The organism is Fibrobacter sp. (genome assembly GCA_024398965.1).
Lineage (GTDB): Bacteria > Fibrobacterota > Fibrobacteria > Fibrobacterales > Fibrobacteraceae > Fibrobacter.
In genome coordinates this window covers 57672-173014 of record JAKSIF010000004.1, presented here as the reverse complement: position 1 = coordinate 173014, position 115343 = coordinate 57672, and the positions used below count along the sequence as shown (strand labels likewise).

General features: G+C 50.6%; 86 protein-coding genes (2 of these 86 cut by a window edge). 67 read left to right on the top strand and 19 right to left on the bottom strand.

The annotated features are described in order from the left end of the window. On the top strand, positions 1-620 hold the final stretch of the coding sequence (locus MJZ26_03295; GenBank protein MCQ2104798.1) for a cadherin-like domain-containing protein. Its footprint begins 2092 nt before the window's first position; the window shows 620 of its 2712 coding nt (coding positions 2093-2712); the start codon falls outside the window, past its left edge; its stop codon occupies positions 618-620. 219 nt (positions 621-839) lie between these two features. On the opposite strand, the gene MJZ26_03290 is transcribed toward MJZ26_03295, so the two are convergent. After that, the gene (locus tag MJZ26_03290; GenBank protein MCQ2104797.1) at positions 840-2018 is read right to left on the bottom strand and encodes an acetate kinase; all 1179 of its coding nucleotides are present in this window, start codon (positions 2016-2018) and stop codon (positions 840-842) included. 159 nt (positions 2019-2177) lie between these two features. On the opposite strand from MJZ26_03290, the gene MJZ26_03285 reads away from it, so the two are divergent. The 5 genes from MJZ26_03285 to MJZ26_03265 all read left to right on the top strand — a co-directional run bounded on the left by MJZ26_03285 (position 2178) and on the right by MJZ26_03265 (position 7555). Beyond that, entirely contained in the window at positions 2178-2750 is a 573-nt protein-coding gene (locus MJZ26_03285) for a phosphatase PAP2 family protein (protein ID MCQ2104796.1), read from the top strand. A 69-nt stretch (positions 2751-2819) separates the two neighbouring features. Further along, complete coding sequence (locus tag MJZ26_03280) at positions 2820-3575, top strand: histidine phosphatase family protein (GenBank protein MCQ2104795.1); 756 nt, start codon at positions 2820-2822, stop codon at positions 3573-3575. 348 nt (positions 3576-3923) lie between these two features. Continuing rightward, positions 3924-4934, top strand: a complete 1011-nt coding sequence (locus MJZ26_03275) for an SIR2 family protein (GenBank protein ID MCQ2104794.1) — start codon at positions 3924-3926, stop codon at positions 4932-4934. A 133-nt stretch (positions 4935-5067) separates the two neighbouring features. Beyond that, the gene (locus tag MJZ26_03270; protein MCQ2104793.1) at positions 5068-6882 is read left to right on the top strand and encodes a carbohydrate-binding protein; all 1815 of its coding nucleotides are present in this window, start codon (positions 5068-5070) and stop codon (positions 6880-6882) included. Between the two features lie 166 nt (positions 6883-7048). Then, positions 7049-7555, top strand: a complete 507-nt coding sequence (locus MJZ26_03265) for a hypothetical protein (protein ID MCQ2104792.1) — start codon at positions 7049-7051, stop codon at positions 7553-7555. Between the two features lie 89 nt (positions 7556-7644). On the opposite strand, the gene folD is transcribed toward MJZ26_03265, so the two are convergent. Then, positions 7645-8487: a bifunctional methylenetetrahydrofolate dehydrogenase/methenyltetrahydrofolate cyclohydrolase FolD gene (gene folD / locus MJZ26_03260; GenBank protein MCQ2104791.1), complete on the bottom strand. Its 843-nt coding sequence runs from the start codon at positions 8485-8487 to the stop codon at positions 7645-7647. 225 nt (positions 8488-8712) lie between these two features. Continuing rightward, positions 8713-8934, bottom strand: a complete 222-nt coding sequence (locus tag MJZ26_03255; protein ID MCQ2104790.1) for a hypothetical protein — start codon at positions 8932-8934, stop codon at positions 8713-8715. A 316-nt stretch (positions 8935-9250) separates the two neighbouring features. Between MJZ26_03255 and MJZ26_03250 the strand changes: the two genes are divergently transcribed. The 5 genes from MJZ26_03250 to glgA all read left to right on the top strand — a co-directional run bounded on the left by MJZ26_03250 (position 9251) and on the right by glgA (position 15117). Continuing rightward, entirely contained in the window at positions 9251-10195 is a 945-nt protein-coding gene (locus MJZ26_03250) for an FKBP-type peptidyl-prolyl cis-trans isomerase (protein ID MCQ2104789.1), read from the top strand. A gap of 129 nt (positions 10196-10324) precedes the next feature. Continuing rightward, a complete protein-coding gene (gene argA, locus MJZ26_03245) occupies positions 10325-11677 on the top strand; it encodes an amino-acid N-acetyltransferase (GenBank protein MCQ2104788.1) in 1353 nt (450 codons plus the stop codon). A gap of 2 nt (positions 11678-11679) precedes the next feature. Beyond that, positions 11680-12249 carry a GTP cyclohydrolase I FolE gene (gene folE / locus MJZ26_03240; GenBank protein ID MCQ2104787.1) on the top strand — a complete coding sequence of 190 codons (570 nt, stop codon included), beginning with the start codon at positions 11680-11682 and terminating at the stop codon, positions 12247-12249. Positions 12250-12466: 217 nt separating this feature from the next. Then, positions 12467-13768, top strand: a complete 1302-nt coding sequence (locus MJZ26_03235) for an alpha/beta hydrolase (GenBank protein ID MCQ2104786.1) — start codon at positions 12467-12469, stop codon at positions 13766-13768. Positions 13769-13887: 119 nt separating this feature from the next. After that, positions 13888-15117 carry a glycogen synthase gene (glgA, locus tag MJZ26_03230; protein MCQ2104785.1) on the top strand — a complete coding sequence of 410 codons (1230 nt, stop codon included), beginning with the start codon at positions 13888-13890 and terminating at the stop codon, positions 15115-15117. 398 nt (positions 15118-15515) lie between these two features. Here glgA and MJZ26_03225 read toward each other — a convergent pair whose 3' ends face one another. Beyond that, positions 15516-17408, bottom strand: a complete 1893-nt coding sequence (locus MJZ26_03225) for a thioredoxin family protein (protein MCQ2104784.1) — start codon at positions 17406-17408, stop codon at positions 15516-15518. Positions 17409-17577: 169 nt separating this feature from the next. On the opposite strand from MJZ26_03225, the gene MJZ26_03220 reads away from it, so the two are divergent. Genes MJZ26_03220 through MJZ26_03205 form a run of 4 tightly spaced genes read left to right on the top strand, consistent with a single transcriptional unit; the run spans position 17578 to position 22202 of the window. After that, entirely contained in the window at positions 17578-18207 is a 630-nt protein-coding gene (locus MJZ26_03220) for a sigma-70 family RNA polymerase sigma factor (protein ID MCQ2104783.1), read from the top strand. An 18-nt stretch (positions 18208-18225) separates the two neighbouring features. After that, on the top strand, positions 18226-20436 hold the full coding sequence (locus MJZ26_03215; GenBank protein ID MCQ2104782.1) for a gliding motility-associated C-terminal domain-containing protein: 2211 nt from the start codon (positions 18226-18228) through the stop codon (positions 20434-20436). Positions 20437-20455: 19 nt separating this feature from the next. Further along, on the top strand, positions 20456-20872 hold the full coding sequence (locus MJZ26_03210; GenBank protein ID MCQ2104781.1) for a hypothetical protein: 417 nt from the start codon (positions 20456-20458) through the stop codon (positions 20870-20872). A 7-nt stretch (positions 20873-20879) separates the two neighbouring features. Then, positions 20880-22202, top strand: coding sequence for a CCA tRNA nucleotidyltransferase (locus MJZ26_03205; protein MCQ2104780.1), 1323 nt, complete (start codon positions 20880-20882; stop codon positions 22200-22202). Positions 22203-22276: 74 nt separating this feature from the next. Here MJZ26_03205 and MJZ26_03200 read toward each other — a convergent pair whose 3' ends face one another. Beyond that, positions 22277-23380 carry a glycosyltransferase gene (locus MJZ26_03200; GenBank protein MCQ2104779.1) on the bottom strand — a complete coding sequence of 368 codons (1104 nt, stop codon included), beginning with the start codon at positions 23378-23380 and terminating at the stop codon, positions 22277-22279. 126 nt (positions 23381-23506) lie between these two features. Between MJZ26_03200 and lpxA the strand changes: the two genes are divergently transcribed. Beyond that, the gene (gene lpxA, locus MJZ26_03195; protein MCQ2104778.1) at positions 23507-24274 is read left to right on the top strand and encodes an acyl-ACP--UDP-N-acetylglucosamine O-acyltransferase; all 768 of its coding nucleotides are present in this window, start codon (positions 23507-23509) and stop codon (positions 24272-24274) included. Between the two features lie 103 nt (positions 24275-24377). Here lpxA and MJZ26_03190 read toward each other — a convergent pair whose 3' ends face one another. Further along, on the bottom strand, positions 24378-25532 hold the full coding sequence (locus tag MJZ26_03190; GenBank protein MCQ2104777.1) for a glycoside hydrolase family 5 protein: 1155 nt from the start codon (positions 25530-25532) through the stop codon (positions 24378-24380). 293 nt (positions 25533-25825) lie between these two features. Between MJZ26_03190 and MJZ26_03185 the strand changes: the two genes are divergently transcribed. The 6 genes from MJZ26_03185 to MJZ26_03160 are packed head-to-tail and all read left to right on the top strand — an operon-like array spanning position 25826 to position 35468. Further along, the gene (locus MJZ26_03185; GenBank protein ID MCQ2104776.1) at positions 25826-26515 is read left to right on the top strand and encodes a sugar-binding protein; all 690 of its coding nucleotides are present in this window, start codon (positions 25826-25828) and stop codon (positions 26513-26515) included. A 15-nt stretch (positions 26516-26530) separates the two neighbouring features. Beyond that, positions 26531-29089 (top strand): hypothetical protein, encoded by a 2559-nt coding sequence (locus MJZ26_03180; protein ID MCQ2104775.1) that lies wholly within the window; start codon positions 26531-26533, stop codon positions 29087-29089. Positions 29090-29104: 15 nt separating this feature from the next. Then, positions 29105-31336, top strand: coding sequence for a hypothetical protein (locus MJZ26_03175; protein MCQ2104774.1), 2232 nt, complete (start codon positions 29105-29107; stop codon positions 31334-31336). Positions 31337-31351: 15 nt separating this feature from the next. Next, positions 31352-33469 (top strand): hypothetical protein, encoded by a 2118-nt coding sequence (locus MJZ26_03170; GenBank protein MCQ2104773.1) that lies wholly within the window; start codon positions 31352-31354, stop codon positions 33467-33469. Between the two features lie 11 nt (positions 33470-33480). Then, on the top strand, positions 33481-34398 hold the full coding sequence (locus MJZ26_03165) for a hypothetical protein (GenBank protein ID MCQ2104772.1): 918 nt from the start codon (positions 33481-33483) through the stop codon (positions 34396-34398). 14 nt (positions 34399-34412) lie between these two features. Next, positions 34413-35468 (top strand): glycoside hydrolase family 18 protein, encoded by a 1056-nt coding sequence (locus MJZ26_03160; protein ID MCQ2104771.1) that lies wholly within the window; start codon positions 34413-34415, stop codon positions 35466-35468. Between the two features lie 372 nt (positions 35469-35840). Here the strand turns inward: MJZ26_03160 and MJZ26_03155 are convergent, their stop codons facing one another. Next, a complete protein-coding gene (locus MJZ26_03155; protein MCQ2104770.1) occupies positions 35841-38018 on the bottom strand; it encodes a cellulase family glycosylhydrolase in 2178 nt (725 codons plus the stop codon). A gap of 423 nt (positions 38019-38441) precedes the next feature. On the opposite strand from MJZ26_03155, the gene MJZ26_03150 reads away from it, so the two are divergent. The 6 genes from MJZ26_03150 (at position 38442) to MJZ26_03125 (ending at position 46508) form a co-directional block, all read left to right on the top strand. Continuing rightward, positions 38442-39341: a T9SS type A sorting domain-containing protein gene (locus MJZ26_03150; protein MCQ2104769.1), complete on the top strand. Its 900-nt coding sequence runs from the start codon at positions 38442-38444 to the stop codon at positions 39339-39341. 169 nt (positions 39342-39510) lie between these two features. Beyond that, a complete protein-coding gene (locus MJZ26_03145; GenBank protein ID MCQ2104768.1) occupies positions 39511-40935 on the top strand; it encodes a glycosyl hydrolase family 8 in 1425 nt (474 codons plus the stop codon). 87 nt (positions 40936-41022) lie between these two features. Beyond that, positions 41023-41892 carry a BatD family protein gene (locus MJZ26_03140; protein ID MCQ2104767.1) on the top strand — a complete coding sequence of 290 codons (870 nt, stop codon included), beginning with the start codon at positions 41023-41025 and terminating at the stop codon, positions 41890-41892. A gap of 154 nt (positions 41893-42046) precedes the next feature. Next, a complete protein-coding gene (locus MJZ26_03135) occupies positions 42047-43030 on the top strand; it encodes a MoxR family ATPase (protein ID MCQ2104766.1) in 984 nt (327 codons plus the stop codon). Between the two features lie 89 nt (positions 43031-43119). Then, positions 43120-43737: a DUF2238 domain-containing protein gene (locus MJZ26_03130; GenBank protein MCQ2104765.1), complete on the top strand. Its 618-nt coding sequence runs from the start codon at positions 43120-43122 to the stop codon at positions 43735-43737. A 38-nt stretch (positions 43738-43775) separates the two neighbouring features. Then, entirely contained in the window at positions 43776-46508 is a 2733-nt protein-coding gene (locus tag MJZ26_03125; GenBank protein ID MCQ2104764.1) for a TIGR02171 family protein, read from the top strand. A gap of 44 nt (positions 46509-46552) precedes the next feature. Here the strand turns inward: MJZ26_03125 and MJZ26_03120 are convergent, their stop codons facing one another. Continuing rightward, the gene (locus MJZ26_03120; GenBank protein MCQ2104763.1) at positions 46553-48664 is read right to left on the bottom strand and encodes a hypothetical protein; all 2112 of its coding nucleotides are present in this window, start codon (positions 48662-48664) and stop codon (positions 46553-46555) included. Between the two features lie 52 nt (positions 48665-48716). Continuing rightward, entirely contained in the window at positions 48717-48932 is a 216-nt protein-coding gene (locus MJZ26_03115; protein MCQ2104762.1) for a hypothetical protein, read from the bottom strand. A gap of 61 nt (positions 48933-48993) precedes the next feature. Between MJZ26_03115 and MJZ26_03110 the strand changes: the two genes are divergently transcribed. Genes MJZ26_03110 through MJZ26_03050 form a run of 13 tightly spaced genes read left to right on the top strand, consistent with a single transcriptional unit; the run spans position 48994 to position 68229 of the window. After that, positions 48994-50277, top strand: coding sequence for an adenylosuccinate synthase (locus MJZ26_03110; GenBank protein ID MCQ2104761.1), 1284 nt, complete (start codon positions 48994-48996; stop codon positions 50275-50277). A 23-nt stretch (positions 50278-50300) separates the two neighbouring features. After that, positions 50301-51011: a Crp/Fnr family transcriptional regulator gene (locus MJZ26_03105; protein ID MCQ2104760.1), complete on the top strand. Its 711-nt coding sequence runs from the start codon at positions 50301-50303 to the stop codon at positions 51009-51011. Between the two features lie 35 nt (positions 51012-51046). Continuing rightward, positions 51047-51829 carry a PASTA domain-containing protein gene (locus MJZ26_03100; GenBank protein MCQ2104759.1) on the top strand — a complete coding sequence of 261 codons (783 nt, stop codon included), beginning with the start codon at positions 51047-51049 and terminating at the stop codon, positions 51827-51829. Between the two features lie 7 nt (positions 51830-51836). Continuing rightward, a complete protein-coding gene (locus MJZ26_03095; GenBank protein MCQ2104758.1) occupies positions 51837-53798 on the top strand; it encodes a hypothetical protein in 1962 nt (653 codons plus the stop codon). Positions 53799-53807: 9 nt separating this feature from the next. Next, on the top strand, positions 53808-54584 hold the full coding sequence (locus tag MJZ26_03090) for a DUF4292 domain-containing protein (protein ID MCQ2104757.1): 777 nt from the start codon (positions 53808-53810) through the stop codon (positions 54582-54584). 59 nt (positions 54585-54643) lie between these two features. After that, positions 54644-58054 carry a hypothetical protein gene (locus MJZ26_03085; protein ID MCQ2104756.1) on the top strand — a complete coding sequence of 1137 codons (3411 nt, stop codon included), beginning with the start codon at positions 54644-54646 and terminating at the stop codon, positions 58052-58054. Continuing rightward, positions 58054-59127 carry a formylglycine-generating enzyme family protein gene (locus MJZ26_03080; GenBank protein ID MCQ2104755.1) on the top strand — a complete coding sequence of 358 codons (1074 nt, stop codon included), beginning with the start codon at positions 58054-58056 and terminating at the stop codon, positions 59125-59127. The genes MJZ26_03085 and MJZ26_03080 overlap by 1 nt, the downstream gene beginning before the upstream one ends. Before the next feature lie 44 nt (positions 59128-59171). Beyond that, on the top strand, positions 59172-59645 hold the full coding sequence (locus MJZ26_03075; GenBank protein MCQ2104754.1) for a copper resistance protein NlpE N-terminal domain-containing protein: 474 nt from the start codon (positions 59172-59174) through the stop codon (positions 59643-59645). Next, positions 59645-60415, top strand: a complete 771-nt coding sequence (locus MJZ26_03070) for a LytTR family DNA-binding domain-containing protein (GenBank protein ID MCQ2104753.1) — start codon at positions 59645-59647, stop codon at positions 60413-60415. Before MJZ26_03075 ends, MJZ26_03070 begins: the two co-directional genes overlap by 1 nt. Before the next feature lie 14 nt (positions 60416-60429). Further along, on the top strand, positions 60430-61812 hold the full coding sequence (gene lepB, locus MJZ26_03065; GenBank protein ID MCQ2104752.1) for a signal peptidase I: 1383 nt from the start codon (positions 60430-60432) through the stop codon (positions 61810-61812). After that, positions 61812-63575, top strand: a complete 1764-nt coding sequence (locus tag MJZ26_03060; protein MCQ2104751.1) for an Ig-like domain-containing protein — start codon at positions 61812-61814, stop codon at positions 63573-63575. Before lepB ends, MJZ26_03060 begins: the two co-directional genes overlap by 1 nt. A 21-nt stretch (positions 63576-63596) precedes the next feature. Further along, positions 63597-66317, top strand: a complete 2721-nt coding sequence (locus tag MJZ26_03055) for a 3'-5' exoribonuclease (protein ID MCQ2104750.1) — start codon at positions 63597-63599, stop codon at positions 66315-66317. A 28-nt stretch (positions 66318-66345) separates the two neighbouring features. Continuing rightward, the gene (locus MJZ26_03050) at positions 66346-68229 is read left to right on the top strand and encodes a hypothetical protein (protein MCQ2104749.1); all 1884 of its coding nucleotides are present in this window, start codon (positions 66346-66348) and stop codon (positions 68227-68229) included. Between the two features lie 8 nt (positions 68230-68237). Here the strand turns inward: MJZ26_03050 and MJZ26_03045 are convergent, their stop codons facing one another. After that, positions 68238-68726 (bottom strand): hypothetical protein, encoded by a 489-nt coding sequence (locus MJZ26_03045; GenBank protein MCQ2104748.1) that lies wholly within the window; start codon positions 68724-68726, stop codon positions 68238-68240. A 150-nt stretch (positions 68727-68876) separates the two neighbouring features. Between MJZ26_03045 and MJZ26_03040 the strand changes: the two genes are divergently transcribed. The 10 genes from MJZ26_03040 (at position 68877) to MJZ26_02995 (ending at position 80262) form a co-directional block, all read left to right on the top strand. Continuing rightward, positions 68877-69902: a GDSL-type esterase/lipase family protein gene (locus tag MJZ26_03040; protein ID MCQ2104747.1), complete on the top strand. Its 1026-nt coding sequence runs from the start codon at positions 68877-68879 to the stop codon at positions 69900-69902. 67 nt (positions 69903-69969) lie between these two features. Then, complete coding sequence (locus tag MJZ26_03035) at positions 69970-71298, top strand: GGDEF domain-containing protein (GenBank protein ID MCQ2104746.1); 1329 nt, start codon at positions 69970-69972, stop codon at positions 71296-71298. Between the two features lie 18 nt (positions 71299-71316). After that, complete coding sequence (locus tag MJZ26_03030) at positions 71317-71712, top strand: hypothetical protein (protein ID MCQ2104745.1); 396 nt, start codon at positions 71317-71319, stop codon at positions 71710-71712. A 46-nt stretch (positions 71713-71758) separates the two neighbouring features. Then, complete coding sequence (locus tag MJZ26_03025) at positions 71759-72595, top strand: TIGR02147 family protein (protein MCQ2104744.1); 837 nt, start codon at positions 71759-71761, stop codon at positions 72593-72595. Next, positions 72592-74340 carry a hypothetical protein gene (locus tag MJZ26_03020; GenBank protein ID MCQ2104743.1) on the top strand — a complete coding sequence of 583 codons (1749 nt, stop codon included), beginning with the start codon at positions 72592-72594 and terminating at the stop codon, positions 74338-74340. Before MJZ26_03025 ends, MJZ26_03020 begins: the two co-directional genes overlap by 4 nt. A gap of 88 nt (positions 74341-74428) precedes the next feature. Beyond that, complete coding sequence (locus MJZ26_03015) at positions 74429-75316, top strand: polyprenyl synthetase family protein (protein MCQ2104742.1); 888 nt, start codon at positions 74429-74431, stop codon at positions 75314-75316. Further along, on the top strand, positions 75316-77190 hold the full coding sequence (gene dxs / locus MJZ26_03010; GenBank protein MCQ2104741.1) for a 1-deoxy-D-xylulose-5-phosphate synthase: 1875 nt from the start codon (positions 75316-75318) through the stop codon (positions 77188-77190). The genes MJZ26_03015 and dxs overlap by 1 nt, the downstream gene beginning before the upstream one ends. A gap of 16 nt (positions 77191-77206) precedes the next feature. After that, positions 77207-78475 (top strand): RNA methyltransferase, encoded by a 1269-nt coding sequence (locus MJZ26_03005; GenBank protein ID MCQ2104740.1) that lies wholly within the window; start codon positions 77207-77209, stop codon positions 78473-78475. A gap of 13 nt (positions 78476-78488) precedes the next feature. Beyond that, positions 78489-79379 carry an orotidine-5'-phosphate decarboxylase gene (gene pyrF / locus MJZ26_03000; protein ID MCQ2104739.1) on the top strand — a complete coding sequence of 297 codons (891 nt, stop codon included), beginning with the start codon at positions 78489-78491 and terminating at the stop codon, positions 79377-79379. Positions 79380-79395: 16 nt separating this feature from the next. Continuing rightward, on the top strand, positions 79396-80262 hold the full coding sequence (locus MJZ26_02995; GenBank protein MCQ2104738.1) for a hypothetical protein: 867 nt from the start codon (positions 79396-79398) through the stop codon (positions 80260-80262). Between the two features lie 102 nt (positions 80263-80364). Here MJZ26_02995 and MJZ26_02990 read toward each other — a convergent pair whose 3' ends face one another. Together MJZ26_02990 and MJZ26_02985 are read right to left on the bottom strand one after the other, a co-directional pair. Beyond that, entirely contained in the window at positions 80365-81156 is a 792-nt protein-coding gene (locus MJZ26_02990) for a hypothetical protein (GenBank protein ID MCQ2104737.1), read from the bottom strand. Beyond that, positions 81150-82142, bottom strand: coding sequence for an MlaD family protein (locus MJZ26_02985; protein MCQ2104736.1), 993 nt, complete (start codon positions 82140-82142; stop codon positions 81150-81152). Before MJZ26_02985 ends, MJZ26_02990 begins: the two co-directional genes overlap by 7 nt. A 138-nt stretch (positions 82143-82280) precedes the next feature. On the opposite strand from MJZ26_02985, the gene MJZ26_02980 reads away from it, so the two are divergent. The 8 genes from MJZ26_02980 to MJZ26_02945 all read left to right on the top strand — a co-directional run bounded on the left by MJZ26_02980 (position 82281) and on the right by MJZ26_02945 (position 91375). Continuing rightward, positions 82281-83534: a M18 family aminopeptidase gene (locus tag MJZ26_02980; protein MCQ2104735.1), complete on the top strand. Its 1254-nt coding sequence runs from the start codon at positions 82281-82283 to the stop codon at positions 83532-83534. Between the two features lie 194 nt (positions 83535-83728). Next, complete coding sequence (locus MJZ26_02975) at positions 83729-84109, top strand: GtrA family protein (protein ID MCQ2104734.1); 381 nt, start codon at positions 83729-83731, stop codon at positions 84107-84109. A 29-nt stretch (positions 84110-84138) separates the two neighbouring features. Next, on the top strand, positions 84139-85761 hold the full coding sequence (locus MJZ26_02970; protein MCQ2104733.1) for an NAD(P)/FAD-dependent oxidoreductase: 1623 nt from the start codon (positions 84139-84141) through the stop codon (positions 85759-85761). Between the two features lie 14 nt (positions 85762-85775). Beyond that, entirely contained in the window at positions 85776-87533 is a 1758-nt protein-coding gene (locus tag MJZ26_02965) for a glycosyltransferase family 39 protein (GenBank protein MCQ2104732.1), read from the top strand. A gap of 60 nt (positions 87534-87593) precedes the next feature. Next, positions 87594-88340 (top strand): tetratricopeptide repeat protein, encoded by a 747-nt coding sequence (locus tag MJZ26_02960; protein ID MCQ2104731.1) that lies wholly within the window; start codon positions 87594-87596, stop codon positions 88338-88340. Further along, the gene (locus tag MJZ26_02955) at positions 88340-88960 is read left to right on the top strand and encodes a hypothetical protein (GenBank protein ID MCQ2104730.1); all 621 of its coding nucleotides are present in this window, start codon (positions 88340-88342) and stop codon (positions 88958-88960) included. Before MJZ26_02960 ends, MJZ26_02955 begins: the two co-directional genes overlap by 1 nt. After that, positions 88960-90081: an RlpA-like double-psi beta-barrel domain-containing protein gene (locus MJZ26_02950; GenBank protein ID MCQ2104729.1), complete on the top strand. Its 1122-nt coding sequence runs from the start codon at positions 88960-88962 to the stop codon at positions 90079-90081. The genes MJZ26_02955 and MJZ26_02950 overlap by 1 nt, the downstream gene beginning before the upstream one ends. 70 nt (positions 90082-90151) lie before the next feature. Further along, positions 90152-91375, top strand: a complete 1224-nt coding sequence (locus MJZ26_02945; GenBank protein ID MCQ2104728.1) for a hypothetical protein — start codon at positions 90152-90154, stop codon at positions 91373-91375. A gap of 7 nt (positions 91376-91382) precedes the next feature. Here MJZ26_02945 and MJZ26_02940 read toward each other — a convergent pair whose 3' ends face one another. The 6 genes from MJZ26_02940 to MJZ26_02915 all read right to left on the bottom strand — a co-directional run bounded on the left by MJZ26_02940 (position 91383) and on the right by MJZ26_02915 (position 104390). Continuing rightward, a complete protein-coding gene (locus tag MJZ26_02940; GenBank protein ID MCQ2104727.1) occupies positions 91383-92213 on the bottom strand; it encodes a methyltransferase domain-containing protein in 831 nt (276 codons plus the stop codon). Continuing rightward, positions 92213-93484 carry a hypothetical protein gene (locus MJZ26_02935; GenBank protein MCQ2104726.1) on the bottom strand — a complete coding sequence of 424 codons (1272 nt, stop codon included), beginning with the start codon at positions 93482-93484 and terminating at the stop codon, positions 92213-92215. Before MJZ26_02935 ends, MJZ26_02940 begins: the two co-directional genes overlap by 1 nt. Continuing rightward, positions 93484-94341, bottom strand: a complete 858-nt coding sequence (locus MJZ26_02930; GenBank protein ID MCQ2104725.1) for a TIGR02147 family protein — start codon at positions 94339-94341, stop codon at positions 93484-93486. Before MJZ26_02930 ends, MJZ26_02935 begins: the two co-directional genes overlap by 1 nt. A 429-nt stretch (positions 94342-94770) precedes the next feature. Further along, positions 94771-96906 carry an AAA family ATPase gene (locus MJZ26_02925; GenBank protein ID MCQ2104724.1) on the bottom strand — a complete coding sequence of 712 codons (2136 nt, stop codon included), beginning with the start codon at positions 96904-96906 and terminating at the stop codon, positions 94771-94773. 11 nt (positions 96907-96917) lie between these two features. Next, on the bottom strand, positions 96918-100664 hold the full coding sequence (locus tag MJZ26_02920) for a UvrD-helicase domain-containing protein (protein MCQ2104723.1): 3747 nt from the start codon (positions 100662-100664) through the stop codon (positions 96918-96920). After that, a complete protein-coding gene (locus MJZ26_02915; protein ID MCQ2104722.1) occupies positions 100665-104390 on the bottom strand; it encodes an exodeoxyribonuclease V subunit gamma in 3726 nt (1241 codons plus the stop codon). Between the two features lie 155 nt (positions 104391-104545). On the opposite strand from MJZ26_02915, the gene MJZ26_02910 reads away from it, so the two are divergent. From MJZ26_02910 to MJZ26_02900, 3 genes are all read left to right on the top strand, one after another. Next, positions 104546-105613 carry a glucokinase gene (locus MJZ26_02910; protein ID MCQ2104721.1) on the top strand — a complete coding sequence of 356 codons (1068 nt, stop codon included), beginning with the start codon at positions 104546-104548 and terminating at the stop codon, positions 105611-105613. A gap of 163 nt (positions 105614-105776) precedes the next feature. After that, a complete protein-coding gene (locus MJZ26_02905) occupies positions 105777-106178 on the top strand; it encodes a hypothetical protein (protein MCQ2104720.1) in 402 nt (133 codons plus the stop codon). Between the two features lie 70 nt (positions 106179-106248). Further along, on the top strand, positions 106249-107043 hold the full coding sequence (locus tag MJZ26_02900) for a hypothetical protein (GenBank protein MCQ2104719.1): 795 nt from the start codon (positions 106249-106251) through the stop codon (positions 107041-107043). 10 nt (positions 107044-107053) lie between these two features. Here the strand turns inward: MJZ26_02900 and MJZ26_02895 are convergent, their stop codons facing one another. Next, positions 107054-108031, bottom strand: a complete 978-nt coding sequence (locus MJZ26_02895) for a DUF4172 domain-containing protein (GenBank protein ID MCQ2104718.1) — start codon at positions 108029-108031, stop codon at positions 107054-107056. 279 nt (positions 108032-108310) lie between these two features. On the opposite strand from MJZ26_02895, the gene MJZ26_02890 reads away from it, so the two are divergent. The 5 genes from MJZ26_02890 to MJZ26_02870 form a co-directional block, all read left to right on the top strand. Continuing rightward, positions 108311-109174, top strand: a complete 864-nt coding sequence (locus MJZ26_02890; GenBank protein ID MCQ2104717.1) for a DUF4423 domain-containing protein — start codon at positions 108311-108313, stop codon at positions 109172-109174. Beyond that, positions 109171-110424: a hypothetical protein gene (locus MJZ26_02885; protein MCQ2104716.1), complete on the top strand. Its 1254-nt coding sequence runs from the start codon at positions 109171-109173 to the stop codon at positions 110422-110424. The genes MJZ26_02890 and MJZ26_02885 overlap by 4 nt, the downstream gene beginning before the upstream one ends. Positions 110425-110804: 380 nt before the next feature. Next, positions 110805-112973 carry a carbohydrate-binding protein gene (locus tag MJZ26_02880; protein ID MCQ2104715.1) on the top strand — a complete coding sequence of 723 codons (2169 nt, stop codon included), beginning with the start codon at positions 110805-110807 and terminating at the stop codon, positions 112971-112973. A 214-nt stretch (positions 112974-113187) separates the two neighbouring features. Continuing rightward, entirely contained in the window at positions 113188-114864 is a 1677-nt protein-coding gene (locus MJZ26_02875) for a carbohydrate-binding protein (protein ID MCQ2104714.1), read from the top strand. 19 nt (positions 114865-114883) lie between these two features. Then, a protein-coding gene (locus tag MJZ26_02870) for a carbohydrate-binding protein (protein ID MCQ2104713.1) crosses the window boundary here: on the top strand, positions 114884-115343 show its start. The gene runs 1196 nt beyond the window's last position; 460 of the gene's 1656 nt are visible here — the first part of the coding sequence; the start codon lies at positions 114884-114886; its stop codon lies beyond the right edge, outside the window.

The following is a 115343-nucleotide window of genomic DNA, read 5'->3' as shown; positions in this document are numbered from 1 at the left end:
GTAACGCTTGCGGTGAAGCTAAGGTTATTGTTACCGCAACCGATACTCAGGGCGCATCTACCGATCTTGAAATCCCGGCTGTGATTGCTTGCACCAACGACAAGCCCGTTGCTCTTAACGATACCATCTATGTGGGTACTGAAGACTGGAGTCTGGATGTAGACCTGTACGACGTAATCATGGATCCGGATGGCGACACCTTGACCTTCGAAGTGTCTGCTACCAAGAATGCCGACGAAGCTCTTGAATGGACCGTCAAGGACAACATGATTAGCATCGTCCCGAAGGCCGACGCCATCTTGCTGGAAAACTACATCATGGCCTTCAGCGTGAAGGGCACCGACGCTACCACCTATGCAACTGCAAAGCTGATCCTGATTGTGGGTGACGATCCGAGAGATACCACCAACGCAATCCGCCCGGTTGTCGCATCTCCCAAGATGGGCTGGCAGCAGGCCATTATGGCTAACCGCGGTGCAGCAGTAATGATGGATGTTCAGGGCCGCGTTATGTGGAAGCGCCGCCTGCCGGTAAGCGCCGACGAAGTCCGCGCCGCTGCAGACAGCTTCCAGGGCCGCAAGGTTCTCCGTGTGAACAACCAGACCTTCACCATCAAGTAATTGAAAGTTGAACCGGAATGCTCCGGATCAACAACTAAAAAGAGACTCCCGCGGGGGAGCCTCTTTTTTTAGATCCATCTGTTATTTAGTCTCAATCGCTTGTTAACGAAAACGTTAACTAATACCTTTGAGAAAACGCCAAAAACGCAATCATTGGTTAACGAAATCGTTAACTAATGGTAAAACGTTTTACCGGCCAGCGAGCTAGAATCCTTTAACCTATTTTACCAGTTCTTCGGTATCGAGGGCGATAAGCAGTTCTTCGTTGGTTGCAACGACCATTGCAGCGGGAGTGCCGTCCTTAGAGATGATGTGGCCGGATTCCTTGCCGCTCTTGTTGTTGCGATCTTCGTCGATCTGGTAGCCGAGAAGTGCCAGGTTTTCCATCACGGTCTTGCGGACCAGCATGCTGTTTTCGCCGATGCCGCCGGTAAAGACCAGGGCGTCGATGCGGGGCAGTGCCATGGCGATGCCGCCGATTTCGCGGGCCAGCTTGTAGCAGAAGGTTTCAAGAGCAATCTGTGCGCCGACGTGGCCTTCGCTTGCAGCCTGGGTCAGGGTACGCATGTCATTGCTTAAGCCGGAAAGACCCAGAAGGCCGGATTCCTTGTTCACCATCTTGTCGAGACGGTCGATGTCGTAGCCGTACTTCTTGCTGATGTAGAAGAGAATTGCCGGGTCGATGGAGCCGGAGCGGGTGCCCATGATGAGGCCGTCCAGCGGGGTGAAGCCCATGGTGGTGTCGGCGCACTTGCCGTTGAGAATGGCGGAGCAGCTGGAACCGTTACCGAGGTGTGCGGTAATGAGGCAGCAGTCTTCCGGCTTCTTGCCGAGGATGGCGGCTGCTTCGGCTGTGACGAAGCGGTGGCTGGTGCCGTGGAAACCGTAACGGCGGATGGCGTCGGATTCGTAGAACTTGTAGGGGATGCCATAGAGGAATGCCTTACGGGGCATGGTCTGGTGGAAGGCGGTGTCGAATACGGCAACCTGCTTGTCCTTGAGGCTCGGGAAGAACTTCATGGCGCATTCCATACCGGTGGCGTGTGCAGGTTCGTGGAGCGGGGCGAACAGGACGATGCTACGGATGTAGTCGATCACATCCTGGGTCACCTTTTCGCTCTTGATGTACTTACCGCCGTGCACCACGCGATGGCCGATGGCTTCGATGGTGTCGGTGAGCTTCTGTTCGTCCAGGAACTTCTTTACCTGGTCCACAGCTTCGGCGTGGGTGGGGCAGTCGAAGTTGAAGTCGATCTTGCCTTCAGGGCCCTTGGCCTTGGTGTGGCCGTTAACGCCGATGTTTTCCACGAGGCCGCTGGCAATGGATTCCTTGGTCTTTGTATCGATGACGGCAAACTTCACAGAAGAGCTGCCGCAGTTTAAAACGAGTACACGCATTTTTACCTCTATAATTATGAAAATCTCTTGGAAGTAGGAAGTGGGCAAGGCGGTTGGCTTCGGCTAAACCTAAAGTACTCGTGTTGGGCAGGTCCTGCTTCGACGATATTATCGTAAAATTAGGAAAAAGCCTCCTCAAAATTTTGTAAATTTGGCCCAATGTTTAAGAGAATCCAAAGATTTGACGAAAGTGTCTCCCTCTATTGGTATTGGAAGAATAGGCACTTTTCCGAAAAGACCAAGAAGTTCCTGCGCTCCTATGTGCGCCTGGGAGATGGTTACGTTTGGATTATCTTTGCCATTGTACTTTTCATTCATATCGGTTGGCGAGCCTTTATCCCGGTGGTGATGGAAGCTGCCATTGTAACTGGAATTACCCTGGGCCTTTATGAGCTTATCAAGCTTTCGGTAAAGCGCCCCCGTCCCTTCGTGGTGATTGACTCCATCAAGCCTGATGTGCCGCCCATGGACGAATTCAGTTTCCCCAGTGGCCACACTATGAACAACTTTGCGGTGGCCATGACCATGACTGCTGCAATGCCCTACTATGGCTGGGTCATGCTTTTGTTCCCCATGAGCTGGGGGCTGTTGCGCGTGTACTTTGGAGTGCACTGGCTTACCGATATTATCGGCGGATTCCTGCTTGGCATTGTCTGCTTCGGCATTACCCACACCATATGGCATTTCCTGTCGCCGGTGCTTGCTGACCTGCTGCCCATGCTGGTGTTCTAGCCGGCGTTGAGCTGTGAGATGTAATGGAACGTTCCCGGACCGAGTCCGGGATTTTTTATTCTTTCGGACATGAACAAGTATGTTGCTGCGTCTGAGTTTTTCGGGAGTCTTGAGCCCGACGAAAGAGTTATCCTGCTATTGCGTCATGGCGAACGCCGCCATATAACGCCCGCGGATACAGACAGCGGGGCCCACGTTGGCCTTACGGACCGGGGGCGCCAACAGGGCTACGACCTGGGTGTTGCCATAGGTCCTGGTGTGGCGGGCTCTGTGTATCACGACGCGGTGTACTTCAGTAGCCCTGTGGGCCGTTGTGTAGAAACGGCCCAGCGGATCGGCCAGGGCCGTGAGTCCGCCGGCGCCCCCGCAGCGCCGGAGGTAAAAATCCTGGATTGCCTGGGCGATTACTTTGTGCAAAATTACGATGAATACCTCAAGACACTCAACGAGAACTTCTATCCGAATATCTGCCAGTGGATTTCCGCAGGCGAGCATCCGGCATTCTATCCATTGTCGGGCCGCGCCGAGGAGATGTTCCGCATGATGCTTCAGAAGATGGATGACCCTGCCTCCTACGCAGAATTCAACCTCCCGAAACCGCCCCGTTATGGCATTTTCTGCAGTCATGACGCCTGGATAGTTCCGTGTCTAAAGCATTTCTGTGGATTCAAGTTCACGCCGCAGCAGTGGATGAACTTCCTGTCGGGCGTGGCCTTTGTGTTGGGCCCCTCCACTCCGGACGATACCACCAAAATCGCGGCTTCCGCCGTATGCAAGCGCCTCGTCCCCATCACGGCCCTTGCCGACGGCAACCTCTATTTCTAGCGAGATTGCCTCGAAATCCGTCTACATATCGGCCTTTTTTCAAATTTTATGTCACCAAAGAAAACAGAACATCTTTTTAGTGACAATTTTTACATATAAATTAAACAAAAAGTTCGTTTAAAACGAAAATTGTTGCCACTGAAAATGCAAAATGGTCTGCTTGGTGACAAATTTTTTTGAAGAAGTTTAATAAAAAACGTCAATTTGCAAAAATTGAGTACATACAAATTAAATTTTATGCTACTAAATCAAAATTTTTGTGAAATTAGTGACAATTTTCTCTAAAAAGTTGATTTTCTGATTGAATCTTCCTGCTCGTTTCCGGCAAAAATATCGTACATTCATGGTATGAGTGATTTTTTTCAGAAAGCGCCTGGCGTATATCGCCGCATCTTTGTTCTAGGGTCTGGCTTCAGCAAATCCTTTTGCCCCGCCATGCCTACTCTTCGGGACCTGAATGAGCTGATCCCCTTTGGCATTCCCGACGAGTTCCCTCATTTCAGGGACTACTGCAGGAACTTTCTGGATATCTGCAACGGTCAGCGGGAATACCTGAACATCGAGACCTTGGCAACCTCCATTCTGTCTGCCCAGATTTTCCCGGGAGAACGGGAACGCCTTTACCATTCCTCCCTCCGTTTCGAGATGCTCCGTTTTATCGCCAGCACCATCCGCAACAATGAGCAGGCGGGTGGATCCGCTTTGGACTCCGACGCGGCGGCGGTTCTGAACAAGTTCCTGGCTGGTTGCGTCAACAGCCCCTCTGATGGCGTCCGGGACACGCTGCTCCTCAGCTTCAATTACGATACCATTATCGAGAACGCCATTGCCGCCGATCCGGAACTTTCATCCCGGGCGGTGGTGGATTATGGCGTCCGCATCGATCCGGCGGACCGTTCCGCAGTCCGTTCCCGTGGTGACCGCACCATCGACCTCATAAAGCTTCATGGATCCTTGAACTGGTTCCCTCTCAAGGGCGTTTCCGACACCTTGGACCTCCGTAACGTATGCCAGGTGGAACCCTGTGATCGCAGTTTCCCCATTTATTGCGAAGATACCCCTATCTACATTCCCATGGCCCATGCAAAAGAGAGCTTCCTCAGGGGAAGTTTGTTCAATCTACTCTGGAGCAAGGCCGATTATTACCTGAAAAATGCCGAAGAAATCTATTTCGTTGGCTATGGATTCCCGAAATCCGACATAAACAACCTGGAATTCCTGCTCCGCCATCGTGAACGTTTCAAAAAGGTGGTGGTTTTTGAACCTTCCGACCATCCGGACTTGATGCGCCTCCAGAATTTGCTGGGGCCCTCCCTGGTCTGTTGCCAGGACGCCAAAGATTTCCTGGCTGCGCTGTGATTTCTGGTTGTAACTTTTAGTAAGCCTTTGTTGTAATGGGCTACAACGGAAGCTTTCTTAGCCTTATTCCATTTTGGAGTACCTTACATATATTATAGGTTACTAGGGATTTTCTAGGGATAAGGAAGTGTTTATGAAGAAGTACAATTTTACTGGTAAGGTTGCCCTGGCCGCTGTGGCCGCCTCTTGCGCCTTTACCGTTGCCCAGGCACAGGAAATCGCCACTTGGGCCGGTTTCCGCACAGCTGCGGCAAATTTCACTTTTGATGATGGTGCTCCCAGCCATGTGAGCGATGCGGGCCCCCTGTTCGACAAGTATGGTTACAAGGCCACCTTCAACGTGGTGGTGAACTGGAATCCTAACTGGAGCGGTTTCCAGAACATGGCCAAGAACGGTCACGAAATCGCAAGCCACAGTAACACCCACGGGCAGAATATGCAGGGTGAAGAAGCCTCTTCCAAGCAGGCTATCCAGAGCAAGATTACCCAGGACTACGGCTGCCTTGTTGTGGCCTACCCCAACTGTAATGTTCCTAGCCAGTCTGCAGTGAATCAGAACTACATTGCCGGTCGTATTTGTAACGGTTCCTGGCAGGGTGGCTCCGATATCATGGGCAAGAATGGTCCTAACGATTGGACCAAGGTTTCTGCCATCATGACGGGTTCCGAAGGTTCCATCAAGAGCACTAACGACTTTACCGGTCAGATGCAGAAGGCTATTCAGCAGGGTGGCTGGGTGGCATTCCTGACTCATGGTTTCTCCGGCAAGAACAACGGAAACGCTACTTATTCTCCTACCGATATCAGCGCCATTGAAGGCGCTCTCCAGTGGGCTAAGCAGAACGATTCCAAGATCTGGGTCACGACCATGCGTAGCACCGTCATGTACATCAAGGAACGTAACGCTTCCAAGATCGAGGCCGTTTCTTCCGCTGCCGCAGGCACCATGGCCTTCAAGCTGACTCACAATATTGCAGACAACGTTTCCAAGTACGATTATCCTCTTTCTATCCGCGTCAAGAATTCCAACAACTGGACCAAGGTTTCTGCCATGCAGGGCAGCAAGGCTATCGACGCTTCCATCAGCGATGGCTACATCTACTTTGACGCCGTGCCCAACGGTGGCGACATCGTGCTGTCTTCCGACGGCGCTGCTGTCACTCCCGGTAGCTCCTCTAGTGAAACTCCCGCTTCCAGCAGCTCCGCTGCCGAGGCAAAGCCCTTCAAGGGCGCAATCGCAGTTCCCGGTACCGTTGAAGCCGAAAACTACGACGTGAACGCATTCAGCCATTCCAATCCCGAGAACGAAGCTCCGGATTACCGCAGCGATAACGCAGGCATTGTGAAGGGTGCTTCCGGCTATGCCGTTGGTTACACTACCGCAGGCGACTACTTCGAATACACTCTGGATGTGAAGTCTGCCGGCAAGTACAAGGTCGCTGTGAACGGCGCCACCGGTAACGCATCCGCAGGCACTGTCACTGTTGCTGTTGGCTCCAGCAGTACAGATGTGACCGTCAAGAATTTGGGGGATTGGGATACCTATTCCGAATCCGAGGGCGACGAGATTCAGCTTGCCGCGGGCAAGCAGACTCTCCGTCTGACAATCAACAACGACAACCTGAACGTAGACTGGATCAAGCTTACGGGTGATGGCACCGCCAATCCGGTTGTAACTCCCGGCGAAAATCAAGGTCAGGAGCCCGGCAACGTTCCCGGTGGCGACGATGGTACCGCCATCAAGCCGATCCGTCTTGAGGTTGCTTCCGGCATGGTCAAGTGTCAGGTGTTCGACATGAACGGCCAGCTGGTAAAATCCGTCAATGTGGCAGCCGGCGCTACCCGCGAAGTCTGGAACCGCGCTCAGGCGGGTCTCTCCGCAGGCATGTACATCATGCGCTACGGCCAGGCAGGCAAGGCCATGCAGACTGTTCGCGTCCGCAAGTAACTTGCCGGCCCCGCAGCTCTTGCCGCAGAATTTTTAAAAATATTCATCTCTCATACTACCTTGTACCGCCCCCTAGCAGACGCTGCCTGGGGGCATTTTTATGGGCTTTTTTACGTTGTTTTTGTATATTTTCGTTAGATGCAATGAACATTTTTGGAGGTTAGATATGAGGCAATTTGCTGTTGCCATTTTGTTTGCCCTTTGCTTTGTTGTGGCTTGCTTTGCTACAACATCAGTTTCAGTAGGTACAAGCTTGTCCAGTCGTGGAATGGTAAATGTGGAGCAGACTTTCCTGAACGACAAGTTTGCCGTAGGTGCAAGCTTTAATGGTATTGATGATGATTTTCTTTTTCTTGGAGTCAATGTTTCCTGGCATCCTATGGGCTTGAATGGGCCGTACTTGTATCATTCCTCCCAGTGGGTACATGACTTGAATTCCACATGGAATGAACATCACAGACATTATGAAGATCACTCCAACTTTTGGCGGCTGATGTTTGGTGCTGGCTTTCAGCAGATGTTCTTTAAGCACTTTGGCGCCTATGCTGAGATTGGCTTCCATTTCTTTGCTGGTCAGGGCGGTTACTACACCAATCTGGATACAGACAATGCCTATCTGGATAATGAAGCCCTTGTGTTTCCCCTTGGCTTTGGTTTAATGTTCCCGTTCTAGATTGAACACGATATAAAAAAGGCGGTGGAAAGGAGGTCTGACTCCAAATTCCATCGCCTTTGTTTGCGCCTTCGGCGCCTACATTCGGATTAGCCGAGAATGTACTTCTCGCCGGATTCAACACTCTGGTAGATGAGGGTGTTGATGGTCATGGGGCCAACGCCGCCCGGAACTGGGGTGTATGCGCTGGAAACTTCTTCCATGCCCTTTTCGCAGTCGCCAACGCCACCCGGATGGTAACCGGCGTCAACCACAACTGCGCCCTGCTTGATCCATTCCTTCTTGATGAATTCCGGCTTGCCTACGGCGCCAACCACGATGTCGGCCTGCTTCACCAGTTCCGGAACGTTAGGGGTCTTGGAGTGGCAAATGGTAACGGTGCAGTTGGCGTTCAACAGCATCATGGCCATGGGCTTGCCGAGGATTGCGCTACGGCCAACAACCACAGCGTGCTTGCCGGAGAGTTCGATATTGTAAGCCTTCAAGAGACGCATGATGCCCTGGGGGGTAGCGCAGCCATAGGCCTTTTCGCCCATGGACATACGGCCAAAGCCCAGGCAGGTCACGCCGTCAACGTCCTTGCGTGCGTCGATAGCTTCGAAAGCGGCGCGTTCGTCGATCTGGCGCGGAACCGGGTGCTGCAGGAGAATGCCGTGAACGTCCGGATTGTTGTTCAGTTCCTGGATCTTGGAGAGCAGCTGTTCGGTGGTGGTATCCTGGGGCATGATCACCTTGATGCTTTCCATGCCCACGCGAGCGCAGGCGTTGCCCTTCATCTTCACGTAGGTTGCGGAAGCGGGATCGTCGCCAACGAGGATGGTAGCAAGAATCGGGGTCTTGCCGGTCTTTTCCTTAAGCTTAGCCACGCGTGCGCTGAGTTCTTCTTCGGTAGTCTTGGCAAGAGCCTTGCCATCCAAAACGAGAGCTGCCATATTTGTCTCCAGGTTTAATTTCTATGACCCACAAGATAGTAAAAGCCGAGAGCCGCGTAAACAACAAAGTTATCTGCATGGTCGCTGGCTTTTAAATAACAAAAGAGTTTTTTTTGCCGTTTTTTCAGGAATTTAAAAAGCCCCGGGGTAATTCCTCGAGGCTTATTCACTATATGTAAAACCAAACGTTTTTATTGGGGGCCTAATCCGGCTTTCCGACCGATTCTAGAAAATGTCCTTCAGAGCCGGGACGACGGAGCAAACCAGAACCCAGGGGTAGGAGAGGCTGCCCTTGAGCCAACCGGTGGTTGCGGGAGCCTTTGCTGCTTCGGGAGCGGCGCTTGCGATAGAAGCATGAAGGGAATCCTTGATTACTTCCAGGGAACCGTCGAACTGTTCCTTGTTAGCATTCGCAGAAGCGATAATGTTTCTAAAGTGTTCGTTCATAATGAGTTAACCTCAACCTTTTCTCTTTCTTGCGCGCAAAGATAGTATTTTTGTAACATTTTCAAAGGGCATTGTTTAGTTCGGTTTACAAAACGATTTTTTTTGTGGTGTAGGTCACGATAACGGGAAAAATGGCGAAATTTGCTTAAAAACGCCGTTTTTGGAAGATCAGAAAGGCGGAATACTTGCGCGGTGAATGGGGAATTGCCGTTTTTTGCGCAAAAACGGAATGTTGAAAGTGTTCACGGCGTGTTCTCCATTTTGAAATTTGTACTTTTAGGGTGTTAGAAATCACAAGTTTTCTATGAGGAAATACATGAATATCACTCGTTGTTCCGCCTTTTTTGCTCTTTGTGGCGCTCTGGTAGCCTGTGGTGGCTCCCAGAAGCCCGCTGTAGAACCCAGTGCTGCTCCGGCTCCCGCTGCTACAGAGGCCGCTGCTCCTGCCGTCGCTGAAACTCCGGCTGCAGCCCCCGTAACCCAGAAGGCAGACTTGAACGACCCCGCCAACCGTTACAGCTATGCTCTCGGTATGGACCTGGGTAAGGCTATCGCCAACATCAGCGTTCCCCTGAACATGGTAGTGCTCATGGACGCCATCAAGGACCAGGTGGATACAAGCCGCGCAGTCCTTATGGATGATTCCACTGCCGAGGCTGCTCTCCAGGATCTGCTCCTCCAGATGCAGCAGAAGAAGGAAGCCGATGAAAAGGCCGCTTCTCAGAAGGCACTTGACGACCAGAAGGCTTTCCTCGAAAAGAACGCCGCCGACTCTACTGTCAAGGCAACCCCGAAGGGTGTTCAGTACCAGTACATCAAGCAGGGCGAAGGCATCACTCCCAAGGCATCCGACAAGGTGCAGGTCCACTACGTTGGTTCCCTGCTGGACGGTACCGAATTCGACAACAGCGTCAAGCGCGGTGAACCGCTGGAATTCCCGGTAAGCGCCGTGATCGAAGGCTGGCAGGACCTGCTCATGGTCCTCAAGGAAGGCGACAAGGTCAAGGCCTGGATCCCCAGCGCTCTCGCCTATGGCGAAGAAGGCGTGCCGCCGCTGATTCCTGCAAACTCCATGCTGGTGTTCGAAGTGGAACTGCTGAAGGTCTTTGCCGAAGTTCCGCCCGAAGCCGCTGACGGTACTGCCCCGGCTGCAGAACAGCCCGCCGCACAGCCTGCTGCGCCCGCCGCCGAAGCCAAGCCGGCAGAAGCCCCCAAGGCCGATGCCCAGAAGCCTGCTGAAAAGCCCGCCGGCAAGAAGTAGTGAATTAATTCGCTTGAAAACGAGATTTGAACGCACTCCTTTTGGGGTGCGTTCTTTTGTTAGGTCATTCCGCGCTGCGAGAGCTACCTCCGCGTAGGCACCATAAAAAATTTTCCTATCTTTCCCCACATGAACCCAAATGATTTTACATCCCAGCATTTTGAAGTAGCAGGTTTCATTCGCGAAGTGTTCGGCTATATGGAACGCTTCAAGGGTCAGCTGTTTGTCTTGAAGATCGAAGATGACCTCATGAGCCATCCGCTGTTTCCTGTGCTCATGCGAGATATCGGGCTTTTGCACAAGTCCGGGATTAAGATCATTATCGTGCCCGGCACCCGCAATTCCATCGATGCCCAGCTGAAGGCTTGGGGTCTGGAATCCAAGTTCCATAACGGCGTACGTCTTACTTGCGAAGAGGCCCTGCCCCATGTGGAACAGGCATCTCTTGGCGCTGCCCAGCACATCATGAGCCACCTGACCGCTAGCGGACTCCGTGGTATTCAGGGCAACTGGATTTTGGCCCGCAGCATGGGTGTGGTAAACGGTGTGGACTATATGCGCACCGGCCGCATCGAACGTGTCCAGAAGGATATCCTGGAACAGCTGCTGGACGAGAATTTCGTGCCTATCATTCCGCCTATCGGCTGGAACAAGATCGGTCACGCCTACAACATCAGCTCCACGGAACTGGCCACTGAACTTTGCAAGTACATGAAGGTGGGCAAGCTGTTCTTCATCGGTAACCAGGACGGTATCAAGCTGGAAGGCCTGGTAACTGGCAAGAACACCAAGTATCTGGAGCCTACCGACAACGGCCTGATTTCTGCTATGGATGTGGACCAGGCCCAGGAACTTCTGGAACTGAATTCCGATACGTTGAACTTTGCCCAGATGGACTACCTGATGAACGCCATTCACGCCTGCAAGGCCGGCGCCAACCGTGTGCACTTGCTTAGCGGTGAATTCCAGGGCAGCTTGCTTCAGGAAGTGTTCTCCGCCCGCGGTGACGGTACCATGGTGTACGCCAACCAGTACTCCAGTATCAGGCCCGCCAACATGGAAGACATTCCCGATATCCTGCGCATCATGCAGGACTACATCGACCAGGGCTTCCTTGTGCCGCGAACCCAGGAAAGCATTTCCGAAAAGCTCAAGGACTACGTGGTGTACAACATCGATAACAGCATTCACGGCTGCGGCGCCCTTCACGAATTCGAGGACGGCATGGCAGAAATTGCAGGTATCGCTGTGGGCGCCAACTACCGCAAGTCCGGCATCGGCGACGCCATCGTCCGCCACTTGATCGAGGTGGGCCGCATGAAGGGCTACAAGAAGCTGTTCCTGTTGACCACCCAGGCGCTGGACTGGTTCTACCACTTCGGCTTTGTGGACGGCACCATCGAGCAGTTGCCCAAGACCAAGCGTGAACATTACAACTACAGCAGAAAGTCCCGTATCTTGATGCTTCCGCTGGAGAAATAGATATGAATTTAAAGATGATGGAAGATGGCTTCAAGATGATTCTTGAAGGAATGGGCGAGGATGTGAACCGCGAAGGTTTGCTGGAAACTCCCAAGCGTGTTGCCAAGATGTATGCTGAGGTCATGAGCAGCCTTTCTGGCGAACAGAAGGCCGAGGACATTCTCAAGACCCGTTTCCACGAGAAGTACGACGAGATGATCGTTGTGCCCAACATTCCTTTTGCCAGCATGTGCGAACATCATTTTCTGCCGTTCACCGGCAAGGCCCACGTGGCCTACATTCCCGGTGACTGCGTGGTGGGCCTTTCCAAGATTCCCCGCGTGGTGGAATTCTATGCCCGCTTCCCGCAAATCCAGGAACGCATGACCCGTCAGATTGCGGAACTGATCCAGAAGGAACTGAAGCCCAAGGGCGTTGCAGTGCTGCTGGAAGCAAGCCACATGTGCATGACCATGCGCGGCATCAAGAAGCCGGGGGCAACCATGGTCACGACCCAGCTGCTGGGCTGCTTCAAGACCGACGAAAAGACTCGCGCCGAATTCCTGGCAAGTATCAACGACCGTCTTCGCTAAGTTTTATCGACGAGTTTTTCGTAGACGAAGAAACATTAAGCCGTTTAAAAATTTTTAGGCCAAACAGCACCTCGTGAAAACGGGGTGTTTTTTGTTTTCTGTTTGATTTCGTCATCTTTGGATATTTTGTCCACGGAAACTGTTTTGGGAACGTGATTTTTTTACACGCCAAAGGGTAGTTTATAGAACGGTGAACGGGAAATAAAGGAGAAGACAAATGAAGTCTAGATTTATCAAGATGGCAATCGTAGCAGCAAGTGCTCTTGCCTTTATGAACTGCGGCGATGACGCTGCCAACTCTGTCAGCAATGCTATTGGCGATAACGGTATCCCGGGTGTAGAACAGCCTAGCGAACCGATTATCGACCCTATTACTGGCGAAGTGATCCAGCCCGCCGATCCCGAAGCGCAGCTTCCGGCAGATGGTCCGTCTGAAGGTCAGCCTGTTGTTCAGCCTGGTGAAGGCGAGACCGTGGGCCCCAACGTTTCCGGCGGTGAAGAATCTGTTGTTCCGGGTGGTTCCGATCCTAGCGTTCCTGGCGAAGTTGTCGATCCTAGCTTGCCTACAGAAAATCCTGCTGTTGGTCCCGAATCCTCTGCTGATGTCGAAGCTCCGGCTTCCAGCTCCAGCGTAGTGCCCGAAGTTTCTAGCTCCAGCGAAAAGGCTCCCGAACCTGAATCCTCCTCTTCTGTGGAAGAACCGGTCCAGCAGGCTCCCAAGGGCATTTTCCTTGCTAACGATACCGACGAAAACAAGAACTACATGGAAGTGGAATATTTCACCAAGACCGGTGATAACGGTGGGGCAGTTCTTGCTTATCCCAAGCGCCTTTCTGAAACCCAGAAGCACGGTGTTGTGCTGTGGGGCCCCGGTGGCGGCACCGAACCTACCGCTTACGAAGGCCTTATCAAGCGCCTTGCTTCCCATGGTTTCGTGGTGATTGCAACCAGCGAATCTCCCGATGGCACTGGCCGCGGCAAACCCGCTCTCGACTGGCTCGAAAAGAAGAACAACACTCCGGGCGATCCGCTGTACCAGAAGCTGGATATGACCAAGGTTGGCGCATCCGGCCATTCCATGGGTGGTCTCCAGTCCGAAAAGATGCTCCTCGGCGATGACCGTGTGATTACCGCAGTTTTGAACAACAGTGGTGCATTTGACCACGCTACCGCAGCCAAGGTCAGCAAGTCTAAGACTATTGCCATTGTTTACGGCGAAGGCGGCATGGAACGCCCCAATGCCGAAGGCGACTACTACAGTGTTAAGGCTGGCATGGTTCCCGCCTGCCTGCTCAAGATGACTGGCGGCAAGGGTAATGAATGCCAGAATGGCGAATGCGGCTGGGGCCACGGTTCCGGTCCTTGGGGCGGCATGGCTGCCACCGTTGCCTGGATGCGTTGGCACCTGGGTGGCGAAGATTTCCGTAAGAAGGACTTCGTGGGCACTAGTGGCGCCTACATCAACGGCCCCATCGTTGGTGAAAGTGGTAACTGGAAGGGCCAGTGCATCAACTTCTAGTCTACTAAAACGTTCTTTGACATAACACACTCCTTGGATTCCCCGGTTTACGCCGGGGAGTCTTTTTTGTTATATATTTGGAACGTAAGGCGGGCTTATTACCGCCTCTGGAGACTACTATGAACGCTGCTATCCTTACTAATGAATTTCCGCCGGAAATCTACGGTGGTGCCGGTATCCACGTTAAGTTCCTGACCCAGGAACTGGCAAAGCTTTGCCATGTGGAAGCCCGTTGCTTTGGTTCTCAGAATGACGATGCCGACAATATCCGTGCTGTTGGTTTCAGCCGCAAGCTGGGCCTGAACCCTAAGGATGACCGCTTCCAGAAGATTTTCAAGCCCCTGGATATTAACCTGCAGTGGGCCGCCACCATGGATGACATCGACGTTATCCATTGCCATACCTGGTACAGCCACTTTGGCGGCGTTCTCGCTTCCCGCCTGTTGCAGTGCCCGCTGATTCTTACCACTCACTCTTTGGAACCCCACCGTCCGTGGAAGGCTGAACAGTTGGGTGACGGCGGCTACGCCATGAGCTGCTGGATTGAACGTACCGCCTACGAAGCTGCCGACGGCGTCATCGCAGTGAGCCAGGGCATGAAGCGCGACGTGATGAAGCTTTATGGCGTTCCCGAAGACCGCGTGAAGGTGATTTACAACGGTATCGATCCGGACTTCTACAAGCCCACCTTCAGCGCAGGCATTCTGGAAAAGTGGGGCGTTGATCCCAACAAGCCTTTTGTGCTGTTCGTTGGCCGTATTACCCGCCAGAAGGGCATCAGCCAGCTGATCCAGGCAATTCCCCAGATCGACAAGAACGCACAGGTGGTTCTCTGCGCCGGTGCTCCCGACACTCAGGAACTTGCCGACGAATGCAAGGCCCTTATTGAAGAAGTCCAGAAGACTCGTGATGGCGTTATCTGGATTCAGGAACCGGTTCCGCATGAGGAACTCCGCGTGCTTTACAGCCACGCTACCGTGTTTGCAACTCCGTCTCTCTACGAACCTTTCGGCATCATCAACCTTGAAGCCATGAGCTGCGGTACTCCTGTGGTGGGAAGCGCCGTGGGCGGCATTCCCGAAATCATCGTGGATGGCGAAACCGGCTTCCTGGTTCCCCTGAAGGCAGTTTCCGAGACCAACTTCGAACCTGCCGACCCCAAGGCATTCCAGACCGATTTCGCAAACAAACTGAACACCATTCTGGCTAACCCCGAAATGGCAAAGAAGATGGGCGAAGTGAGCCGCCAGCGCGCAATCGACGTATTCAGCTGGAAGGCAATTGCCCAGCAGACCTACGAATTCTACCAGGAATGCATTGAACGTTACAAGAAGGAAGGCAAGCGCTAATAGACGCTTGTCTCCGTCGGGTAACTTTTGCTCGATGGGTACGTTTTGCTCGTTGGTTGAGTTTTGCTCGTCGGGTGAGCTTTTAGTACTAGATCGTTGAAGTTCTGTTTTTAGTCCTAGGAAAAACGTACTTTCAGCGAAAAGTTTAAGACTAAAATAGGACTGTCGCGAGATTAGTCCTATTTTTTTTCAATGATTCCATCGTTTTACAGCCTAAATCTCAGGAATCCTAGGACTAAAATGGGGACCACGCAGAATTAGTCCTACAAGCACCTTAAGTGGGCATGAAAAGAATAGAAAATGTCCAAAAAAAATAGGACTAAAAGCGGAGATGCCAACTTTTAGTCCTAAATACGGGAATACGGGACGCTGTTTCTGCTAAATACAGGACGCTGTTTCTACTGTGTTATCTTCTCCACGATGCCGCCAGTGGTCAAGATTTCCGGCAGTACGATCTGCTTGCTTGCGTCACCTGCCGGATAAATTGCGTAGGCGGGAACGCCTGACTTCCCGAGGCTGCGTAACAGTGCGTTCACCTCGGGAGTTTCGCGGGTCCAGTCCGCCTTGACGCGGACCACGTTCAGGCTGTCCATGGCCCGGGCGAAATCTTCACGCCCGATGACGGCTGCTTCGTTTGCCTTGCAGGTGATGCACCAGTCGGCGGTAACATCGATGAACACGGTGCGGCCGGCGGCTGCCAGCTCTTCAATCAAGGCGGGGCTGTAGCGGTACCAGCCGTCTTCAGTCTTCTGTTCCGAAATACGGGCGTCAAAGCGGGCTTGCACCACGGCTTCATAGCGCGGGGCAAGAACAGCGAACCAGACTGCGGCAATGACGATGACAGCGACAACAAAGGTGCTGACTTCACGCACGAAGGCGCTGCCCGGCGGAGCGATCTTTCCTAGGGCGAAGCTTGCGGCAATGGCCAGGACTGCAACAACTGCGAAGAGCCCCACGCCGGTTCCGCCGGCTTGTTCGTTTACAATCCAGAGGAGCCAGCAGACGGTAGCCATCAGTAGAACGCCCATGACCTTCTGCAGCTTTACCATCCAGGGGCCGGGCTTAGGGAATACCTTGAGAACGGCGGGGAAGGCGCTTACCAGAAGGTAGGGTGCGGCGAGCCCGATGGCTGCAGCGGTAAAGAACAGGAACAGTACCGGGGCGCTGGCGGTAAAGGCGAAACCCATGGCGGTTCCCAGGAAGGGTGCGGAGCAGGGCGTGCTTAAAAGAACCAGCAGGGCGCCTGTAAAGAAGGCGCCGGCGATACCAGACTTACGTCCGGCTTCGTCCATCTTGGTGGTGGCACCCCAGGGAAGCCATACTTCGAATACGCCGAAGAAGCTCATGGCGAATGCGGAAAGAATCACGACCATGAAGGCGATGAAGCCTGCGCTCTGGAACTGCATTCCCCAGCCTGCGTTACCGCCGCCGATCTTGATTATGGTAATGACCGCGGCCAGGATCCAGAAACTTGCAAGAATGCCGGCGGCGGTGCTAAAGCCGAGTACCAGCAAGCGTCCTCGGCTTTCGCCTGCCTGTTTAATCAGACTGAACAACTTCAGCGAAAGAACAGGCAGAACGCAGGGCATCAGGTTCAGGATTAAACCGCCAAGCAGCGCAGAAAGTAAAAGAATCAAGGTCCCGGCGCTATTCTCGCCCGCGTCGGCGCTGCCCTTGCCCAAGTCGGTGCTATTCTCGCCCAAGTCGGTGCTGCCCTCGCCCACGTCGGCGCTGCCTTCGGGCTTGCCTGCGTCTTTGTTCCCGGCAACGTTCTTTCCTGCAACTTCCTCGGTAGCAACGTTCTTTCCTGCAACTTCCTCGGCGTCATCCTTCTTTTCGTCTTCAAAGATCAGGTCGAACTTTTCACCATCGTTTTTTTTTGCAGTGCTAAGGTTCGTTCCCTTCAGGTCGATACTTTTTTCGGCCGGCGCCAGGCAGATGGAGTTGTCGCATGCCTGGTAGTGGAATGTGGCGATTGTAGACAAACTATCGTATTCGCTGTCCACGCTGTCCACGGGTAGGATTACGTCGAAGCTGCCGCGGAACACAAGGTTCTCCATGTCCAGCGCCTCGCTGTATTCCTTGATGGCCTCGGGCCAAACCGGTGCACCGAAGTGGATTCCCTTTGCGCTTACGTCAATGGAGGAGGGCTTTAGAAATTCGTCTGCAGCAATGTTTGCATTCACGTGCCAGTTGTCGGGCACAACGATGTTTACGGTCAGCTTTGCGCCGGCCTTCAGGGCCCCCGCGGAGTAAGACATGCTCATTTCCGGAGGAGGCATGGAGTTCATGTTGAATTCCTGGGCGTGAGATGTCAGAGGCAGAAGCACCAGACACAATAGCGAAAACGCATTTTGCAAACAACTTGATACAAAATTTTTCGTTATTCGTTTTTCGCACTTTAATTTCATAAATTTGCACTCAACTGAAAGAACGCTGTCAAAATTCTTGAGTTTATAAATGGCTAAACAGAGAATTTTAACAGAAACCCAAAATTCATCTTCGGCGTCTTGCAACGAGGTGGAATCCATCTGGAAGGAAAACGCCCCACAAATCTACAAACTTTGCTCTAGGTGCAGTAGGAATTTAGAGTCTGCGGACGATCTTTTTCAAGATGTGGCGCTAAAGTTCTGCCAATACGTTCCAAATCTAGATTGCACAAGGTCTCTGTATCCCTGGTTTGCGACGGTGGTCCGTCATGTTCATTACGATCATTTCCGCAAGCATGGCGACCGTTTGCTTCCTATGTCGCACCTGTCCGACACCGAGGAGGAGTACGACGTTTTTCCCAATAGCGCCGCAATATTCTATCACGATGAATATGCTCAGGGCCGGGTCCGTCATGAACTTGAATACCTGATGTCGGAACTGGATCCGTTTGAAAGGACTGTCGTGAATCTGACCCATATCGATGGCTTTTCCGTGAAGGATATGTGCCGGGTTTCCGGTAAATCCAAGAGCCTCTTATCTCAAAAGCGAAAATCGGCCATGGAAAAAATGCAGAAAAAGAAGCAGGATCGAGAGGAACTTCTCAAAAAGATGGACGCGCCGCCGTTTATTTTGGAAGATCTGCTGACATGCGCCAGTTAAATTTCGTAACTTTAAGGAGTGAAGATTTACTCCCTGGTATTTATCTTGTTGTTGAACGTGGCCACGGCATTCGCTGGCCTCGAAGAGTGGCTCGTCTATTCCAGCCCCTTCCCGGTGCACGACGCCATTCCCCATTGGGGTGGTGCCTTGCTTGCCACAAGTGGCGGCATTCGTTATCGCACTATTGACGGAGACTACGTTTTCCATTCCGAAAATGGTCTTGAAACATCTGACTATCGCGCGGTGGTCAAGTCCCCTCTGGGCATTTTCGCCGTGTCCGAGTTCGGTGTTGTTGCGCAGATGAATGACGATGGCAAGAGATGGTCTGTCTTGAACCGTTCCTATGTCAAGAACAATGCCCGTGTGATTCCCGGCATGGTTCGCAATGCGGAAGGTGTTCTGGTAATCGGTTTTGAGAGTCGTCTTGCATTCTTCGACTTGTTTACCTCCTCGTCCTTGTTGACTGTCGATCGCATTGGTTCCCATTCCCTAACGGTGAATACCATCACCCAGATGACAATTCGCGGAGACTCCTTGTATATCCGCATTGGTGACGCCAGCTATGTTCGCTACATGGACTGGAAGAATGTGGCTACGGATGTCCGCCTCAGCGATCCTGAATCCTGGATTGAGGTTTCCGACTGGCGTACGGTTGATGGCCTTGATGTAGTGGATTCCATGCACGTGGTGGTGGAAGACGACACCTTGACAGAAGATTTCCTCTACGAGGTTAAGGTTCGCCATAAGAAGATTGTGGAAAAGGATTCAACCTGGGATAGCTCCTACACAGAAAATGTCAGCCGCATCAAGTGGTACATTCCTACGCAGGATGGTTACCTTCTTGTGGGTCCCAGGGAAATCTATTACTATGATAGCAAGATAACCGGTTCCTTCAAGGATCTTTCCAAGAACGATGTATTCAAGCTGGGAGAACCTTACGAACTCAAGACCATGCCCATGGGTGGTGTAATGGCCCTTTCCGTCGATGGCGGGTTCAGCTATACCGATAGTAAGATCTGGGCAGAGCCCAAGTATCCAAACGACGGTGTTGGCAGTTTCATGTCTGCCTATTCCTCCAGAATGAAGGTGGTCTCTGTCTTGCCGGATGGTTACGTGTTCATGCACCTTTGGGGCCTTGGATATTTCATCTATTCTCAGTGGGGTGAACGTTGGGAACATTCCTACTATCCTGTAGACGGATACTGCTTTGACAATTTCCTCGAAACGCCTCCCTATTCCATTGCCGTAGCTTCCACTCCGGCTCCTGATAATTCCGGCTTTTTGACCGCGACAGGCAACAACGACGGCTATAGCCTGGTTTATTTCTCAAAGAATGGAGACGTCTCCTGCGCCAAGCAGATTGGTTCTGCATCCATTGGCGGTCCTATCCAGGCAAGGCTTGCCGAGGATGGTTCCTGGATTGTCTATGTTGGCACCCGCAAGGGCACAAGTCTTGCAGATGAAGGTGACCTGGATGTAATCACCCTTCCTTCGCCCAAGTCCAATGGTGGAGAACTGGGCAAGGCGAAGGTGAAGACCTATCGCGGAATTTCTCCGTCTCCCATCGACATGGTGTACGATACCATTGATAATCGCTTGTGGCTTCAGTCCATGTCCATGATCGCTTACTACGATGAGGAGAACGATACCCTTGTTGCGCCCAAGTCCACAAGGGGCTTGCGTGGTGCGGAATACACCTCCATGGACATTGACGTTCACGGGAATCTCTGGGTAGGTACTGCCAATCAGGGCGCCTTCCGCTTGACCCGAAAGGGCAAGAGTGCAGATACCTTGACCGCCATGCATTTTGATGCCCGGGGTGGCCTCATGAGTGATAACGTATCTGACATCGCCATTGATCCTACGTTGGGTATTGCCTGGTTTGCTCACGAACACGGTGTGACGCAGTATCGTCGCAAGGACCTGCGCTATACCGGTTTTAACATGACTGATTCCGCCAAGGCCGACGTCCGTGCATACCCGATTCCCTTTAGACCCAAGGAGCACCGTTTCCTGATTATTGAAAACTTTACCGAGGATGCCATGGTCAGTATCTATAACCGCGGTGGAGCCTTGATGCGCTCCTTCAGTGGCGAGGATGTTCTTGGGGGCCGCATTGAATGGGATGGAACCCAGAAGAACGGAAAGCTTGTGGCTCCGGGAGTCTACTACTACGTTATCAACGCGGGCTCAAAGAAGAAGAAGGGTAAGTTCATTATCATCCATTAGGGATCTGTAGGTTTTTACTATGAAGAATACTTGTCTGTTTTTGTTTTTCTTGATGGCGGGCTTGCTGCTTGCGGCCTGCGCCGGTGAGCGTCAGGGCCTTGTTTGCGAGGAGATTGAATATCGTCTGAACACCCAGACCTATTCTCCGGACCAGCGCGCCTATATCGAAGAGGAACTTCGCGTTTGCCGTGAAGATGAGGCCCAGAAGCGCGGTGCCGATGCGGCATACCGTCAGAGCATTTACGATCGTTTCGCCGCCTCCGATTCCACTGCCGCAGGTGGCGATTCCACGGCAAGCACTGCTCCCGAGATTTCTGTTTCCAAGGCCTTGCAGGATTCTTCCAGTCAGCAGACCCAGAGCATCTATGACCGTTACAACACTGACGCTCCTGCCGCAGTCGACAGTTCCGCCAGCAATGTTTCCGAATTCCAGTAGGTTCTAGATGGCCGTTGTCACTACGCTTGCAGGGAACGCTTTCGAGCCCGAACTTCCTAAACGTCTGCTTACCATTGCCGAGGACATCCGCAGCGCCGGTGGTCGCGCCTATCTGGTGGGTGGCTGGGTTCGCGACGCCCTCTTGGGCAAGAACTGCAGGGACTACGATATCGAGGTCTACGATCTGGAACAGGACCAGCTTGTTCCTATCCTGTCTAAGTACGGCAAGGTGAACCTGGTAGGCAAGGCCTTCGGCGTCATCCATCTTTCCATGAAGGGGGAGTCCCTCGACTTCTCCTTCCCCAGGACAGAAAGCAAGGTGGGCTACGGCCACAAGGGTTTTGTTGTAAAGACCGATGCCAAGCTGACCTTCAAGGAGGCTGCCCTTCGTCGAGATTTTACCATCAACGCCATGGGCATGGAGCTGCCTGACCTTACGTTGTGTGATGCCTATGGCGGCATCGAGGACCTCAAGGCCCGTCGTCTCCGTCACGTAGGTCCCGCCTTCGCGGAAGACTCCCTACGCATACTTCGAGGTGTCCAGTTTGCCAGTCGCTTTGGCCTCACGCTTGCGCCCGAGACTGTGGAACTTTGCCGTACTCTGTCTCTGGACGATCTTAGCATCGAACGACTTTTCGAGGAATTCAAGAAGTGGCTTCTCAAGCCGGGCAAGCCATCTCTTGGACTGCAGGCTTTCTACGACATCAAGCTGGACGAATACTTCCCGGAAGTCCGTCCCTTCGAAGCTTTTGCTGCAGAAGGTTGCGCTTGCGAAAATCGTCTTGGTGAACTGCTGGACAACTTGAGCCAGGTAAAGGGTCTGAACGACGATGAACGTATGGTCCTGATGTTCGCAGGCCTTCTGGCCGGATCCGCTGGCGACGAGAAGACCATCCTCAAGTTCATCTCTCGCATTACAAACGAGATCAAGCTTGTCCGCGGTGTGCCGCTGCTTCTAAAGCATGCCTTCGCGTTTGTTCCGCAGGCTGCCGATGGCTCTGTCGCCTCTATTCCGTCAGACGCTGATATCCGCCGCCTGTCGGTTACCTTGGGCGGCCTCAGGCTCTACATGTCCCTTCTGGAAAGTGACCCTAGGTTTGCCGCCGGCATCCGCACCTCTTACGTCCAGTCCTTCAAGGCTCGGGCCATGGCTCTGGATGTATACGAATCTGCCCCGCAGCCCTACCTTACGGGCAAGATTCTTATGGAGCTTGGGGTAAAGCCGGGCAAGCAGATGGGCGAACTCATCAAGAAAAGTTTCGAGCTGCAGTTGGATGGCGAAATCGCCGACGAGGCCGCCGCTCAGGCCTGGGCCAAAGAGAACATCTAAGAAAAAAAGCGCGGTTTTCACGCGGCATCCTCCGCGCCTTTTCAATATTGCTATCGGGCTTTTGCTGTCAAGAATTACTTCCAGCGGAACAGTCCCGTGATTCCTGCAGGCACGCAGAAAACGATCATGGGGATTTGAATCAGTTCCGTGGGGATGAATGCCAGCATTTTCTTCTTGCTGTGGAGTTTCCAGCTGGCGATGCTCAGGAATACAAAGTCCACCAGTACCTTGGGTAAAATGCTGAATACGCACCACTGCCAGGGGCAATCCATCAGGAGTACGCACCAGGGGCTGATGAACATCCAGATGTAGTAGGTGTAGATCATGGTCAAAAGCAATATGTAGGCTTTGCTTTCATAGCTGGTGCCGTTGCTGCTCCAGCGGGCGCGTTGGTTAAAGAGCTGCTTCCAGGTATGTACCGGTTCCGTCTCGATGACTGCGTCCTTGTCCAGGTTGTAGCAGACCTTTGTTCCCGGGATCTTCATCATCTTGTGGATCAGCATATCGTCGTCGCCGCTGCTCAGGTTGATGAGGTCTCCAAAACCGCCGACCTTGAAGAACAGCTCCTTCTTGTAGGCGAGACATGCGGCACTTGCCACAATGGGGTGGCCCCAGCTGAAGCCTGCGGCTTCCATGGCGGTGTAGCCCAGGGTTTCCAGCTTTTGGAAAAGGTGGGGCATGGTACGTGTGCCGTTATTCTGCTTGGGTCCTTGCACAATGCAGATTCCGTCTACAAAGCGGCCTGCCATGGCGGTAATCCAGCTCTTGCGGGGAATGCAGTCGGCGTCCATGGTCAAAAGGACATCGTACTTGGCAATCTTGAAGGCGCTTTCCAGGGCGCGCTTCTTGGGGCTTGCAATCTGCGGAAGATTTGGGTCCAGCGAAAGAACCCTAAAGCGGGGGTGGCTTGCGGCGAACTTCTCCAGGATTTCCTTGGTGGAGTCGGTGGAGCGGTCGTCTACGCAGATGACTTCCCATTCTCCTACGTAATCCTGTACAGCCAGGGCCTCCAATGTACGCAGGGCAAATTCCTCTTCGTTTCGCATGGGAACTACCACGGAAACGGTGGGGGTGGCTTTTACGCCTCTATAGCGGTGCGTGCGAGCAATTCCTATAATGAAGAATAGGAACAAAAACGCGTAAACCGCCGTCAGGCATGCAATGAGAATTCCACCCATAGTAGGCAAAAGCTAGAAAAACCTAAAGGCTCTGTCCTGAAAGTCCTGGCGAATCCCCCGAGGAATTTGTAATTTTACCCAATAGTAGAATCCCCCGCAATTTATAATTCATAACCTGTAATTACTATGGTCCATCCTTCCGCATTTGTCCATTCGTCAGTAAGTGTTCCCGAATCCGCTGTAATCGGGCCCTGGTGCCTGGTGGATCAGGGTGCGGAAATTGGCGAAAATGTGGTTCTGGAATCCAGGGTCCATGTGTACGGGGGTGTATCCATCGGGAAAAACACCCATGTGTATGACGGGGCTGTCCTTGGGGCTCCTCCCCAGGATCTGAAATATGACGGGGAACCAACCCGCCTCGAAATAGGCGAGAACTGTACCATCCGCGAGTACTGTACGCTAAACCGCGGAACAGTCCAGGGCGGTGGCTGCACCCGTGTATCCGATAACGTTTTGATCATGGCTTACAGCCATGTGGGGCACGACTGTCAAATTTCCCGCGGGGTGGTTATTGCCAACGGCTGCCAGCTGGGCGGTCATGTGCGTATCGGGGAGTACGCCACCATCGGTGGCGTCACTGCCATCCAGCAGCGAAACCAGGTGGGCGCCTACGCGTTTGTGGGCGGGACGCACAAGGTGGACCGAGACGTACCACCCTGTGCCAAGGCCTCCGGCAATCCCATCCGCTTCGGCGCCCTTAATCTCCACGCCCTCCGCCTCCATCCCGAAGACTTCCCGGCCGAACGCGTCGCCAATCTGGAACGTGCCTACCGTATGCTTTACCGTAGTGGCCGCCCCATGGCAGAGGTTATTGAGGATTTGAAAAACGGGCCGGAGCCTTTGTTCCAAACCTTCTTCGACGAACACTGGGGCGGCACCATCGTCCGCCCGTAGCAGGCCCGTTTTACAAGGCCGTCCGTAAAGGGCTGGCGCTTTCGCTAGCCCATAGAAAAAGGCAGGTCTTAGACCTGCCTTTCTTGAATCTGTTTGCCGGTTCCTAGAATCCGAATGCGGCCGGGAAGCCTTCGTACCAGGTGTCATTCTGGCGGTCGTAGGCTTCGAAACCACCCACGTTCGTGAATCCCCAGTAGTGCCAGGAGATGTCGAAGGCTTCCGCAGCTTCAGCAGCTTTCTTGGCCCACTGAGCCTTCATCTTGGCGGAGGGGAGCTTGCCGTCGGCTCCGCAGGAACTGGTGTTGGCGAAATCGCCACCGCCGGAGATGCCGAATTCGCCCATGTTCATAGGAACGTGGCCGCCGTTAATGTCGGGATAGAGCTTCTGGGCCAGGGACACGTAGCTTCTCAGGTCGGCCATTGCGGTCATTGCGTAGGCATCGTCGCCCTTGCATGCATAGCTGTGACCCTGGTGGCTGTACTGGTAAGGTTCGTAGTAGTGGCCGGAATAGATGATGTTGCCGTCGGGGGGCAGGTGGAGCATGGGAAGCTGGGCAAATTTTGCAGCCTGGTCGGCTTCGAACATAATGGTCTTGCCCGGAGCGTTTGCTCGAATAATCTTGTAGGCGTCCATTTCCAGGGCGTCAATGACTTCGGGGAACTTACAGCCTGGTTCGTTGATGATTTCCAAAACCACCATGTCGTCGGGGAACACGTTCATTTCCTTGGAAACCTGGTCCCAGAGGGCCAGGAAGTGCTGCTTTTCCTCTTCAAAGGCGGCAGGATTGGCTGCCCAGTCGCTGCAGAGATCGTTCAGTTCCTTGTAGTGGTGGAAGTTAACGATAACGGCTAGGCCCTGGTCCAGAGCCAGCTGGATGTCTTCCTTGACGCCTGCGAGACGTTCCTGGTTGACGGTATGGGTGCCGTAGTCGGAATCAAACTGCCAACGGACAGGAAGTCGGACGGAGTTGAAGCCGGTAGCCTTTATCTTTGCGAAATCGGTATCCTCGATGCAGTTTCTCCAGCTGCAGTCAAGGTTGCTGCCTTGGGAGTCCCAGGAGTTGCCCAGGTTAATGCCCCTGCCCAAACGAGCATTCATTGCGCGGCCCTTGGAATAGTCGACAGGAACAACCTGTGTTCCTTCAGCGGAGGCGCTGGAGTTAGGAGCTGCTGCATGTCCGCCGCCGTCACTGGAGCAAGCCGTAAAACAAAGGGCTGCCATGCCAAATGCCATCGCTAGAGGGGCAATTTTCTTCATATCGTGCCTCAAAGGTAAAGTTGTAGTTACACGGGATAAATTAGTCTTTTTATCCGATTTTGAAATCAAATTTTAAAAAATAATGTGTTTACGGCAGAAACCGCGTGGAAACCGCAGTTTTTTTAGGATTCAGGTTGTCTATGTGGTTTTTTGAAGCTGTTTTTTGTATGACGCATTTTCCGACCCCCAAAAAAACAAGTTATATTATGCTGGTCCGAATTTGGAGACTTTTTAATATTATGAAAGCAAATCCGCATAAAGCAAGCTGGTTGTGCGCCCTTGGCGTACTCCTAATGGCATCTTTCTCCTTTGCTGGCTATGGGTTTAGCGATTATCGCGACCGTGACCAGTCCCGTTTTGTTACTAAGCAGGCTAAGCCCTTCCGCCCGGATAAGGACGTCGTGTCCGTGGTTATGCGTGAAGCTATTCCACGTGGCGGTGGCTATACCTACCAGTATCCTCGTGAAAACCCGGAACCGTTCCTCACCGATAAGTTCGCTATGGAAGGCGCTCTTTCCATGGAAATCGAACTTATTGCCAGCGACTACTCCGGTGTGGCTATTTGTATTGCCGGTTCCGTCGACCTGGAACCCTACTATGAAGAAGGCGTCCTGGAATTCTGGATCAAGGGTGCCCAGGGTGGTGAAAACGCCCTGTTCGTGCTGGTGGATGACGGTGTGAAGACCGGTGGTGAATCCATGCAGGTTAAGCTCCGCTCCAAGAGCCTTGGCGAAATTACTTCCGAATGGACTCACTTCAGCATTCCTCTGAAGCTCTTCGGCCGTACCGGTGTGTACTGGGATGCCAAGAACACCCGCGAAGTGATGCTGCCCTTCAGCTGGTCCAACTTCAAGGGTTTCCGTCTTGAAGTCCGTAAGGATGAAAACGAATCCTTCAAGGTTTGGATTGACGATATTGTCATTAAGAAACATGGCAAGGCTTACGAAGGTCCGGCCAACTACCCGTTCCGCAACGAGATTTAAGAGGAATAGGATTTTATGCGTAAATTAACTACACTAGCAACGACACTGCTTTGCTCTTCGCTCCTGTTCGCTCAGGACGATTATTACAGTGATTCTTCCGAAGAATCCGCTGTAGAAGAAACCAGCGCCTCTGAAAGCTACGATTCCCCCGCAGAAGAATCTGCAGCCGAACCTGCAGCCGAGGAGTCCTCCTATTCTGACGCCAGCGATTACTCCAGCAGCTATGAATCTTCCTCCGAAGAACCTGTACAGGAAGCTGCCGCCGAAGAACCCGCTGCCGAACCGGCACCGGTAGCTGAAGCACCCAAGAAGGACATGACCAGCACCGCTCCCGTGGCAGGACCTGCACCTGTGGTTGCCGCTCCCGCTACCATGGCTCCGGATGCTCAGATTGCCGCTGTGGAAGAAAACATCGACGGTCTCACCGAAAACATGGAATCTACTCTCATGGGTAAGGACGACCTTCCCCTGGCAGTTTCCGGTTACATGGCCTTCCGTCTTAAGAACTTCCACTACTCCGAACGTAGCCCGTGGGTCCGCAACGACATCGCCCGTACTCCGGTGGATGCAGTTCTTAACATGAACATCGTGGCTATGCCCAACTCCTACATGACCTTGTGGACCAACCTGTCCATGCCGTTCGATCTGACCGGTTTGTACAGCAACTACCTGGGCCATAAGCCGACGGACGTTCCCACTCACGACGAGCGAGTCCTGTTCGACCACTCCACCGACTTCTACTCCACCACCGTTAACGAAGAAATGAACTTCGGTGTGGATATCCGTGCCGGTGTGTTCGGTGCCTACGTTACCGCAGGCGGCGTGATTTGGGCAAACTCCTCTCCCCTTACCATGTGGGAACGTGAAACCAATCCTCGTTTCGCTTGGCAGTACGAACTCTTCGAAGACGAAAAGACTGTAAGTACCTACTATAAGGAAAAGGTCTTTAAGCCCGTTAAGGAAGGTGGCCGTGCATTCTGGACCAACCGCTCCTTCGGTGGCGTCTTTGCCAATGCCTACCAGCTGCCCTTCAACTTGAAGGCTCAGTTCCTCGTCTCCCAGCCTATGGATGCTGACGTCGGTACCCGTGACGGTCTCCGCATGTTCGGTGGCCAGCCTGGTGAACTTGAAATGTCCGGTGGCTACGATATGCGTGGTTCCATCTACCACGGCCGTATCGCCAAGGAAAAGATCGCCGACAACCTGACTCTCGGTGTCAACTACATCGGTGTCATGTTCGACGAAGGCATTGTTTACGAAGACGAATTCCGTAACCAGTGGATCAAGTACTCCGACGTGGGTCCGACCATCCTCAACACTCATGTGGCCTCTATCGACATCAAGGGCAACATTACCCCGAAGCTCTACTTGATGGCTGATGTGGCTGTCAGCATGACTGACTCCGTCAAGTTCTATCAGACTGCAGACGCTGCAGACTACAACGAACTGAATCCTTCTACCGGTTACCTGGCTGACGCCTACGAAACTGCAATGAATACCCCGCAGGTCGGTGTCTATGTGAAGGCTCAGAGCAAGCATCTCGAAGGCTGGCCCATCACTGCCGAAGCAATCTTCCTGCCTAAGGAATTCTACTCTCCCTATTCTTTGAGCAACCCCTCTCGTCTTACCAGCTGGCGTAAGGATGAAGCCTACCTGAACGGCGGTTCCATGCGTTACACCCCAAATATGGCTGGTATCAACCTGAAGGTTGAACCTACCTTCAACCGCGGTTACTTCGATGTTCAGTACGGTCAGCACCGTCAGATCGAAGATGGTCAGGACGTGATCATGTTCAACTACCGCTTGAACGGCCGTAACATGTGGGAAAGCTCCAACTCCTGGACCAAGCATAAGCCGCTCTTCATCGCTGACTCCGGTAACGGTGATGGCGCTGGTTACGTTGCCCGTGTAGGTACCACCATCGGTACCGAAAAGGGCATCAAGCAGTATCGCCAGCAGGGTGGTCTCTACGGTGGTACCTGGGAACTGTGGGAATCCTTCGTTGCCTACGACAACGCTGAACAGATTCTCAACGAAGAAGTTCCCCAGCACACCAAGTGGTCTTCCTACTTCTCCTTCATGGGTGGTTATGATATCGGTGGCTGGTTCAATACCGACCGCACTATCATGATGACTGGTTACGCTTCTATTTCCGGCATCTCCACTTCCTTCGCTCCGATCGCCTTCAGCGAATCTCAGAGCGACATGCTCATGTGGAGCTTCTTCGGTCAGTTCGAACCCTCTGTTGCTGTGACCCCCACCTTCCACATGGTCGGTATCCTGGGTCTCGAAACCTTCCGCTCTGAAAAGGCTTACGTCGCCGGTCTCATTACCCCGAACATCGGTAAGGACCCGAAGCAGTACGCCTATGTGGGTCAGTACGGTCAGTACTACTACAAGAAGGCTCCGATCAACTACATGGAAACTGCACTGGGTGTCGGTTTCGACTGGGACTTCTCTGATCGCGTAGGCCTGCATGCCCGCTACAAGTTCATGACTCATTCCGACGAACTTGTTTCTGTGAATGATTGGCATTCTCACTACATTTCCGCCGAAGTTAAGGCTTGGTTCTAATAGGGGGTGCTGAAAATGAAAAAGACTATGAATATGAAAAAGACTTTCGCCACTCTCCTCGTTGCAACCGCAGCTGCCTCCGCCGCTTCCGTTGCAGATAATCAGGATTTGATTGAAAGCAAGGTTGATTCCATCAACGCAAAGCGTGGCCTGGAAGTTACAGGTAGCATTCGTGCTGTAGCCCAGTCCTCCAGCTTTGACACTGATAACGACCCTACTGGCGTAAACAAGATGCAGACCGTCGAAAAGGACGAGTTTGTATACGCCGATCTTAACTTTGGCTTCCGCCCCTACGAAAATGTTCGCGCTAATGCAATGCTTCGCCTGGGTGCCGGTATGCAGGAATACTTCGCCTCTGCCGCTAAGACCGTTTCCGTTCCTTGGATCAACGTCGAAGGCAACATCGGCAATTCCTTCTACTGGGTTTTGGGTAGCTTCCGTCAGCAGTACTCTCCTCTGACCCTTTTCAACCCGGATGTGGAAATCATGTACGAAGCCCAGATCTTCGAACGTAAGCGCCACATGGCTGAAAAGCAGCAGCTGCTCGAAGGCAACCAGCGTAACCTCCAGGGTGCAAACGTCCAGTTCCGCCACAACCTCGGCGGCGCTCTCGGTGAAATCCGCGCCGAAGGTATGTTTGCCCGTATCAACCGCAACGTAGTCCTGGACTTCGTCGGTGCTGAAGGTAACATCATTCCTAACGACACCATCTTCGGTGCAAGCCAGGCTGCCAACATGGACAAGTGGCTCGCTGCCGGTAACTTCGAATGGTTCCCGTTCAATCAGAACATCTACATCGGTGCAACTCCCATGTACATCTTCGATAACGAGGACACCTATTCCTACACTTGGCGTCGTAAGTACAGCAAGTATGCCAACCCCTACGAACTCCAGGCCATCAATCCTCTGGACGAAAATCCCCAGAAGACCTTGGTCATGAGTGGTCGCGTTGGTGCTGACATTGCCGGCATAGCTGGCAGCAACAGCCTGATCTTGAATGCCACCGCAGAATTCGCACTCTCCAGCGACGATGTTTACACCGTCGGCGGTTACAAGGAAGTTGTTGATGAAGAATCTGGTGAATCCAGCTTTGAAATCGACTTCTACAACAAGGAAACCTTGGATGGTGTGGGCCTCTTGCTCAATGCTAACGCCGGTTACAAGACTGACGCATTCAGCGTAAAGATGGTCTTGGACGGTGTCTACAACGACAGCAACTGGTACAACAACATGGCTCAGTCTCCGAAGTTCTTTGCCCAGCGCATCCAGAACTCCGACCTTGACGGTAGCACTGTTAAGTACGGTGTCAACTCCGCACTCTACTCTTCCTTCGACGCTCTCTACAACTTTGCACCGAAGTTTGCCCCGACCCCGTACCTGAACGCTAAGCCGACCGGTACCAACGACGACGCATTCAACGATGCTCAGATCGAAAGCTACACTTGGGCTCCTTATAACAAGAATTCCTGGGGTGCTAACGTTTACACCCGCAATCAGCTGGCTCTCCTCCAGACTCTGGCTGATCCGGCTCTGCAGCTTGCACTGCCCAACGGTCTTGCCACTTCCAACCGTCTCGGTGGTCGTGCCAACCTGATCGCAAACATCGGCGAAGCTGCCGAAGTCCAGGGCTTGTTCAGCATCTTCCAGCAGGTTTCTCCGGTTGAATTCGCTCCGGGCTTCAGCTACAAGGCTGCAACCTTCATGGAATTCGGTGGTGGCGCCAAGGTTGACGTATTCAAGCTCCTCGGTTTCAGCAAGCCGCTGGAAATCTCCGGTTCTTATAAGCATTCCGAACGTACCTTGGAAACAGACAACTGGACTGCCGCTGGCGCATTTGACCTCAAGTCCGAGCTTTCCTCCGACTTCATCAATGCTGGCCTCTATGTTCAGTTCCTGCCTCGTGTAGGCTTCAACGCTGGCTTCCAGATGATCTCTACCGAATTCAATGACGATCAGCAGAAGCAGTTGGGCTTTGAAGGCGTCCTCGCTCCGCTGATGTCCGGTACTCAGATGCAGTGGATGGTCGGTTTCGACTACAACATTGCAAAGACCGCTTGGTTGGCAGTTAACTTCGGCATGATGACTGTTGAAAATGAATACAACACAGGAGCACTTGTTGCAGCTGGTTCTGCTGAAGGTGCTATCAACCTGCCGAACTACTACGATGTTACCAAGGATCAGAGCGGTACTTACAAGAGTGAGTTCTCTCGCATGATCCTCGAAGCTTCCCTTAACGTGGAATTTTAATGGGAGGGCGCGAAAATGATGAACAATAAGAATCTTTCTACTTTCGGTCTCGCTTCCGCAGTTCTGTTCTCCGCTGCATCTGCTTTTGCTCAGGAACAGGACGTTGCTTCCCAGCAGTCTTCTCTGCTTCAGAAGCTTGACTCCTTGAACGCTGCAGTTCTGGGACTTCGTATCAACGGTACCGTCAAGGCTGGTGCTCTTGCTTCCATGTCCAGTTCTGATCAGTACAGCGAACTTTCTCCGACTCAGGAAAACCAGGCATACTCTGATGCAAACCTGGTGTTCACTGCCCGCCCGAGTTCCGAGACTCAGATCCACTTGGAATTGCGTCTCCATAAGGATTGGCAGAGTGCTTTCGACGAGAACAACAACCCGGTTATCGGTCACTGGTTCTCCTACGATGGTACTATCCTGAACAAGCATGTCGACTTCAACTTGGGTTACATGCGCGTCGGTTATACTCCGTATACCCTCTACACCCCGCAGCAGATTATGCTGCAGGAACCCGAGATCTTTGCTCAGGCTCGTGTAGAATCCATGGCACAGCGCAACCTCGACACTACAAGCAACCGCTTGATGCAGGGTGTTAACGCTGAATACCATAGTGGCAACCTGGGTGTTGTTAGCGACGTGAACGCTCAGATCACTGGCGCCCGTATGCGTAACACCGCCAAGAAGTACGACCAGGTGTTCTTCGACTTCGACTATGCCGACCGCTACTTCTACGGTCTGCGTCTCGGTGCTGAAGCCTTCGGCGCACATCTCGGTGTGAACTATACCGACGTGTTTGACCGTCAGTGGAGCACTCGCTCTCGTATCCAGGACCGCGACACCGTGATTTACGAAGACAACTCCATTCTCTCTGTGGAACTTGGCTTCGACTCCGAAAAGCTTCTGGGCAAGTCTGCCTTTGGCTTCGGTCTTAATGGTGAATTCGCCATGTCCAACTGGAATGACGATATGGACTACTTCGTTCACGAACAGAAGATCCAGTACAACCTGACCGAAATCAAGGTGAACGGTGAACCCACCGCTTACATCAAGATTGCTTACGTCGATGACAAGCACCTGGAAAACGAAACCATCGAAGATGTCGACGGTACCGCCTTCTACGTAGAACCCTATGTGAACCTGGATCTCGCAGGCATCAAGGGTGACTTGAAGGTCATGTACCTCCAGAACGATGAAGACTTCTGGTCTGAAATGGCTTCCACTCCGGCATACCGTGGCGGCAAGGTTGTGTTGAACGCTAACGCAATGTTCGACGAACCTTACAATGGCCTGGTTAACGGCTTCGGCATGGCAAGTCTCGAAAACATCTACTTCCATGTTTACAACTCCAACCCGCTGAATGCAACTAACCTCATGACTTCTGAGACTAGCAACAACGCTTTGTCTAGCCAGAACGAAGATGGTCGTTACATGTACGCTCGTCTGTACAACAACTACAAGAACGCTCACTTCTACCGCAACGGTTACAATGCCGACGTGCTGAAGCGTCTTGAGATTGGTCAGGCTCTGTTCAGCTTGGATCCGTCCACCAGCATGGAACTTCCGTACGGCGTTGCTACTCCGGACCGCAAGGGTATCCAGGCTAGCTTGAACCTGAGCTGGAACGACGCTGTTGAAGTTAACGCCTTGTTCTCCATGATGAATGAAGGTGCCGCTGTGGACTTTACCACTGGCGCCCTGGTTGAAAACAACTTTACCCGTTACGCAGTGGGCCTCGCCCTTGATGTGGGTCGCTTTGTCCCGGCTCTCGGTCGCAAGATCAAGATCCAGGGCTCCTTCGACCACACCGAAGAAGATGCCTTCTTGCAGCGTAAGAACGACCGCCTGATGGCTGGTGCATCTATCGATGTATACGGTCCTGTGGCTCTCCTGGCTGGTTACCAGTCTTCTAACAGAGAGTTCGGTATCGGTCTCCCGGTTGGCATGGCTGCCGTCAACAAGGCTGAAGAATCCTTGATTCTGGCTGGTCCTCGTGTGAAGATTGCTTCCAACTCCTACCTCTCCGTTCAGTACGGTATGTTGAGCGACAAGGTGTCCTTCACCAACCTCATGACCGGAGCCCCGGATGAACTTTCCATTGACAAGAACGTAATCGTTGCTGACGTTACGGTTAACTTCTAAGAGGTTGTGCAATGAAAAACTTTAAATTCTTACTCTCTGTTGCAGTAGCCTCCGCCATGTTCGGCTGCTCTTCCATGGATGTGGAAGAAGAAGAGGCTCTGTCCGAAAACTTCCCGGCTGACTTCAGCAAGTCCGAATACATGGAGATCCATCCGCAGCTGCTCTACTTGCAGTATAAGGATTACGTGACCTACGTTAATGACTCTTTCAAGGATGCCTCTGGCGAAGCATTTGCTGAACTCAAGTCTGCCGACTCTGCAGCATTCGATGCCGACGTAGTTACCCTCGAAGCCCTTTACAAGGATCCCTTCGTTGGTGGCGTTCTCGGCTATGCTACCGAATGGGAAACCGACAACTCTGCCGGTACCCGTGACTCCCTGGTTCCTGAAACCGTGAAGCATTATCTTAATGTGACTGTGGTTGATGGTGAAACCCCGAGCATCCTGGTCATCGGTACCTGGGATACCAAGGAACATAAGTATGTCAAGGCTTGCGAAACTTGCGAAGTGACCTTGGATTCCGCTGGAGCTATTGTTAAGGTTGTAGGCCTCAACAAGGCTGAAGAAGTTGCCGACTTCACTATCGGTGAAACCGTGACCGTAAGCCAGAAGGATGTTAAGACCCGTCTTGACACTCTTTCCATGGACACCATCAAGGTTGCTACGGAAGGCGGTGTTCCTGCCGACAAGATGAAGCAGCTCCGCGCATTCAACTTCTATGAAACCACCGATGACCTCGGTGCTCTTAAGAAGATGCCTATCGATACTTCTGCTATCATCAACCAGTACGTTGTGTTCGGCCGTCTCCATGGCTGGGGCTACCGCCGTTGCACCGAAGCAGAAAAGGCAAATCCGATCATTACCGAAGAATACCCGACTAAGAAGGTGTATTGCGACGATAATGGCACTGCTCGAGAAATTAAGAAGTAGGGCGAGGTAAAATCATGAATATTAAAACAATTGCTTTGACTCTTGCTCTTGGAGCATTCGCAATGGCAAACGCCGCTGCGGACAAGGTTGTTGGTTTCTATCCTTACTGGAGTCAGTACTCCCAGTTCTATCCGAAGGATATCCGCTATAACACCGTGACTGACATTCATTACGTTGGTTTGGCTCCCAGCGAAGACGGCTCTCTCGCCTTTGCTGATGAAAACGACGCAGAAAACTTCAAGACCTTGGTTCAGATGTCCAAGGAAAACAACGTGAAGCTTATCGTTTCCGTTGGTGGCATGGAAACCGAAGGTGCTCTCAAGGCTATCGCCGGTTCCGACGACGCTCTTTCCAGCTTCGTCTCCAACATCAGCAGCTGGCTTTCTGATAACGGCGGCGACGGTGTGGAACTGGACTGGCAGAACCTGACTGCAGATGACGCAGAAGACTACGCCAAGATGGTGAACGCCCTTGTGGATGGTCTTTCCGGCCAGACTGTTACCGCAGTGGTTTATCCTTCTGCCGGTATGGATGCCTATAAGGCCGACGCTCTGAACCGCCTCGCTTACGTGGACGTGTTCATGTCCGACCAGATGACTGAAGAAAGTTCCGAAGTTGTTCCCAACCAGAGTGCCTCCTACGTGAAGGAATCCTTGGAAAAGGTTTCCGGCGCAGGCGTTAACACTGACTTGCTGGTTCCTATCATCTTCCTCTATGGCAAGACCTGGAGCGGCGCAAGCGGTCTCGGTTCTTCTCACCAGGGTGTGGGTAGCGGTAACGAAGGTTACGTGACCTATGCCGAACTGATGGGCAAGTTCGACACTCCGGATTACAAGGTTACCTTCGATGAAGCCTCCCAGTCCGAAGTGGCTGTGAGCTCTTCCGAAACCATCGTCTTCATGGGTATTCCCTCTGTCAAGGCTGTTGCCCAGCAGGTCAAGAACGACGGTATGGCCGGTGTTGCCGTTTATGATCTTTCTCAGGACCATCACGAACCGATCGTCAGCCTCCTGGTGACCATCGGTCTCGAACTCCGTCCGGAAATCAGCTATAAGCCCAAGAAGAAGTAATCATTCTTGAAGCTTAAAAGAAGACCCGTGGTAGAACCACGGGCCTTCTTTTTTTGAAGGCTGTCGTTCCGTTCCCAATTGCCTTCGCAGGGCTGTTCCATTGTGTCGCCTTCGGATGCCTGGCTGGAATCTCTGCAGGCTGACTGACGCTCTGTAGGCTACTCCGGGCTCGCCGAAGGTTGCGATTGAGTCCTGCACCGAGGTGGCTGTAAAAGTCGGCAAATACGCTCCCTACAAGACGGTGGCTTTGTTCTTGCTGCGTTTGGATGGAGTCAAGAGTCTTCATGAAGGATCGCTTTAGATATCCTACGGAAACAAAAAAAAGACCGTCTCCACGGGGAGGCGGTCTTAAATGTTTTGATGCTCTAGGACTTACTTAGAGATCTTGTTCCACTTGACATTCAGCTGACGGACGCCCTGGCTGATGACAACCAGGTAGGAGCCGTTAGGAATGCTTGCAAGAGACATGGATGCAGTACCATTGGAGGTCAAGGTCTTGCTCATGATGCTCTGACCAGTGATGGAGAAGACTTCAACGTTGATGTCGCCAGCTTCGTTGCTGTTGACATGAAGCTGATTGCCAGCTACGATTGCGCTGAGCGGGAGCTTCGGGTTAGTCTTGACGATGCTTGCTGCTTCAACTTCGCTCTTGTTCACGGCCTGAGTGCTGTCGCCCACGACCACGGTAATGGTCATGTGGAATTCCTTGTAGGTTTCGGTTTCAGGAGCGTTTGCGGTAATCTTGACTACAGCGTTTTCGGTGCCGGCCTGGAGAGCGTTGCCGTTCTTGGTAACGTACTTGGAGGTGGGTTCGCCGTTAAAGGTGTAGGTTACCGGAGTGTGGTACATGGTGGTATCAGGAACCAACTTTTCTGCAACACCGCCGAGAGCGAGGGTGGTGTTCTTGAAGTTGTTGGTCATCTTGTTGGAACCCTTTTCGTAGGTCACGGTGATGGTGTCCTGAACTGCCTTGTAACCGGGGGTTGCTGCTGCGGTAGCAACAATCTTTGCGGAACCGAAGCTCTTGAATTCGTACATCAGAACCTGCTTGCCCTTCTGAGCGTTGGAGCAGGAAGTGTTAGAGCAGGTTGCAGTCTTTACGGTAACGATGCTAGGATCAAGAGAAGTCAAGGTGAACTTGGATCCTTCGAGGGTGGTAGGATCGATAGTAACGATCCATTCCTTGTTGGGACCACCGGAGTAGCTCAGAGTTCTGTTGGTGCTGCAGGTGCCGCCGAAGTTACAGGTAAGGTCCTGGAAGTTAGGAACGGTCTGAGCAGGGATGCCCTTGATGGTGATGACGGACTGAGAACCGTCGTTGCCGGTCATGATTGCAAAGCCTGCACCCTTGATTTCACCAGAGTTGCTGACAACGTTTTCGTTGCTGGAGGTGTAGGTACATCCGCCGGCAAGCTTGCTTGCCACGGTGCCATCCAGTTCGCCTGCAGAGAAGGACTTGAAGGCGCATGCGCCAGTGTTCTTGCCCTTGACCAGGGAGTCTGCCCAGGTACGGCCCTTGCCAACCAGATACTGCTTGACGATTGCACCGGAAGTACTGGTCTTTGCTGCATCGAGAAGTGCCTTGGAAGTAAGTTCGGTGCTGCCATCGAAGAATGCGGAGGTTTCGTTCTTGACGTTACCATTTTCGGTGGTCTGCACCTGGCGGAGGCTCCAGTTACAGCTACTGATCATGTTCTGGTCCATGAAGTCGAACCAGGACTGGGTTGCAGATGCGTTAGGAGTACCTGCACCGTCGTAGTTCACGGTACCGTATTCGGTGGCGAACACGGCCTTGCCGGAGTTCATTGCCTGGGTGGCGTTGGAACCATAACCGCTAACCGGGTGGGATGCGGCGTAGAAGTGCAGGGAGTAGGCCAGGTTGGTTTGAGTCAAGCCGCTTGCAGCGTTAGGCTGGGAGGACCAACCGGGGTTACCCACGATGATCAGGTTTTCGGAAGCGGCGCGGATGCCGGGAATGACCTGGTTTGCGTAGTTGGCGACTTCGCCCCAGCTGCCGGTGGGTTCGTTAAAGATTTCGAAGATGACGTTAGGAATCTTGCCGTACTTTTGAGCCATTTCAGAGAAGAAGGCCTTTGCTGCAGCAGTTTCAGAGTTGGCCTGATGGCTGTGCCAGTCGAGAATGATATAGATGTCATTTTCGATAGCGGCTTCGATCATCTTGTCGACGATAACCTTGTAGCTATCCGGTGCGCTCATGTAGGAGTAACCGTCGGAGAGCTTGTTCTTGGTATCGGTACCATAGTAGTTGATACCCATGGCGAAACGAATGACGTCGATCTTGAGGTTGTCGGTTGCCCAGTCAAGAACGGTCTTGGAATAGTAGGGCAGGCCCGTTGCATCGGACCAGAACCAGCTCATACCGCGGAGGATTGCGGGCTGGTTGGTCTTGGTGCCAATGACCTTGCCATTGGCAGAACCGAGAGTACCGTAGTGGCTGACAGGGCCGACTTTCTTAGCGACAGCGGTCGTGGCGTCAGCGAATGCCGGAATGGCTGCGAGTGCCATTAGGCAGGGGAGTAATTTTTTCATTTTCATAATGATTCCCTTGTAAAAACCCTAATCCCTTGGTTTTTTATTCAAGATAACAAAAATTGCTCTGTATTGATAGTCAATACCTTGCATTCGGTGGTTACAGCCGAATACAAATTCGCGTCCTAAAATTAAATTCATTTGGCCCATATATATACGTACTTAAGTAATAAAAAAGTTGCGTTAGGAGATTGTGTGACTAAGCTAACAGGATGAGGATTGCCTAGAAACGGCTAAAATGGGCTTTGCATGTAAATTTTTATTTAGAAGAAGCTCTATTTCCCTAATTTTATGCGAAAAAATGCGGTTGCCGTCACATTGATGAAAAAAAAGAAAATTTTTTGTTCAAAGTCTGAAAAAAAAAGATATATTAGACCCCAAACCGCCCTTATTGGGCAATCACAATAAACAAAGAGAGAGAATATGAACAAGAAAATTCTTACTGCTTCTGCCGCCCTCCTGGCAGCTGCCTCTATGTCTTTCGGTCTCGAAACCTGGAACGGTGCTGATGGCATCTACCAGATCGACACCGGTCTCGACGCTGGTACCGAAACTGCTGGTTACTGGTTCATCTACGCTGACGACGCCGATGGTGGCGCATCCAAGATCACTTGGCCTGTAGAACCGGGTAACGAATACTCTGCAGACGCTCTTGACCCGATCATCGACCACTGCGCCGGTGTTTGCGGTTCCTTCGCTCTGGACAAGGGCACCCTCGATTACAACCCGTTCGTTGGTATCGGCTTCAACGTTGCCGGTGAAGACGAAAGCGGTACCCCGGCTCCGGCTGACGCTTCCGCTTGGGGTGGCATCTGCATCACCTATACCGTTGATGCTGCTGCTTCTATCGAAATGGGTCTCGGTGACGCTGTTGATGGCGAACTCGGCTACGACAATCCGTTCGTTTCCGCTCCGAAGGCTGCTTCTGCTTCCACCAAGGACTTCGCTTGGACTCAGTTCAAGCAGGCTGGTTGGGGTAAGGGCAAGATCACCGGTGCTGAAGCCGCTGCTAAGCTCGTTGCTATCAAGTTCAAGATTCAGGCTGCTTCCGGTACTTCCGGTCAGTTCAACATCATGCAGATCGGCGAAAATGGCAAGTGCTCTGGCGCTTCCATCAAGGCTGCCTCTGCTCAGGCTTCCTTCAAGGCTCAGCTCAACGGCCGTACCCTCTCCTTCGGTAAGACTGTTAAGGCTGAAATCGTGAACCTCCAGGGCCAGGTTGTTGCCTCCGCTAAGGCTTCCACCATGGACCTCTCCAAGCTCCAGGCTGGTGTCTACATGGTTCGCGCTGAAGGTGCTTCTCAGCAGATCATGGTTAAGTAATCTTACTTAATTAAAGATTTATGAAAGGGTCGTGGTTTCCACGGCCCTTTCTTTTTTAGAGCATTTGTCTCTATTGATGTAGATTACATCAAAACGTTTTTTTATGTTCCAAAAATTCCAAGTTTGGTTTTAGTATATATATTTACGCTGAATATTACGTGAGGCTATTATGCAATTCAAGAAACTCTTTGCACCGATGGTTGTCAGCGCCCTCTTCGGCCTTGCCGCTTGCGGTGATGATTCCTCTTCCGGTTCTACTCCGGTTATTCCCGATGTTCCGGGCGATCCGAACCCGGGCGTTATTGATACTCCAGTAGATCCGGGTGCAACCACTCCGGTTACTCCGGGTGCAACTACTCCGACTACTCCGTCTGTAAACTATGCTCCCCTGGCTGCTACTGCTAACGCAACATATCCGGCTGCCATCTATGCTGCATGGAAACCCTATCACTTTGTAACCCTCGAAGACGAAAGCGTCTACTACGCTAACCTTGCTGGCGAATTTGGCTACGTTTTTGCGAACTTCATGCCTGCCGGCCGTGTGATTTGGTCTAACCAGAATACTGGTGGTTACAAGTTCCAGTGCCAGAACGAAGAATCTTCTCTTTCTCCCATGAAGTATCGTGGTTGCACCGTGTCCGAAGGTATCGGTTACGGTATGCTCCTTACCTACTTCAACGGTGATGACGATGCCTTTGTCCGTCTGTGGAACTACAGCCGTGGCTTTAGAGACTATAACAGCCTGAAGTTGACTCCCTGGATTACCATGAGCTTCATGTACAACCAGATTGACAACTCCAGCGCAACTGACGCCGACCTGGATATTGCAACTTCCTTGATCTTGCAGTACTACAAGACTGGCCTGGATGCCTATCTTGCTGATGCCTTGGTTATCGCTAGCGCAATCTGGGACAAGGAAGTTGAACCCAACAAGTTGCTCCTGATGTCCGGTGATACCGAAATGTGGCATACCGCAGATCCTACCTACAACCTGAGCTATTTCTCTCCGGTTGCTTTGCGTTTGTTTGCCAAGGTTGACCCTACTCACAACTGGGCTGGCGTGCTTGATAACATGTATGCCTACATGGCCACTGTTCAGGCTGGTGGTACTGGCGTGTTCCCCGACTGGAGTAATACTGCTGGTGTTGCAGTTAATCCGCCTAACGGTGCCGCTGGTAACGAAAAGGCCGGCTATACCTATCATACCTTCAACAAGGAATCTGTTCGTATTCCTTGGCGTATTGCATGGGACTACTACTGGTTCCAGGAACCTCGCGCCCTTGCCGTGCTGAAGGGTCTTAACGACTTCATCGTAGCAAAGTCCGCTGGTGATCCGTCTTCTCTCGCACTTGCAACCCAGTACTCCTGGAATTTGAGTGTGGGTCCGGACTACACCAAGAATTCCTCTGTTCCGACACAGTGGCTTGCCGCATGGTGCGCAACAGGTATTGGTGCAAACCAGGCTTGGCTTGACAAGTGTACTCCGCTTGTTAACGCTATTACCCCGGGTAACAACGGTAGCAGCTACTTCAGCGATATCCTGCTGGGCCTGTACAGCGGCTTGCTGAATGGTGCATTTGTCCGTCCGTTCTAATACCGGATTGGCATGAACTTAAAGACTCCCTGACTTAGGTCAGGGAGTTTTTGTATATTGCCCGGTATGGAAAAAGATTCTTTGGATATGAATTTGCAGGGGGGCGCACTGGATTCGGGTAGCGTCGCTGTTGTGGACTCTGTAGAAGAAATGCCGATGCCCACGCCGGAACAGCTTGGTATTTCCATTACCTCCGGCTTTAGGGACGTTGACGGCGCCTTGTTGCCTTTGGCAGCTTCTGTCGGGGATACCTTTGACTTTCCCGTTACTGTAAGCTGGAATGTGAACGGCAGTGCCCTTCTGGTGGTGCCTACCAGTACGGCCTCGGCCAAGGGGTTGCAGCAGGTGGGTGTTTCCCAGGAATCAGCCCGCATGGTGAAGGATGGCAAGGAAATGGCCTCCATTACCTTTACCTACAAGATTGTAGCTCAGGATACGGGCAACCTTAACGTGCCTGCCATGCGTTTTGAAATTCCCACGCCCATGGGCAAGTCGTTAGACCTGCGTAGCGAAAGCGTGGCTATCCGTGTAGATGAGCCTGTTAGCATTGTTCCTGCCTTTGTAGGAATTGCTGTGGCTCTTTGCGTCATTTCAGCGGGCTTTTGGCGTATGAAACGCCGCGCCCAGGCACGTTCTGTTGTTGCTGCCAAGAATGCTGCAACGGCCAGGCTCCGTGAAAAAATGATGGTTCTGAAGCAGCGGGTGAATTCTGCAGATAGCAGATGCTGGTTGCAGGATCTGGAGAATGTCTGTAGGGAATATGCTGCGGAGAGGTTCCATCTGGATGCGGAAAAGGTCAATTTAAAGGTCTTGCTGGAACAGGGCGACTTGGAAGGCTGGGAAGGTCTTTTGGAGACGTTTGCCGATGCTCGTTACAGTGGCTGTCAGCGTGACAGCTTTGAGAATAGGGAAACCTGGAAGGCAGCCATGAAACTGATGGATATTAGCGATGAGTGATCAGTGGTGAGCCCGAGTCCTTTGGACTCTATGAGCTAGGGTAAGGCGATAACGTCGCGATTATAAACCTAATTACTCATCACTCACAGCTCATTTGTTTTTTTATTGAATATTTGTTAAATTCAGTTGGTAGAAAATTTAGAGGTATTGTCAAATGGATATTCAGGAACTTTCGGAAAAGATTAGACAGCAGAGCGCTTTCTGCCAGAATTTGTTGCGTGAAGTGGAAGATACCGTCATTGGCCAGAAGGGCATGGTGGAAAGCATCTTGACCGGCATCCTAGCCGATGGTCACGTTTTGCTGGAAGGCCTTCCGGGTCTTGCAAAGACTACCGCGGTGAAGGCTTTTGCTGACGCTGTTTCCCTGGATTTTAAGCGTATCCAGTTTACGCCGGACTTGTTGCCGGCTGACTTGCTGGGTACTACCATCTATAACGCCCGCGAGGCGAAGTTTGAAACCCGCAAGGGCCCGCTGTTCACCAACCTGGTGCTGGCCGACGAAATCAACCGCGCACCTTCCAAGGTTCAGAGCGCCTTGCTGGAAGCTATGCAGGAACGCCACATTACTATCGGTGACGAAACCTTTAAGCTGGATGAACCCTTCCTGGTGCTTGCTACCCAGAACCCCATCGAGCAGGAAGGTACCTACCCGCTGCCCGAAGCACAGGTGGACCGTTTCCTTTTGAAGGTGAAGGTATCTTACCCCAATAAGGCCGACGAAATGCGCATCCTGGATGCGGTTGCCGGCGCAGGCCTTCGTCAGCCCAATGCTGTGGCTACCAAGGAAGATATCCTGAAGGCTCGTGAACTTGTAAAGCAGGTGTACGTGGACGAACGCGTCCGCGAATACATCGTGAACCTGGTTCTTGCCACCCGCGATCCGGGTAGCATCAAACGTTCCGACCTGGTGGGCTTTATCGAAGTGGGTGCTTCTCCCCGTGCCTCCATCGGTCTTGCCCAGGCTGCAAAGGCTCACGCATTTATCCAGGGCCGCGCCTACGTTACTCCGGAAGATGTGAAGGCCGTGGCTATGGAAGTGCTGCGCCATCGCATTATCCTGAGTTACGAAGCTGAAGCAGAGGAAATCACCGCTGAGACCGTGGTCCAGAAGATTTTGGATTCCGTTGAGGTTCCCTAATCGTTAATCATTTAGATTCATTAAACTCCCGGCATGAGGTCGGGAGTTTTTTTAAAGACTTTAGCTAAGTTTGTCTTGAGGTGTTGTCTGTGAAGAATTGCTCGAAAGTCCATCTTGTTTTACTGCTGATATCAATTGCGGTGATTGTCTGGTCTGTGGTGGGTGTCCAGGATACTTACTTGACTTGGATTCTTGAAGCCGCTCCCGCATTGGTCGGATTGGCGGTTCTTCTTGGAACGTACAGAAGATTCAAGTTTTCTACGGCTATGTATGCGGTTTTCACACTGCACATCATTGTTCTTGTTGTTGGTGCACATTATTCCTATGCCAAGGTTCCGCTGGGTTTTTGGATGGAAGACTGGTTTGGTTTTACTCGCAACAACTACGATAAGATCGGTCACTTTATGCAGGGGGTGACCCCGGCCTTGATTATGCTGGATCTGCTACGTAGGACTACTCCTCTTAAGACTGCAGGCTGGAGCGGCTTTATTTCGGTCTGTGTTGCCGAGGCCATTTCTGCCGTATACGAGATTATTGAGTGGTTGGCTTCCTTGAGTAACCCGACAGATACGGAAGCGTTCCTTGGCACTCAAGGTTACATTTGGGATACCCAGTCAGACATGTTCATGTGTCTTCTGGGAGCGACCCTTGCTGTGCTGGCAAATTACTGGATTAGAAGAGCGTTAGGCAAAGCGCAAGAGAAATGAGAAACTTTTTCTTAAATGCTTTTTTTGCTCTTGCAGGAATGATTGCGCTGGTTGCATGTTCCGATGATTCTTCCAGTAGCCGAGGCTCCGGAAATACGAACCCGGAAGATCCTGCGGGGGAGCAGGATACATCCTTGGTAAAGCTGGATTCTGTTCACCAGGGAATGATTCAGTTTACTCGCGGAGGGCTTGAAGTTACCCTCGGTACCAACGAGGCAAGCGCGAAGGTCAGCGAAAAGCCTGAGATGAAGGTGACCTTGGATTACGGGTTTTCCCTGGATGTTCATGAAGTCACTTGTGGTGAATTTTCTGCCCTGTTAAAAAAATACCCGTGGGCCTCCTATCCAGCTTGTGAATCGGATAGTGTGCCCGTGGTGAACGTGACATTCTACGATGCCGTTCTGTATGCCAATGCCCGCAGCAAGGCGGAGGGATACGATACGGTGTATACTTACCTGGAAAGGAACTTTAGCTCCGGTCATAATTGTATCGGGCTCGAGGGACTGACCTTTAATGCTGATGTTGACGGGTATCGCCTGCCTACGGAAGCGGAATGGATTTTTGCCGCCTCCTTGGGATGGAATCCCCAGGATAGTTGGAATGTTTCCACATCAAAAAATCAACTCCATAAGGTTTGTTCGTCGTCTCAAGATGAGACTGGCTTTTGCGACCTTTCTGGAAATGCCCTTGAATGGACAAATGACTGGTTAGGCGGTCTTGTGGATTCCGCTGTGGTCAACTATGTAGGGAGTCCGTCAGGAAATTCCTTTGGGGAAAAGGTTGTCAAGGGCGGTTATTTTGCTCAAACTGCGGAAAGCATGCAGTTGTACAGCCGCGGTGACGTGTACCCGATATCTGCATCAACGTCTGCCGCGTATCTGGGATTCAGGTTGGCTTTTGGGGCGATTGATAAACCGCTGTGGCTTGACGATAAGGGCCGTACTACGGCGGAGCCGTCGTCCTTCAGTTCGCCCCTTTCTGCACTTGTGGAAAAGACGGGTACTTATAGGGCGAAGCTCGTGTTTAGAAATGACATTACAGGAAACCTGGAATTTGCTGATTACGACAAGAACCCGCTGAAATTTGTTGAGATAGCCGACACCATCTCTTCGTTCCATCCGGATATTTCTCCCGACGGGTCCAAGGTCGCATTCTGTACGGGTCTGGAAGGAGTCAAGGGAAAGTCCCGTGTCTATGTAAGAAACTTGGATGAGGGCGGTCGCGGGCTGGTCATGCTCGATGTGGAAAATGCGGTTATCCCACGATGGGTTGTGGAAGACAACGGGGATACATCCATTGTGTATGTAGATGAATCTAGCGACAACAGCAATGATGGCGACTTTACATCAAGGGCAACATGGATTGTATCCTTTATGAATGGAAAGTTTGGGAAACCTCGTAAGCTTCTGGAGGGTGCGTACCATGGAGGGATTGATCTGAACAGTATGTTTGCTGTTTCTGGTTCAAAGCTACTTCGAGCCTATAAAGGGAAAAAGCACCAAGTCTGGTACGACGAGGAACAGGCTTGCAATGTTTCCTTGTCAAAGGACGGAGCCTTGAATACGTTGTTCCTTGACTTTGGCGGTAAGGTTGGCCAGGAATTCTCGGGAACACAGTACAGGACTCACGAAAGAATTCTTGTTGCAGACAGCAACGGCAAACTGGTTCGATCCATTCCGTCTCCTAAGGGCCGCTCCTTTGATCATTCAGAATGGGTTAACCAGAAGAACTTGGTCGTTGCGACATTGGTTGGTGTCAATGGCAATCATGGTGATATTGCGTTAGTCGATGTTTCTGATTCCAGCATAGTGGAGCTGGTTTCAGGAGAAGAACTTTGGCATCCCTGTCTTTGGGTAAAAGGACGTTATGCGCTGCAGAAGGAAGGGCTTGACTTGGACAGCGCTGGGGTCTACATTGACGATAGCTATGAAATCGGCGAAAAGACCATGGGCGTAAAAATGAGAATGTTCTGGGACATGGTCGATAGTGTGGAACTGATTGGTGTTGGTAGTTCCAGAATGGAACGTGGATTTGACCCACGAGTCATGAAGGCTCGTTCCTTTAACTTTGGTCATATTGGTGGAGAACTTTGGGGTTCGTTGTCCTTGGCGCACAACTACATTTTCCCGCATGCAAAGAAATTGAAATATCTGGTTGTTGAAGTTTCCCCAGACTTGATGAGAAATTCCAGGCTGGTTAGGGAAACCTATGTCTTTGGGCAGGCTCCAGGGTATATTTACGACCGCCATCATGATTATTGGCATGATGGCCTGCCAGAGGAATTTGTCGAGCTGGTTGATTACAATCATCCGTACACTTATGAGGATTCGACGTCCTATGTGAATACCTTGGGACTGTTTGAACTAGAGCCGGGATCTTGGGGAGAATCTCCTATGGTGACAAGGGATTCTATCATGAACAATGCGGAGGACCTGAATTACCACAGGGTTATTGACAGCCTGGAGGTCCTTATTGACACTACCCAAAATAGGGGTGTTCAGATTATTGCTGTGGTATTTCCTCAGTCGCCTTTGTATAGCCAGACAGGTTATTATGGACGTCACGGCATCAAGAGAAGCCTTGCCAAGGAGACATTAGATTATCTGGATTCATTGACCCGTAAGTATCCCCATTTCCATGTGTTGGATGAAAATAAGATGGGTCGGCACGATTATCCGGATTCCTTGGCTATGGATTACGACCATCTAAGCAAACTGGGTGCCCAGCAGGTGAGTCGTCGTCTGGATTCTTTGATTCAAAAATTGAAATAAAAAAAAGACCTCCCGATGGGGAGGCCTTGTTGATACGCCAATCTTTAATCGCCCCAGTCTCTGGAGCATGGATATTCTGGCTCTTGCACGTTGTTAGCGCAGTGATCTCCCAAGCGGCCAGATTTGAGCCCCTTGACAGGAACGTAAGTTACCTCGTTGTTTTCGTTCACGATGATAGCGGCGCCGGTAAGGTAGTTGGGCCAAAGTCTTCTGTGGTCCGCTCTCCAGCCATTGCCGGAGTGAAACTTAAAGTCAATTTTACGATCGGTTACGACTATCAGGAATGGCGCGATAAACTGGTCGTGAGAGGTTACGAACGTATATTTGTGCATAGTTTCGTACCTAAAGTAGGTGTTGACGAATTCCTGAACCTTCTCATCGGCATTGTAGAAATTTTCAGGACAATTTTCGGGATAGTAGGCGGCCATGGTATAGGAACCCCAACTTGTTGCTCCTGCGCAGTTTTCGTCGCGTTTTTTAAACCAGCTCCCTCCCATGTTATCGACCTGCAGGTGGAATGTGCTACTTGAGGAATTGTATAGAGTTAATGAATCCACATGGGTTTCTCCCTTACCACGAGACACGAAGAGATTTGTTCCTCTGGTACGGTACACGTTGGTGTTCATGTAGAAGAAATTTTCTAGTCCAAGGGGTGCAAGCTTTTGACCGAGATAGCGGGCTTGTGCACGACCGTTTTCGTTGACGTCGACCTCTGTGCCGGATGCGGGGTCTCGTTCGGCGTGACGTACTACGAAGGCTACTTTTTCATTGGGAAGAAGGCAGCCGAATACATTTTCTAGAGGAATGAAATCATCCTGGGTGGAGCGCATGATTCTGCATTCTTCGGAAAGTTCTGCAGTGCTTGAGGAAGACTCTTCACTGTCGCTGGATTCTACGGAAGAACTGGAGGGAGTGTAGTCTTGCCCATCCTTGCCGGGTTCTCCCTGGGGACCCTGCTCACCTTGGGGACCTTGTTCGCCTTGCTCACCTTGGGGCCCCTGTTCACCAGTTTCACCCTTATCACCTTTTTCGCCGTTCCACACGATAACGGGATCGGAATCGCCACATGTTACCTGAACGCCGGTCTTGCCAGATTCTTCGTCAGAGATGGGTGTTGCTGTGCAGCCTGTTCCAGGGATGCCCTGTTCGCCTTGCTCACCTTGGGGACCTTGTTCACCAGTATCGCCTTTATCGCCCTTTTCGCCGTTCATTAGCGTGCCGACTTTTTCATCGCCGCAAAATACGTCAAATCCTTCGATGTCTTGGCTTTCGGTTACGTAGCAGGCGGTTCCGTCCTTACCGGGCTCGCCATCTTTACCGTCAACGCCGTTAAGACCATCTTTGCCGGGCTCGCCATCTTTACCGGGTGCACCATCTTGACCGTCTTTGCCATCGGTTCCGTTCCATACGAGGACGGGGTCTTCGTCGTCACATTGAATAGTGAAACCGCTCTTTCCGGATTCTTCGTCGGTAACGGCCTTAGCGGAACATCTTACGCCGTCCTTTCCGGGCTCGCCGTCTTTACCGGGTGCACCGTCTTGACCGTCCTTACCATCAACGCCGTTAATACCATCCTTGCCGTCGGCTCCGTTCCATACGAGGACGGGGTCTTCGTCGTCACATTGAATAGTGAAACCGCTCTTTCCGGATTCTTCGTCGGTAACGGCCTTAGCGGAACATCTTACGCCGTCCTTGCCGTCGGCTCCGTTCCATACGAGAACGGGGTCTTCGTCGTCGCACTGAATAGAGAAACCGCTCTTTCCGGATTCTTCGTCGGTAACGGCCTTAGCAGAACATCTTACGCCGTCCTCTCCGGGGTCGCCCTTTTCGCCATTGTAAAGAACGCCGACGGAGTCTCCGTCGCACACAACCTTATGGGCATCAAGATCGGGTAGGGGTAGAATTACGCAAGAGCTGCCATCTTTTCCGTCTTTACCAGGCTTGCCGTTAAGCACGACACCTATGGTGTCGCCTCCGCAGATGATGCTGATGCCACTTTCGTCTTCAAGGCTTGCTGTAGTACAGGTGATTGCTTGTTTGTTGTTGAGCGCATCAAGAATTTCTTGATTGTTGGCAGTATTAGACTGTTCTGAGCAGGCGATCAATGTAGCAAGGCCCGCGGCGGCAGTTGTAAAGAGCGTCTTTTTTTTGTTCATAATCATCCCATTTTATACAACCTAAATATAATCAATTGTATCATTATTTTTTTCACTTGTGCACTTCCTTTTTTATGGACAATCCTTCCATGACCAATTCCATTGTCGTTTTAGGGGTGAATGAATATGTTTGAATGGCAAGAATGCGCTTTTTTTGCGGTTTTTCTGGTGCTGGTTGCCATTCATCTTTCTTCGCTATTTCTATTTTAGGGGCGAAAAAGGGCTCAGGGAAACACCCTGGGTAGCTTATTTCCTGTTTAACAATCAATCGATCTGCAGTCTGCTCAAGAGAGTTTCGTCTGCTGGATCACAAAAAAAACGAAGGATATATGGCAAATCGTGTTGTAATCGGCTCCCAGTGGGGTGACGAAGGTAAGGCCAAGGTTGTTGACTTCTTGACTCTGGACGCAAATATCGTTGTGCGTTTCCAGGGCGGTGCAAACGCTGGCCACACTGTGGAAGTAGGTGACAAGAAGTTCGTGTTCCACCTGATTCCGTCCGGCATCATGCATGACGACAAGATTTGTGTTATCGGTAACGGCGTTGTGCTGGATCCGATTCAGACTTTGGCTGAAATTGCCGATCTCCATACTAAGGGAATCAATCCGGAAGGTCACCTGTTCATTGCCGACAATGCCCAGGTTGTGCTCCCGTACCATTCTGCTTTGGACAAGGCCAAGGAAAAGAAGGCTGGCAAGGCTGCTATCGGTACTACCGGCCGCGGCATTGGCCCCTGCTACAGCGACAAGGTGAACCGTATCGGTGTTCGTGTTGGCGACCTCATGGACGAACGTGAACTGCGCCCCCGCGTCGAAGCTATGGCCAAGGTTCATAACGAAGAATTCAAGGTGATGTACGATGTTCCTGAAATCGATCCGGAACAAGTCATCAAGGACTACCTGGAACTGGGCCAGAAGATCAAGCCTTTCGTTCGTGATACTAGCGCCCTTCTTTTCCAGGCTGTTAAGGAAGGCAAGAAGCTGGTGTTCGAAGGCGCTCAGGGAACTATCCTTGACGTGGACCAGGGTACTTACCCCTACGTGACCTCCAGCAACACTGTGGCTGGCTACGCAAGCTGCGGCGCAGGCATTGGCCCCACCGCCATCGACCAGGTTGTTGGCGTTGTGAAGGCTTACACCACCCGCGTTGGTAACGGTCCGTTCCCCACTGAACTTCTCGACGAAATGGGCGACACCCTCCGTAAGATCGGTAATGAATACGGTGCAACCACCGGTCGTAATCGTCGCTGCGGTTGGTTCGACGCTCCGGTTGTCCGCAAGGCTGCAATCGTTAACGGCCTCACTCACTTGGCAATTACCAAGCTGGACGTTCTGGATACTTTCGACACCATCAAGATCTGCACTCACTACGAATGCGATGGCGAAAAGATCGAAGTGTTCCCGAACCAGCTGTCCAAGGTCGGTCGTTGCGTGCCGGTTTACGAAGAAATGCCGGGCTGGAAGTGCGACACCACCAAGTGCCGTAAGATGGAAGACCTTCCGGAAAATGCTCGCAAGTATCTGAACCGCATGGCAGAACTTGTTGGCGTAAAGATTGGTATGATCTCTATCGGTGCAAAGCGCGATCAGAGCATCATCGTTGACATGGACTAATCATCTAAGGGGAATGAAGTTTTATGGACAGTAATGTAGTTGGCCTTCTGAAGGGCGTTGAACTTTTTTCGGAATTGAACGAAGAACAGCTTGCTTTGCTGGCTGATTTAGTTGTTGTCCAGGACTTCAACCGAGATGAAACTGTGGTGCTGGAAGGCGATGATTCGATGCAGGCCCTGTATCTCATTGCTTCCGGTTCCGTCCAGGTCTATATTACGGGCGTTGATGGTCGCGAGACCATCCTCTCCTTCTTGGAACGTGGCGACTTCTTTGGCGAAATGAGCCTTATCGACGGCGAACCCAGGTCCGCCTCCGTTCGTACGGTAACCGATGCTCAGATGATGATCATCCGCCGCGAGTCCTTTATCCAGTTGATTCGCCAGTCTCCTGAAATTTCCATGGCTTTGCTCTCTGAGTTGAGCAAGCGTTTGCGTAAGGCCAATAAGCAGATTGGTTCCTTGTCCACCATGTCCGTTAGCGGCCGTGTGGCAGGTACTCTCCTTAACCTCATGGAAGAACGTGGTGTCCGTATTCACGCCGATAACGGCAATATGGTGACCGTGATTCACAACCGCCCCACTCAGCAGCAGCTGGCTGACATGTCCGGTACTACCCGCGAAACCGTTAGCCGCATTTGCTCTATGTTGGTAAAGGCCAACGCCATTGCCATGACTGGTAAGGATATCGTTATTTTCGACGAGAACGTCCTGCAGGAAAAGGCCACCAAGGGCTAACGTGATTTGCTGAAAAGCGAATAAACGATTTTATTATGAACAAATTAAAGTCTTTCTTCTTGTCTTTGGGCCGCTGGGTAAAAACATCTCCTGTGCCAAAGGCTTTTGCCATTTGGGTCGTATTCGTTGTTATCTTGGCTGTTGCCGTTGATAAGGTGCTGATGCCTATTTTTTCGGGCGCCTTCGCTGCAACAGGTAAGGTCCCCAATCTGGAAGCAATGTCTCAGGAAGATGCCGAGAAGGCCTTGACCGAGGCTGGTTTCAAGTACGAATGGCTTGAGGAAGGACGTTACAATGCGACTATTGATTCTGGCAAGGTTCTTGTCCAGATGCCTGCTGCAGGGCGTGTGGCAAAATTGGGCCGCACTGTAAAACTGACTCGCAGCTTGGGCCTTCGCCAGGTGGAAATTCCCGACCTTCGCGGAAAGAGCCAGAAACAGGCCGGCATTTCTCTTACCCGCGCAGGACTTGTGCAGGGTGAAATCGTGAAGGGCGCTCATCAGAGTATTCCTCGTGGTGTGGTGATTCGTACCATCCCCATGGCCGGCGAAAAAGTTCGCGTGGGCGATACGGTGAAGGTCGTTATCTCCGCTGGCGTAACCACAGGCAAGACTCTGCTTCCGGACTTTGCCGGAATCCAGATTGATGATGTTTACCCGAAGCTCGAAAAGCTTGGGTTTGTAGTGGGCAAGATTAAGCGAGCCAAGGCTCCCGAGGACATGGAAAATCCTGTGCCTGGCGCTGTGATCGAAACCTCTCCCAAGCATGGCGATTATCTGCCTCCTGATTCCAAGATTAATTTTGTAATTGTGGAGTAATTCTCCCATGAAGAAGGCTGTTCTTTTTTCGCTGATGATGCTGGCTGCACTTGTGATGAGTGCATGCAGTTCTGCTCCTGCGAAGAAGGATGCCGCCGTATTGACTGCGGCTGACTCTGCTGCCATTGCCGCTGCGGTTGCCGCCCAGGGCAAGCAACAACCTGTCGAAGAAGCTAGGCTTCCCCAGAATATCGATGCTGCCCACGAGTCCTTTATCAGGGCCTCCCTTTTGGAACTTCGTGGCGAAAAGACCTTGGCAAACGTGTTCTGGCAGCATGCTGCCGAATCGGATCCTTATAACAGATTCCTTGCGTTCAAGCTGGTTGAAATCCTTGCTGCCCAGGGCGCTGATTCTGTTGCCCTTGTAAATGCGGAACGAGCCAACAAGCTTGAAGGAAAGGTTACTGCATCCCAGTTGTCCATTCTTGCGCATCTCTATGTGAAGGCAAGCCGCGCCGATTCCAGTCGCAAGTATTTCAAGGCAGCGCTGGATTCCGCCCGCTATCAGGACATGCCCTTGCTTTATGACTACAGCCTGTTTCTGGAAGCCATTCACGACGAAGAAGAACTTGTCCGTATCTACGATTTGCTCCTGCCTCATGTCAACTACATGCAGTCCCTTTTCCAGCGTCAGCTGAATCTGCTTTTGGATTTGCATCGGGATTCTGCAGTTGTTGAACTTTTTGGAAAGGCTCACGATGCCACTGGCGACAAGAAACTGCTGACCCAGATGGTTCAAGGCCTGGTATTCCAGAAGAGAATGGGCGAGGTGAAGGCTATTGTGGATACCTTGTCTGGAACAACCTCCGAAGATGAAGCCATGGTTGTCCTGTTGATGACAAACATGGCAGAGACCAGCCGTGATAGCGCATTTGCCTTGCTGAAGAAAAAGTATTACGAAGATGGAGTTCGTACTGCGGTGCTGGCAAATTTCCTGGGCCATTATGAGCATTTGTACGGGGAGTTGGATAGCGCCAAGGTTCACTTGACGTATGCTGCGGAACATCTTGGTTCTGCGGAAAACAGGGTGTATGTGACTAACGCCTACCACGCCTTGGCAAATATCGCTTTCAAGGAAAAGCAGTATAAGGAAGTTGTTCGCTATGCTGAAAAGGCGGACTCCGTAGCCATGGGTGGGGATAAGGCCATGCTTGCGATGAGTTACGGCATGGTGAAAATGTACGACAAGGCCTACAAGATGCTGGACTCCCTTATTGCCGTGTGGGACAAGTGGAATCCTATGGCCGGTGTGGCTGATTCTGCCACTTTGGAGAAGATGAAAGTCGAGGTTCAGCAGAATAAGGTCCTGTACCGCAGTTTTTACGCCCGTATGTTGAATTCCGAAGCGACGGACATTGTGGAAGCTGGCAAGGGAGACACTTCTGTGAACAAGAAGGCTCTTGAAATCCGCAAGAAGTCCTTGAAGTACTTTGACGAAATCCTCTCCCTGGAACCGGATAATTACGATATCATGTCCCAGAAGGCCATGATCCTGGAACGTTGTGAGATGAGCGACGAGTCCTACGCTTTGTTTGAATTTTTGTTGGATTCCTCTCGCGCAGACAAGGTGGACCGCCCCGAGTTGCTGAACTATTACGGCTATACTTTGATTGAAAGGAACCGTAGTGCTGAGGATGTGGAAAAGGGCTACCAGATGGTGCTGCAGGCCTTGGCTACGGAAAAGTCCAAGGCTCCCTCGGATGCATACCTTGACTCCAAGGCTTGGGGTGAATACCGCATGGGTAAGTTTACTGAAGCCCTGGAAACGATCAAGCTTGTTTCTGGCAAGACTATTGAAAACGATCCGGTATACTGGGAACATCGTGGTGCCATTGAAGCTGCACTCGGTATGTATGAAGATGCTACGGCGTCTTACCAGAAACTCCGTACCTTGCGTCCCAAGAATCCCGAGGCTCTGCGTTTCCTGAAGACGCCTGAGGCCAAGCGTTTTTTGAACAAGAAAAAATAGGCGGTGGTCATGCCGCTGAAGATCTCTCGTAAATCTAGCTTGAAGGAATCTCGCTGCGGCGGGATCACCTTGCTTTTGTGCCTGTTGGCTTTCTGTCTGTTTGCTGCAGGGTGTGCCGGTAGCAAGGCGTCTTCCTTGCCGGCAGGAGAATCCCGAGTGGAGGCCGCTCCCCAGGATAGCCTTCGTGCAAAGTTCAAGCTGACCATTGTCCAGAATGGGGATGACCAGAATCTGGATGCAGTCCTGTTTTCTGTTCCCGGCAAGCGCTACCGTCTGGAATTGACCGGTCCCATGGGCATTGGGGTTGCATCCATGCTTTGGACGGAAGAAGGCTGGACTATGACATTCCCTACGGAAAAACTTTACGTGAAGGGTGCTGGATATATGGTGGGCCTCTTGAATGACAACACTCTCCCTCTGGTTCATATCCACCAGGTGGCGGCCTTGTTCGAGGGAAAGCTTCTTCCTGAAATTTCGGGAGAGGCACTTAAGGATGGCGAGAATGTGGAGGCTGTGGATGTGAATGGCCGGCATTTTACCTATGATCGTCAGGGTTCCCGTGTTACCCGGTTGAGCTACGCCGGCCGCGATGGAAAGCCCGAGACCTTGCGCTATTCCGATTTCCGAGAATTTGAGGGCCAGACTTTGCCTGAAACCATCGTTTTTGAACGTAACGGGAAACGTTTTCTGGAAATCAGGGTGAAGAAGGTGAACCACGGGAAGCCCTTTAGCGGTGGAACCTGGAAGTTGAACGTTCCAAAGAGTTTCAAGCCCGTGGCACAATAGCCTTTGTGAAAGTCTGCTTGAGAATTTGCGTTAGATGATTTTTGTAGATTGAGGATGTGATGAAGTTTACTAGAAATATCGTTATCTACTTGCTTTTGCTTGCTGCTTTTAGTTTTGCCGTGGACACTCTGGAAGTGTTTGCCATTCGCGTGCAGTTCGCTGAGGAAAAACCGGATAATTCCCTGACAACGGGAACGGGCCTTTTTGATTCTGACACCAAGAAGAAGGAATCCTACAAGTTGGATCCGACGGGTCGTCGTAACAGCGTTCCTTATTGGAAGAAGCATTTTGACTTTGCCAACGCATACTACCAGAAGGCAAGTAACGGAAATCTGGTAATCAAGTCCAGGATCTTCCCGGAAACGTCCAGCGCCTATAAGCTGAAGAAGCAGATTATCGATTACAACCGTACAAGCAAGCTGAAGGGCGAAAAGACGGCCGAGTTCGATGATGCCCGAAGCCGAGACTATCTACAGTTCGTTTATGATGCTGTGATGGCTGCCCACGAGTCCGGTGAATCCCCCTTTGAAATTCCGCTTTCTGAAAATCCCTCGACCAAGCGAGCCTACATGATTATTCATGCTGGTGCGAGCCGCCTGGTGGATGGCGGTAGCATGGGCACCAAGGGTGCCGACACTCCTGCTGACTTCATGGATGTATACATCGATGCTGGCGCCTGGGAGTATCTGCCCGACACTCTTGAAAATATTTCCAGCTATGCGGATACCGTTTCCAAGGATTCCATTCGCAAGGTTCCCAACGGAATCGTTCTCGAAAAGTCTGCCATCGACACCTTGCGTTCTATCATGGTCATGAGCGAGACAGCTTCTCAGGATGGCTTGAACTGGGGCGTGAACGGTATTATGGTGAACCAGATTGGCCGTGAACTGGGAATGCCCAACACCTACGATGTGGTGACCGGAATTTCCCGCCTTGGCTACTACGACATGATGGACTTTGCCGGATATAACGCCGGCAATGGATTCCTGCCTTCGATGCCTGCAGCCTGGGAGCGCGCCTACATGGGCTGGAGCCAGGTGAAGGAAGTTCGCCCGGTAGCGGGGAAGCCTGTGACCGTGGAAGTTTCCGCCGCCGGAACCGGCCTAGGTACGGAAATTGTGAAGGTCCCTCTTAGCGGTAGCGAATACCTGCTTATTGAAAACCGCCAACGTTCCTGGGACAAGGATGGTAACGTCAGTGTTGTTCTCGGTGATGACGACGATGGCAACGACACCTTGATTAAGACCGTAACCGTCGATAGCCTTAACTACGTGTTCGAGGACAGTATCTGTACCAAGGGCAAGTGCTCTGTCAATAAGAAGAAGGCGAGCGGCATTATCCTTGATGTAAGTTCCCTTGATGCAGGCATTCCCGCCAGCGGTATTGTTGTATGGCGCGTTAATGACTGGTATCTGCGTGAGACCCTTGAATATGGTATAGCCAACTTCTGGGGCGGTGATACCTTGCGCGACCATCAATTCGGCATTGCCATGGTGGAATCCGACGGTGTGCTTAGCATTGGCAAGACTTTCAAGAACGCCCTTGGCGAAGATACCTACGATTACGGTGCAGGTTCCGACTTGTTGCCTCATAAGCGCTTTGCTGAAAAGAAGAAGTATGACGTGGTAAAGTCCATCGGTGCCGACGGTTATGCAAATACCAGGACGACCCAGGGCGGTTATACGGGTATCAAGATTTCCGTAGAGGTTCCCGAAGATGCCCGCCAGGAAAAGACACCCAATGGCTTCATGGGCGATAGCGTGGTGAACTATGGCGCGCTGAAAATGAAAGTCACTATTTCCATTGATGACGGAAGTATCGAAGGTAGCGGATTCCCCCGTGAACTTGGTTTGAATTCTGCTGTTCGCGGAGCCGTGTTTATTGACGATCCGGAAAATGATGGAGAAAAGTTGCTGGTTGTCGCCGCAGAGGACGGTAACCTGCAGGTTTTCAATGCCTTGGGCGATACCTTGTTTGATGCGGATACTTCCGTGACGGTAACCCGCCTTGCCAATAAGGTGGTGGAGGAGAAGGTTCCCCTGTACCGTGTAGGTCCCAGTTACGGCCCGCTGGTAGGTATTGCCAGCGATGGCAAGGATGTCTATAGTCTTCATAGGAATGCCTTGGTTCGCACCAGCTTTAGCGCAGGAATTCCTGTACAGAAGGAAATCCACCTGACGGATTCTGCCACGGTGGGCCCCATGATTTACGAAAACCAGATTTTCTTTGCCCAGGGAAAGCGAATTTTCCGAATTCCGGTCAAGAATGGAGAAATGGTTTCGGAAAGAGAACCGCCAGTGCTCTGGGATGATTCCGATATTCAGGATATGGCTCTTTGTCTTGATGGTGATAGTACCTTTATCGTTTCCGTGGGCGACGCTGGCGTGATAAGGCAAGTCCCTGCAGGAGCCGGCAAGAGCTGGGTTTCCTTAGGAGCCATGGAATCGGAAGGTTCTTCGAGTGTTAAAAGCCAGGAACGATTCCGTATAGCATGTACGGATCTGGATCGCAATGGTAGAAGTGAAGCTATTGCTGTGGGCAGTCGCGGTACTGTGAGGGCTGTATCGGGTTCTAAGGTTCTGTGGACCAAGAATTACAAGCGTGGCGCTTCGGGTACCAGCGGTATTCAGGACGAAACCTCTGGCATTGCCTTGGGCGATATTAACAATGACGGCTATCCCGAAGTTGTTTTCCTGGGCGACAACCTGGTGTATGCTTTGGACCGTTTTGGAGTTCCCCTGCCGAATTTCCCGGTAACGCTTAGCCGCGGTACACCTGTGACGGGTTTCCTTAGCGATCCCCTTTTGGTTGATGTTGACGGAGACGATGTTCCCGAGATTCTTGTGCCTAGCAGTGACGGCCTAGTGTATGCTTATACAGGCAAGGGCAAGCAGATAAAGGACCAGTTCCCGCTGGCTGCAGGAAGCTTTGAGTATGCGGACTCCCTGGGAACCATTTACCCCATGAGTATTTTTGTGACCGATGCGATATCTTCGAAGAAGTCTGCAGGTCCGGAACTTTACGCTTTCCATCGTAGCGGAGCAACTGCATTCCGTCTGCAGAAGGCCTCTACCGATGCCGCTGATAATGCTGCCGCATGGACTCTTCCTGCCGGCGGCAACGAGCGCATAGGATTCCTTGACGCCTCCAAGTTGAAGAAGGTGGATGAAGTCAAGGCCAAGGATGAAATTACAGAGTTCTTTATGTTCCCCAATCCGGTTCGTGGAGGTATTGCCAAGGCTCGCTTTGAAATTGGAGCCGAGGCCAAGTCTGCTACATTGGAACTTTACGATATTACTGGCCTTTGCGTTTACAAGAAGAAAATGTCCGATGTAGTTCGTGGTCGCAACCAGTTTGAAAATCTGGACTTGTCTAAGCTTGGCTCCGATGTGTATTCTGCTCGCCTGCAGGTGAAGTTCAAGTCCGGAAAGACTAAGCAGAAACTGTATAGAATCGGTGTGATTCGATAATGAAGAAAGGTGCTGCCATCAGGAACTTGTTCGTTGGGGTATGGGCTATACTATTTTTTGTAGCCTGTTCCTCTATTGCAGATGGTGATGCCGTCGAAATTGATACTCCTTCGTCCAGTTCTAGGGCAAAATCATCTAGTAGCGCGTTTTCGTCGAGTTCTGGTACAGAAGATTACGAAAGCGTCTGTCTGGACGTCGAACGACGGGATTCCCTTGCTTCTGTTTGCGAGACTGAACCCGATACTACCTTAGCCTTTTGTGATAGCCTAGTTATCTTTGACTCGTTGAAAGTCCTTTGTGACAGTCTGGCCCTTCTTGACTCCATTGCAAGAGCAGATTCGCTGAACAACATTGATCCCGTTGCAAAACTGGATTCCCTTATTGGATTGGTTGTCATTCCGGGAACAACATTAAAACGAGGCTCTGCTTCATTTTCGGTGGATTCTTTCGCAATATCAAAATTTGAGGTTACCCAAGGTCTTTATGAAAAAGTGATGGGTGAAATTCCATTGATGGATAAAATAGGGGACAGCATCGCTGTTGCAAACGTGAATTGGTTCGATGCAGTTCTATTCTGTAACGCCTTGTCTATACTTGCTGGCCTTGATACGGCGTATGTCTATGAAGGCGTTGGTGATTCCCGCTACTTGAAAAACTTAAGTGTTGATTTTAAGGTAAGGGCAGTTCGACTTCCTACAGAAACGGAGTGGGAAATTGCTTATCGTGCGGGAACAACGACGACCTACTATTGGGATACGGATGTTGCTTCCAAATACGCTTATTATATACAAACTAATGGCCCGGTAAAAGTAGCTCAGTATAAGCCAAATGCTTATGGCCTGTATGATATGGGCGGCAATGTGGCTGAATGGATGAACGATTGGTATGGAACTTATCCCACAACGAGTTCTCTGAACTATACAGGGGCTGTTGACGGGGATTATCGAGTGGTCCGCGGTGGTGGTTGGTCCGATAAGGCTTCCGCTTTGGCGGCTGCCGAACGAAATAAAAAAGATCCGCTGTATCAGAGTCAAATGGTGGGCTTTAGGGTCGTTCGTTCCAACGGTTTTTAACCTTAAATTTTTTCCTTTAAATTTCAAATTGCTAAATTGTGGGCATGAAGTACTTTGTAGCCCCGTTGTTTATCGCGGCGACTCTTTTTGTCGCGTGTTCAGAAGAAAAGTCCGAACCCCTACCGGATCTTGCTCCTATTGAATTACCCAAGGATGTACCCGGTCTTTATTCGGGTCGCATGCCTTGTGACGATTGCAAGGCAAGAATGGTTCGCGTGACTCTGAACGAGGATATGTCTGCAAGCATTGTGCAAACGAAAATTGCCGACACTCTGCAGGTGGATTCCTTGGCGGGAATCTACGTGGTTACCGACAGTACGGTTAAAATCACTTTGTCTGACAGTACCACGCATTGGAACTTTAAGAGAATTGCTTCGGGAAATCTCAGTTTCCTGACTAGTGCAGGTACTGTTTACGAAGATGAAAGCGGAATGCCCATGGATCTCATCCGTATTTTCAAGGCTCCTGTTGCAACAGTAAAGGCTGTTGTTGAATCGGATTCCTCTAAGGAGAAGTAATGCAGTTTTCTGCTCTTATTGTTGATGATGAGCCGCTGGCAAGAAAGCGTATGCAGTCTTTACTGGAACCTTATGCTTCGGAGATAGAGGTTGTAGGGGAGGCTGGTTCCGGAATCCAGGCCATAGAACGCATCAAGGAACTTTTGCCTGACGTGGTTTTTCTGGATATACAGATGCCGGACATGGATGGCTTCGATGTTCTCCATAAACTTGAAAAGGATGAAGTTCCCTTGGTAATCTTTACCACGGCGTACGACAATTTTGCAGTACAGGCCTTTAACGAGGATACGGTTGATTATCTGCTGAAGCCGGTGGAACCGGAGCGCCTTGCTGCCGCTATCGAGAAAGTTCGTAGGAGGTTGCCTGCTGCCGAAACGGAAACGGCAGAAGTCGGTGATTTTTCCTGGGATAAGTTGAAGGACCTGGTGAATAATGGTGCTGGCTACATGCAGCGACTGCAAGTAAAGCTGGGGGATCGGATTATTTTCGTGAACGTGGACGAAATTGTCCGGTTCCATAGCGAAGAAAAGTACACAACTGTCTATACCAACAACAATCAGTACGTTATCGATACGCCTCTTGTTGAGTTGGAAAAGAAGTTGAACCCTAGGGACTTCGTGAGAATCCATAGGTCCAATATCGTTGCCATCGACTACATCGCAGAATGCAGAAAGTCCGACGTTGGTCGAATGGTCATGATTCTCAAGGATCGCAACGCTACCCAGCTTCTGGTTAGCCGTAGTTTTGTCAAGAAAGTTCGTTCCCTTTAATACTTGGAATGGAAATGGAATCAGAAGAAAAGAAATTCTCCGCAAAGGGCTTTGTTAAGGGCCTTTTCCGTGAAATCATTGTTCCTGTGGCTCTGGCCTTGATTGTAATCCAGTACGTGATTCAAGCGTTCCAGATTCCCAGTGGGTCAATGGAAGATACTCTCAAGACCGGTGACTTTTTGCTTGGCCTCAAGTTTACGTATGGTTCGCCGATACCTTTCAGCAACCAGAAGTTCCCTGGCTATGCGGAGCCTGTACCTGGTGATGTAGTGATTTTCCGCTATCCCGGCGAGCCGGAATATCCAGATGGAAATCCTAGCCGTTACACCCATCTTTTTAACGCGTTGATGCTTGGCAACTTCTATTGGGATCACGAGCCCGAAGATGGACAGCCCCACGTGATTCACTATGCCGATGGCCCCAAGGATTACATCAAGCGTTGCGTTGCCACCAGTGGTGATACGGTTGCCATGAAGGCTGGACGTCTTTATGTGAATGGTGTTCGCCAGGATACTTTGCCGGGTCGAGGCAAGTGGACCGCCGCTGTCAGGACTGCATCTCCCCGCGACGAACGTTCTCCCTTTGTGATTCCTTCCGTGGGCGATACCCTGTATGTTGATTCTCTTTCCCTGGATATGCTGTGGTGGCTTCGTTCTCTGGTGGCCCAGGAAAATCCGGATGAATCTGTTGCCTTGGATTTGGCTCTTTTCAAGGACGGTGTAGAAGTCAACAACTACGACTTTGAAAACTTTAAGATTCCGGTGGAAAATGACCGTGGCCTAGCTTTGAATGAGTTGTTCCGCCGCAACCGCATGGTGATGCAGCAGCGTCTTACCCAGGGCGACACTGTTTCCGGTGTCATGAGCTTTGCCTATTTCAAGGAGCTGGCTCGCATTGGCTACCTGCCCATGCTTGATCCCCACGCTAAGGGTGGCATGACAAGGCAAGTGAGTTACATGAGCTTCGAAGGTTCCTTGCTGAAGGACTTGGAAGGTAATGTTGCCATGTTGAATCACCAGGCTGAAGCCGACGAAGGTGCAGGCGCTTCTTTGGATTCCTCTGCAACGGATTCTACCGCGGTTGATTCCAGTGCGGTGGTTGCAGCCCCGAAGTTTGAAATCCGTCGCAAGCTTTCTCTTGGCGGAAAGCCTATGGACTATTATGTAGTCAAGACTCCCCAGTTCTTCATGATGGGCGACAACCGCGATAACTCTGCGGATAGCCGCTACTGGGGCTTTGTGTCCCTGCGAAACATTAAGGCCAAGGCCTTCGTGATTTACTTCTCCTTCGAGAACGACGACCAGACTTTCGCCCTGGGCAATCCCTTTACCTGGTGGCGTCTGCCCTTTAAGATTCGCTGGTCTCGTCTGGGCAAGGTTATTCAGCTGATCGATTAATGAAACGTTGGTTGTTATATGTGGTGGCCGCGTGCCTGCTTATAGCCTGCGCAACGCAGGTGGCGCCCTCGGGAGGTCCCGAGGACAAGTTGCCGCCCCGTGTGGCGGGCGTCTATCCTGCGCCCAACACCACGAACCATCCCAACGAACTTTATATCAAGCTGGAATTTGACGAATGGATTAATGCCTCCGTTCCCCGCGGGGCGGTTTCCATATCGCCTCCCATCGAGAAGAAGCTTCGCTTTGATGTTCACGGCAAGACTCTGGAGTTGACCTCCAGGGCGGTGCTGGATACAGGTACTACCTACACGGTGACTTTCGCCGGCGGCATCAAGGACCTGAGGGGAAACGCTTTGGCCAAGCCTTTCCAGGTGGTGTTTTCCACAGGGGCCATCATCGACTCCCTGACTCTTACGGGGCGAGTCCTTGTGACGGACGCCATGGCTAGGAAGAAGGAGTATCCCAGCGTTGGGCTTTTCCTGATGGGTGCGGACCGCGAGACTCGTCATTATCTGGACAAGTATCGCGATACTACGACGCATGCGCTTGATTCCTTGCCCATGCTGCTGAAGGAACCCCCTCTGTACATGACCCGTGCAGACAGTGCCGGCAACTTCACCCTGACGGGGCTGAAGGCAGGCCGCTATCGTGTGGTGGCCTTTGCCGACGGAAACGGCAACCAGAAAATCGAACTTGCAACGGAACACGTTGGCATATGGACTGCGGACTTGACGCTGTCGGAAGCGACAACGGATACCTTATGGCTTGCTGTTGCCGACATGGACTCCACCAAGCTGGAACTGGAATCGGTGAATCAGCCTAACGCAAATATCCTGGAAGCGACTTTCTCAAGAAACGTGTATCTGGATTCCGTCTTTATGGATACAGCCAACTGTTATCTGACAACTCCGGAAAACGAGAAGATTTATCCTCGCCTTGTGTATAGGAGCCCCAGGTCTGCAAAGCCGAATTTCTATTTCGACCCTGCTCCCAAGAGTGAAATCCTTTACAAGTTTGCCTGCAGCATAGCGAAGGACTCCCTGTTCCGTCCCCTTGACACATTACGTAACGAAGTTGAATGGGAATGGAATAAGATGGAAAATGACACCATGCCTCCGGTCGTATACAGTGCCTACATGGCATCTCGAGCAAAGTCCGTTTTTCCGGATGATTCCCTGTATGTCATCTTTGATAAGCCCAAGCTGGATTCCCTAGAAAATACCTTCTATATGGCTATCAACAAGGATACGGTAAAGATGGAAGTGGTGAAGGTGGACCCTGTCCGCTTTGCAGTGGTGAAGACTGCTCCCTGGCAGACTGACTTGGCCATGAATTTCTTGATGGGCTATATGGATACAACCTTGGCTGCTGCCGACAGCAATGGAATTCGCGATACGGTCATCGAGCTTAAGTACAAGAAACTTCAAAAGATTGAAACGGTAAGCAAGTTGAAACTGGCAACTCTTCGTGGAAAAATTCCCGGGGCAAAGGATGGTGCACTTGTCCGTTTACATTCTATTGAATCCGGTTCCGACTTTATCGAAAAGTGTGTGAACGGAGAATTTAATTTTAGCGACCTGGTAGAAGGCGGATACTTTATGGACTACTATTACCCGGAAGAGGGTAAGGTTATTCCGGATGGTGGCTCCGTTGAACCTTTCCGCTACGGATCGCCCTGGCGTGCAATTAATGATACCCTGAAAATCGGCAACGGTGAAAATACCCTGGAACAGCTTGTTCCTGCAGTGCCGTCTCTGCCCTAGATTTCGATAATGGAAGTGCATATGGAAAAGATTCCCTCTTTTGTTGCCATTGATTTGGAAACCACAGGCCTTGATTTTGAAAAGGATGAAATCATCGAGGTGGCCCTTGTCCGTTTCGAGAATGGAGTTCCCGGCGAGTCTGTGGATTATCTTGTCAAGCCGACTGTAGCGGAGCTTCGCCCTTTTATTGAAAATCTTACCGGTATCAGCAAGGCTGACCTGGAAGGTGCTGAAACGTTTGCAACCCTAGCGGGCAAGGTTTTCAATTTCATCGGTGAATTGCCCATTGTTGCCCATAACGCAAATTTTGATTCCAAGTTCCTGCGCCAGACTTTTGCAAAGGTGGGTTTGAATTTTGACAACCACCCGGTGTGGGATTCCCTGACGGTATCTAGAATTGCCTACCAGAACATTCCCAACCATCGCCTTGAAACCTTGGTTCAAGAACTGGATATTCCCCGTAGCAGGGCCCATCGCGCCTTGCCCGACGCAGACGCATGTGGCCGTCTCTTTGTGATGGCTCTTGAAAAAATCCAGTGTGCTGATCCTTGGCTTGCTGATGCACTTTCCCGTGTCGCCAAGGGCTCTGACTGGTCCATGATTTGGCCTTGTGAATCCGGTGAAAAGACTTTGCCGAACTATAAGCTTCCCGATGTACCCTTGGAAGATGTGGCGGAAAGATCCCGTGCTCCTAGGGTAAGCGAATTCTTCAAGGAAGACGGACTTCTGGCAAAGAAGATGGAAAATTTCCAGGTGCGCCATAACCAGCAGGATCTTGCTTCCGTCGTGGAACGCAACATGCATAAGGGTGGCCTTTGTGTTCTTGAAGCCCCGACGGGTTCTGGTAAGTCTCTTTCCTACTTGGTTGCTGCAGCCAATAAGGCCGTTTCCGGCGAACGTGTAGTCATCAGTACCGCCACCCGCACTTTGCAAGATCAGCTGTGGAGTAAGGATATTCCCCTTATTGCCAATCTGTACCAGGGCAAGCTGAAACCTGCTGTATTGAAGGGTCGTGAAAATTACCTGTGCCTGAGAAAGTTCCAGGAGATTCTAGACTCTTCCGAAAATCTTTTGCTGCCTGAGGAACGCGATTCCTTCATGGCCATTGTGCCCTGGGTTTTTGAGACGACCACCGGTGACGTGAATGAGTGTACCTCCTTTAGCCAGGGACGTAATCGTGTCCTTTGGTCAAAGATGGCAAGTTCTGCCAAGTCCTGCCTTGGTGAAAAGTGCCCTCATTATCTGAAGTGCCCTGCCATGGCAGCCAAGCGTCGCGCCATGAATTCCAACCTGCTTCTAGTGAACCATTCCCTGTTCCTTTCGGACATGTCCTTGGAATTCGCGCTTCTGCCATTGTACGAGCATATTGTATTTGACGAAGCCCACCGCTTGCCGGAAATCAGTAACCAGACTTTTGGTAGGTCGATTTCCTTCTTTGGTCTTCGCAATATCATCAAGACTTTGGTTCCTTCCCGCAGTAAGCAGGATGGCCTTGTTGCAGAAATCCAGGCCCAGATTCCAGCAGAGGAAGTGGAACTTCACGAAGCGTGTGCCAACACTTTGGAAGCCCTTTCTGAAACGGAAAAGTCATTGCATCGTTTCTTCATGAGAATCGGCAAGAAGCTTGCCAAGCAGAAGACTCGTAACGGTTTTACCTATACGTCCAGTGTCATGGCTGAGTATGATGCGGATCCTGCGTCTTTCCTTGACCAGTGTGCAAAGACTCTCAAGGCTGCAGAATCCCTTGCATCGGGTGTTGCTGCAAAGAAACTTGGGGAACGCCTGGTTGGTTTGATGAGCGATCTTAACGGGCGAATGACTGAAATTTCCAGGTTCGTGTCGGACTTTGAGTTCCTGGTAAAGGCTTCTCGCGAGGACTGGGTCTTCTTCATGGAAGAACCTTTCAATCCTCATACCATTAAGCTGCATGCCTACCCATTGAATTCTGGCTCTGCCTGGACTGAAAAATTCTACCCCTGGATCAAGTCGGCCACCTTTACCTCGGCAACCCTTGCTGTCCAAGGCGATTTAGCTTACTTTGTTCAAAAGATGGGGATGGATAAGCTTACCGGAAGCAAGGTTCCCTTCCTAAGAGTCTATAACGAAATATTCAAGGAAGAACAGCGTTCCGTGATGGTGGCAAAGTATTTGCCCAAGCCTTCCGCTCCTGAATACAACGATGCCTTGAACGATACTTTGTGCCAGATTCTTCCGGAGTCAACAGAAAATACCATGGTGCTTTTCACCAGTATCTCTGCAATGATGAAAGCACAGGCGGCTCTCGCTCCTCTGTTTGCACAAAAGAACAAACTGCTTCTGTGCCAGCATGTAGATGGCTCCCTGGATGGTCTTGTATCCATGTTCCGTAAGGAACGGGGCGCCTGCCTTCTCGGCTGTCAGACTCTTTGGGAGGGGGTTGACTTCCCGGGCGATGCCTTGAAGCTTCTGGTCATTCCCAAGCTTCCGTTCCCCAATCCTATGGACCCGCTGGTTGCAGGTGTTTCCAACAAGATGAAGGCCGAAGGCAAGAATTCCTTTAAGGATTACTTTGTTCCGGAAGCCTACATGGAGCTGCGCCAGGGACTTGGCCGCCTGCTTCGTACCGAGAATGACTCCGGCAAGGTCCTGATTCTAGACAATCGCGTTGTGAATGAGCATTATGGCAAGACCTTCTCCAGAATCTGGAATATGAAGCAGAAGGTTGCCGAAAACGTGAATGACATAAAGAATTTCATTATCTAAATTTGCACTCCTGTTTTTTAGGTGAGCAATGATTGTACTGAATGATTTTTTTGATGGGATGTCCAAGCAGCTCCTGCGCAGTGTCCATGCGAGAGCTTTTGGTCAGAAAGGCTTGCTGAACAACGCTCTGATTCAGTCGGATGTGTTGAAGCATTTTGCCGATAAGAAGCGTGTTGCCGAGAAAGTTTCCAAGATGGAACCCTGGCAGCGTCGTTGTCTTAGCCTCATCTATCGTAGCGACAAACGTGGACTTTCTCTCACGGAACTTCGCTTGACAGTTCCCGTGAGCAAGAGCCGTGACCTTCAAAAGTTTTTGTTGGACATGTGTCGCGATTTTGTGCTGTGGCGTACTGCATCCGCTTCGAATTTTGTCTATTACGGTTTTTCGGATTTTTATGACGCGGTGAAGTATGAGCCGGAGGAAGAGGTTTCCGACAACGGGACTTTCTCAACCTACCAGAATCTGATTGACTGGCATATCTGTCTTGTACTATCCTTTGCAATGCGCAAGGAACTGAAGGTTAACACCAGCGGTGCCATTCACAGGCGCAGCTATCAGATTTGCCTTGATGCTCTTGTTGCTGCAAAGCAGGTGTCTGAACGTGCTGCAGAGAATGAACTATCCCTGATCTTTAATTTCCTGATTCAGAACGAATGGCTGGAACTTGAGGATTCTTGCTTGGTTCCTTCTGAAACAGCGCTTGATTTCATCCGTAAGAATGGTTTCAGGCTTCACCAGGATGTTCTATCCTGGTGGCTTAAGGAACGTTTCCGTGGAGATCGCGGTCATTGCGCCAAGCTACTTAAGGAATTGGAATCCCCGAAGTCCATCGTGGAGGCTTCTTACCTTATGTGGGTTCTTGATCCCAGTTCCCGTCTGCAAGACAAGAACAAGGAATTGCCCTGGGATTACCTGCCCCGCGTTCTGCGAGAACTTTGGCTCCTGGGTCTTGTTCAGTTTAAGATGGCAAAAGGCAAGATTTCTTCTGTGGTGTTAGATCAGTCTGGTAAGGACTGGGTGGAGAAGTCGATGGCATCCATCCCGGAACAAAGCATTTCCTGCCTTCCGAACTTTGAGTTGATTACTTCAACAGGAACTTCTGCCCGAGTGCTGTTTACCTTGGCTTGCCTTGCCAAGGTGGAAACGGACGAAGTGTACATGCGATTCAACCTAAATCGCGAAACTTATGTGCAGGGTTTGAAGTGCGGTCTTCCGGAATCCGAAATTGAACATTTCAAGACTTGGATTAAGCCTCCCGAAAATGTGGCCTCGACTATCGAGGAATGGAACGCCTCCTATTACGGCGCCAAGGTCCAGACGGTTCGTCTTTTAAAGATCGAGGATCAAGGTGTGCTTGCGCAGCTGTCCAAGTTCCCGCAGTTTGTGGAATGCACCGAGGAGTATATTCCGGGCTATGGCTTTATCCTGAAACCGGAATGTGAAAGTCGCGTGTTTGAATTCCTGGAGAACTTTGGTTACTGCCCCTTCGTGGAACGAAGGAATGAAAACAGGGCTGCCGCACCCGCAGAGGAATGGCGCAAGGACTTTGTCTGCACCTGGCATGATACCAAGGCCCCGGACTATGAACTTAAGGACGACGCCGACGAAGGTACAATCCAGACAGCTCTCAATTCCACGAAGTACGGCAACACCTATCAGCAGCTCAGTACCTTTGACCTGGTCAAGGTTCTGCGTTATGCGAAGACTGTCGGCACTTTGGTTGGCGCCAAGGTCAAGGATCCCGCCAAGCGTACCGCCAAGGAAGTGGAAAAGGTATTCTTTGTTCACAGTCTTCGTCTGGCCAAGTCGCCCCAGACTTTGGATATCCAGGTTTACGGAGCGCAGGAACACGAAACCCTTGACTTGAGCTTTATTCGAGAGCTCAAGGTTATCGGAAAGAAAGAATTATAGCCCTCACGCTAGGGTAGGGTCTGGGCGAAGCCTGCAATGTCTATGAGTTCCTGCAAGGTGAACTCGTCGATATAGGCTTGCATGCTGCGCTCTTCGTCCCCGAAATTCACCTGGTGCCAGAATGTGGGCATGTCTTCCCGTGCCCTCTGTCCCATGTATATGGGCGCTTCTGTGAGTAGTGCGAAATTCAGCCTTCTACCATCGTCTCCATGACAAGGCCTGCAGTTCTGCAGAAATAGTTTTTTTCCTTTTTCCAGGTTGGCTCCCTGGATGTTCCCGTTCTTGTCGAGAATCTTGTATACTAGAAGTGCCATGCGGGCATCTTCCCGAGTCAAGGTGTCGCCCTCTGATCCGGGGGCGGGTTTCTGGATGGATGGTGATCTTTCATCCTTTGTGACGTTGTCTGCAAATGCGGAAACGCCCAGCATGATGCTGTAGGCCAGTAGGGCGAGAATGCAGCCTCGCCGGACGAATTGTTTCCATTTTCGCCAATTCATACCCATAATGTAGTAAGAGTTTTTACACTATTTTGCAATTTTGTTCGAAAACCTTTTTCTACTATTCCCCATATGGTTGGAAAACGTAAGTTATGTTCTGTAGTATTTGCGTTGGCTTTGTCGTCGACGATTTTTGCAGCGGAGGGCAATTTGAATAGCTCCAAGGATTTTCTTTTTAGCGGTCGTTGGGAACATGGGGCAAGCTTCTGCCGCACAAGTGCTCCTGCGGCCATGGTCCAGTTCAATGCTCAGGCATCTTCCCTGGAGTTTGAAATAGAGGGCCAGGCCCGCTGGCGTGTTGATCAGGATGGCGAGCAGATTGGTCTGTTTATTTCTGGTGATAAAGCAAGGCACAAGGTTAAGGTTGCTGCCGATGGTAAGCCTCACCTCTATCGTTTGATCAAAATCAGTGAAAGCAATCCGGGTGGGGTAACCCTTTTTGGCATCAAGACCGATGCAAAGGGCAAGTTCCTGGATGCTCCAAAGCATAACAGTCGCCGCATTGAATTTATAGGGGACTCCTTTACCGTGGGCTACGGTGTTGAGGGCCATGTCAGTGATCAGGAAGACCACGTCTTTGAGACTACAAATGCTTCCAAGAGCTATGCCTTCCTGCTTGCCGATGGATACAAGGCGAATTTCCAGGTAAACGCCTTCAGCGGTCGCGGACTTGTCCGTAATTACGATAATATCGTTTCTGAGTGGAAAATTCCTCGTCTGTACCAGTACACAGTGCCCGGCGAAGCCCCAGTTGATGTGGCGAAGCTGTCCAATCCGGCAGATTCCTCCAAGTTGATGTGGAATTTTGAAGACTTCCACCCTCAGGTCATTGTAGTTTTCCTTGGAATCAACGATTTCCAGGGAAATCCTCCCTACGGAGATAAGGGTGAATTCAAGAAAACCTATGCGGAAATGCTGAACAAGCTTCGCTCCGCCCATCCCGGTGTAAAGTTCCTGCTGGTTTCAACCAAGATTTGGCCTAATGACGACCTGACTCCCACCGTAAAACAGGTTTACGATGCGGAAATCGCCGCTGGCAAGAAGGATGTGGAGTTCGTGACGGTGCAAACTGTGAATGAAGGCCTCCACGGACATCCCAATGAACCTTCCCAGAAGGAACTTGCTGACACCCTTAGGCCCATTATTGGCCGTCTAAGCGGTTGGATGAGGCGTTAGTCCCTTGCTACAGGGGGGCGATTTTATATATTATCAAGCAAATCATCCGGTTAGGTTGTAGATACCCATGTCGATTCTTTTGGAAAAGCTTTATCTTCTTTTCAGAATGAACATTCTGATTGTGGTGCTGTTGGCTGTTACGGTCATCGCCATCTTGTCCTATCAGAATGGCCTGGACAAGATCGAAATGTTGAATCTTGTGGACTATCCCTACCTGATGGTGGAGACGGACTCTGCTGATGGCGGTTCTTCTGCCGTCCAGTTGAGCAAGACCGATTCTTCTATCGTGGTCGACTACGAGCTTCGCGAGGGGTATGCCTATCCTTACGTGGGTCTCAAGATCTTCCTCGGCGATGGTAAGGCTCATGGCAAGGACTTGTCTCAGTACGACAGCATCTTTGTATGGGTAAAGCCCCGTGGCGAAGGAACCGTTCGTCTTTACATGCGTGGCTTTGATCCTGCGTTCTCCCGCGAAGGCGACGAAACCTCCCTCAAGTTTAACGAAATTGAATTCTTCCCTCTAGAAGAAAAGTACCCTGCCGTCTTTGTTCCCCAGGAATTCCGTGTGGCCGGTTGGTGGGTTGCCCAGAACGAGATCAACGTTCATAATGCCCGTGTAGACCTGAGCAACATTCCCCTTATCGAAATCCAGACAGGTACCAACGCTCCCCTTGGTTACGGAACCTTGGAAATTCGCGGCCTTTGCTTCAAGGGCAAGATGATCCAGAAGGAAAAGCTGGTGACGGCCCTGGTGGCCATGTGGTTCGTGACCTTCTTCATTATCTTGATTATCCGCTTCTTTGATTATAGCCGTGAACGAGCTGCAGCCAAGAAGAAACGTGAGGAACTGGAAAAGAACTTGCGCGCCCTGGAAATCGAGAAGAGCGAGTACGAGAAGAGCAGTAAGGAAGACCCCCTTACTGGATGTCTCAACCGTGCTGGCTTCAGCAGCATTTTGCTCCGTGAACAGGAAAATCTTATCAAGAACGATAGTCCTGTATCCTTCATCATCTTGGACATCGACCACTTCAAGAATATCAATGACTCCTATGGCCATAACGTGGGTGACGAGGTCCTTGTCGGTCTTACAAAGTTGATCCTGAGCAAGATCCGCAATACCGACGCCCTGGTTCGTTGGGGTGGTGAAGAATTTGTGATTCTTTGTGCGGATACGCCTATCCAGAACGCTCAATTCCTTGCTGAAAAACTCCGTATGGCAATCGAGAATGCCAAGCTGATTCCTCAGCAGCAGGTGACCTGCTCCTTCGGTATTGCCGAAATGGTGGCCGGCGAAGATCCCAAGCGTCTGTTTGAACGTGCAGACAAGGCTCTGTACGCTTCCAAGGAAAGCGGTCGAAACCGCGTTACCAGCGCAACTTTCAAGCGAGTCCGCTAAGGTCTCCCTGGGTAGGTCATGGCTTGTTCCAGGATACTTACCTCTTTGGCACTCTGTCTAGGACCTGTGGTCGGCCTTGTCGGCTGCGCCAAGCAGGACCCTGAGGCTGACTTTAGGCCGATCCAGATTCGCTGGATTGCCGAACCAGGGCAGGATGAGTCCCAGCTGGAAAACAAGGATAATTGTGTAATCTTCATCACAGGTCGTCTTATGGGCGAAGAACCTGTAGTCAAGTCCAAGGCTGGACTTTTGGGCTACAACGTGTTCTATGGGGCGAATGGCGAAAATCCCGAAATCCTTGAATTTAAAGGGTTCTGCGACGATTCCTCCTTGGAAAACTCCCCGGAATGCAAATGGATTGCTACCTGTGACAAGGACCTTAATGTTGTTGTAAAGTTCAACAACGGAGATTGATTTGCAACGCTTTGTTTACATTGCGGGCTGATATATCTTTTAGGTTATGAAGCAGATATTTGAATATACCGATTACCGTGAGTGGTTGCGCGACGCGTTTGATGACTTTAAACAGCGTAAGTCGATTATTTCCTGGCGTTACATGGCCATGAAGATTGGTGCCGACCCCGGTAACCTCCTGAGGATGTCCCAGGGCAAGATTCATCTATCTACCAGCTATATTAAGCCGCTGGCGGAGTTTTTCGGGCTAGACGAAAAGGAAACTGCCTACTGGACTGAAATGGTGTTCTTCGGTCGTGCAAAGACCGACAATGAGGCCCTGCAGCATTACGAACGCATGCAGGCCTTGAAGGGTGTTTCCCTTAAGCTTCTGGCCAAGAAGGAACTGGAATTCTATCGCCATTGGTACTACAACGCCATCCGTTCCATTATCGGCATTAGCCGTTTCAAGGATGACTACGAGGGCCTTGCGGAGTGCTGTACCCCGCAGATTACCGTCAAGGAGGCCAAGGCCGCCGTTCAGCTCCTTGCCGACTTGAACATGATTTCTACGGACCGCGAGGGATTCTGGAAGGTGAACGACACTTTCGTCAGCACCGGTGGAAACTGGCGCTCTGCCGCTGTCCGTCAGTTCCAGAAAGATACCATCGCGCTTGCAGGCGAGTCCCTGGAACGCCATGCTCCCCATCTTCGCGATATCAGCACCGTCACCATGACGTTTAACATGGATGATATCCAGCTGATTCGTGAAAAGATCAACGAATTCCGCACGGATTTACTACGTTTATCTCAGGAAGGTTCGGGAGACAACACGATTTTCCAGTTGAATATTCAGCTGTTCCCCCTGGCATTTGTTAAACCCCTTCAGGAGAAGGAAAAATGAGAAAGCTTTCATATTTTCTTTTGCCCCTGGCAATAGCCGGCTCTTTGAGTATGCTGGCTTGTTCCGATGAGAAAGGGGTTGCTGGTGGTCCTGGTAGCATCACCACAAACGGTATCGTTGCTCACGTCGATGGCGAGGTTGCTCCCAATGCCCGCGTGGCCTTGAGAAAAGTGGATCACATGGCTGCCTCCGCTCAGGCGGAAAACTCCATCGTGGTGGCTGACGCCTATACCGACAGCATGGGTCGCTTTAACCTTGATGTCCCTGAGAAGGGCGATTTCCGTTTGACTGTGGTATACAATGGTGCTGCCTTTACCAAGGTGGTTTCCGCAGAGAGCTATGCAGCCCTTGACTCTGTTCCCCTGGTGGCAACTGCAGTCATGAAGGGCGAGACCGACATTCCCGATGGCTCCGGCATTGTTTGGGTGGGTGTGCTCGGCACAGACATCCTGGTGCCTTCTGACGCTAATGGCGTGTTCGTTCTTCCTGCCTTGCCGGCAAACGATTCCCTGCAGCTGTACTTTGTCAGTGAAGACTACGAGAAGGTTCTGTCCAAGGAACAGGTCTACTTTACTCCCACCGAGTTTGCCTACGAAAGCTATAAGGAGCCGGTGGTGGCCCCGGTCGACTCCACCAAGGAAGATCCTGCGGACTCCCTGGAAGCTCCTGTGGATACACTGAAGAAGATTATCATCCTGCAAGAAGATGGAACCCCTGCGGCAAATGCATCCGTATCCATCAGGCTTAAGGACCACATGGTGGAAGCCTTCACCTTGCAGAACGACCTTGTCAAGGCCGACCTGGTTGCAGGTTTAGATGGAAAGGTCGCTATGACCCTTCCCGATTCTGGGGAATACCGCTTGACTGCAACTCTTGGCGTAAGTTCCTTCTCCAAGGTCTATGATGCCATTAGTTTGTCTAAAATAGATACCTTGAAATTGGCTGAGTCCTCTGCGATTTCAAGCCAGGTTACTCTTGATAGTGGTGAAGAGTTTGCATGGGTTGGCGTTTACGGATTGGATGTTCTGGTAAAGACAAACGAGATTGGCGCCTATGTTTTGCCCGCACTTCCTGCAGGCGATTCCCTGACGATTTACTTTGTACACGAGCAGGATAGCGTTCCCTTTGTGGAGTGGTCTATCAAGGCTCCCAAGGAAGGTTTTGTGGGCTTGAACCCGGTGAAGTTCCTGTATGACTTCGAGGAAGATGATCCGAACTGGTACATGAGCGTGGATACCCTGTACAAAGGCTCTACTTTCAAGTTTGCGAACGGCAAGGTGGATGGAACCCACCTGCTGGCAGACCATCTGCAGATGGATGAAGATCGTGGCTCCAATGTCTTCTATACCCGCTACGAAATAGGAATGGACCCTTACGCCTGGGTGCTTGTGGGTACCGGCATGGACAAGGTCAGGAATTTCTCCGCTGTGGATTCCATTGAGTTCTACGCCAAGGGAGTTAAGGTTGGTTCCAGCAAGTCTTACGGCAAGGTCAAGGTTTCTCTGGAAAACTGGGAATCCTACACCAAGAAGGATAAGGCTGCATCGGACTGGATCGAACTGACTGGTGACTGGAAGAAGTATGTAGTCAAGCCTTCTGAACTTTGCATCAACGCCGATGAAATATGGTCTTGCGCCAAGGCCTGGAACAGTGTCAAGGACCATGTGAAACAGCTGCATTTCTTCCCCAGTGGTGGAAACGAAATCTTCATAGACGATGTAAAGATTTACGGCGTGCTGTACTAGTTTTGAAACATAGATTTGAATGCCCTATTGGGGGCTAATATGCGGAAAGGGACCCACGTGCGGGCCCCTTTTTAAGTATCTTTGGGGTATGGAAAATCTTGAAAAAGAAGCTGCTGTAGCTCTCGATTATTTGTCCCGCATCTCCAAGGAAGCGGAAGCCAAGTTTGATGAACTTTTGCCCCCGGTAACGGATCGCCCCTGCCGCCTCCATGAGGCCATGCGCTATTCCATGTTCGCTGGCGGCAAGCGCCTGCGTCCGGCTCTTGTTCGTGCCGCCTTTGATATGTTCGAAGGCAAGGGTAACTCTGTGGACTACGCTATGAGTGCGTTGGAAATGCTCCACACCTTCTCCCTGATTCACGATGACCTGCCCTGCATTGACGACGACGATTTCCGCCGTGGAAAGCCTACTTCCCACAAGCAGTTCGGTGAAGCTACCGCTGTGATGGCTGGCGATGCCCTTTGCATCCACGCCTTCGAAATGATGGGCAAGACCGGCAATGCCAAGGCTATTGAAATTCTTGCACACTTGCTTGGTACCTACGGCATGATCGGTGGCGAAATGATCGACATCGAAAGCGAAGGTAAGCAGGTGGACTTGGAACTGGTAGACTACATCCACTACCACAAGACGGCAGCCCTTATCGAAGCCTCCTTGGAAGTTGGTGCTCGCTTGGCAAATGCTTCCGAGGAAGAAATCAAGATTATTCGCGACTACGGCCGTTCCATCGGTCTTGCCTTCCAGATTGTGGACGATATCCTGGATATCGTTTCTACTACCGAGGAACTGGGCAAGGATGTTGGATCCGATGTGGAAAAGGGCAAGGCCACTTATCCTGCCCTGGTGGGTCTGGAAAAGTCCCGCGAAAGAGCTCACGAACTCTACGAAGAATCCATCCGTGCTCTGGACAGCCTGAAGCGGGATACAACCATTCTTCGTTCCATTGCTGCATTCATCATTACTAGGGTTAAGTAATGGATTTAAAAGACATCAAGTCCCCCCTGGACATTAAGCATTGTTCTGTCGAGGAACTGAGCGCTCTCGCAACTCAGATTCGCGAGACGATTATTGGCCAGGTTTCTAAGCATGGCGGTCACCTTGCGTCCAGTCTGGGTGTGGTTGAGCTGACCCTTGCCTTGCACTATGTGTACAATACGCCCGACGACAAGATCGTGTGGGACGTTGGCCACCAGGCCTATGTGCACAAGCTTTTGACTGGCCGCTTCGACCGCTTTGAAACTCTTCGCCAGCAGAATGGCATTTCTGGGTTCCTTAAGCGTCATGAAAGTGAGTATGACTGCTTTGGTGCAGGCCATGCCACGACGTCTATCTCTGCGGCCCTTGGCTTTGCTGTTGCCCGTAACCACTTTAACCGTCACAACAGTGTTGTTGCCGTTATTGGTGACGGCTCCATGACTGGCGGTATGGCTTACGAAGCCATCAACAATGCTGGCATTTCCAAGCAGAACATGACCATCATCTTGAACGATAACAAGATGAGTATCGCTCCTAACGTGGGTGGTTTCAGCAAGTACCTGAACCGCGTTATTTCCGATCCGGTCTACAACAAGATGCGTTCCGACCTGGACCGCCTGATGAAGCGTCTGCCTGGCGTTCTTGGTAGTCGTTTCCGCGACCTGTTCCTGCAGGTGGAAGGCGCTGCAAAGACTGCTGTGAAACCCGGTCAGTTCTTCGAGGACCTGGGCATCCGTTACTTTGGACCAATTGATGGTCACGACATTCATGAACTGGTGATGATTCTTGAACGTGTCAAGAATCAGCCGGGCCCGTGCCTTGTGCACGTCCTTACTGAGAAGGGCCGCGGTCTTGATGCTGCAGTCAAGAACCCCACCAAGTTCCACGGTTGCAACCCCTTCGATCCGGAAAGCGGTCTCCCGCTGGTACCTGGCGGAAAGAATCCGTCGCTCACCAGCGTCTTTGGAAAGACCTTGCTGGAGCTTGCCAAGAAGGACAACCGTATTATCGGTATTACTGCCGCCATGCCCACGGGCTGCGGTCTTGACATTGTGGCCAAGGAACTGCCGGACCGTGTTATCGACGTGGGTATTGCCGAAGAACATGCGGTGACCTTTGCTGCAGGTTTGGCTTGCGACGGTGTTGTTCCCGTGGTGGCCATCTACTCTTCATTTATGCAGAGAGCCTACGACCAGATTATCCATGATATCGCGCTGCAGAATTTGCACGTAGTTCTGGTTCTTGACCGCGCCGGCCTTGTTGGTGCCGACGGTCCTACTCATCACGGCTCTTTTGACTTGTCTTTCCTGAGGACTGTGCCTGGTCTTACCATCTTGGCTCCGTCCAACGAAAATGAACTTAGGGATATGATCCAGGCATCCATCGACATGAATGGGCCTGTTGCCATCCGCTATCCCCGCGGTACAGCTCTGGCAGAAGAACTGCTCCCGCCTGCAGAGAACTTTGACAGCAAATTGCCCAAGGTTCTTGAACAGGGTAAGGACATCTTGCTGCTGGGCGCTGGCTTCATGACTAATGAATTGAAGAAGACCGCAAAGGTCCTGCGCGAGAACGGATACAACCCCACCTTGGTGGATGCCCGTATTATCAAGCCGCTGGACCAGGAATGCTACCGAAGCCTTCTTGAAAGCCACAAGGTAATCGTTACCTTGGAAGATAACACCCTGGTGGGCGGCTATGGTTCCGCCATCGGTGAACTTCTTATGGACATGTGCCTTACAGACAAGCGCTTGTTGCGCTTTGGCCTTCCGGATAACTTTGTGGAACAGGGTGAAATTTCCGCCTTGTATAAACTTTTGAAAATTGACGGGGAATCCGTCGCCAAACAAATTATGGACAAGCTAAAGTCCTAGGTAAAATGGAAAAATTATGAGCGAAGAAAATAACGAAAAGCGTACCGTAAAGTCTACCCTGAACCGCAAGTTCGGTGTAAGCGAAGCTACTGACCGCCGTAACCCTCGTAGCGACGAAGGTCGCGGCGACCGCAGATCCTTTGGCGACCGTCCCTCTTTCCGTGGCCGTGATGACCGCAGGTTCGATGACCGTCCTCGTCGCGATGGCGACCGTCCTTTCCGCGACCGCGATGACCGTCGTGATGGTGACCGCCCCTTTGATCGTGAACGTCGTCCCCGCCGTTTTGGCGATCGTCCCTTCGGAGATCGTAACCGTGAAGAACGCCGTGGCTTCGGTGGCCGCGGCCGCGATGACCGTCGCCCCCGTCGTGACTTTGCTCAGGCAGGCGCTCCTATCTATCGTCAGCGCCCCGAGCAGAAGGAAGAAGGCAATGTCGAAGAGGTGTTGGATGAAACCGCACTGGAAGCACGCGTTGCCCAGGTGGAAGCAAGCGAAGATGTCGTTTCCAATCCCCCTTGGTTCCGTAAGCTCCTTGCTCTCACTACCGAAAAGGGCCGTGAACGCGAAGGCCGTTTCCTGGGTGAAGGCGTCCATGTGGTCGAAGAACTTGTCAAGCATCACCGTGAATTGGTGAGCGGCGTTTATATGGTGGAAAGCTTCAACGACGAAGCTCTCATCGATGCCATCAACGAAGCCGAAATCAAGATCAATATCTTGACCGACGACCAGATGAAGCAGCTGTCCTCTACCGTTACAACTCAGGGTGTAATCGCTGTTGCCCGTATCGCAAGCACCAAGCCGGTATACGATACCAGCCGTAGCATCCTGACTCTTGTTGACGCTGTTCAGGATCCGGGTAACCTTGGTACTCTCTTCCGTACCAGTCTCGGTTTCAAGTCTGGTGGCATGATCCTCGGTCGTGGTACCGTCAGCCCCTTCAACCCCAAGGTTGTCCGCGGTTCCTCGGGTACCTTCCTCCGTGTTCCCTTTGAATTTGATGTAGATCTCATTGACCAGATCAATTTCCTGCGTAGCAAGGGCTACACTATCATCGCTACTGACCTTCACGGTAAGCAGTCTCTTGGTGAAATCCCCCAGCACAAGCTCCGCAAGATGGCTTTCCTCGTGGGTAACGAAGGTGCCGGCACCAACCCCTACTTCATTGAACTTGCCGACGAAACTGTGAAGATCCCCATGAGCAGCGATCTGGAATCCCTGAACGTTTCCGTGGCTCACGGTATTCTTTCCTACGAAGCTGCCCTGATTCAGGACGAACTCAAGTAAGGTCGAGGTTAAGATGAACTTTCATGATCGTCTAGAACAGCGTGTTGAAAAGTGCGGCAATCCGGTCTGCATGGGTATGGACCCTGTCCTGAAGCTCATAGACCCTTGCGTTTCCGCAGGTTCTGCAGAAGACAAGATCAAGGCTTTCTATTCCGAAATTCTGGAATGCTGCCTCAAGCGCAACGTGCAGCCTGCCGTAGTCAAGCCCAATAGCGCCTACTACGAATGCGTAAGCGTTCAGGCAATGCTTACCCTGCAGCAGCTGATTGAAGATTACAAGAGTGCCGGCATTCCGGTGATTCTTGATGCCAAGCGCGGCGATATCGGCAAGTCCAGTGCTGCCTATGCAACTGCAGCCTTCGACGTGTACAAGGCTGATGCCGTAACCGTTTCTCCTTGGATGGGTTCCGATTCCGTGAATCCCTTTGTTCGCGAAGGAACTGAGAACGGTGCCTACGTTCTGCTCCGCACTTCCAACAAGGGCGCTCACGACTTCCAGGACATGCCTGTCATTGGTAGCGACGATCCTCGTGATGTGAACGAAGCCTTCTACCATGTGGCCGACAAGATCATGGAATGGGACGGAAACATGGGTTTCTTCGGTGCAGTGGTTGGTGCAACGCACCCCGAGGAATTGGAAAAGATTACTGCCTACACTGTTGCCCATCAGCACGAAATTCCCTTCTTGATTCCTGGCGTGTCTATTCCCGGCGTGCCCGGTGGTCAGGGCGGCGATGCAAAGACTGTGCTTAACGCCATCAAGAACGGTGGTGGCAAGCGCAAGTTCCACGTGTTGAACAGCTCCAGCGGTTTGAACTTTGCCTACCAGCGTAGCGGCAAGCCTGAGGCGTTCGCAAGCGAATGCGTTGACGCTCTGGAACGTCTTGCTGACAGCCTTCGCTAAAAGGGTTTGACATCGAATGCGGTATCTGGGTGCTCTCATATTGGCGATAGCCTTGGTGGCAGCGGCTTTCCATTTGGCAAAGCCTCTTCCCGATACCAACTTTGATGAATCCTTCTTGCCCAAGGCCTCCTCTGTACGTTACGTGGCCGCAGGTCACGACGCTTCTGTGGCGGGCCTCTTCTGGATCAAGGGCCTTACGGAGCTTGGCGAAAGCTACCTGACGGGTAAGGAATATGCCTACCTGGGCCATGTGGCAAACCTCTGTACGGAACTGGATAGCCTGTTTTACACTCCCTACTATTTCGTAGGTGGCGTAACCCCGGTGGATGCTCCCGATACTTCCGACTTTGTTGTGCTTCGTAGGGCCACAAAGGTTTTTCCCGAGCAGTGGCGCCTAGCCCTTTACTATGCCTTGCGTCTGGCTCGCGGTCCTTATCCCGATAAGGCAGCTGCTGCAGATGTAATGCGCCCCTACTTTGATAGTCCTGACACCACGATTCCTGAACATGTCCGCACCATGTACCGCAGTTTCGAGCTGGATAACATGCAGACGGAACTTGCCCTGGAAGCCCTGCTCAACGACGTGATGCAGCCTCGCTTCAAGACATTCCGCACTGGATTCTACGCGAAGACCTTGCGCTTGCTTGGTTACCGGGGATTGATTGCTGATAAGGATAAGGACGAAAATTTCCAGAAGGTCAAGACTCTTATTGATGGCATGGCCGAAGGCAAGATTCACCCGGCTGTGGTGTATAATCAGCTGCTTTCCATGAAGAAGGTTGAGGAACCGGCCAAGGATTCCCTGAATGTGGATCCGCCCGTGGATTCCCTGGCAACGGATAACGTGGCTGCCGATACAACAGCGCCCGTATCAGGAAACTAAATTCTGTCAATCTTTTGGTATGTATAAAAAGGCGCCTTGCTGGCGCCTTTTTTGCAATCTTTCACTAGAACCGATAAACGTGTTGCGTGTTTGCTTTTTCGTTTATTCTTCGCAACGCTTGGCGTTGTTGGGAAGGCCCATCAGCTCAAAGGCGTTCTTGCAGCGAAGCTTCAGGTCTTCGGCCTCCTGCTTGGAGGTGGACCTCAGCTGAGCGCGATGGTAGAGGATGGTGGCTGTGTTGTAGGGCTTGTTGCCCTGGATGGCTTTAGCTTCTGCGACGCGGTAGAGGGAATCTGCTTCGCTGCTGCCAGAGAGTTCTGCCATGCGAGCTGCGGTGTAGGCGTAGAATCCGCTCTTCTTGTCGGAGCGCTTGCCCGCCATCTTGAGGGATTCCTGAGCCTTGTCCGACTGTCCGCTTGCTGCCTGGGCGATGGCGCATTCACCGTAGAATGCTGCCTGGTTGTTCTCGTCGGCCTTTTTAAGAGTTTCTTCCTGAATGTCTGCGCAGGCCCTGGCGGCTTCCTTGAACTTGTCCCTTGCGTTTAGAAGGGCTATTTTGCCTTTGGCCAGCTGCACTCGAGTGCTTTGATCCAGTACATCGTTACGGACGATGGACAGTAGGGAATCTGCCAGATCAAGGTCTAGACTCATGGTGCGGATCTGCGCCATGGCGATAAGGACTCGACCTTCGGAAAGCAGGTCCGCTTCCTTGCGGCTAGCTAGCAGGGCTCGTTCCAACTGGCTGTAGCCCTTTGCAAACTTGCCGTTGTTAAAAGAACGTTGTGCGCGATAGGAGAGGGTTCCGGACTCGGAAGCCTCCGCAACGCCGGCAGCAGCCATAATCAAGGCCATTGCAGCGACTCGTACCCAGTGCTTAGGCTTGCGCGCTACCATAGGGTCTCCACCATGAAGGGTACGGAATCCTTGCTGGGTAGGCTTCTGCGGATAATCCACATGTTGGAGATACCGCTCATCAGGTCGTCTGCATTCTGCAGTGTGGCTTCGGTGGCTTCCATGAAGTCGCCGAGGCCAGAAGTCAACTGACCTACGTCGTTCAGCAAGTTGTCTGCCTTTCCAAGAGTTGCGTCAACCTTGCCCATCATGTCGCCGACGTTATCCATAAGGGCGTCCACTTTCTTGGGCAGGGGTTTCAGGTCGCCAAGCATGACAGTTACACTGTCGGTAATGACATCAACCTTGCCCAGAAGTGAGGGCACCTGAACTTGCATACTGTCCAAAAGGCCGGAGGTCTGGAACAGCACCTTCTTGCCGATGAAAGTAATGTCGTCCAGTCGGTTGAGCTGCTTGTTGATATTGTCGTAGAGGGCTCGGCTGCCAAACAGGGCGCCGACCGTGGTTCCGGTATCCATGGCCATGACAAGCAATGTGTCTACGCCATCGATAAGCTGGTTTACACGGCCCAAAAGCTGGTTTGCTGTTTCAAGAACGGTTTCGATATCCTGAGCCTGGCCTGGAGGAAGGAAGTCTCCGTCTTCAAGAACCTTTCCCTTTCCGCGACGAACATCGATATTGATGATTCGGGCGGAAATCATGTTCTGGTCACGCATGGCAAAGACCTTGGCGCTGTCGGTAATCCAGGGCTGGTACTGCTTGCGGATGACGAATTCCATCTTGACGCCTTCGCCTTCAATTTCCATATCGGAAATCTGACCTACGTCTACACCGCTAATCTGGACGCGGGTGCCTGGTCTAAGACCGAAAGCTTTTTCAAAGTTACTGTGCAGTTTGTATTCTTCCACGCCGATCATGCCGGTGGAGAACAGCTTTGCGTAAAGTACGATGCCAAAAACCATGATGGCGATAGTAAAGAATATGCCGACCAGAAGGCCGGAAATCTCCATCCAATTAATTCGCTTCAATGGTTTAAATGCCATGGGCTTTAATATATAAATTTTCCCCTATCCTTTGTAAAATGCTGTCAAATATCTTGCAAAAAGCATCGTATGATCTAGTTTGAAGGATATTTCTATTTTTCAAGGAAGAAAAAGGGATAAAAAATGGAATTTTTGAATCTTCTAGATATGGCAGTTTCTCCCTACCACACCGTAGAGTGTCTTAAGGGAATGCTTCTTGAAAATGGTTTTGAGGATGGAAATAAGGCTTTGTCTTCAAAGTCTGGAACCAAGGCGGGTAGATCCTTCTTCTTTGAACGAGGTGGAGCAGTCATTGCAGTCCGTGTTCCAAGAAATCCTTCTATGGAATCCAAGTTCAGGATTGCCCTTGCCCATACGGATTTTCCTGCTCTTAAGGTAACTCCCAATCCGGACAAGGTTGGCGCTGGTGTCATGACAGTTCATTCTGAAATTTACGGAAGCCCCTTGTTTACCAGCTGGTTGGATCGCGACCTGGGCTATGCCGGAATTCTTGCATTTGAGAAGAATGGAAATGTTCAGACCAGGCTTGTACGCGGAAGCAAATTGTTGCGCATTCCCCAGCTGGCAATCCATTTGAATCGAGGCGTCAACCAGGACGGTTTGAAGGTGAATCCTCAAACGGATCTGGATGCCCTTTGGTCTGCTGCCGGCGGTAGTACCTTTGTTGAAAATCTCCAGAAGGAACTGGCTGTTGGAGAGCGACTCCTTGATTTCGATGTGCAGCTGTTCGATGTTCAGTCTGCTAGTGTTGGCGGTCTTAATGACGAATGGATTTACTCTGGTCGCTTGGATAACTTGAGCAGTTGTCATGCTATTGCAGATGCGGTCGTTGCATCCTGTTCTCTTGAGAAGGATTTTATCGTGGCAGCCTTCCTTAACAATGAGGAAGTGGGCAGTAATACTCGTGAAGGTGCCGCAGGCAATTTCTTGCGTTCCTTTCTCGAAGATGTCTGGGCATCTTCTGGAATGGCCCTTTCTACTTTAAACTCTGTGCTCTCCGCTTCTATGGCTCTGTCCATTGACATGGCTCATGCTTGTCATCCCAACTTCCCGCAGAAACATGAATCAAACCATAGTCCTATCCTTGGTGGCGGAGTGGTTTTGAAGACGAATTCACAAAAACGTTATGCCAGCGATGTCTATTCATCTGCAAGATTTAAACTTATTTGTGAACAAAGTAACATTTCTTGCCAGACGTTTGTTACTCGTAACGATATGCCTTGTGGCAGCACCGTAGGCCCTACCATCTCTGCGGATCTAGGCGTTCCCACGGTGGATATTGGTGAACCCATGCTTAGTATGCACAGCATTCGCGAGATGATCGCGGCGAAGGATCATGAGGACATGATTAAGTTGGTGAAGACCTTCTTCAGCTGACAATCAGCCATATGATACAATCTGAATTATATGAGGGGTGCCTAGGGCGCCCTTCTTTTTCAATTTCCGCCTATTATGCGGATTGACGTGCATACAGACAAATATCCGTGAAGTTAAAATGTATCTTTGCGTAGATGAGTCTTTTTAACAATCTTCGCACAAGGCTACCGCGTAAATCCCTTGCGGGACAGTTTATGCGCTACCTGTTTACAGGTGGCCTGGCCTTTGTCGTAGACTTTGGCTTGTTTGCCCTGTGTCTTTACGTTCTGGAGTTACACTACCTGTTGGCGAACTTGGTTGGCTTGCTGGCGGGATTGATTCTGAATTACGCCTTGAGCGTTGCCTGGGTTTTTACTGCCTGTGAACGGCAGTTTGAAAAGAAGAAGTCTGCTGAGTTTGCCATATTCGCCTTGGTTGGCTTTGCAGGAGTTGGCATCAATGAAGTCGCAATGCTTTTAATGGTGGACGAACTGGGCTGGCTTGAAATTGTATCAAAGATTGTTGCAGCGGTGGTTGTCCTTATGTGGAATTTTGGGGCCCGTAAGTTGGTTCTGTTCCGCGGAAACAAGGCCTAGGATTTGGATTGGATATCAAAGGGAAGTGTATGATTGCAGAAAGAAATGGTTCTAAGAAAATTGCGGTAATTGCTGGCGCAGGTCCTGCTGGCCTTACTGCCGCATTGGAACTTTTGCGTACGACGGATGTAAAGCCGATCATCTTTGAGGCCGAGGATGTGATTGGCGGTATTTCCAGGACTGCAAAGCACAACGGCAATCGAATGGATATCGGTGGTCATCGTTTCTTTAGCAAGAGCGATACCGTAATGGACTGGTGGCAGAATATCCTACCTCTTCAGGGTGCTCCCAGTAGGGATGATGTGGCCATAGGACGCAAGGTCCCCTTGACCACAGGTGGCCCAAATCCCGAGGTTGACGACATTGTAATGCTGTGCCGCAGTCGTCTCAGTCGAATCCTGTTCCTTCGCAAACTTTTTGATTATCCTGTCACCTTGAACGGTGATACAATTCGAAACCTTGGACTTTGGCGCATGTTCAAGATCGGCATGAGCTACATCAAGGTTCAGCTTCTCCCTGCCCGCAAGGAAAAGAGCCTGGAAGATTTCATGATCAATCGTTTTGGCGTTGAACTGTACAGGACCTTCTTTAGGGATTATACCGAAAAGGTATGGGGCGTTCCCTGTAGCGAAATCAGCCCTGACTGGGGTGGCCAGCGAATTAAGGGCTTGTCCATTACAAAGACCGTTTTGCATGCTGTAAAGCAGATCTTTGCTTCCAAGAAGCAGTGTCAGGAAACTGAGGGCGACATCCGTCAAAAGAATACGGAGACAAGCCTTATCGGTCAATTCCTGTATCCCAAGTATGGTCCGGGCCAGCTATGGGAAACCGTTGCCGCCAAGGTCCAGGAAATGGGTGGCGAAATCCACATGAACTCAAAGGTTGTTCGCGTGAATCGTAGCGGTAACCGCATTGATAGTGTTGTGGTTGATCGAGGCAATTCTGTCGAAACCATTCCTTGCGACTACTTCCTCAGTACCATGCCGGTCAAGGAACTGGTAGCCGCCATGGACGAAACATCGGTCCCCGTGCCGGAAGATGTTAAGCGAGTGGCTAACGGTCTCGTGTATCGTGACTTTATGACTGTGGGGCTTCTGCTGGATAAGCTTCTGATCAAGAATCCTGCAAAGGAAGGAACGCCCGAAAGCAAGTTGAAGTTCGTTGCGGACAACTGGATCTATGTTCAGGAAAATGATGTGAAGCTAGGTCGAATCCAGATCTTTAACAACTGGAGCCCTTACTTGGTCAGCGATCCGTCCAAGGTGTGGATCGGTCTGGAATATTTCGCCAACGAAGGCGATGACATGTGGAATATGCCGGACAGCGACTTTATCAAGTTCGCCATTGCAGAACTGGACAAGATTCATGTGGCGAAACCGGAAGATGTCCGTGATTCCGTATGCTTCCATATCAAGAAGGCATACCCGGCTTACTTTGGTACCTACGGTGAATTCCATAAAATTCGAGAATTCCTAGACCCTGTGGAAAATCTTTTCTTGATGGGTCGAAACGGCATGCACAAGTACAACAACATGGACCACAGTATGCTCACTGCCATGGAAACGGTAAAGTGCATTCGTGAAGGTTCTGCGAACAAGAACGATGTATGGAACGTGAACACCGAAGAAGAATATCACGAAGGTAAAAAGTAACAGAGAGTCTCTTTATGGCTTTTGTTAGAAGAATTCTGCATACACCGGAACTTTACGTAAGCATCTTGCTTTTTGCTGTAGCGGCGGCCTGCTGCGTAAGTGGAGTGGGTATAAAGGACGCGAAGCTTCAGGTCGGAAACCAGCCTGCGGAAAAAACGACGCTTCCTGTGGCACAAAAGTTTGAGGAACCGTTTAACGTCTCCTTTAAGGTTTCCAATCTTTTAGAAAAAGAATTTGACTTACGGATTATTCCTGACGACTGCGCAACCGCTCTTCGCGTTAACGGGGAAGAGGTTTCCCTGGCTGGAAGAACTGGCCTGTGTGATTATGGCCACGGCTTTGTTTTGAACCATGAAGAATTGGCTGGCTTGAATGTGAAGGATGGTGCCGAGGTGGAGGTGGCCGTCACGAATAAGGGCGGAAACGGTGGTGTTGATGTTCTTATCGAAAAAAAGGCGGACACCATGGCAAGCTGTTTGCGGATTTTTGCCATGATCTTACTGGCAATTCTTTCCTTGCTCTTCGCAAGGCGTATGAAGGTCGGCGTACTTGTGGCTGTCATGATAGCCCTTGGAGTTGCGCTTCGTTTTGGCTTTTACCTGGACCTGCCTAAGTACGACAAGTTTGGTCACGATGTGGATGGTCATGTTGCCTACGTGAAATACATTGCTGAGAATCATGCTATTCCGGCAGATAATGAATGTTGGACCTGCTACCATCCTCCGGTATACTTTGTGGCTTCAGTGCCTGCGTGGGAAATGGGACGCATTTCGGGCCCACTGGCCTTGGAAGGTCTTCAGGTTGAAAGCCTGTTGTTCTCTATTCTGTTCCTGTTTGTGGCCTGTGGCTTCTTTAAGGAATTCCTTACGGGGGCTCCTTTTAAGGTCGCTACGTCGTTGATGGCGTTCTGGCCTGTGTTGATTCTGGTGTCGCCTCGCATAGGAAATGATCAACTGTTCTATTTGCTGCATGCGGTCTGTGTCTTGTGTGGATATAAGTACCTGAAGAGTGGGGTAGGGAAGTATTTGGTAATTGCCGCCGTTGCAACAGCCTTGGCCATCTGGACAAAGTCCACGGGAATGGTCACACTGGGAACTTTTGCCTTGTTCGCGGTCGGTGGCTATGTGACGAACTTCCGTTCTCTCATTCCCTCTAAAACAGAAGTCGCTGGCTGGCTGATTTTTGTCTTGACCATTGCTGGAGTGGCCGTTGACCGGTTGCTTGGGGATTCCGACCTTGTGGGTAATTCCCAGAGTCTCCATTCTGGCTTAAAAATCGGAAATGCTATCGGCAATTTCGTTTACTTTGACTTAAAAAGTTTCTTGACGGAACCTTATACGAGTCCGTGGACAGATGGCCTTGGCAGGGAATATTTCTTGAATTACATGTTCAAGACTTCCTTGTTTGGCGAATTTAAACTTCTTGAAACGGCAATGGGCAAGATTCTTGCTACAGTCATAAGTATGTCTTTCCTCGGAATGCTTGTTGTGGCTGCTAGGGGATTCTGGAGCACTAAGCTGCGCGGCGTGCATTGGATTCTTTTATTGCAGGCGGTGGCCTTTGTTGCTGCACTGGCTTTCCTCCGCAACAAGATTCCATTCTCCTGCAGTAATGATTTCCGTTATATCGTCCCGGTTCTGTTGAGCTTTATTCCCTTTGTTTCCATGGGGCTGCATGTAGATGGATCTTCAACCAAGTGGAAAGTTTTCGGATATGCCCAGGTGGTTATATTTGTCGTGGCTTCAGCATTGCTTATGATAAATGTAGTTTAGCCTAAAGAAGGTTTTTCTCAAGCGGTTTTTGTATATTCTTGAACGATGAAAAGTTTTTTGTTGAAACAAGTATTTCTCACTTTTGCTGTGCTTGGCTTTTGTGCGGCCTGTGTGAACGCTCGCCCCATAAACGATGGCAACAAGCTTTTTAAGGCTGGCGATTATGCTGGCGCCCTTGAACAGTACATGAAGGCCCGTGAGGCGGATCCTGCCGACCCTCTGCTGTTCTACAATATCGGTACCTGCCAGTATAAGCTGGGTAACTACGACGAGGCCAAGAAGGAGTTGGAAAGTGCCGTGCGCATGCCCGATGCAAAACTTGCTGCCAAGTCCGCCTACAACCTGGCCAATACCCATTTCCGTATTGGAGAAAAGGCCTCGGAACCTAGCGAGCGTATTGCCGCATGGCGTGAATCGGTCGCCTACTTGAAAAAGGCTATCGATCTTGACAATGGCTTTGAAAACGCAAAGAAGAACGTGGAAATTGTCCAGCGTAAGCTTAAGGAAGAACTGGACAAGCAGAAAGAAAATCAGGACCAGAACCAGGATCAGGATAACGACCAGAAACAGCCGCCTTTAAGTGAAAAGGCCAAGGAGGCTTTGGCTCGTGCCCTTCAGCTCAGCAAGGATGGCAAGTACGACGAAGCCAAGGCTCTGCTGGAAAACATTATTGCCGAGGATGAAACTGCTGGCCAGTTGAACGCCTATGTGCAGCGCATTGACGATGTCATTGAAATCAAGGCCGGCCGTAAGCCGAAGGCAAAGATTGATGCAAGCAATACCGACAACGACCTGGAGGTAATCTAATGAAAAGATTGATCCTAGTCGTCGCCTTGTTGGCTGTTGCCGCTTTTGCTGCTCCCAAGTCTGCCAGCGCTTACTATAGCGACGCCGCCTTCCAGTATATCGAGAATCGCTTGCCCACTGCAGAAATTACCTGCAATGAGGGCTTGCAGTATTATCCCAATGACCAGAAACTGCAGATGCTTTTGGATCGTATTCACGAGGCCAAGGACGAGCAGAAGAACGAAAATAAGAAGAACGATCCTAAGAACGATCAGAACCAGGACCAAAATCAAGACCAGAACCAAAACGGTGACCAGGGTAATTCCAGCTCTGGTGAGTCCAGCAGCAGTCAGGGTGACGATCAACAGAATCAGGACCAGAACGGCGGACAGAGTTCCAGCAGTGCCGAAAGTTCCAGTAGCGAAGGCGGTGCAGGAGAACAGCCGAATCAGCCCGAGGATCAGCAGGGGTCTAGCGATAGCCAGGATGATGCCCTGGACCAGATGCCGCCCGAAATTCCTAACGATCAAATGAGTCCCGAGGCTGCAGCTCAGCTCCTGAAGGATTTTGACGAACAGAATGGCGAACGCAAGCCCTGGAAACCCGTCCGTGGCCAGGCCAGGCCCGCGAAGGACTGGTAATGCCCCAGCAAAGAGAATCCGCTTTGGTACGGCTGAGCCGAAAGTATGGCGCAGAGGGTGCCAAGACGGGTAAAGTGTTCCGTTTTGTGTTGGCAGTAATGGGAGCGACCCTCCTTGTTGCCTGCGGAAGCGATTCCCCCAGTGAGGCTCATTCATCCTCCTCTGTCGAGGTCTCCAGTTCCTCCACCCTTTTTGATGAGCCGGTAAGCTCTGCCGAAGAAAAGATTTCTTCGTCCGGTCTGCCGCAGTCCTCGTCCGAACAGTCTTCATCCGTACAGTTGTCGTCTTCCCAAGTTGCTGCAGAAAGTTCCTCTTCAGCGTTGGAATCATCCTCCTCGAAGGAAGCCTTAAGCAGTTCTTCACAGGACTGGTTCATGGACGACGCTGGCGGACAATGCGAGAAATGCGACAACTATACCGCGCAGGATCCTGAGCTTACAGAAATTGGTGGCAAGGGCTCTGTTACTACTTACGGAAGCATTACCGAAAAAGAAACAAGCCTTGGCGGCGCCTGCAATTACGGACAGACTAACATTCAGTATTATGCAGCAATTCATGTGAATGTATCCAGTGGCGACGATAAGGGCCCGTGGAATGGCGGCCTTGCCTGTGGAGGTTGTGTCCGTGTAAAGGCTAAGACTCCCGAAGGCTGGAAGCGGGTAACCGTTCGCATTACGGACCGCTGCCCCGACGAAAGCTGTGGTGTTGACTTGGGCGGTGCTCCCGCCAGTGATGTGATGGGGAAAACCGTTGGTCGCTATTATGGCGAGTGGGAATTTGTCTCTTGTGAAGGAGTCAAAGGCGTGTGGGGAGATTCCACTGCCGTTTGGGTCAAGGAAGGCGCCGGGCCTTATTGGAGCATTATCCAAATTCGTAATCCCAAGGACGCTGTAACTGGAATTTCCATTGCTTCGGCAAATTCTTCCGACGACGGCGAAGCTCTTAAATATGCCATAGAAGCGGAAAACTTCTGGACCGTGCCCCAGTCCGTTTTGCAGTCCGATGATGAAATCCGCATTGTGGTTTCCTACAGGTCGGGCACTCCTGATACTTGGCTTATTAAGGGTTCCGCTCTTACCAAGGGCGAGGCGACCTATTACCTGTACGAGTATCGGGAATAACTTTGTTTGAAGGCCTGCGGGTCTGTTTGAAAATCTTGTTATATTTTTTCTCTGTTAGAAAGGACGAGAGATGAACAAGAAAATTTTATTTGCCGGAATTACTGCTGCTGCCATGGGCGCAACCCTGGTTGCATGCGCAGGTGGAGCCAAGCTGAACAAGGCTGAAACCTACAAGGACAAAACAGGCATCATTGGCGTGTTCCGCCAGGCTGCTTTCTACTGTGAAGATGTAAATCCCCAGTTCATGACTTTGGGCGGGAACCAGATTATGGTGAAGTCCGGTTGGAGCAAGGAACAGGACAATCTGTTCTTCAGCGAGATGAAGCCCGGTGTTGCCATGCTCAATTCCTATGAGTATACCTGCGGCGAAAATGAAAACAAGCTAGTGCTCGATACTGCGGATAATGGTAAGAAGGCTTTCCCCGTTGCGGTAAAGATTCCCGAAAGCGGTTTCTGCAAGATTGTGATTTCCTTCTTGGAAAACGACAACCTGTTCTCTCACAACGACGCCTTGATTAAGGAACAGTTCCAGATGAACGAAGTCGCCTTGGATGTAGACAACGTTCCCTATTGCGATGTGATTGATACTAAGGGCAATACGGTTTCCTTTATGGATAAGGATTCCCTGAACAATGCCCTGTACGAAGCCGCTTTTAAAGCTGCACCGTCTTTGACTAGCGATGACATCTATCCTCTGGTTGCCTTGGATGGAAACTCCAACATGGCTACGTTGAGTGCAGATAATTCCCAGGTTGTTCTTGTAACATGGCACAATGATGCGGATCAGTTCAAGGATGGTGAATTCGTAACGATTCACGACAAAGTTGTGTGGGCCTATTCCGACAAGGAATTTCTCAAGTGGTTCCAGGAAAACAAGGACAAGGTGACCAACTGGAATCTGCGCCTGAAACAGCTGATGGGTAAGTCTCCGGATAATGATGCATCCCACTTTACTGTTTTCTGGGCTGATGTCAAGGACGTGTTCCGTCCTGCATTTGTTCCCGATCCCACCAGCAGCGTGATGAATGTAGCCTTCTCCGGATCCTTTGAGGAAGACGACAGTGAAAGCGCCATGTGGTTTAAGAACTGGTTTGATGAAAACCAAAAAGCCGCATACGGTCGCGAAGGTGGTTTCCCCTGGACTCGTCTTGGTTATACCTATGACTGGGGCCGCACTGATGGCAGCAAGTATGGCCTTAGCGAATTTATCGTGAAGGAAGGTGCCAAGGTGGAAGTGAAATTTACTCGCAGCACCAAGGCTTATCTGAACTGGATAAAGGACAGAAAGCTTTAATTCCGCTTTATTGAGGCTTTACTAGAACCCGCCACAACTGCTGGCGGGCTTCTTTGTATTTGCGCTCGAATGCGGTTTCGGGATGTACAGGGTCAAAGGGCTCGCAGATAATTGCGGGCGAGGTGCAGGCAATTGCTGGCAAGGATGCCGAAACGTTTAAGTTGTTCTGCCTTGCAACGTCGCCAAGAATACGTGAGGCTTCTGCAAATTCCTTGGCGTAAATTTCCCAGTTGGTGCGCATTTCTGTTACAGGGCTTAATGCCATCATGGTTGGGAAAATGGGGTGCAGGTGGAAACGTCTTGTAGCTTCGCTTTCCTTGGGCCAGGGATTGGGGTAGAATACGGCGTGATGCAGAATCTTGAGGGCGCCCGCATTGACTGCGTCCAAGGTAAGCCGCCAAAAGTCCAAAAGCTCTGCGCGGACCCAGAAGGCATTTTCTGGAATGGCCTGTTCACTCTGGCTGGAGGCGGTTTCGGAAAGCTGTTCCAGTTGGTGGATGTTTCCCGCTTTGTTCAACCGCATGGCGGACTTGTCTACGCCGATAACAGGAACGTTTGGAAATTTTCGGGCCAGGTGAAGAGTGCTTTCGCCTGTGCCGCAGCCGGAATCGAGGACGATTTCAATGGGTGTTGCGGCAGTGCGTTCGTCGGTGCATTTTTCGCGGTCGGAGGATCCACGGTTCTTGTAGAATTCTTCTATGAACCTGAGGGCTTCTGCAAATGCCTCGCGGGTGTGGTCTGCCACCGGGCGCAAAAAACAGGTGGTTGCGTACTTGCGAACCACCTGTTCAAGGTTTTTATAAATGTCAGTCTGGTTGGATGTAACAGCGTTCGCCATTACCTAGGCCAGATGCTCAGGCGGTCGCCACCCACAAGTTCAACATTGTCCATCCAGAAATCGATGGATTCCGTGAAGGACCATGTAAGCAGTGTAACGCACTTCAGGCTTCCGCGGTTCTTGTCGACAATACCTTCAAGGTTGACTTCGTAACGAGTCCATTCGTCGGACAGGCGGTATTCGGCTTCCGCAAAAACACCGTCGAAGGAATCGGTCTTGTGGGATTCGTCAACAAGTACGAACTTGAAATAGCCATCGCCCTTGGCCATGAATGCCACGGAGCTGACAGAGGTGAGGTCGTAGCAGATGGACTTGTCGTTGCTGCCGATGCCTACGCCAAGGTTTGCCCAGGGCCAGATTCTGTTGTCATTTTCGTCGTAGAAAAGAGAATCCTTATAGGTATCAAAATCCAGGGTGGCATGAACGAAGTAGTTGTCTCCATCCTTATCCAGCTTGAGATAGCCCTTGGAGTCAAGCCCATTCGTAGCAATGACGTTTTCGGAATGGGAGAGGTACCACCAGCCGCCATCGCTGGGGCCGAAGTACATGGGGCCGAAACGGTGCTGGTTGTTATGGTCCTGGAAATCGTCCAATAGGAGGGCATCCTTTTCTCCCGCGAAGGTGCTGGAAGTTGCGCTTTCTCCGGCCACAGTCCTGATGTAGGAACTGATGGTGTCCTTGGAGGCTTCCTTAGGAATGAATACCAGGTCCAGGTGACCTGCCGGCAGGGAATCCAGGGAGTATTCCCCGTTGACAACTGCTGCGGAATGGTCGAGACCACGAACCCTGACAGTACCTTCGGAGGCGTTGTCGATGGAGCCGGAGACAGAGACCATCTTTGCAAGGTTGTTGGAACCGAGATCGACGCTTTCGCTTGCCATATTCACGTTCACCTGGAGAGCTCCATTGCCCTGAGCTGCTTCAAGAATGTAGCTGCCGTCGGCAACGTTTGCAATGGTGACGGAACCGTCGTTATCGGTTTCTGCGGTATAGGAACCGATATTGTCCAGGGCGTCGACATGAGTCAACTTGACCTTGGCCAGTGCGGCAGGCTTTGCGTCTGCTGTTAAAATCTGTGCGGTAATGGCGTTGCCGGCTTCTGTGCCAGAGGGGCCGCCACCTGCAATCTTTGCGTTATCGGAACATGCGGAAAGACCGAGGCCAAAACCGAGGGCCACGGCAGCAGTTGAAACGCTCCTTACAAGGCGTGCAGATGTTCTATATGACTTGCGCACACTTGAAAGATATAAAAAATCCTTGCTAAAGTTCATCACTTTCCCCCTTGAGGCGGTTCAGAACCTGTGCAAGGGTCGTCAACCTTGTTGGAAAGCGGGAACATGGCCACGTTCAGGGCGTAAACGCGATCGGCTCGTTCGCTCTTGCGGGCGAACTGAAGGAGTCCACGGCGGAATTCCTCGATGCGATGGCGAATTTCCGGCAAGTCGGACTCGTCGGCAGTAAACACCACGCTGGAAATGTCACGATCCTCGGGCTTGTGGCGGTCCAGGGATTCCAATGCCAGTTCCATGGTGTGTCTATGGAAGTCGCGGACGGCAGTGCTCTTGACTTCGCCGCCAGTACTGATAATCTGGTCGGTAATGTTCCAACCGCCATTGCCGTCGGGAACCACAAGGCCCAGCTGCTTCATGACGCCAAGGGCGTTGCGGGCTTCATCCTGGGAGATGGCGGGAGTCAGGTTGGAACCCAGCTTGCTAATGTCGCTGGTGTCCTTGGTAATGCCGATGAGGGCGCGAAGGGCTGCGCAGGCCCAGCTTCCGAAGTAGGAAAGTTCCGGGGTGGAAAGCACGCGGGTTTCCAGGGAGCGCAGTTCCATAAGGCGGTAGTAAAGCTCGGAAAGAGCCTGCTTCGCCTTGGTCTTGTTAAAACGGTAAAGGGTCTTGAAGTATTCGGCACGACGGTCGTCCAGGCCGCAAAGGCGGATGAACACCGGCAGGGTGCTCTCGTTCAGGTGACCTTCCTTCTGGAATACACGAACAAGCCAGGCCGGGTCTACGCCGGTCTTCTGGCCAAGATAGCGGTATGAGGTAAATGGGTTGTCCTTCTTTGTTTCGACAAACCAATCTCTCAAAAACTCACGATATTCCAAATATTCTAATACTTCAGGCATATCTATAATCTACATACCCAAAGATAAGAAAATATTACAAATCGTTGACGGTGTTGAACTTCCGTTGCCTAATTTACAACACCAATTCTCAACACTCCTTTTTGGAACATATTTTGAGGGATTTTTGTAAAAATAGGTTACTAAAATCCCTTCAAGGTTGTGTTTAGTAACCCTTTTATTAGTTTGTTCGCTCTATTTGCAGAGAAAAAGGTTGCTAAAGTAGGGTGGAAAGTCGGTTTAGTAACCGAATCGACTGACTTTTCCTATGAATTAGTGAGAGTTTTGCTGAAATGTTTAAAAATGGGGTTACTAAATCAGTGTAAAATTACCGTTTAGTAACCTATTTTCGTGTTTTTTGGTGGAATCAATGACTGCAAATACGTGTTTTCATGGTGAAAAAGCCTTTGCAGGGTGATTGGCTTCATACATTTATAGCTCAATACCGGTTTCCCGTTCGGTGACGGTGCAACAGGCTGCTCTGAAGGTTTCTGGAGAAGCAACGATGGTTACCGACTCTTTGGCGCGGGTAATGCCCGTATAGAGAATCTGGTTGGTAAGTAGAGGGTGACCCTTCTGTTTGGGAAGGAACATGGTCACGTGCTTGTATTCTGAACCCTGGGACTTGTGGATGGTAATGGCAAAAGCGCTTTCGATGGCATCTTCCGGTAGAACCGACAGAGGGTAGAAAACGTAATTATCGCGGGTGACATTGCTATCCTGGGGCGGAGCCTTTTTTAACATCAGGTACGGCGTGAATCCTTCGAATACAACGATGCCAGTATCGCCGTTGTACAACTTGTACATCTCCTGATTTTGGGTGATGATCAAAAGTTGACCGGGGAAATATCCAGAATCCTGAATGGTTTGAGTAATGTCGGATTGGCTTCGATTATTTCTGGGTTGGCTGTCTGCGGACTGAACCGACTTTTTCCAGAGGGCGCGGAGTTTGCTGCAAACTTTCTTGTTCAGATTGTCTACGCCACGGGCGCCGCGGCGTTCTGCGGAAAGCATGCGTTGGGTGAGACTTAAATTCCAGAGTTCGTCACGAAGGGCTGTTTCGCCGGTAGGCTGACTTGGGTGGATTTGTTCTGCCAACTGGGAAAGCTGTGTGAAATTGCCTATCCAGTCGTTGACGATTTTTTCTATCCGTTTTTCCTCTAATTTCTTAGGAGTCTTGATTTCGCTTTCGGATTCCAGGCGATAGTAGGAAACCAGGTCCTTTGATTTTTCGGATCCGTAATTGGCGTAGGACATGGTGTCGCCATCGCTACTGAGAGCGGGATGGAGCAAGAAGTTGTGGGGCTTGAAATGCGTAGGTTCCTTGGATTCCGCAACAACCTTGATTTCATGGGCGAGGCGGCCGATAAGGGAGTCGTCGGTAAAGCGGTTGGAAATTTCCAACTTCACTGTGAAATTTCGATCGCTGTTTTTAGCTTTGAGAATTTCGCCCAAGACAGCGCCTGAATCTACAGACGGCAACTGGTACGGATCGCCAAGGATAAAGAGACGGGCGCCTTCGGGAATTGCCTGCAACAGAGCGGCGAACATCTCAATGTCAATCATGCTGGCTTCGTCAATGACGAAGATTGAATTCTTTGAGAACTGTTCATCCTTGTTATAGTGAAAGTCCCCTTTTTCTCGTGAGAACTTCAGCAGGCGATGAATGGTGCTGCTTTCCAAGTTCTTCAGCTTATTGAAAATGGGGGCGCAGATTTCGCTTTCGCGAATGCCGTCGTTAATTGCAGCGAGACCATCGGAAAGGCTCTCTCGCATACGGTCGGCGGCCTTGCCGCTGGGGGCTGCCAAATAGATGGACCAGTCCAACATTTCAGGGTTGGATTGAAGGAGCTTCCACAAGATGTACAGCACTACTGTGGTTTTGCCGGTGCCGGGGCCACCGGTAATAATCAGGTTCTCGTTAAGGCCGCGAAGAATTGCTGTGGCCTGCTGCTCGTTCACCAGGAAGGGCTTGCCGTTGATGGGTTTACGAATGTTGGAAATTTCCTTAATGCAATTCAGGATTGCGTCGGTAGCGGGAACGTTGCCATTCTTGAAAAGCAATGAAGCTGATTTTTCAATGTAGCATTTGGCATTAAAATGCTTCGCGAAATACAGATAGGGAATTTTGCCAGCAGCAAGAATAAAGGGCTTGGAATAGTCGTCGTTTTCTATAGGCTCGTTGCCGGAACGACCCTCAATGATTTCCGAATATTTTAGAGAACTTAGCTCGGTGACGCCCTTTGCAATTATGTCAGAAAAATTTTCAGCAGCGGGAAAATCGGCTTCATCTACTTCCGTTTCCGATGCACTGATATTCAGTTGTACAAGCCCCTGCCATTTGCGGAACCACATTTGTTCAAAAAGGGCGGTGTCCATGGGAAGGCGGGTGTTGCCGTCATCCAGAAGCGAAAAACATAGTGCCAGAAATTTCTGGACTTCTAAATTCATACCAGGCTGAATTTCGAAAAGCAGATTCAAAAGATGTTTGTCAATGGCGGAAATGCCGCGCATCTCTTTAAGACCGTCGTAGAATTCCTCAAAGTTTTTAGATTCAATAAAATTCATATTACGTTCTCCTACCTGCTCATAAGTTTCTTAACTTCTGCGTAGGCGAGCCTAAGGTGGTCGTAGCTGTTCCAAGTTTGGGCGTAAATGCCCTTGCTGGTGCCGCCTTGGGTTCCACGGACAAAAGCATAATAGATGCCGCCAAAATGTTTCTGGTAGATTTCTTCTTCCGAGAGATTTTCTGCGGTGCCCTCGCCGTAGAACTGCTTTAGCCATTGAATCAGGCAATAGCTATATAGAACTCGCTGGATGGAGTAGTCTGCGTCCACACGTTCCTTCAGTACGGTAGGCGTGTAGCGGTTTTCTTCCATGACGTCGGACTTCCAGTCCAAAATACTGTAGCGTTTGTTGCCCAAGGAGTCTGTACGGACAAACATCAAGTCGATGAAACCTTTGCAGAAGCGGTGCAGAACTTGCGAATCGTCGGTAGCATTCAGATTGAACTGCATTTCTGCCTTGTGATCTGTCAAGGGAATTTCAGTAAGGCAAAAGGTTTCGCCGGTGGTAACGTTCCCTTCAATGGTGGGTAGCTTTGCGTTCAACGTATTCCACAAGTAACCGATGGCGATTTTAGTCCATGCTTCCTTATGGTTCCAAATGGGCAATGCCTCGTTCTTGAATTCGTCTTCGATTACGTTGATGGACTTGATGTCGACTAGGGCACTTTCCAGAGTGGGCAGGGTGCGGCCAATTTCGAAGAATTTTGCACGTTCAAAAACGTGGTGTATGGCATTACCTAGCTTACTTCCTCGGGGGAACTTGTGGATACTTTCGTCGTAATGGCTTTGGTAATCTTGAGATTCCTCAAAAGGTTGGCTACAATCTACTGCGTTTACGTCAATGGATTTGATGGAAACTTTGTTTTTTCTTGTAACGTCGTCACCGTCGTCGCCGTTTTGGTCCAGCGGGGTGTCGTCTTCGTTACTGATGCCGTTGTCGGCCTTTCCAGAAAGGGATGAGTAGGAATACTGCATAATGCAGGCTTGGGGCACACGCATTTGCAGATTTTCCATGGCGAATTTTTGGACCTGGATTTTTTCTTCCACGAGTTCGCTGGTTTCTACTGCTGAATCGTTTTCGCTGATGGGTAGCAGAATGTTTTTCTTGACCTGTTCTTTTTTCTCGCCAATACTCCAGTTGCTATCCGTTTTCAAAACCGTATAACAAGGGTATTTCAAAGCCCTATCCCCGTCGTTTTCTACACAGGAGGCGTTCTTGCAAAATTCGTTATGGGAATTGAGTAGAAATTCAAATTCAGGTTTTACTTCAATGGTGCCGTCTTTCTTTTTCTTGGTCCAGTTTTCGTAGCGGGGCAACATTAAAATGGAAGAGGCTCGGGTAAAGTCTACGTAGAATAAACGTTTCCATTCTTCCAGTTCTTCATCCTTGCGGGCCTTTTGGGCACAGCTTCCTAAGCCAAGATGAATCCCGTCATCGGCGTGGTACAGGAATGGCCCTTTGGTACTATTGTTGATGCCCTTAAAACCCGCTACAGAAATAACCACAGGAAATTCCAAACCCTTGGATGCGTGGATTGTCATAATCTGTACGGCATCATAATCGGTGCCTTTTTCTACAAGGCTGCCATCTTCGTCATCGGCGTCTTCGCGGAATGCAGAAAGTCCTTCCAAGTGGCGAACCAAATCTTCAAGGGAGCAATTGTGGCTATACAGGAATTCGATAGCGTAATTTCCGATTTGACGAAGCTTGGCCAGATTCTGCAGCTTGGAAATGTCCATAAGGCGCTGCTCAATCTGGGTATCGCCATAGATGCGCTCCAACATTTCTGCATAGCGATGCTTTAGGGCCAATTCTCTCCAAGCGTTCAGCAATTTTCGCTGATGGTTGTTGGGATCATCAAACACCTTGCTGTCCACATAATGGAGTTCGTCCATGCTGTGGTCTACGGCAGAATCAACATTCTTTGTGAAAACGGTTTTGAAGAAATCCGTAATCAAAACTTCGCTTAATAGCCTTCTATTCCACGCAGAAAAATCTGGCGCATTCAATGCTCGGAACAAGGCAATCCATTCGGCGCATTCGCGACTGTTGAAGAGGTTGCTATCCTTATAGCGGCTAAAAGGTACGCCTGCGTAACGGAGGGAGTCCTCCATGATTTCCATTTCGCTGCGGGTACGTGCCAGTACAGCAAAATCCTTAAAAGTGACGTTGCGGTACGTACGGCAGTTTTTCTTGTCAAAAACCTGAAGGTTTGTTTTGCCTTCTTTGAAGGAACACCATTCTACGATTTTGGAAACTGCAGTACGGGCGAAGTCCAAACTGGAAATTTCGTTCTCGCTAATCCAGACAGGGGCGACTTCCTTACCATTTACAATGGGAGGGACTTTGACTTGACTTTCATCAGCCGGAGCGCCGGAGGGCTGAAAATCGATCAGCTTTTTCACACCTTCTGCAGGGGTGAAAAACGAACCCTTGAAAAGTTCATTGCAACCTTCAATAATTCCTGTGGTAGAGCGGAAGTTGTTGTTGAGGGAGGCTCCGTTCTTGATTTCGTCAATGGCGTCTTTATAGACATTGACATCTGCACCTTGGAAACTGTAAATGGATTGCTTGGGATCACCCACCACAAAGATGGAATGTTTTGGGCCTTCTAAGAAAACAGTACGGAAAATATCCCACTGCAGTTTATTGGTGTCCTGGAATTCATCGATGATGGCGTAGCTATACTGTTGACGAAGTTTTTCCTTGAGGTTGTCGCCTTCCGTAATGGCCTTGTGAACAGAAAGAATCATGTCATTGAAAGACTGTTCCTTACTATCCTTTTTCTGTTTTTGCCATTGATCAAAAATGACAGGAATCTGCTGGCACACAAAACTTTCGTATTGAACGGTTTGAAGTTTTGCTCCGATGCCTGCTATAAAATCCTTGATGTTCTTAAGGGCGTTAAAATGACTTGTAAGTTCACTGCTGAAATAGCGAGCTTGGAAAGAACGGCCATTGAAAAGTTCCTTCTTGTCTTTGCTCCAGGACTTGATTTCGTTTACAAAATCTTCTGCGCGTTTTTCGGAACCAACAACTTCTTCGAAAAATTTCAATTCCTCTTCTAAGCTGGGAATTACCCTTAAGTCGTTGAAGGTCTCTGCTTGAGCAATTTCTTCTAGGACATCAAGAGAAATGGAAACGCCATTAATTTCTGGCAAAGAGGGCTTATCTAGTGGAATAATTTCTTGAGTTTTGCTGCGGCCTTTGTAGTTGTTGACTGCTGCAATGATTGTTGTTGTCAGTTTGTTGGCAAGAGATTCAGTTTTATTTCCCTTTAAAATTTTCTTGAAGTTTTCGTCGTTTACCCATACATCGCGAATGTACTGTTCCACCAAAGATTTGACGTTGGCGTCATCAACCATGGACATGTCAAAGGGCCTGCCGGCGTCGTAAGCGTATTCCTTCAAAGCCTTTTGACAGAAGGAGTGGATGGTGAAAATAGCTGCGTTGTCAACGTCTTGATTTGCCTTTGCAAAAAGGGCGAGTACGTCTTTGGATAGTTCGAATCCCTCTGGGTCATCCTTGTTGATTTTTCGGGATTCAAGAACCTCGTTAATCTTTTTACGGATGCGGTCCTTCAGTTCGCCTGCGGCTTTTTCTGTGTAAGTGACAATGAGAATTTTCTTGAGAGGTGTACCCTGGCTAATCAGCTTGGAAACCATGAGCTGAATGGTATAGGTTTTGCCAGTTCCTGCAGAAGCTTCTATAAAGAGGCTTTGTTTTGGATCAAAGTTTTTCAAGCTAAAACTTTCCATTTAGGCCTCCTTCTTTTTTGTAGACTTGGCTGCTTTCGCTGGTTTTTCGTACGCCTTGATTTGCATAAGTGATTTCATCTTGTTGCAGGCGTCAATCCATTGCTCTTGGAAATTGTCCGCATCAAAGCCTACGTCTTTTGCAGGGTCAAAAAGAGCCTTCTTTCCAAAGTAGGCCCAGGGTCCGTCCAGTAACTTGCTCCTGTAATCATATATGTCGTCGGAATCTTTGATTTCATCAAGGAGATCTGCAGGAACAGCCTTGCTGTAAGGCATCACATTTTGTGCCTGGCTGCCAAAGGCTTCGCAATAGATACGTTCCAGCATGGCCTTTGCGTTTGCAGGAGTCATGGAAACCGATGTGGTTGCAGGGCCACCCATATTTTGGTCGCAGGAGTAGATGGAGATGCCGATGGATTGTTCTTCGTCTTTTTTCTCAGGATGCTTTTCACATTTCAATGCCAGTAACGCCAACGCCTTGATGTAGGGATTGGTATACTTACTGAATTTGATTTTGTCGGCAGACTGCTCGGAAGAGGTAACGGAAATAATTTCTGAAACATCTTCTAGCTTGGCGTTGTTGCACCAATCCATAGTCCCGGAAAGGTTCCATTTGGTGCCATCTCCGCGAAGTAACTGTAAATCCTGAATTCGATCCTTGTAGGTCCAATTTTCTCTTAGGTCCTGAATCTTTTCATCACCCATTTGGACTAGAATGATGTTTTTCTTGTTTGTTAAATCCTTCCAAATTTTATCACTGAAAATTTGGTCCGGCATTTTTCCTTTCAGGTGTGCTTCGCGCTTGAATTTTTCCAGTTCATCTTCCTTGCCGGAAAGGACTGCGGCCAGCATCAATTTTAGCAGGTTACCTTCTTCCATCTTGTCAAAATAGATGGGCTCAAACAATTCCTTTTCAGGGTCGTCGTCTTCCTGTTCCATCATCATGAGGCTAATGCGAAATTCAAAAGGATCATCCAGGAATTTGCGCAGCTGGAATAGCGAAACTCTTTCGGGAATCTTGATGGTGATGTTCTTGATGTCGGTGGCTTCGTCTCCACGAACCTTACGGTTGGTAATTGCCTTGGCATTACCTGTATGAATCATGTCAACATAAGCTTTCTTGTTGCGAAGGCTCTTGGGTGTGAACAGCTCCGATGTGTCGCGGGTTTCATCCAACGAAATTTTTTCCTTGCTCCAGGAAATGGAATTCTTCGCCAAGAATTTTTGGATGTCATTGACCACGGAAGTGGGGTACAGTTCTGCATCCTTTCGGATGTCTTGATCTACGTAGCTGATATGGAAACTTTCGCTAACGCTCATGAACTGGCAAAGGAATGCGTAGCGGCGCTTGGCAATGGGGGAATCGTCTCCTGGCCAGGGGCGGCAGGACTTGCGCAAATCCAAGGTATTTTGCTGTTTTGCTCCAGGGAAGTTGATGGAATCTCCGCCGATAAAGAACAGATGCTTTACAGGAATAATGCGGTTTGGAATGAACTTCATGAAGGTTATGCCATTCACAAAGAGGTTTCCGCAACTGTAGGCAGAACCTTGGGCCGCAGTGATTAAGCTTTGTTCAATAATCTTTAAGGAAATGGCGTCAATTCCTGTGTCCAGTTGGTAATGCAGGTTATCGACGGATTCTGTGATTCGCTTGAAGACGATGGTTTCCCCAGTGAAGTTGTCAGGAACGCTAGTCATGGCTAGCCATGCATTCAAGTGATCGCTAAGCTTGTTTAGATCGGAAGTTTTTTCCTGGGAACCAAAGGTAATCCAATCCTTAAGATCATTGATGGCTTCTACAAAACGACAAAGGCTTGCGTTGTTGCCAGTTGCCATATCGGAATAGGGTTTCAGTGTGCTTTCATCGGTGACTTTTACCAGATTCTTGGTCATCTTAGCAAGCAATAATCTGCGGACTCCATCGATCCAGTCCTGCCTTTTAGAAATGCGGTCGCGATAGACGTTGGTTTCTTCAATCCAAGTCTCCCAATCGTTGACTTCGTCTTCTTGAATCCCGCGAGTGTGTTGAACGACGGGATTGCGCATCAGGCTGAAAAACTGTGGACGCCCGATGGTCTTTCCGTTTAGTATGGCGAATAAATCGTTAAGGGCGGTTTCTGTCAGGGAACTGTGTGCCGGAGAATCTACGATAGAGAAAGGTACGTGAAGGCTCTCGTTACCGCTATCATGATTCGGACGATCTGGTGTCTGGTCGAAAACGGTCTTGATGGCGGTACGATAGCTGTCCAAATCTGGAGATACTACCAGAATGTCGCTGACTCTAGCGCCTGATTGCAAAAGTTTGCAGATGCTTGAATGGAGCGCTTCCATCTCGCGGATTTTTGTGGGGGCGGCAGTCAATGTGAGACTGGTATCTGCACTGCTTCTCCCTGCGATGTTTTGAGAACTTATCCCGGAAATCACGTTGATGCGGTTTGCGATGGCGAACTGCAATTTGTGCAGCAAAGAGTCTTGCGGCAAATCTCTTGCCTCTACAGCATTGCCATTGCTTACGTCAAAATCAAAATCGTAGTTGGCGGCTTGACACCAAAGCTTTATGTTGTCACGTCCAGAACGGCCCCAAGTGCAAAGAAGAGTGTTCTCCGCTTCTTCTTCGGCAGGATTTTTGTATTCAGAAATGTCGTCAGGATCTGTGGCCTTTGCGTTTTCTGGACGTGTGTCATTTCGTTCGTCGTCCAGGTTCACGTCCATGCGGGCCTTTACATCGCCAAGGTCATGACCTTCGCTGTCGCTCCACGCTCCATTGGTGGCGGACCATTTGCGGCGTAAATCATGTGTTCTACTTTTGTTGTTTACGATTCGGTCGCTAGCGATATCTTCCCAGAATTCCATGCAGGGATTTTGAATGTAGGCGTAAACGTCATGTTCCTCGGCGAACTTATGGAGGATGACGCGGTAGAACTGCCCCATGCCAGACAAACCGAAAATGAACAGAGGTTGATCCTGAATTTTTTCGAGATGGAAATTTGCCCTACCATTTTCATCAAAGCAGCTGTAGTAAAGAAACGGAATGGTCAAATAGGTGATTTGATCATCTTGCTTACGGTCTGCTTCTGCCTTGAATACCTTCGTAAGCAGAGAATCTTCGTTGCCGTGCTGGTGGAAAATGGCGGAGTAAAGTTTTTGCTGCCATTTTTCGCGAACAGCAATATCACCCTTTGGGTTGGAAGCGAAGAATGGTTGTAAAGCGCCCTGTTTCCATTTGTCTAAAATGCCATAGGCTGTGCTACCATCGGAGTTTTTTGCAAAGTCCCTAGGACGACTGGTCTCGTATTCCAGAAATAAAGAGGCTATTTTTTGTGCGAAGTCAAAAAGATGGGTTTCGTCCAGCTGGGCGTTTCCGACGGAATCTTCAATGACTAGGTAACGTCGAACTTCATCTCCAAGTTTTAAATAATTGGGCTCGCCATCATCGTTCATCTTCAAGTAGGCAAGAATCACGTTGCATAACATGTCCGCCGACAATTTTTTTTTGTTGGAGTCTTCGCCAACAAGAATCTCCATAAGGAATCGGTCGATCATCATGGTGCTGAGACCAGCCAATGCTCCCTTTTTCTGAATCCAGCGGAGTCTGAACCACTGTTCCAATTTGGGGTCCGGAAAGACCACGATAGGGCACACGAAGGGGTTCTTCCAGCTGGCGGAAATGGCGTCGATCATTTCGTCGGCCAAATTCTCGAGATTCAATGCAAACTTTAGGTGAAGCATAGTGGCAATATACGATTAAATGGAGGATGTTTCTATGTGTTATATCGAAAAACAGCCCCATATTGTCAAAAAAAACAAACGGATTATCCAATCTTATACTAGATTACGAGACGTAATTATTTTTCTGTGGATTTTATTAAATCTGGAGTTTTATTATGGAAATCAAATGGAAGAATCCCGACGCAAAGTTTGACCGTCTCGTCCTGGCTGGCGACATCGGTGGTACCAACACCAACCTGGGTCTTGTAGGCTACAAGGACGGCAAGTTCACCCTGATTTTGGAAACTGTCTGCCCCTCCAAGGACATCGACGGTCTGGACACTCCCATCCGCGAAACTTTGAAGATTGCTGCCGAAGCCCGCGCAGAACTGAAGCCCACCCACATTTGCATTAGCGCCGCTGGTCCTGTGGCAAACAACAAGTGCGTCATGACCAACCTGCCCTGGTCTGTGGATGGCGATGCCCTCACCGCAGCTACCGGCATTCCCACTCTCGTGATTAACGACTTCATGGCCATCAGCTACGGCATCCCCACTCTGGACGTTGACGATCCGGAACAGATCCACAAGCTGATCCACACCGACGGTTCTTCCCCGGCTCCCCAGGCTGCTACCAAGGCTGTGATTGGCCCGGGTACTGGCATGGGCGTTGGCTTCCTGGCATTCGACGGTCAGAAGTACATTCCCGCTTCCTCCGAAGGCGGCCACTCTACTTTCGCACCCTTCGACAAGGACTCCCAGGAATTCCATGACTACATGGCAAAGAAGCTGGGCACCGTTCCTGGTGTAGAACCGCTGGTATCTGGCATGGGTCTGCGTAACATGTATGAATGGTGGAAGGAAACCCGCGGCGTTCCGAGCAACGAATACTTCCAGAAGATCGAAGAAACCGAACCTAACGATCGCCCCAAGTACATTTCCCGCGCAAGCGACAACGATCCGGTTGCTGCAGAAATGATGCGCCTCTTCGTGAAGATGCTGGCCCGTTTCGCTTCTGACGCTTGCACCTTGTTCCTGCCCCTCGGTGGTTTCTACCTGGCTGGCGGTACCGTGCAGAAGGACCTGCGCTGGCTGGAACGCGATAATTTGTTCATGCAGTATTTCGAAAAGAACTACAACCCGAACATTCGCCCGCTCCTGAACAAGATCCCGGTGTACATCATCAAGGATTACAGCATTAGCCTCTACGGCGCTGCTAACGCAAGCCTCAACCTGCAGAAGTGATAAAAACGCCAAAGGCGTTTTTGTCATCCTGAGCGAAGCACCGAAGGTGCGGAGTCGAAGGATCTAGCGTATAAATCCCCGAGAAATCGGGGATTTTTTGTTTGCCTTCATTTTCAAATTTTGTTTATATTAAAAATGAACAAAATAACACAAGGAGATTATCATGGCTGTAAAGAAAACTGCTGCTAAGGCAACCAAGGCCCCCGCAAAGGTTGCAAAGCCTGCCGCAAAGAAAGCTGCTGCTAAGAAGCCCGTTGCAAAGAAGGCTGCTCCTAAGGCCGCCGCAAAAACGGCAAAGTCCGCAAAGTCCGGCATCGAGGTTGTGGGTGGCGGTCCCATGGGCGTCATTGTAGACGAAGCTCTCAAGGGCAAGTACTACAAGGCTGTCCAGGCTGATATCAAGACCCTCTTCAAGCAGGACGAAATCGACGATACTGATATCAACACCCTTTTGTGCAAGACATTTGTGCAGGGTGTGATTGCTGGAGCAAGCATTGCCGCTGACGAAGCCCAGAAGGGTTTTGAGGACTTGGCTAAGATGCTTCAGAAGTTGACCAAGAAGTAAAAAACTTTTATACGTAATTTTTTATAAAGACATCTCGCCATGCGCGGGATGTTTTTATATTCTTTTGACTATGATTTTTAACGAAGACTTTACCGAAGAGTATCTGAAGGGCTACAAGGAACAGATTCAGAAGCTTCCCTACGGGGAACTTTACGAAGTCCTGGATGTGGTTCGCAAGGATCGTACGCCCGAACGCCTCAAGATTGTGGAAGCTCGTATTGAGGAATTGGATAATCTCAAGGCGGAAAAGTCTAAGCGTCGTAAAGAGAAGAAAACCGACAGTGGTGCAAAAACCTTCCGTTCCATTGGCGTGCTGGACCGTATTACCGCTGTTTTCCCCGATCCTAAGCCCCAGAAGAAACTGCCCGATATAAAGGGGCTGGTTTACTTTATCATCTTCTATGGGTTGCTGGTTCCAGGGGTCTTTATGAGCCTTCTTCTTATAGGAATCAATTGCGGCCTGAGCGGTTTTGCAACTATCGAGGATGTGTTGCCGGTTGCCGTATTTGCCATGCCTTGCATTGCCTTTGTACTGTTGATTGTAATCAGGTATTTCTTGAAGAAGGAACGGGATTACAAGAAACTTTTTGTATACTGGATGCGCCATCAGAAGCTGGCTTCTGCAGTTACTTTTTACGGTTTGGTTCTTTCTATAACTGCTTTGGTAACGGGTTCCTATAGAGGGCTTCTGTGCGTGGCGACTGGCTCCCAGGCGCTTGAAATTGCCGTTGCGGTTCTTATGGTTTCACTGCTATTCGCGGCGAACATGTTCTTCCCCTTGAGCAGGGCGAATCGCCCGAAGAATGGGCTAGGGCTTTTAATGGTTATCCTGGCGATGGATTATGCGCTGAGGATGCTCCAGTAATACCAGACCGTTATTCGGCCAGGCAATATCTTTGACTTCTGCCGCCCTTGGCTGCGGCCTTGAACACACCCTTTGCAATAAGGCTTTGGATTTCTCGAAGAGCGGTGTCGTGACTTGCACTGAGCAGGGCTCCTACGTCCTTGGCCGAGAATTGCTGAGGCAACTTGCCAGTCGAAACTGCGTCTACAATAGTTTGTTCCCTGATGCTGAGGGCTATATTTGCGAACCGTTGCTGGAAACGGATCTTGTCTGCGCGTTCGGTCAGCTTAGCCAGGCTTTTCTCAATGGATTGTTGCAGGATATTCAAGAACCAGAGGATCCATTCCGTAATGTCGCCACTTCCTTTTTGGGTTCTGTTCAGAATGTCGAAGTACTCGTCCTTCTTTTCTAGGATTTGTGTGTTGATGGGGTAGAGGTAGGGGGCTCCATCGCTGGACTTGGATAGTTCCATCGCAGTAATCATGCGGGTTACGCGGCCGTTGCCCCTTGCAAACGGGCGTAGTGTCAAGAGCCAGAAATGCGATATGGCCGCCTTGATGATCCCGTCGAGATTTGCGATACTTACCCAGGTGGTAAAGTTGGTTACCTGCTGAAACAATGTCTCATGGTGGGGGCCTGAAAAAGAAAGTTGCTTTTCGCCCAGGCTGCATCGCAGTTCTGAATCCAGTGTGCGGAAACGGGAGGTTCCCGTCTGCATGATTGATGCATGCCAGCTTAGCAGGCTTTCTGCAGAAATGGGCTTGTCTGTGGCTTGGATGTTGTCCATTGCCTTTTTTAGGTCGTCCGCATGAAGCTGGATGCCGTCAATGGCTGCGTTATCGACCATTTCCTGTAAAAGTATTTGCTGCTCCATGTCGGCGCCGTTACAAATCTGAGCCATGGCAATCAGCTTGCCTTGTGCCTTGCGGACTTCGCCGAGGGCGTTTATGACGTGCTTGTGGTCGTAGCGGAATCTGGTCCAATCAGGGTATTGGTGTATGTATAGCATGATTTAATAACGCATTTTTTGCGTTTAATATATTAAATCTACAAGGCTTTCACACGGTTAACTCCCCTTAAAATGTGGATAATGAAATTTTTTACAAGAAATTTAACTAGCGATCTTTTATGAATTTGTTTGTGAAAAATTGGCCTTTTTCGCTGAAAAACGCGGTTGTGACCATTGTCACGGGGGGCTTGGACAAAACGTCCATGATGATTTTCTAAAAAGGTTTCTTTTTGTTAACCCAGAGTCTACATTATAGTTGTTAAAATTGGAAAGACTATTATGGTTACTTTTTCTGACATTGCGGATTACCGCGACTTTTTGAAGTCTTACTACGATCGCAAGAAGGCTGAAATGCCTTTCTACAGCTACCGTATGATGGGTGACAAGCTGGGGCTCGACTCCAGCTATCTATACCGTGTGTTGCAGAAAAAGCAGCATCTGCCTGCTCATGCTCTTTCCTCTGCAAAGGAAATCTTGGCACTCACTGGTCGTGAGGCTGAGTACTTTGACCTGCTCTATACTGCTGCGGTCACTAAGGATAAGGCAAAAAAAGAAGAAATGATGGCAAAGGCTTTGTCCCTTCGTGATGTGGACCGCCATAGCCTTCAGGCTGCAGAGCTCAAGCTTTTGGAAAACTGGTGGATTCCTGCTGTCCGTGCCTATCTTGAACTGAACGGCGGCGTCGTGAATCTGAAGCAGATTGCTCATGACATTTGCCCCCCGATTACGGAGGCTCAGGCTCAGGAAGCAATCGATACCTTGCTCGAGGTTGGTTTTGTCAAGAAGATGGCTTCTGGTAGACTTGCTCTTTCCGAAGCTCATTTGACTGCCTCTGGCCCCGAAAAAAAGGTTGCTGTACGCAAATTCCAAAAACAAGTGCTTGCTTTGGCCAGTGATTCTTTGGATAATGTTCCTGTCGAAGAACGAAATATTTCTACTCTTACATTATCCGTTGATCAGGCGTGCTTTGATGATTTGGGCGATATGCTCAAGGAATTTAGACGTCTTGTTCAAAAACGCGTCGATAGCGCTAAGAGCCCAGACCGTGTAATGCAGCTTTCTTTGGCATTCTATCCGGTGGCCCGTAAGGGAGGGGTTCCAACGGCTAAGGAAACGGAGGACGACGCAAGGGAGTCGAAATGAAACAGACGGTGTGTTATTATGGATTAGCTTTGCTGATGGCTGCTACGGGAGCATCCATCGTTGCTTGCGGTGATAATACCAATACCGCAGGTTCAACGTTGGAAACAGAAAACTCCGTTGCAAACAATGCTGTCGTTGTCCAGTATTCCAACGGCAAGCCTGCTGCACGCATGCAGGTGATTGTCCGTCCTGATGATTTTGTTGCTGGCTCTGGTATTCGCTTTAATAAGGATGATTACTCCAAGGGCTTTGTTAATGCCAAGACCAACGATAGTGGTCTTGTCATTATTGATTCCCTTAAGGCAGGAAGCTATGTGATCGAAGCCCGTAATGGCGAAGACATGAAGGGTGCAATTCACTTTACTCTTGCCGAGGATGATTCTGCATTCTCTGATACAGTGGTTATGACTCCGGCAGCCTCCGTCAAGGGTCAGGTAGTTCTGCCTGCTGCAGCAAAGACGGTGAGTGTTGGTATCGTTGGCTTGGATTACACTGTCAAGACTGACACTCTCGGTAACTTCGAGTTCCCGTCTGTGCCGGAAGGCGATTTGTCTGTGCTGGCCTTTGTATATTCTGTTCAGCCTTATGTTGATGAAACGGGTAAGATCCAGAATTACGACAAGTACATGCCGGTTGGTAAGCATACTGTTTCCCTTGCATCCGACGAAGCCGTTGAAGATGTCGTGATCGGCACTCCTCGTGACACGGTCAACGTATCTCCCACCATGTTCGAAGATTTCGAAGACAGTACCTATGGTTGGTATACGGCCTTGTCTAAGCATGCTACTGGAAAGCTTTCTGCCGACGAGGCCGGAATGGGCCGCAGTGGCCTGGCTGCACACTTCGAGTATACCAACGATTCCCTGTATAACTGGGCTTTGATTGGCCACGCATTCTCTGAAATGCAGGACTTCAGCACTATGGACTCTGTCGTACTGTGGATTCGAGGAAGTGCAGATGCAGATACCCAGTGGGTTAGCATTGCTTTCGATGTGCTTGTAGACAGCACTTCTGAGTACAAGTCCGGTAAGGCTTGGGCTCATAAGTCTATCAATGGCGAATGGAACCGTATTGTTGTAGTTCCTTCCGACTTCAGGGATCCTGAAACAGACACCAATGGTGGAAACATCGGCTGGGAAGCTGTAAAGGATCATGTGACCAACATCAGCATCTTCGGTGGTGGTAAGGGTTACGACCTCTGGGTCGATGATATCGAAATCTTCGGTGTCAAGGAATTCGAAAGACCTTAGCCTGATCCCCATTTTAAAAGTCTCGCCTCGCCCAACGAACAGAAGGGCGGGGCTTTTTTTGTTTTAATCTTTTGTATGCAAATTCAACCCTGTGGATATTTTATCCACGGGAATTTGTTTTACATGTAAATCTATCGTGATTTAAGATGGTATTTTTTTACATGTAAAGATTAGAGAGGAATGGGGAATATCCTTGATTCCTTGAAATATCAAAAGACCTCCATAAACACACATCCGAAACGTCCCGGGTTTTTCCCGGGGCGTTTTTTATGGACATATTGTCCATAATGGATATGTTCAGCCATGTTTTTGGGGCGTTTTTTAGGGATATATTTAGACTGGTTAGTGTTAGGGAAACAATTAGAAAAGGATGTTTGGTTATGAAACTCTCTAAAAAATTTTTCGCTCTTTGCCTCAGCGCTGCTGCTATCGCAGGGGCTTCTACCGTGAATGTGGACGTTGGTGAAGAACATCAGGTCATTCGCGGTTTCGGCGGCATGGTTCATAATACCTGGCAGGGCGGCGCAGGCCTCTCTGAAGCCGATGCAAAGATCGCCTTCGGCACTGGCGACGGAACCTTGGGCCTTAACACCCTCCGTATTCCGGTAAACGGCAACAAGAATGACTTCGGTAAGGAAGTCCAGGCCGCAAAGTGGGCCAAGAAGTACGCCGGCGACGACTTTATTCTCTATGCTACTCCTTGGACTTCCCAGTATGCAGGCGGAAACCAGCATATTGCCGCAAGCAACTATCAGGGCTATGTAGACCACTTGAACAGCTTTGCTGAATACATGAAGGGCCAGGGCGTTCCTCTGTACGCTCTCTCTATCAGTAACGAACCGGACTGGTGCTCTGAATGGGCTTGCTGGTCTGTAGACGAAATTTACAACTTCACCAAGAACTATGCTGGCCAGATGCGCAAGCATGGCACCAAGGTAATTTCTACCGAATCCTTTGCCTACCAGAAGAAGCTTTACGATAACGTTCTGAACGACGCCAACGCTCTCAAGAACTGGGACATTCTTGGTGCCCATTTCTACGCTAGTGAAGCTAACACTGCTGATTCCTGGTTTGCCTACTCTCTCGCTGACCAGAAGAAAGTGGAACGCTGGATGACCGAACACTACACCGAAAGCCAGGGCAGTGGTAACTACTGGCGCCATGTGATGGTGACTGGCGACCAGGCAAACGCTGCCAAGAGGGATACCGTTCGCGCCATGGACGTGGGTTACGAAATCCATCGCGCCATGGTTGTGGGTAACTTCAGCCAGTACACCTGGTGGTACATCCGTCGTTGCTACGGCCTGATCATGGAAAAGGACTTTGGTAACAAGCTCCAGGTCAACTCCAACGAAATCGGCAAGATTTCTAAGCGTGGCTATGTGCTTTCCCAGTTTGCCCGCTTTATCCGCCCCGGTGCAATCCGCGTGGGAGCTACTGCAAAGCCCGAAGCTAACGTTTTCGCATCTGCCTATAAGAGTGCCGATGGCGACTCCACTATCGTTGTCCTCGTGAACCGCGACTACGGTAATGCAAAGACCGTTACCGTTAACATCAAGGGCGCCGATGTCAAGACCGTCCACATGTACACCACCAGCGAATCCAAGAATGCCAAGTACGAAGGTGAACTGGATGTCGTGAATGGCTCCGTGACCGTGAAGATGGAATCCGGCTCCTCCAATAAGGACTGTATCGTTACTCTCGTAGGTGTTGGCGAACAGATTATTATTCCTCAGGAACCCTTTGGCGGTAAGGCTTGGGCAATCCCCGGCAAGATCCAGATGGAAGACTTCGACGTTCCGGGTGCCGGCAAGGGCAACAACTCTTACTACGACAACGATCCCGAAAACCACGGCGATAGCGACTACCGTAAGGATACCGGCGTTGATCTGTACAAGAAGAGTGGTGACCGCGTAGTTGTTGGCTACAACCAGAAGGATGAATGGCTGGAATACACCGTAGATGTCAAGGAAACCGGCACCTACACCATGTTTGCCGCAGTAGCTTCTGCAAATAACACCTCCAGCTTCAAGCTGTCCATGGATGGCGAAGACATTACCAAGGAACTGGCTGTTCCTGCCGCTACCGCTGGCGAAGAAAACTACGACGACTATAACAAGGTTTCTGCCGAAGTCAAGTTGACCAAGGGCCAGCACATCCTGCGCTTTACCGTTACCGGTGACTGGATGGACATCGACTACATCAACTTTGTGGCTGGTGCTGGCGCTGATGACACCGATCCCATTGTCAAGGAAGACGAAAAGACCGATCCTGAAACTCCGGGTAATACCGAAGGCGGCGAAGGTGAAGGAAATACTGACGATGGCAACAGTACCGGCATTGTTAATGCCAAGTTCCTGTTGAGCTCCGCCCCGGTAAGTTTCGAAGTCTATAGCCTGACTGGCAAATTCCTCGGCAATATCAAGGCTATGGCTCAGAACAGCGACGAAATCAAGAGCAAGACCCTTTCCTTGGTTAAGCGCGGCGGTGTCTACCTCGTTAAGTCCGAAAATGGCTCCATGCAGCGCATTTCCGTGATGAACAAGTAAAAGTTTTCATAAACACCAATATCCAAAGAAGGTCCCTGCTTCGGCAGGGGCTTTTTTTTATGAAAAATGCCGTTTTTTTGCTGATAGGGGCATTTTTAAAGAGAGATTGCGTAAAAACCTATTGATATATTATCCATACTATTTGGCTCTTTATGATGTATTTTTACTCCTGTAGGGGATAGTTTTAGGTTTGTAAAACTATAAGGAGTTGTTTATGGGTTTTTCTAGCAGGCTTGCCCGTTCTATTTTCGCGTTGGGCACAGTTTTATCTCTTGCTTCGTTGGCTGTCGCTGCTCCCAATCCCAATTTCCATATTTATATCGCCTACGGCCAGTCCAATATGGCGGGTAACGGCGAAATTGTGCCTTCCGTAGATCAGGCGACCAATCCAAAGAATTTTTTGATGCTAGCCTCCCATACGGCAAACGCTAGCAGCCGTAAAGGCCAGACCAATCAGTCCATCAAGATGGGCGAGTGGTATCCGGCAATTCCCCCCATGTTCCACGCCTTCGAACAGCTTTCTCCGGCGGACTACTTTGGCCGCGCTATGGTAGATTCTCTTCCGGGTGTCACCGTGGGTATTATTCCCGTTGCCATCGGTGCCGTAAGTATCCGCGCCTTCGACAAGGACCAGTATGAATCCTACTTCAAGGGCGACGGTAAGGACATCATGTCCTGGGGCTGGCCCAAGGATTACGACAACAATCCTCCGGGACGTATCCTGGAACTTGCCAAGAAGGCCCAGCAGGTGGGCGTCATCAAGGGCTTCATTTTCCATCAGGGCGAATCTGACGGCGTTGACGACAACTGGCGTAGAACCGTTTACAAGACCTACAAGGACGTGATTGACGCTCTCGGCCTGAACGAAAACGATGTTCCCTTTGTGGCAGGCGAAATGCTCCAGGAATCTGGCGCCTGCTGCTCCAGCAAGAATCCGGGCATCGCCATGCTCAAGAACAACTTCAAGAAGTTCGGCCTGGCTTCTTCTCAGGGCCTGAAGGGCAATGGCAAGGATCCTTATCACTTTGGCCGCGAAGGCGTTATTGAGCTGGGCAAGCGCTATGCTTCCGAAATGCTGAAGCTTATTGACAAGACCATCGACCCCAACGCTCCTCCTGTAGATTTGGTAAATCCGGAAAATTCCGTTGTTCCCGACGAACCTCCTGAAGAATACGGCCCCTATGTAGATGTCATTGAAATTCCGGGCAAGGTCCAGGCTGAAAACTACAACAAGGGTGGTGCCGAGGTTGCCTATCACGATAACAACAAGGGTAACGAAGGCGGAATCCTCCGTAAGGATGACGTAGACATTTACCAGCCCAATATGGGTATGGTTGTGGGCTACTGCGAGAAGGGCGACTGGATGAAGTATTCCGTGAAGGTCGCTGAAGATGGTGACTACGAAATCTCCGCTCTGGTGGCGGGCGACAATGGCACCGGCAGTTTTGCTCTTTACATCGACGATAAGAAGATTGGCGAGGACCTCGTTAACGAAGGTAAGGGCTTTGGCGAATTTACCACCGTAAGTGGTGGCAAGGCAACCCTCAAGGCTGGCGAACATGAGCTGAAGCTTGAAATCACCAATTCTTGGATTGACATTGACTACGTGGAGTTCAAGAAGGTTTCTGGACAGACCAGCGTGGATCCGGAAAATCCCAAGGATCCTGTGATAATAATAGATTCAGTGTTTAACCGCATTCCTTGTGACGAAGCTGATTGCCCGGATGCCATTGGCCAGAAACTCATGGTAAATGGTCCGCTGGATATGTCCAAGGCTCAGTACTTTGACATGAACGGAAATCGCATAGGAAAGGCTGCTGCAAGGAATCAGGGTATTTACCTTGTCCGTATTCCGGGCGTAAAGACATTTATTGTACGAAACAATAAGTAAAAAAAGAAAGGGTGTGTTTATGAAGGTTTCAATTAAAGGTTTAGTGGCAGGTGCTGCGCTGATGCTTGCAAGCCAGGCTAGTGCGGCGCCTAATCCCAATTTCCACATTTATATCGCCTACGGCCAGAGCAACATGGCTGGCGCTGGCTCCATTCAGGCGGGCGATCAGGATCCTGTTGACAACTTTGTCATGATCTCCGGTGTTGACTGTAATTCCCGTAAGGGCGGTACCAACATCAAGCTTGCCAAGGGTCAGTGGTCCAAGGCCGTGCCTCCTATGTTCCATTGCCAGGAAGGCCTTTCTGTGGCAGACTATTTCGGAAAGACCATGGCCAAGGAAATGCCCAACGTGACCATCGGTATTATTCCTGTGGCTGTTGGTGGCGCCTCCATCAAGCTGTTTGACAAGGCCCAGTGGCAGAGCTATGTGAACTCCTCCGAAAGTTGGCTTGCCAATTGGGCAAAAGATTATGACTCCC

Coding starts and splice junctions, on each gene's coding strand:
- MJZ26_02890 (MCQ2104717.1), top strand. CDS start 108,311: ATGGTTACTTTTTCTGACATTGCGGATTACCGCGACTTTTTGAAGTCT.
- MJZ26_03200 (MCQ2104779.1), bottom strand. CDS start 23,380: ATGGGTGGAATTCTCATTGCATGCCTGACGGCGGTTTACGCGTTTTTG.
- MJZ26_03015 (MCQ2104742.1), top strand. CDS start 74,429: ATGGAAAATCTTGAAAAAGAAGCTGCTGTAGCTCTCGATTATTTGTCC.
- MJZ26_03145 (MCQ2104768.1), top strand. CDS start 39,511: ATGCAATTCAAGAAACTCTTTGCACCGATGGTTGTCAGCGCCCTCTTC.
- MJZ26_03250 (MCQ2104789.1), top strand. CDS start 9,251: ATGAATATCACTCGTTGTTCCGCCTTTTTTGCTCTTTGTGGCGCTCTG.
- MJZ26_02910 (MCQ2104721.1), top strand. CDS start 104,546: ATGGAAATCAAATGGAAGAATCCCGACGCAAAGTTTGACCGTCTCGTC.
- MJZ26_03280 (MCQ2104795.1), top strand. CDS start 2,820: ATGAACAAGTATGTTGCTGCGTCTGAGTTTTTCGGGAGTCTTGAGCCC.
- MJZ26_03185 (MCQ2104776.1), top strand. CDS start 25,826: ATGGCATCTTTCTCCTTTGCTGGCTATGGGTTTAGCGATTATCGCGAC.
- dxs (MCQ2104741.1), top strand. CDS start 75,316: ATGGATTTAAAAGACATCAAGTCCCCCCTGGACATTAAGCATTGTTCT.
- MJZ26_03090 (MCQ2104757.1), top strand. CDS start 53,808: ATGCCGCTGAAGATCTCTCGTAAATCTAGCTTGAAGGAATCTCGCTGC.
- MJZ26_03125 (MCQ2104764.1), top strand. CDS start 43,776: ATGATTGCGCTGGTTGCATGTTCCGATGATTCTTCCAGTAGCCGAGGC.
- MJZ26_03055 (MCQ2104750.1), top strand. CDS start 63,597: ATGGAAAAGATTCCCTCTTTTGTTGCCATTGATTTGGAAACCACAGGC.
- MJZ26_03030 (MCQ2104745.1), top strand. CDS start 71,317: ATGGCTTGTTCCAGGATACTTACCTCTTTGGCACTCTGTCTAGGACCT.
- MJZ26_03005 (MCQ2104740.1), top strand. CDS start 77,207: ATGAGCGAAGAAAATAACGAAAAGCGTACCGTAAAGTCTACCCTGAAC.
- MJZ26_03110 (MCQ2104761.1), top strand. CDS start 48,994: ATGGCAAATCGTGTTGTAATCGGCTCCCAGTGGGGTGACGAAGGTAAG.
- MJZ26_03275 (MCQ2104794.1), top strand. CDS start 3,924: ATGAGTGATTTTTTTCAGAAAGCGCCTGGCGTATATCGCCGCATCTTT.
- MJZ26_03045 (MCQ2104748.1), bottom strand. CDS start 68,726: ATGAATTGGCGAAAATGGAAACAATTCGTCCGGCGAGGCTGCATTCTC.
- MJZ26_03060 (MCQ2104751.1), top strand. CDS start 61,812: ATGAAACGTTGGTTGTTATATGTGGTGGCCGCGTGCCTGCTTATAGCC.
- MJZ26_02965 (MCQ2104732.1), top strand. CDS start 85,776: ATGGCTTTTGTTAGAAGAATTCTGCATACACCGGAACTTTACGTAAGC.
- MJZ26_02940 (MCQ2104727.1), bottom strand. CDS start 92,213: ATGGCGAACGCTGTTACATCCAACCAGACTGACATTTATAAAAACCTT.
- MJZ26_03265 (MCQ2104792.1), top strand. CDS start 7,049: ATGAGGCAATTTGCTGTTGCCATTTTGTTTGCCCTTTGCTTTGTTGTG.
- lepB (MCQ2104752.1), top strand. CDS start 60,430: ATGGAATCAGAAGAAAAGAAATTCTCCGCAAAGGGCTTTGTTAAGGGC.
- MJZ26_02925 (MCQ2104724.1), bottom strand. CDS start 96,906: ATGAATTTTATTGAATCTAAAAACTTTGAGGAATTCTACGACGGTCTT.
- MJZ26_03150 (MCQ2104769.1), top strand. CDS start 38,442: ATGAACAAGAAAATTCTTACTGCTTCTGCCGCCCTCCTGGCAGCTGCC.
- lpxA (MCQ2104778.1), top strand. CDS start 23,507: ATGGTCCATCCTTCCGCATTTGTCCATTCGTCAGTAAGTGTTCCCGAA.
- MJZ26_03165 (MCQ2104772.1), top strand. CDS start 33,481: ATGAAAAACTTTAAATTCTTACTCTCTGTTGCAGTAGCCTCCGCCATG.
- MJZ26_03160 (MCQ2104771.1), top strand. CDS start 34,413: ATGAATATTAAAACAATTGCTTTGACTCTTGCTCTTGGAGCATTCGCA.
- folD (MCQ2104791.1), bottom strand. CDS start 8,487: ATGGCAGCTCTCGTTTTGGATGGCAAGGCTCTTGCCAAGACTACCGAA.
- MJZ26_03220 (MCQ2104783.1), top strand. CDS start 17,578: ATGGCTAAACAGAGAATTTTAACAGAAACCCAAAATTCATCTTCGGCG.
- MJZ26_03285 (MCQ2104796.1), top strand. CDS start 2,178: ATGTTTAAGAGAATCCAAAGATTTGACGAAAGTGTCTCCCTCTATTGG.
- MJZ26_03080 (MCQ2104755.1), top strand. CDS start 58,054: ATGAAGAAAGGTGCTGCCATCAGGAACTTGTTCGTTGGGGTATGGGCT.
- MJZ26_03120 (MCQ2104763.1), bottom strand. CDS start 48,664: ATGAACAAAAAAAAGACGCTCTTTACAACTGCCGCCGCGGGCCTTGCT.
- MJZ26_02945 (MCQ2104728.1), top strand. CDS start 90,152: ATGAACAAGAAAATTTTATTTGCCGGAATTACTGCTGCTGCCATGGGC.
- MJZ26_02935 (MCQ2104726.1), bottom strand. CDS start 93,484: ATGAACTTTAGCAAGGATTTTTTATATCTTTCAAGTGTGCGCAAGTCA.
- MJZ26_03190 (MCQ2104777.1), bottom strand. CDS start 25,532: ATGAAGAAAATTGCCCCTCTAGCGATGGCATTTGGCATGGCAGCCCTT.
- MJZ26_02915 (MCQ2104722.1), bottom strand. CDS start 104,390: ATGCTTCACCTAAAGTTTGCATTGAATCTCGAGAATTTGGCCGACGAA.
- MJZ26_03225 (MCQ2104784.1), bottom strand. CDS start 17,408: ATGAACTCCATGCCTCCTCCGGAAATGAGCATGTCTTACTCCGCGGGG.
- MJZ26_02975 (MCQ2104734.1), top strand. CDS start 83,729: ATGCGCTACCTGTTTACAGGTGGCCTGGCCTTTGTCGTAGACTTTGGC.
- MJZ26_03035 (MCQ2104746.1), top strand. CDS start 69,970: ATGTCGATTCTTTTGGAAAAGCTTTATCTTCTTTTCAGAATGAACATT.
- MJZ26_03270 (MCQ2104793.1), top strand. CDS start 5,068: ATGAAGAAGTACAATTTTACTGGTAAGGTTGCCCTGGCCGCTGTGGCC.
- MJZ26_03180 (MCQ2104775.1), top strand. CDS start 26,531: ATGCGTAAATTAACTACACTAGCAACGACACTGCTTTGCTCTTCGCTC.
- MJZ26_02930 (MCQ2104725.1), bottom strand. CDS start 94,341: ATGCCTGAAGTATTAGAATATTTGGAATATCGTGAGTTTTTGAGAGAT.
- MJZ26_02875 (MCQ2104714.1), top strand. CDS start 113,188: ATGGGTTTTTCTAGCAGGCTTGCCCGTTCTATTTTCGCGTTGGGCACA.
- MJZ26_03210 (MCQ2104781.1), top strand. CDS start 20,456: ATGAAGAATACTTGTCTGTTTTTGTTTTTCTTGATGGCGGGCTTGCTG.
- MJZ26_02920 (MCQ2104723.1), bottom strand. CDS start 100,664: ATGGAAAGTTTTAGCTTGAAAAACTTTGATCCAAAACAAAGCCTCTTT.
- MJZ26_03025 (MCQ2104744.1), top strand. CDS start 71,759: ATGAAGCAGATATTTGAATATACCGATTACCGTGAGTGGTTGCGCGAC.
- MJZ26_03095 (MCQ2104758.1), top strand. CDS start 51,837: ATGAAGAAGGCTGTTCTTTTTTCGCTGATGATGCTGGCTGCACTTGTG.
- argA (MCQ2104788.1), top strand. CDS start 10,325: ATGAACCCAAATGATTTTACATCCCAGCATTTTGAAGTAGCAGGTTTC.
- MJZ26_03135 (MCQ2104766.1), top strand. CDS start 42,047: ATGGATATTCAGGAACTTTCGGAAAAGATTAGACAGCAGAGCGCTTTC.
- MJZ26_02885 (MCQ2104716.1), top strand. CDS start 109,171: ATGAAACAGACGGTGTGTTATTATGGATTAGCTTTGCTGATGGCTGCT.
- MJZ26_03075 (MCQ2104754.1), top strand. CDS start 59,172: ATGAAGTACTTTGTAGCCCCGTTGTTTATCGCGGCGACTCTTTTTGTC.
- MJZ26_02880 (MCQ2104715.1), top strand. CDS start 110,805: ATGAAACTCTCTAAAAAATTTTTCGCTCTTTGCCTCAGCGCTGCTGCT.
- MJZ26_03070 (MCQ2104753.1), top strand. CDS start 59,645: ATGCAGTTTTCTGCTCTTATTGTTGATGATGAGCCGCTGGCAAGAAAG.
- glgA (MCQ2104785.1), top strand. CDS start 13,888: ATGAACGCTGCTATCCTTACTAATGAATTTCCGCCGGAAATCTACGGT.
- MJZ26_02895 (MCQ2104718.1), bottom strand. CDS start 108,031: ATGCTATACATACACCAATACCCTGATTGGACCAGATTCCGCTACGAC.
- MJZ26_03105 (MCQ2104760.1), top strand. CDS start 50,301: ATGGACAGTAATGTAGTTGGCCTTCTGAAGGGCGTTGAACTTTTTTCG.
- MJZ26_02905 (MCQ2104720.1), top strand. CDS start 105,777: ATGGCTGTAAAGAAAACTGCTGCTAAGGCAACCAAGGCCCCCGCAAAG.
- MJZ26_03085 (MCQ2104756.1), top strand. CDS start 54,644: ATGAAGTTTACTAGAAATATCGTTATCTACTTGCTTTTGCTTGCTGCT.
- MJZ26_03175 (MCQ2104774.1), top strand. CDS start 29,105: ATGAAAAAGACTATGAATATGAAAAAGACTTTCGCCACTCTCCTCGTT.
- MJZ26_03155 (MCQ2104770.1), bottom strand. CDS start 38,018: ATGAAAAAATTACTCCCCTGCCTAATGGCACTCGCAGCCATTCCGGCA.
- pyrF (MCQ2104739.1), top strand. CDS start 78,489: ATGAACTTTCATGATCGTCTAGAACAGCGTGTTGAAAAGTGCGGCAAT.
- MJZ26_03100 (MCQ2104759.1), top strand. CDS start 51,047: ATGAACAAATTAAAGTCTTTCTTCTTGTCTTTGGGCCGCTGGGTAAAA.
- MJZ26_03020 (MCQ2104743.1), top strand. CDS start 72,592: ATGAGAAAGCTTTCATATTTTCTTTTGCCCCTGGCAATAGCCGGCTCT.
- MJZ26_03140 (MCQ2104767.1), top strand. CDS start 41,023: ATGAATTTGCAGGGGGGCGCACTGGATTCGGGTAGCGTCGCTGTTGTG.
- MJZ26_03235 (MCQ2104786.1), top strand. CDS start 12,467: ATGAAGTCTAGATTTATCAAGATGGCAATCGTAGCAGCAAGTGCTCTT.
- MJZ26_03255 (MCQ2104790.1), bottom strand. CDS start 8,934: ATGAACGAACACTTTAGAAACATTATCGCTTCTGCGAATGCTAACAAG.
- MJZ26_03170 (MCQ2104773.1), top strand. CDS start 31,352: ATGATGAACAATAAGAATCTTTCTACTTTCGGTCTCGCTTCCGCAGTT.
- MJZ26_03050 (MCQ2104749.1), top strand. CDS start 66,346: ATGATTGTACTGAATGATTTTTTTGATGGGATGTCCAAGCAGCTCCTG.
- MJZ26_02950 (MCQ2104729.1), top strand. CDS start 88,960: ATGCCCCAGCAAAGAGAATCCGCTTTGGTACGGCTGAGCCGAAAGTAT.
- MJZ26_03290 (MCQ2104797.1), bottom strand. CDS start 2,018: ATGCGTGTACTCGTTTTAAACTGCGGCAGCTCTTCTGTGAAGTTTGCC.
- MJZ26_02900 (MCQ2104719.1), top strand. CDS start 106,249: ATGATTTTTAACGAAGACTTTACCGAAGAGTATCTGAAGGGCTACAAG.
- folE (MCQ2104787.1), top strand. CDS start 11,680: ATGAATTTAAAGATGATGGAAGATGGCTTCAAGATGATTCTTGAAGGA.
- MJZ26_03205 (MCQ2104780.1), top strand. CDS start 20,880: ATGGCCGTTGTCACTACGCTTGCAGGGAACGCTTTCGAGCCCGAACTT.
- MJZ26_02955 (MCQ2104730.1), top strand. CDS start 88,340: ATGAAAAGATTGATCCTAGTCGTCGCCTTGTTGGCTGTTGCCGCTTTT.
- MJZ26_02990 (MCQ2104737.1), bottom strand. CDS start 81,156: ATGGTAGCGCGCAAGCCTAAGCACTGGGTACGAGTCGCTGCAATGGCC.
- MJZ26_02980 (MCQ2104735.1), top strand. CDS start 82,281: ATGGAATTTTTGAATCTTCTAGATATGGCAGTTTCTCCCTACCACACC.
- MJZ26_02970 (MCQ2104733.1), top strand. CDS start 84,139: ATGATTGCAGAAAGAAATGGTTCTAAGAAAATTGCGGTAATTGCTGGC.
- MJZ26_02995 (MCQ2104738.1), top strand. CDS start 79,396: ATGCGGTATCTGGGTGCTCTCATATTGGCGATAGCCTTGGTGGCAGCG.